This is a genomic window from Microbacterium sp. PA5 (assembly GCF_049860775.1).
GTDB lineage: Bacteria > Actinomycetota > Actinomycetes > Actinomycetales > Microbacteriaceae > Microbacterium.
In genome coordinates, this window is sequence record NZ_CP187567.1 from 1,417,724 (window position 1) to 1,531,046 (window position 113,323).

Genomic DNA, 113,323 nt, shown 5'->3' on the forward strand with positions numbered 1-113,323 from the left:
AGTCCTCCCAGCCGAGTTCGGCGTAGGCGGCGGTGTGCAGCGCCGGCGAGAGGCTGTGGTCGATGGGGTCGCCCCACACCTCGAGTGCGGGCATGCCTCAGCAGCCGCTGTCGGGGTTGTCGGCGCACCACGCCTGCCACTGCTCCACGGCCTGGAGGTGCTCGCTGTAGGTGTTGGTGAACACCGTCTCGCCGGTGTCGAGGTTGACCGTCACGAAGTAGAGCCACGGACCGTCGGCCGGCTCCATGGCCGCCTTGATCGCGGTGTCACCCGGGTTGGCGATGGGGCCGATCGGCAGGCCCTCGTGGACATAGGTGTTCCACGGGTTGTCGTCCTCGAGCGCCTCGGCGGAGGAGCTGACGGTGCCGTCGTGCATCTCGCCGTAGCCGTACTGCGCCGTCGAGTCCATCTGGAGCTTGCCGAAGGTCTCGTCGTTGGACGGGTCGAGCCGGTTCTGGATGACCCGCGACACCTTGTAGAAGTCGTCCTCGAAGCGGGCCTCCCGCTCGATGATCGATGCGATGGTGAGGATCTCGCCGCGCCGGTCCTCGGGGACCCCGGCCGCGTCGAGCGACGCGACGGTCCGGTCCACGAGCGTGCGGATCACGTCGGCCGCGGTGACGTCGGGGTTGAACGTGTAGGTCGCGGGGAAGAGCCATCCCTCGAGGCTGTCGGCATCCACCCCGTAGTCCGAGGGGTCCGCGACAGCGGCCTCGAAGTCCTCCAGCGGAATGCCCGTGCCGTCCGACAGCAGCGGCAGCGACTGCGCGACGGTCAGCCCTTCGCGCAGCTGCGCGGTGTTCTCCAGCTTGCTGGCCGGGTCCTCCAGGGCCTCCAGCGCCGCCTCGGACGTCATCTGCAGCTGCAGCTGGTACGCGCCCGGGTGGAAGGTCGTCGTGACGGCGTTGGCGATGAGGTAGTCGTAGAACGCCTCGGGCGTCTTGGTCACACCGGCCTCGAACAGGGTGGTCGAGATCGAGGATCCGGTGTCGCCGTCGACGATGGTGACGACCGCCTCGCCGTTGGCGAGCCCCGCCTCGTAGTCCTTCGGCTCCTCCCAGCCCATGAAGGCCCGGATCTTGTCCTCGTAGGTGACCCACACGTAGCTGCCGCCGGCGACGATGCCGCCGATGATGGCGAGCACGACGCCGAGCACGACCCAGCCGGCGATCCGGCTCTTGCGGCGATCCCGCGCGTGCTGCGTGTCGGGAGCGTGGGGGTCGACGACGACCGCCTCCTCGCCGAACAGCGCATCGATCGTCGCCGGGGTCCGGCGCGGGCCGGGGGCCGGCTCGGTGGCGACCGAGGAGCCCCGGCGTGCCCCCGGAGCGGCGGCCGCAGGCACGAGCGCGGCGTCGTCGGCGGGCGCGGTGTCCGTCTCGGGGATGCCGCGATCCGCCGCGGCCGATCGCGGTGCGGGGGTGCCGCTGGCGTCCCGCGCGTCACCCGCGGGCGCCGCCGCCGGTCCCGACGAGGCCGCCGCGGCCTCGCGTGCGGCGCGACGGCTCAGCGGGGCGGGGTCCTCGGGTGCGGCATCGGACGACGACGTCCGTCGCTGCGGAGGCGAGGGGAGTTTGCCGAACAGGTCTGCGAACTGATCGTCGGAGGACGGGTTCTCGGGCATCAGACGGGCTCCGGGGGGTTATGGAGGGCGCCGGCCGGGATGCCGGTGCTCTTCTCGACGTCGATCGCCTGCTGGAGGAGGACGACCGCGGCGACCTGGTCGACAAGCTTACGAGACGAACGCTGAGATCTCCCGGAGTCACGCAGGGCCGCGTGCGCGGACACGGTGCTCAGGCGCTCGTCCACGAGGCGGATCGGGAGTCCCGAGGCGGCGGCGATCTCGCCGGCGACCGCACGGGCATCGGCCGTCGAGGCGGTCTCACCGCCGTTCAGGCTGATCGGCAGGCCGACGAGGATCTCGAACGCCTCGTACTCCGCGGCGAGCTCGGCGATGCGTCGCACCGTGCCCGCGCCACGGGGAACCGTCTCGACCGGCACCGCCAGCATGCCGTCCCGGTCGCACCGCGCGACGCCGACGCGTGCCTTCCCGACGTCCACGCCGAGACGCACACCGCGTCGGAAACCGCTCACGCGCCCGCGTTCTCCAGCTGCGCGACGATGCTCGCCAGCGCCGCCGGAAGCGCGGCCGGGTCGGTCCCGCCACCCTGGGCGACGTCGTCGCGACCGCCGCCTCCGCCGCCGAGCACGCTCGCCGCGGCCTTCGCGAGCACGCCCGCCTTCGCGCCCGCCCGGCGCGCGGCGTCGTTGGTGGCGACGATGACGACAGGCCGCTCCCCCACCTGGGCTCCGAGCGCGACGACGGCCGCCTCGGCGCCGAGCCGGTCCCGCAGCTGCAGGGCGAGGGAGCGCACGTCGTCGGCAGAGCCCACCGCGCCGATGCTCTGGGCCACCACCCGCTGGTCTCCCGCGCGCTGCGCGGTCTCCACCAGGGCGGGCAGGCGATCGCCGAGGGCCTTCGCCTCGAACTGGGCGATCTTCTTCTCGGCGGCCTTGAGGTTCGCCTGCAGCTCCGCGATCCGGGCGGGCAGCTGCTCGCGCGGCGCCTTCAGGTGCGAGGTCAGCTGCGAGACGATCGCCCGCTCCGCAGCGAGCTCGCGGAACGCGTCGAGGCCGACGAGCGCTTCGACGCGGCGGTTGGACGCGCCGACCGACGACTCGCCGATGAGGCTGATCAGGCCGACCTCGGCGCTGCGGCCCACGTGGGTGCCCGCGCAGAGCTCCCGCGACCAGGGCCCGCCGATGTCGACCATGCGGACGGTCTCGCCGTACTTCTCGCCGAACAGCGCCATGGCGCCGAGGGCCTTCGCCTCGTCCAGCGGCATGACCCTCGTGGTCACCTCGAGGTTGTCCCGCACCGCGTTGTTGGCGATCTCCTCGATCTCGCTCTTGGTGGCGTCGGACAGCGCCTGGCCCCACGCGAAGTCGAAGCGCATGTAGCCGGCGCGGTTGAGCGATCCGGCCTGCGTCGCGCTCTTGCCGAGCGTGTCGCGCAGCGCGGCGTGGACGAGATGGGTCGCCGAGTGCGCCTGCTGCGCGGCGCGGCGGTTCACCGCGTCGACGACGGTGGTGGCCGGCTGGCCCACCCCGACCTCGCCGCTGGTGACCTCCACGGTGTGGCTCACGAGACCCGCGACGGGCTTCTGGACGTCGAGGACCTCCAGCTCGAAGCCGGGCCCCACGATCACGCCCTTGTCGGCGACCTGTCCGCCGGACTCCGCGTACAGGGCGGTCTCGGCGACGATGACCTCCGCGATCTGTCCCTGCACGGCGCGCTGCACCGGGAGGCCGTCGACGAGCAGGCCCAGGACGGTCGACTCGGTCTCGAGGTCCGTGTAGCCGGTGAAGACGGTCTCGCCCTGCGCGCGCAGGTCGCGATACACGCTCGTGTCGGCGAGGGCGCGCTTGCGCGAACGGGCATCCGCTTTGGCCCGCGCCCGCTGCTCCTGCATGAGGCTGTCGAACGCGGTGCGGTCGACCGTCAGGCCCGCCTCCTCGACGATCTCCATGGTGAGGTCGATCGGGAAGCCGTAGGTGTCGTGCAGCAGGAACGCCTCGCTGCCGGTGAGCTGCGAGCCGCCGTCGCGGCGCGTCCGCGCCACCGATTCGTCGAGAAGCTCGGAACCGGCGGCCAGCGTCCGCAGGAACGTCGCCTCCTCGGCCAGCGCGTACTGCGACAGGCGCTCGTAGTCGGCCTCCACGACGGGGTAGGCCTCCTTCATGGCGTCGCGCGACGCCGCGAACAGCTCGGCGAACGTCGGCCCCTCGACGCCGAGGAGACGCATCGCGCGGATCGCGCGACGCATGAGCCGCCGCAGGATGTAGCCGCGGCCCTCGTTGGAGGGCGTCACGCCGTCCGAGAGCAGCATGAGCGAGGACCGCACGTGATCGGCGATCACGCGGAAGCGGACGTCGTCCTCGTGGTTCGCTCCGTAGGTCTTGCCCGACAGGGCCACCGCGCGGTCGAGGACCGGACGCACCTGGTCGGTCTCGTACATGTTGTCGACGCCCTGCTTGATGAAGGCGATCCGCTCGAGGCCCATGCCGGTGTCGACGTTCTTCGCCGGCAGCTCGCCGACGATGGTGAAGTCGTACTTGGAGCGCACGTCGGCGATCTCGTACTGCATGAACACGAGGTTCCAGATCTCCACGTAGCGGTCGTCGTCGGTCGCCGGTCCGCCGTCGATGCCGTACTCCGGGCCGCGGTCGAAGAAGATCTCGGAGCAGGGACCCGCGGGGCCGGGAAGCCCCGTCGTCCAGTAGTTGGTGTCCTTGCCGAGCCGCTGGATGCGCTCCTCGGGGAGGTCCGTGAGGCTGAGCCACAGGTCGTGGGCCTCGTCGTCCTCCTCGTACACGGTGACCCAGAGGTCCTTCGGGTCGAACCCGAGGCCGCCGTCCGCCTCGGACGAGGTCAGCAGCTCCCACGCGTACCGGATGGCGCCTTCCTTGAAGTAGTCGCCGAACGACCAGTTGCCGAGCATCTGGAAGAACGTGCCGTGGCGCGGCGTCTTCCCGACCTCCTCGATGTCGTTCGTCCGGATGCACTTCTGGTTGTCGGCTGCGCGCGGGAACGGGGCGGGCACGTCGCCGCTCAGGTACGGGATGAAGGGCACCATGCCGGCGATCGTGAACAGGAGTGCGGGGTCGTCGGTGACGAGCGAGGCCGAGGGCACGATCGTGTGACCGTTCTTCTCGAAGTAATCGAGGTAGCGCTGCGCGATCTCGGCGGTCTTCATGGGATGTCCTCGGAGTGCAGGGGTGTGCGCCCGGCCGGGGCCGGGAGCGACGATCGGGGTGTCAGTCGGAGAGGCGGGCGGCGCCGTCTTCGGCGGAGTCGGCCACCGCGTGCGCGGCGTCGGCGACGGCGTCGCGGGCCGTGTCGAGCGCGTCGCCCGCGGCGGACTTCGCATCCGCGACGAGTCCCTCGATCTTGGCCTCCTGCGCGCGGTACGCGTCGCCGATGCGGTCGGTGAACTCGGAGATGCGCGCGTCGACCTCGGCGAGGACCTCGTGCCCGCGCGGGTCCTTGTTGACCAGGTGGGCGGCGATGAAACCGCCGGCGATGCCCAGCACGAACCACAGCGCGTTCTTCATGCGTTCCATGTTAGGTGCAAATGACGGAGGGCGCCGGGGTGGTATCCCCGGCGCCCTCCGTGCGAGACGAAACGCGCTCAGCGCGCGGCGCAGCTGTGCTCTCTGCCGCTGCGCGGCGGAACTACGCCCCGCTCAGCGCGCGGCGTAGTACTCGACGACGAGCTGCACGTCACCGGTCACGGGGACCTCGGCGCGCTTCGGGCGGCGCACCAGACGGGCCTGCAGCTTGTCGAGCTCGACCTCGAGGTAGGCCGGGACCGGCGGCAGGACCTCGGCGTGACCGCCGGCGGCTGCGACCTGGAAGGGCTCGAGGCCCTCGCTCTTGGCCTTGACGTGGATGAGCTGGCCCGGCTTCACGCGGAACGACGGGCGGTCGACGAGCTGGCCGTCGACGAGGATGTGGCGGTGCACGACGAGCTGACGGGCCTGCGCCGTGGTGCGGGCGAAGCCCGAGCGCACGACGAGGGCGTCCAGACGCATCTCGAGCAGCTCGACGAGGTTCTCACCGGTCAGGCCGTCCTGGCGGCGGGCCTCGTTGAAGGTGTTGCGCATCTGCTTCTCGCGGATACCGTACTGCTCGCGCAGACGCTGCTTCTCGCGCAGACGGACGGCGTAGTCGCTGTCGGCCTTGCGCTTGGTGCGGCCGTGCTCACCCGGAGCGTAGGGACGCTTCTCGAGGTAGCGGGCGGCCTTCGGGGTCAGCGCGACGCCGAGCGCGCGCGAGAGACGGACCTTGCGGCGGTCCTGGGACTTCGTAGCCACGAAGTGTTCCTTCCTGACGTGGCCGTGCACTTCACGACTCACGGACGTATCCCCCACTCTTCGCCCGTCCTGGACTGCACGCCGGGGCACGCCAGAAGGTCTCGATCAGAAGAGGGAGATGCCCGAAAACACGGTTTCGAGCCGGTCAAGTCTATCAGAGCGGGGTCGCGGCTCCGCCAGGGCGCTGGAGCAGGTCGAGCGCACCGGGCGGATGGAACGTCCGCACGCCCCGATCAAGGTCATCGAGGCGGTACCATCCGGCGGAGGTGTCGCTGTCCCGGACGGGCAGGCGGTCTCCGCGCGGCAGCGCCGACAGGTCCCGGGAACGCACCGAGAACACGTGCACGATCTCGTGACCGCGCTTGCCGTGCGCAGCGAAGATGTTCTCCGTCACGCCGAGCAGCTGAGCAGCATCGACCGTGGCGTCGAGCTCCTCGGCGAACTCGCGCCGCAGGGCTGTCGCCGCCGACTCGCCGAACTCGATGCCGCCGCCGGGCGCGCGGAGGAACCCCTCATGACGGCCGTTCGGTGCGTACTCCTCGGCGAGGATCCAGCCGTCCTCGACCACGAGTCCCACGGCGATCGCCCGCACCCGGGCCGGTGCGGCGAGCTCGGCGGCGTAGGCGTCGAGCGACCGCCGGTAGGCGGGCAGGGTGGGGGTCAGCGCCTCGAACGCGGTGCGCAGCGCCGCTGCGGGCTTCTCGTCGTCGAAGAGGGAGAGAGCCAGGAACGCGCGGGCCGCCGCCGCGAGAGGGTCGTCGTCGGGGACCGTACGCAGGAGCGCGATCGCCCCCGAGGCGTCGCCGAGCACTCGGAGCGAACTCGCCAGCTGGATCACCGCCTGCACGCGCGACTCCCCCGCCAGGCCCGCGGCCAGGGCGTCGCGGTAGAGAGGCACCGCCGCCCGCTCGTCGCCCGCCGCGTCGAGGTCGCTGGCGCGCGCGAAGAGCGCCTCGGCGTCGTGCTCGGTCACGGCGCCAGCAGTCCCGCCACGCGGCGCTGCAGGCCTCCGAGCGGCTCCGGCAGCTCGCCCGCCCGCACGAACGCGTGCAGCCCCCGCAGCGCGGCGCCGGCGTCGCTGAGCTCCCCGGAGAGCAGGTGCGCCAGGAGCGCGTCGGCGGGGATCGTGTGCACCCGGCCGCTCTCGCCCTCGCCCCACATCGGATCCGCGACGCGCACGCACTGCGCCGCGACGAGGATGTTCTTGCGGCGGCGGGAGTTCGCGGCCGCCCACTCGGCGCCGGCGTGATGCACCGTGCCGGCGCGGTATCCGGTCTCCTCCTGCAGCTCTCGGATGCCCGCGGTGACCGGGTCCTCACCCGGGTCGATGAGTCCGCCCGGAAGCTCTCCCAGGACCCGCTCGGGACCGACCCGGTACTGGTCGAAGAGCACGACGCGATCGTCGTCGGTGAAGGCGATCACCGACACCGTGTCGCCGATCTCCAGCACGTCCCAGCCGCTCTCGCTGCCGTCCGGCAGGCGGTAGTGATCGCGCCGCACGCCCACGTACCCCCGGTACATGGAGGCGGTGCCGAGCTTCACCCAGGTGAGCATCGCGTTCTCGTCGTCGGTCATCGCCCGCCCGTCCCGCCGTCGCCGAGGATCTTCCGGATCTTCTCGAGGCGCGCGGCGATGTCCCGCTCCACGCCGCGCCCGGTGGGCGAGTAGTAGGTGCGGCCGCGCAGCTCGTCCGGCAGGTACTGCTGGCTGGCGACGCCCACGTCGAGATCGTGGGGATACACATAGCCCTTGCCGTGGCCGAGACGCTTGGCGCCCGGGTAGTGCGCGTCGCGCAGGTGCGGGGGCACCCTGCCGAAACCGCCGCGGCGGACGTCGGCGATGGCCGCGTCGATCGCCGTGTAGGCGGCATTGGACTTGGCGGTCGTGGCGAGGTACGCGGTGGCCTCGGCCAGCGGGATGCGTCCCTCGGGCATGCCGATGAACGCGACGGCGTCGGCGGCGGCGACGGCGATCTGGAGCGCCTGGGGATCGGCCAGCCCGATGTCCTCGGCCGCGGAGATCACGAGCCGTCGCGCGATGAACCGCGCGTCCTCGCCCGCCTCGATCATGCGGGCGAGGTAGTGCATGGCGGCGTCGACGTCGGAGCCCCGGATCGACTTGATGAACGCGCTGATGACGTCGTAGTGCTCGTCGCCCTGCTTGTCATAGCGCAGCAGGGCGCGATCGACTGCCTGCGCGACCTGCTCGGCGGTGATCGCGGGGACCTCGTCGTCCGACTCGCCGACCATCGACGCCGCCGCCTCGAGAGAGGTCAGGGCGCGTCGCGCGTCGCCCGACGCCAGCTGCACGAGTGCGGCGCGGGCTTCGGGGGTGAGGGCGACGGCGCCGTCCAGCCCGCGCGGGTCGGCGACGGCGCGGTCGATGAGGGATCCCAGGTCGTCGTCCGTGAGCGGCTGCAGGGTGAGCAGCAGCGAACGCGACAGCAGGGGCGAGATGACCGAGAACGAAGGATTCTCGGTGGTGGCCGCGATCAGGATGACCCAGCCGTTCTCGACGCCCGGGAGCAGTGCGTCCTGCTGCGCCTTGGTGAAGCGGTGGATCTCATCGAGGAAGAGGATCGTCGAGGCGCCGTAGAGGTCGCGCTGGGTCATCGCCTCCTGCATGACCTCGCGGACGTCGCGCACGCCGGCGGTCACCGCCGACAGCTCGACGAACCGCCTTCCCGAGGTGCGGGCGATCGCCTGGGCCAAGGTGGTCTTGCCCGTGCCCGGAGGTCCCCACAGGATGACCGAGACCGTCCGCGTGCTCGCATCGGGGTCGGCCAGCGCGACCAGGGGCGAGCCGGGACGCAGCAGGTGCCCCTGACCCGCCACCTCGTCGAGCGAGACGGGCCGCATGCGCACGGCGAGAGGGGTCTGCCCCTGGAAGAGGGCGGCGGGGCTGGTCACCCGACCAGGCTAGCCGCGGCCACCGACGCCCGGGCGCGTTTGTGGCCCGTGCGCGCGGGCACGTAGGCTTTCCAGCGCCCGGATGTCCGGGAATCGAGGGAGGTCCCGTGGCAACCGGTGCGAGCAGGTCCGGCGCAGGCAAGAAGAGCGCGCGCGAGGCGCGGGAGGCGCGCGAGCGCGCCCGGCTCTACCGGGCACGCCAGGAGTTCCAGGACGGCGTGGCGCGTCGTCGTCGTCGCGACAACGTCGTGGCCGGTGTGGCCGGCGGTGCGCTGATCCTCGCCGTCGTCGGCGGCCAGATCGCGTACTACACGCTCGGTCCCGGCCAGCCCGCTCCGGCGCCCAGCCCCACCGCCAGCACGACTCCCACGCCCACGGCGACCCCGACGCCGACCCCGAGCCCGACGGCGACGCCGTCATCCACTCCCACGCCGTGACCGCCGCCGTATAGGCTGGCAGCCGACCGAACCCCCAGGCGGCCTGTCTCCGCAGACAGGCCTGGCCGCGACGAGGTGCTACCCGTGACTTCCGTTCCCGAAGAATCCGCAACGACCGAGCCCGCTCCCGAGGAGTCGAGCGCAGCTGCCGACGACGCGGTCGCCGCTGAGACGTCGGATCAGCCCGCTGCCGACGAGGCCGCGGCCGACGCCGCTCCCGACCAGGAGCCCGCCGTCGAGGAGCCTGCTGCCGCCGAGGAGCCTGCTTCCGCCGAGGAGCCCGCTGCTGCGGAGGAGCCTGCTGCCGCCGAGGAGCCTGCTGCCGACGAGGCGAAGCCGGCCCCCGCGCCGGTTCCCCGCCCGCTTCCGCGTCCGGTCGCGCCCCTGCCGCGTGCCCCTCGTCCGAACGCTCCTGCTGCCGTCGCCGCGCCGACGGAGTCGGTCTCCACCGGTGAGTGGGGTCGGGTCGAGGAGGACGGCACCGTCTCGGTGCGCGAGGGCGACCAGTGGCGGGTCGTCGGTCAGTATCCGGACGGCACCCCGGCCGAGGCGCTGGCGTACTTCGAGCGCAAGTTCGCCGATCTCGCCAGCGAGGTGGCTCTCATCGAGGCGCGGCACCGCGGCGGCGGCGCGTCGGCCGCAGACCTGCGCAGCACGGTGAAGACCGTCCGCGAGCGCGTCACCGGAGCCGCGGCCGTCGGCGACATCGCGTCGCTGGAGGCCCGCCTGGATGCTCTCGACGAGGCGCTCAGCGAGGCCTCCGCCGAGGAGGCGGCCGCGCACCGCCAGGCCGTCGACGCGGCGATCGCCGAGCGCACGACTCTCGTGGTGCAGATCGAGGAGATCGCCGCACGCGACCCCAAGTCCATCCAGTGGAAGCAGACCTCCGCCGAGGTCACCGCGCTGTTCGAGCGCTGGCAGGCGCACCAGGCCACCGGCCCCCGCCTGCCCAAGAACATCGGCCAGCAGCTCTGGAAGCGCTTCCGCGACGCACGCGCGGTGTTCGACAAGCACCGCCGCGAGTTCTACGCCGGCCTCGACGAGTCGCACAAGTCCGCCCGCGACGCGAAGGCGGCGCTCGTCGAGCGCGCCGAGGCGCTGGCCAGCAAGGGCGAGGACGGCATCGCCGCTTATCGCGCTCTGCTCGACCAGTGGAAGTCGGCCGGTCGTGCCGGCAAGAAGGCCGACGACGCCCTGTGGGCGCGCTTCAAGGCGGCCGGAGACGCTCTGTACGGCGCGCGTGCCGATCGCGAGCAGGCCGACGCCGAGGCCTCCAAGGAGAAGATCGCCGCCAAGAAGGCGCTTCTGCAGGAGGCGGCGGCGGTGCCCAAGGAGAAGGACACCGCCAAGGCACGGTCGCTCCTCACCGGCATCCAGCGACGCTGGGACGACATCGGCCGCGTTTTCCCGCGCGAGGCGGAGCGGGCGCTCGACGACGACCTGCGCAAGATCGAGCAGGCCGTGAAGGCCCGCGAGGACTCGGACTGGAAGAGCAACAACCCCGAGACCAAGGCGCGCCAGAACGACATGACGCAGCAGCTGCGCGACGCGATCGCCAAGCTCGAGGACGAGGTGGCCGCCGCGGTCGCCACGAAGGACAAGGCCAAGATCGCCAAGGCCGAGGAGGCGCTGGCCGCCCGCAAGGCGTGGCTCACCGCTCTCGGCGGCTGACCGGCGCCCTCCTCCCCCACGATCCTCGACCGGGCGTTGTCCACAGGGCGACGCCCGGTCGTGCGTGAGGTGTGTCGTCGTGCGGCAGAGTGCGTGGGATGACCTGGCCGTTCCTGTACTACCCGGGCGACGCGCTGTCCGATGCGGAGCTGCGCTCGGCGCGCCTGGACGGAGACCTGGTCGAGATCGGCGAGGCGTTCATGCCGGCCGACGCCGTGGAGACCCGGGAGCTGCGCGCCGGGTCGCTCCGTGCGCTGGTGGGCGCGCGGCTGGCGCTCACCCACGAGTCGGCCGCCTGGGTGCACGGCGCCATCCCCGAGCCTCCCCGACGGCACTGCGTGCAGCGCTGCGTGGCGGCGCGGCCGCACCACGTCACCGATCGCCGGCTGCGCTACCGCGACGTGAGGCTTCCGGTCGCCGACGGGATGCTGATCGCGGGCGTCGTGGTGAGCACGCCGGTGCGCACGTTCGCCGACCTCCTGCGCGACCGGGTGCTGAGGGAGGACGGCGACGACGGGATCGTGCGCGCGCTGCTCGCGTGGCGCCCGGAGCTGCTGGTCGAGACCCGGGCGTGGCTGTCGGCGGCCGGCCCCGTGCAGTTCAAGCGTCCGGCGCGTGCGTACCTCGATCGGCTCGAGCGCGAGCGCACGCCTCCGGTCAGGACGACGTGACCCGGTAGACGTCGTACACGGCGTCGATGCGGCGCACCGCGTTGAGCACCCGGTCGAGGTGGACGATGTCGCCCATCTCGAACACGTAGCGGCTGAGCGCCAGCCGGTCGTTGTTGGTCTGCACCGAGGCCGAGAGGATGTTCACGTGGTGTTCGCTGAGCACACGGGTGATGTCGCTGAGCAGCCCCGACCGGTCGAGCGCCTCGACCTGGATGTGCACCAGGAAGACGCTCTTCGTGGTCGGCGCCCACGAGACCTCGATCATGCGGTCCGGATCGTCCTTGAGCGACTTCACGTTCGTGCAGTCGCTGCGGTGCACCGAGACCCCGCTGCCGCGGGTGACGAAGCCCACGATGTCGTCGCCGGGCACGGGCGTGCAGCACTTGGCGAGCTTCACCAGGATGTCCGGCGCGCCGCGCACGAGCACGCCAGAGTCGCCGCCGCGCGGTGCGCGCGATCGCCCGACCGCCGGCAGGTCGATCGGACCCGTCGAGGTGTCCTCCTGCGTGCTGACGAGGGCGGTGACCTTCTCGATGACGGACTGTGTGGAGACGTGCCCCTCGCCGACCGCTGCATACAGCGCGGTGACGTCCTCGTAGCGCAGCTGGTGGGCGACCTCGGTGAACGAGTCCTGACTCATCAGGCGCTGCAGCGGCAGGTTCTGCCGGCGCATCGCACGCGCGATCGCATCCTTCCCCTGGTCGACCGCCTCTTCGCGACGCTCCTTGGTGAACCAGCCGCGGATCTTGCTGCGCGCGCGTGTGGACTTCACGAATCCGAGCCAGTCCTGGCTCGGCCCGGCATCAGGGTTCTTCGAGGTGAAGACCTCGACGACGTCGCCCGAGTTCAGCTCCGATTCGAGGGGCACCAGGCGACCGTTGACCTTCGCGCCCATCGTGCGATGACCGACCTCGGTGTGGACCGCGTAGGCGAAGTCGACCGGGGTGCCGCCGGCGGGGAGGCCGATCACGCGCCCCTTCGGCGTGAAGACGTACACCTCCTTCGCGCCGATCTCGAAGCGCAGCGAATCGAGGAACTCACCCGGGTCGGCCGTCTCGGCCTGCCAGTCGGAGATGTGTGCCAGCCACGCCATGTCCGTGTCGACCGACTTCTCGTCGGTCTTCCCGCCGCTCATCCGCTCCTTGTACTTCCAGTGCGCGGCGACGCCGTACTCCGCCTGCTGGTGCATCTCGTTGGTGCGGATCTGGATCTCGACCGTGCGACCCCCCGGGCCGATCACGGTCGTGTGCAGCGACTGGTACAGGTTGAACTTGGGCGTGGCGATGTAGTCCTTGAAGCGGCCGGGCAGCGGCGTCCACCGCGCATGGATCGCCCCGAGGACCGCGTAGCAGTCGCGGACGGTGTTGACGAGCACGCGGATGCCGATGAGGTCGTAGATGTCGTCGAACTCGCGGCCGCGCACCACCATCTTCTGGTACACGGAGTAGAGCTGCTTGGGACGGCCCATGATGCGGCCGCGGATGCGGAGGTCGCGCAGATCCGACTCGACCGCGTCGATGACGGTCTGCACGTACTGCTCGCGCTGCGGTGTGCGCTGCTTGACCAGGCTGTCGATCTCGACGTAGAGCTTGGGGTGCAGGACGGCGAACGAGAGATCCTCGAGCTCGCTCTTGATCGCCTGGATGCCGAGGCGATGCGCGAGCGGCGCGTAGATCTCGAGGGTCTCCGTCGCCTTCTTGGCCGCCTTCTCCGGCGGTACGAAGCCCCAGGTGCGCGCGTTGTGGAGCCGGTCCGCCAGCTTGATCAGCAGCACCCGGATGTCCTTGGACATCGCGACGATCATCTTGCGGACCGTCTCGGACTGCGCGGCGTCGCCGTACTTGACCTTGTCGAGCTTGGTGACGCCGTCCACCAGCATCGCGACCTCGTCGCCGAACTCCGTGCGCAGCTGATCCAGGCTGTAGTCGGTGTCCTCCACCGTGTCGTGGAGCAGCGCGGCGGCGATGGCCCGAGGTCCCAGCCCGAGTTCGGCGAGGATCTGCGCGACCGCGAGCGGGTGCGTGATGTAGGGCTCGCCGCTCTGCCGCTTCTGCGCCGCGTGGGCCCGCTCGGCCACCTGATAGGCGCGCTCGATGATCGCGATGTCGCCCTTGGGATGGTGCGTGCGGACCGTCCGGATGAGCTGCTCGACGCCGTTGCGGGAAGGCGCCCGGGAGAACAGGCGCGGCACCAGGCGCCGCAGCGAACTGGGCGGCGGCCCTGCGGGAGGGTTCTGGGCCGACGAGGGCACGGTGTCGGTCATCAGGTCACCTCCGCCGTGTCAGAATCTGTCAATCCTACGCCCGTCGGAGGCCCGGTCAGGCCGCCGTCACGGCCTTCTCGCGCGCCGCCAGCACGCGCTCGTCACGTGCCTTGATCTCGGGCTCGTTCTCCCGCAGCAGCGAGAAGAGCGGCGCGGCGACGAACAGCGTGGAGTACGCGGCGACGATCGTTCCCACGAAGATCGACAGCGAGATGTCGGTCAGCGTCTGGGCTCCGAGCCACAGGGCGCCGATGAACAGGATCGCGCCGGTGGGCAGGGCCGCGACGACAGTCGTGTTGATCGATCGGATGAGCGTCTGGTTCACCGCGAGGTTCACCGACTCGCCGAAGGTGCGGCCGGACTTCTCGCCGTCTTCGTGGGTGTTCTCCCGGATCTTGTCGAAGACGACCGTGGTGTCGTACAGCGAGTACGACAGGATCGTCAGGAAGCCGATGACGGCGGCGGGAGAGATCTCGAACCCGAACACCGCGTAGACGCCCACGGTGATGACGAGCACGTCGACGAGGCCGATGATCGCGGCGACGGACATCTTCCAGGTGCGGAAGTAGATCGCGAGGATCAGGAAGGTCAGCGCGAGGAAGATCGCGAGACCCCACAGCGACTGGCGCGTCACGTCCTGGCCCCAGCTCGGGCCGATGAACGACGAGCTGACGCTGTCCTCGGCGACGTCGTAGATCTCGGCCAGCGCGGTGGTGACCGCACGGGTCTCGGGGTCGGTCATCTGGTCGGTCTGGACGCGCACGGCATCGTCGCCGATGGTGGTGACCTTGGTGGTCGCTCCGGGAACGACCGACTGCACCGCCTCGGTGGCGAGCGTCTGATCGGGGGCGGACACCCCGTTCACGGTGAACTGCGATCCTCCGGTGAACTCGATGGAGAACTGCACCGGGCGGAACACGGGCACGAGGGCCGCGCCGATCACCAGCACCGCGGCGATGATGAACCACAGGCGGCGACGGCCGACGAACGGGAAGGAGACCTTCCCGGTGTAGAGGTCGTTGCCGAGCTGACTCATGGAGCGCATCAGTCGTCTCCCTCCGTCGTCGAGCGCGTATCGGCGCCCTGGGCGAGCTTGCGCTCCGCGATGGTCTGACGGCGCTCCGCCTCGCCGCGCGACTTCGCTGCGCGGCGCTGCGCGGCACTGCGGCCGCCCGTCTCGACGGGGGCGCGGAACTGCGCGCGACCGCGGTAGACGGCACCGAGCGCCTCGGGGTCCAGGCCCGACAGCGGGTGGCCCCCGCCGAAGAACCGCGTGCGCGCCAGGAGCTGGAGCACCGGGTGGGTGAAGAGGATGAAGATGCCGATGTCGATCAGGGTGGTGAGGCCCAGGGTGAACGCGAAGCCCTTCACGGTCGCGTCGGCCAGGATGTAGAGGACCACGGCGGCCAGGATGTTGATCGACTTCGAGATGTAGATCGTGCGCTTGGCGCGGCCCCAGCCGTCTTCGACGGCGCTCGTGATCGACTTGCCGTCGCGCAGCTCGTCTCGGATGCGCTCGAAGTAGACGATGAACGAGTCGGCGGTGAAGCCGATCGTCACGATCAGGCCGGCCACACCGGCCAGCGACAGGCGGAAGCCCATGCGCCAGGCGAGGATGCAGAGCGTGATGTAGGTCAGCACGCCCATCACGACGAGCGACGCGATGATGACGAAGCCGAGCGCGCGGTAGACCACGAGCGAGTAGATCGCGACGAGGATCAGGCCGATGAGGCCCGCGATGAGGCCGATCTGCAGCTGCTGCGAGCCGAGCGTCGCCGAGATGGAGTTGGAGCTCTGCACCTCGAAGCTCAGCGGCAGGGCGCCGTACTTGAGCTGGTCGGCGAGGACCTTCGAGGTCTCCTGCGTGAAGTTGCCCGTGATCTGCGGCTTGCCGTCGAGGATCACCGCGTTCATAGAGGGCGCCGAGAGCACGGAGCCGTCGAGGACGAACGCGAACTGGTTCAGCGGGGCCGTCGCACCGTAGAGGCGCTGGCTGATCTTGCCGAAGGTCTCGGTGCCCTCGCCGTCGAAGACGATGTTCACCGCCCACTGGTTGTTCTGGGTGTTCAGTCCGTTCGAGGCGTCGGAGATCGACGAGCCGTCGAGCTCGACCGGGCCGAGGATGTACTTCGCCGACCCGTCTGCTTCACAGGTGATGAGCGGCTGGTCGGCCGGCTCCGTCGCGGGGGTGTTCGCCGGGTCGGAGCAGTCGTAGGCGAGGAACTTCGCGTAGAGCGCGTCGGTGACCCAGTTCGGGTCGCTGCCGTTGGTCGGAGCGGCGGTGGGCGTGGCGTTGAGCGTCGGGTCCGGCGACGGGTACGGCGTCTCATTGCCGTCCTCACCCACGAAGGAGGTCGCCGGAGATCCCGTGTAGAGGACCGCGCGCAGCTGCAGCTGGGCGGATGCCTCGATGCGGTTGCGGGTCTCCTCGTCGGCCTGACCGGGCACCTGGACGACGATCTGGTTGCCGGCCTGCGTGGTGATGTCCGCCTCGCCGACGCCGGAGGCGTCGACGCGCTGACGGATGATCGAGGCGGCCTGGTCCATCTGCTCGGACGTCGGCTGGCTGCCGTCGGGGGTGTTGGCCTCGAGGATGATCTGCGTACCGCCCTGCAGGTCGAGGGCGAGCTCGGGAGCCCACGAGCTCGCAGGATTGCCTTCGGCGTCGGTGAAGACGAAGACGCCGAGGGCGTTGATGCCGAAGAGGAGCGCCGTGAGGGTCAGCAGCCCGATGAGGGCGCGCCAGGCATGGCGAACGGGAGTGGGAGCGGCCACAGAGGAGTCCTTCTCGTGAACGACGCGGGCGGGTCAGGCTCGGGGCTTGTCGTCCGCGTCGGGGGCGGTGTCGGCCTCGGCGGGGCTGACGGCGCTCTGGCCGGCGTCGGCGGAGTACGCGGCGTCCGCCTCGGTCTCGGCGACGTCGTCCTCGGCCGGCTCCTCGGGGTCCACCGTGCGGATGATCGCCTGGCTGTGCACCTCGATCTCCACGCCGGGGGCGAGCGCGATGATCGCCGGGCGCGACAGGTCCTCGGCGTCGAACTCGACGAGCGTGCCGTAGAGGCCGCCCTGCAGGAGCACCTTGACGCCGGGCACCATGGCCCGCTGCTTGTTCTCCTGCTCGGCCTTCATGCGCGCGGCGCGGCGACGCGAGCTCCAGAACATGAACACGATGAGCGCCAGCAGGAGCAGCAGCATCCCGTACTGGGCGAAGAACGAGCTGACCGGGTCGAGCTGCGGGGCGTCCTGCGACGTTGCGAAGATCATGGAGAGAGGGCGCCTTTCACGACGGGCAAGCCGCGACGTGCGGCCGATAAGGGATCTGGCGAGAGCCTTCAGTGATTATAGGTCATCGAATCTCAGCGCCTCGTCGCTGCGCGGCACCCGCAGATGGGCGTACGCCTCGGGCGTCGCGACCCTCCCCCGCGGCGTCCGTCCGAGGAAGCCGATGCGCACGAGATAGGGCTCGACGACCGACTCGATCGTCTCCGCCTCCTCGCCGACGGTCACCGCGAGGGTGTTGAGGCCCACCGGGCCGCCCCGGAATCGGCGGATGACCGCGTCGAGCACTGCCCGGTCCAGGCGGTCCAGCCCGATCGCGTCGACGTCGTAGAGCTCCAGTGCGGCGGCGACGTCACGCTCCGAGGCGGCTCCCCCGCCGTGCTCGCCGCGCTCGTCGCCGCCGTGGACGATGACGTAGTCGCGCACCCGGCGCAGCAGGCGGTTGGCGATGCGGGGTGTCCCCCGTGAGCGGCGGGCGATCTCGGCGCGCGCCACCGGCGGCACCTCGACGGTGAGCATGCGCGCCGAGCGGGCGATCACCTGCTCGAGCTCCTCGGCCTCGTAGTACTCGAGGTGGGCGGTGAACCCGAACCGGTCGCGCAGCGGATTGGGCAGCAGGCCCGAGCGCGTCGTCGCGCCGACGAGCGTGAACGGCGCGAGATCGAGCGGGATGCTGGTGGCGCCGGCGCCCTTGCCGACCATGATGTCGATGCGGAAGTCCTCCATCGCCAGGTACAGCATCTCCTCGGCGGAGCGCGCCATGCGATGGATCTCGTCGATGAACAGCACCTCGCCGGGGACGAGACTCGACAGCAGTGCCGCCAGGTCGCCCGCGTGCTGGATCGCCGGACCGCTGGACATGCGCAGCGGCCGCTCGCTCTCGTGAGCGACGATCATCGCGAGCGTCGTCTTGCCGAGCCCGGGCGGCCCGGAGAGCAGGATGTGGTCGGGCGGACGCTGCTGGATGCGCGCGGCGTCGAGCAGCAGCTGGAGCTGACCGCGCACCTTCTGCTGCCCGACGAACTCGGACAGCGAGGTGGGGCGCAGCGCGCCTTCGACGGCGAGCTCGGATTCGTCCTCGGCGACTCCTGGATCGCGAGCGTCAGCCACGTGTCTGCTCCGCCCGTGCCGGGCCGAGGTGCGCGAGTGCGAGCTTCAGCAGCGCCGGGACCGAGGCGGCGTCCTGGGCGGAGGCGTCGGCGGCGACGGCGGACACCGCCTCGGTCGACACCCGCTCGTTCCAGCCCAGGGCGATGAGCGCCGCGACCACCTGGCCGCCGACCGCCGGCACGGCGGCCGGAGCGGAGCCGGTGGCCGGGACGTGGGCGAGCTTGCCCGCGAGCTGGACGACGATGAGCTTGGCGGTCTTGGGGCCGATGCCGGAGACGCGGCGGAACGGCGCGTCGTCCTCCTCCGCGACCGCGGTGGCGATCTGGCCGACGGTGAGCGACGCCAGCACCCCGAGCGCGGACTTCGGGCCGACGCCGGACACGCCCAGGAGCTGTCCGAAGACCACGAGCTCCTCGCGCTCCCGGAAGCCGTAGAGCGACAGGGCGTCCTCGCGCACGATCAGCGTCGTGTGCAGGACGATCTCGTCGCCGACGTGGAAGTCCCGCGCGAGCTGGGGCGTCACGGCCACCGAGAACCCCACACCCCCGACGTCGATCACGACGCTCTCGGCATCAAGGTGCAGCACACGGCCGCGCAGCGAGGAGATCATGCCACGAGCCTACGCCCGCGTTCGTACATGTGTTCGAGCGACACGCTGTCAGCGGCGCGCGAGCCGCTCCGCGTCGGCCCAGGCGCGCTGCGCGGGGGTGAGCGCTCCGGATGCCGCGGTCTGCGGGCCTCGTCGCCACGCATGGCAGAGGGCGATGGCGAGGGCGTCGGCGGCGTCGGCGGGCTGCGGCAGGGCGTCGAGGCGCAGGACGCGCGCGACCATCGTCTGCACCTGCCGCTTGTCGGCGGAGCCGTAGCCGGTGATGGCGGCCTTGACCTCGGACGGCGTGTGGGTCGCCGCGGGAAGGCCGCGCTCCCCGGCGATGAGGAGGGCGATGCCGCTGGCCTGGGCGGTGCCCATCACGGTCTGCCGGTTCTGCTGGGCGAACACCCGCTCCACCGCGACGACGTGCGGGTCGTGCGCGTCGACGACGCCGCGGAGGCCGGCCGCGATGACCGCGAGGCGCTCGTGTATCGGCGCGTCCGGCTCGCTGCGCACCACGCCGACGTGCACGAGCGTGGCGGAGCGGTCGGGGCGCACGTCGACGATGCCCACGCCGCAGCGGGTGAGCCCGGGGTCGATGCCGAGGACGCGGAGGACGGATGCCACGGGGTCACGCTACGCGGGCGACGGGCCCGGCGCCGGCAGGCGCGCGGTGCCGACCGCGCGCCCGCGCGTCAGTCGTCGCTCTCGAGCTCGGCCTGGACCTCGGCGGGGAGGTCGAAGTTGCTGAAGACGTTCTGGACGTCGTCGCTGTCCTCGAGCGCGTCGATGAGGCGGAAGATCTTGCGCGCGGTGTCGGCGTCGATCTCGACCTTGAGCGAGGGCACGAACTCCACGTCGGCGGACTCGTAGTCCAGTCCCGCCTCCTGGATCGCCGTGCGCACGCTGACCAGGTCGGACGGGTCGGTGATGACCTCGAAGCCCTGGGCGTGCGGCTCGATCTCCTCGGCGCCGGCCTCCAGTGCCGCCAGCATGACGTCGTCCTCGGAGACGCCCTCCCCCGAGACGACCAGCACGCCCTTGCGGTGGAAGTTGTAGGCGACCGATCCGGGGTCGGCGAGGGTCCCGCCGTTGCGCGAGAGCGCGGTGCGCACCTCGGCGGCGGCGCGGTTCTTGTTGTCGGTGAGGCACTCCACCATGAGCGCGACCCCGTTCGGACCGTACGCCTCGTAGATGATCGTCGTGTACTCGACCGACTCGCCGCCGATGCCGGCGCCGCGCTTGATGGCGCGGTCGATGTTGTCGTTGGGCACCGAGGTCTTCTTGGCCTTCTGGACGGCGTCGTAGAGCGTCGGGTTGCCCGCGAGGTCGGCGCCGCCGAGCTTGGCGGCGACTTCGATGTTCTTGATGAGCTTGGCGAACGACTTGGCACGTCGGGCGTCGATGACCGCCTTCTTGTGCTTGGTCGTCGCCCACTTGGAGTGGCCGGACATGCCCACAAGTCTACGGGGACGCCGCGACGCCCCGTGCGGTCCGCGGCCGGCCGGCCGCTCCCGTTGTATCAGCGAGCCGCGGCGAGGACACTTCCAGGCATGGACGAACGAGAACGCGCACTGCGCACCGCCCATCGGGCGGCGTCGAGGTTCCTGGCGACGCTGGACGATCGTCCGGTGTGGCCGCGGGCGACGCTCGAGCAGATGGAGGAGGTGTTCGGCGGTCCGCTGCAGCCGGACGGCATCGACGCCGATCAGGTGGTCGCGGAGTTGGCGGAGCGGGCGGATCCGGGTCTCGTCGCGATCCCGGGCGGCAGGTTCTTCGGCTTCGTCATCGGCGGGACGCTGCCGGCGGCCCTCGCTGCCGACTGGCTGGTGTCGACCTGGGACCAGAACTCCGGATCGAGCACCATGACCACGGCCACGGTGGCGCTCGAGCGCGTCGCGGGCGGGTGGATCTGCGATCTGCTCGGCCTTCCCCCGGAGTCCGCCGTCGGATTCGTGACCGGCGCCCAGGTGTCGAACGTCGTCTGTCTCGCCACCGCGCAGCACGCCGTCCTCCGGCGGGTCGGCTGGGACGCGACGGTGCGGGGGCTGCGCGGCGCGCCCGAGATCCGGCTCATCGTCGGCGCCGACCGCCACGGCTCGATCGACCGAGCGGCGCGGATGTGCGGGATCGGGTCCGAGGAGCTCGTGGTCGTGCCCGCCGACGAACAGGGACGGATGCGGCCGGACGGTCTCGCGGCTGCTCTCGCGGAAGGGGACGGGGCGCCGACCGTCGTGTGCCTGCAGGCGGGAGAGGTCCACACCGGGGCGTTCGATCCGTTCGCCGAGCTGATCCCCGCCGCCCGGCGCGCCGGGGCGTGGGTCCACGTCGACGGCGCGTTCGGGCTGTGGGCGGCCGCCTCGCCGCGACTGGAGCATCTGACGGCGGGCGTGGGCGCGGCGGATTCGTGGACGACCGACGCGCACAAGACGCTCAACGTGCCCTACGACTGCGGCATGGCCATCGTGCGCGACCCGGCGGATGCGATCGCGATGTTCCGCACCGGCGGCGACTATCTGATGTACGCCAGCCTGGACCCGTGGGACGTCGGTCCGGAGCTGTCGCGGCGCGGGCGCGGGGTCCCGGCGTGGGCGGCGCTGCGCAGCCTCGGACGGCGCGGGGTGGCCGGTCTCGTCGAGCGGCTGCACGACAACGCCCGGCGGTTCGCCGCCGCGCTCCGGGAGATCCCGGGTGTGGAGGTGATCGGCGACGTCGACTACACGCAGGTGATGTTCCGCCTGGCCGACGACGAGGCCACCCGCCGGCTCGGCGCGGCGATCCTCGCCGACGGCACGGCCGCGCTCACCGGTGCGCAGTGGCGCGGGCGCGCGGTGATCCGCTGCTCCATGTCGTCCTGGGCGACGACGGAGGCCGACATCGACCTCACCGTCGCGGCGATCGAGCGGCTGGCAGCCGCCGTCTCCGGCTGACCGGCGTGCCGGCCGGTCAGGCCGCGGCGCGCACCGTGTCGAGGAAGAGCGCGTGGAAGCGCGTCTCCCCGGTGACCTCGGGATGGAAGGACGTCCCGAGGAGCGGTCCCTGACGCACCGCCACGATCCGTCCGTCGGCCAGCGTGGCGAGCCGTTCGACGGCGGGTCCCGCGTCGAGCACGAGGGGTGCGCGGATGAACACCGCGTGCACCTCGGTGCCCTCGCCGCCCTCGCCACCCGAGGCGTCGTCCCCCGCCGAGCGCAGGGCCGGCACCGCCAGATCGACCTCGAAGGAGTCGACCTGGCTGCCGAAGGCGTTGCGCTGCACCGTGACGTCGAGCCCGCCGAACGTCTCCTGCCCGACGATGCCGTCGGTGATGCGGTCGGCGAGCAGGATGAGTCCCGCACAGGTGCCGTACACCGGCATCCCGCCGGCGATCGCCTCGCGGATGGGCGCCTGCATGCCGAAGGCGCGGGACAGCTTGTCGATGACGCTGGACTCGCCACCGGGCAGCACGAGGCCGTCGACCGAAGCCAGTTCTTCGGGGCGCCGCACGGGCACCGTCTGCGCCCCCAGCGCCGTGAGGACCCTCACGTGCTCGCGGACATCGCCCTGGAGGGCGAGGACCCCGACGCGCGGGCTACCAGCCACGCTCGGCGAGCCGGTGCGGAGCGGGAAGATCGGCGACGTTGATGCCGACCATCGCCTCCCCCAGACCCCGCGAGACCTCGGCGATGACCTTGGGGTCGTCGAAGAAGGTGGTCGCCTTGACGATCGCGGCGGCGCGCTGGGCGGGGTTGCCGCTCTTGAAGATGCCCGACCCGACGAAGACGCCGTCCGCGCCCATCTGCATCATCATGGCGGCATCGGCCGGCGTGGCGACCCCTCCGGCGACGAACAGCACCACCGGCAGCGCGCCCGTCTCGGCGACCTCGGCCACCAGCTCGTAGGGCGCCTGCAGCTCCTTCGCGGCCACGAACAGCTCGTCCTTGGTCATCGAGCGCAGGACGTTGATCTCGCTGCGGATCTTGCGGATGTGCTTGGTCGCCTCCGACACGTCGCCGGTGCCCGCCTCGCCCTTGGAGCGGATCATCGCCGCACCCTCGTTGATGCGGCGCAGGGCCTCGCCGAGGTTCGTCGCTCCGCAGACGAACGGAACGGTGAAGCCCCACTTGTCGATGTGGTTCACGTAGTCGGCGGGCGACAGCACCTCGGACTCGTCGATGTAGTCGACGCCGAGCTCCTGCAGCACCTGCGCCTCGACGAAGTGGCCGATGCGGGCCTTGGCCATCACCGGGATCGAGACGGCCTCGATGATGCCGTCGATCATGTCGGGGTCGCTCATGCGCGACACGCCGCCCTGGGCGCGGATGTCCGCGGGCACGCGCTCGAGGGCCATCACGGCCACGGCTCCGGCGTCCTCGGCGATCTTCGCCTGGTCGGGTGTGACGACGTCCATGATGACGCCGCCCTTGAGCATCTCGGCGAGTCCGCGCTTGACGCGGGAGGATCCGGTGGTCGACACGATGGTGTCCTTTCGAGCTTCGCTGTTTGGCCTAGGCCAAAAGGTAGCATGACTGGGCACATAGACTTCGAGGATGACGATGACGGAGCAGATCACGGGCGGCTCGGCGGCCGACATCGCCGACAGCGTCCGCGCGCTCCAGGAGCGAGGGGTGCTCCGTCCCGGCGACGCGCTGCCGCCCGTCCGGGCTCTCGCCGACCAGCTCGGAGTGAACCGGAACACCGTCGTGGCCGCGTATCGTCACCTGACGCAGGCCGGCATCGTCGTCACGCGCGGGCGCGGCGGGACGATCGTGGCGGGCCGGTCCCCCGTGGCCCAGGAGGGCTTCGCGGCCGACTCCGTGCTCCGCGACGTGGGTACGGGCAATCCCGACCCCGATCTCATCCCCGATCTCTCGCGGGCGCTCGCCCATGTCGCCGGGCGCCCCGTCCTGTACGGCGAGCCGGTCATCGACCGGGATCTCGACGCCTGGGCGACCGCGTGGATGCGCGACGCCGTCGACCCTCGGCTGCCCATGGAGCTGACGATCACCAGCGGGGCCTCCGATGCGATCGAGCGACTGCTCGCGCAGGCGCTCACGCGCGACGATGCGGTGGCCCTCGAGGACCCCTGCTTCCTCTCGAGCCTCAACACCGTGCGGCTCGGCGGCTACCGACCGGTGCCGGTGCCGGTGGACGCCGAGGGCATGACCGTCGACGGGCTCCGCGCCGCCCTCGATGCCGGTGCGCGTGCGGTCGTCTGCACGCCCCGCGCCCAGAATCCCACCGGGGCGAGCCTCAGCGCCGCCCGCGCGGGGCAGCTCCGGGAGGTGCTCGCGGATCACCCCTACGTCCTGGTCATCGAGGACGACCACTTCTCGCTCCTGTCCACGGCCCCCCACCATTCGCTGATCGGACCTCAGCACCGCCGGTGGGCACTCATCAGATCGGTCTCCAAGTTCCTCGGCCCCGACATGTGCCTGGCCGTCACGGCGTCCGATCCCGACACGGCCGAGCGGCTCGCGATGCGGCTGAGCCCGGGAACGACGTGGGTCAGCCACCTGCTCCAGCGGCTCGTGCTGGCCCTGCTCACCGACGACGAGGTGCGCGACGGCATCCGCGCCGCGGCCGCGCACTACGCCGCTCGCAACGCGGCGTTCGCCGAGAAGCTGACCTCGCGCGGCCTTCCCGTCGCCGTCGGCGACGGCCTCAACCTCTGGGTCGAGCTGCCGGTGCCGGCGCGCGCAGCGGGCGAGCAGCTCATGCGCCGCGGCTGGCTCGCGCGCACCGGCGACGAGTTCGTCCTCGCCGACGACGCCGCCTCGCGCCGGATGCGGCTCACCGTGCACGACCTCGCCGACGCCGATGCCGAGCGCCTGGCGAACGATCTCGCCGCCGCGGTCGCGGCGGTGTCCGAATCCCGAAGGGTGGGGTGATCTCCCGTGAAGATCCTGTCGATCCAGTCCGCCGTCGCCTACGGTCACGTGGGCAACTCGGCGGCGGTGTTCCCGCTGCAGCGCATCGGCGTCGAGGTGCTCCCGGTCTATACGGTGAACTTCTCCAACCACACCGGCTACGGCTCCTGGCGCGGGCCGATGATCAGCCCCGACGACGTGCGCGATGTGATCACCGGCATCGAGGAGCGCGGTGTGCTCCCCGAGATCGACGTCGTCCTGTCGGGGTACCAGGGCGGTGAAGGCATCGCCGACGTCATCCTCGATGCCGTCGCGCGCGTGAAGGCCGCCAACCCCGCCGCGGTCTACGCCTGCGACCCCGTCATGGGCAACGCCAAGAGCGGCTGCTTCGTCGCGCCGGCCATCCCGGTGCTCCTGCGCGAGCGCGTGGTGCCCGCCGCCGACATCATCACCCCGAACCAGTTCGAGCTGGGCTTCCTGACCGGCACCGAGCCGAGCGACCTCGCCTCCACGCTCGCGTCGGTGGACGCCGCACGAGCCATGGGACCTTCGACAGTGCTGGTGACGAGCGTCGAGCGCCCCGACCGCCCGGTGCTCGACGGCGGCGAGGAGACCATCGAGATGCTCGCGGTCACCGACGAGGGCGCCTGGATCGTGCAGACGCCGCGCATCCCCATGAAGGCCAACGGCTCGGGGGATGTGACCGCGGCGCTGTTCACCGCGCACTACCGCGAGACCGGCGACGCGGCGACCGCGCTGGCGCGGACGACCTCCAGCGTGTGGGATCTGCTGCGCACGACCTTCGACGCGGGTCAGCGCGAGCTGCAGCTTGTCGAGGCGCAGGAGTTCTACGCCCAGCCGCGCCTGCAGTTCGAGGTCACGCAGGTCCGCTGAGGTCCGCTGAGCACGGCCCTGGTGGCCCCGGTCGCGCGGATCAGCCGGTCGGCCACGCCGAGGCCACGGACTCCCGCACCTCGCCGAGCAGCTGCGGGAGCGCCTTGGTCTTCGCGATGATCGGGAAGAAGTTGGCGTCGGTCGCCCACCGCGGCACGACGTGCTGGTGCAGATGTCCGTCGACCCCCGCGCCGGCGACCCGCCCCTGGTTCATGCCGATGTTGAAGCCGTCGCAGCGGGCGACCTGGCGCAGCACGCGCATGGCCGTCTGCGTGAGCGCTCCGATCTCGGCGACCTCCTCGGCCGTCGCCTCGTCGTAGGTCGCGATGTGACGGTACGGGCAGACGAGGAGATGTCCGGAGTTGTACGGGAACAGGTTCAGCAGCACGTACGCGGCCGTGCCGCGGGCGACGATGAGACCGTCCGCGTCGGACTTGGCGGGCGCCGCGCAGAACGGGCACTCCTCGCGGAGGGGCTCCGGGCCGGCCTGGATGTACGCCATGCGGTGCGGCGTCCACAGCCGCTGGAACTCGTCCGGGACCCCGGCGAGGTGCGCGGCGTCCTCCAGGCCGTCCGTCATGCGAGGTCGCCCGCCGTGTTGACGAGCGTGTGATCGGCGATCGCGCGCACGATGCGGTCGACGGCCTCGTCGACGGGGATGCCGTTGGTCTGCGAGCCGTCGCGGAAGCGGAACGAGACGGTTCCGCCCGAGCGGTCCTGCTCCCCCGCGATCAGCTGCACCGGCACCTTCTGCGTCGTGTGGGTGCGGATCTTCTTCTGCATCCGGTCGTCGGAGTGATCGACCTCCGCGCGCACACCCGCCGCGCGCAGGCGCCCGATGATGTCGTCGAGATAGGGGGCGAAGTCCTCCGCCACCGGGATGCCGACCACCTGGACGGGAGCCAGCCACACCGGGAAGGCTCCGGCGTAGTGCTCGAGGAGGATGGCGAAGAAGCGCTCGATCGATCCGAAGAGCGCGCGGTGGATCATGATCGGGCGGTGCTTCTCACCGTCGGGTCCGGTGTACTCCAGCCCGAATCGCTCCGGCAGGTTGGGGTCGACCTGGACGGTGGACAGCTGCCAGGTGCGGCCGATCGCGTCCTTCGTCTTCAGGTCGATCTTCGGGCCGTAGAACGCCGCCTCGCCGGGCACCTCGGTGAGCTTGAGGCCGCTCGCGACGGCGACGTTGCGGAGCGCGTTCGTGGAGTACTCCCAGAACTCGTCGCTGCCGATCCACTTCTCCTTCTCGTCGTCTCGCATCGACAGCTCCAGCTCGAAGTCGTCGAGCCCGAAGTCGCGCAGCATCGAGATGACGAATTCGAGCACGCGGGTCGCCTCCGCCTCCAGCTGCTCGGGAGTCACGAAGAGGTGCGAGTCGTCCTGGGTGAAGCCGCGCACGCGGGTGAGTCCGTGCAGGGCCCCGGAGAGCTCGTTGCGGTAGACCGTCCCGTTCTCGGCGAGGCGCAGCGGCAGATCGCGGTAGCTGCGTGCCCGCTCCTTGTAGATCAGGATGTGCATCGGGCAGTTCATCGGCTTCAGGTAGTAGTCCTGGCCATGCTTGGTGACGGTGCCGTCCGCGTCGCGCTCCTCGTCCATCCGGATCGGCGGGAACATGCCGTCCTTATAGGTGACGAGGTGGTTCGACGTGATGAACAGGTCCTCTTTGGAGATGTGCGGAGTGTAGACGTAGGTGTAGCCGCCCTCGATGTGGCGGCGGCGCGCGTGCTGCTCCATCTCGCCGCGGACGATGCCGCCGCGGGGGTGCCACACGCTCAGGCCCGAACCGATCTCGTCCGGGAACGAGAACAGGTCCAGTTCCTTGCCCAGCTTGCGGTGGTCGCGCTTGGCGGCCTCCTCGAGGCGCTGCTGGTAGGCGCGGAGCTCGTCCTTCGTAGGCCAGGCGGTGCCGTAGATGCGCTGGAGCTGCGGATTCTTCTCACTGCCGCGCCAATACGCGCCGGCGATGCGGGTCAGGTCCCAGCCGTTGCCCACGATCCGGGTGGAGGGGACGTGGGGACCGCGGCAGAGGTCCTTCCACGCGGTCTCGCCGTCGCGGGTGACGTTGTCGTAGATCGTCAGCTCGCCGGCGCCGACCTCGACCGACGCGCCTTCGGCGGCCTCCTTGGAGCCCCCCTTCAGGCCGATCAGCTCGAGCTTGAACGGCTCGTCGGCCAGCTCCTCGCGCGCCTCGTCGTCGGTGACCACTCGGCGGACGAAGCGCTGACCCTCGCGGACGATCCGCTCCATCTCCTTCTTGATCGCCTTGAGGTCTTCGGGGGTGAACGGCTCGTCCACGCCGAAGTCGTAGTAGAAGCCGTCGACGATCGGCGGGCCGATGCCGAGGTTCGCCTGCGGGCGCACGCGCTGCACCGCCTGGGCGAGCACGTGGGCGGTGGAGTGGCGCAGGATGGACAGTCCGTCCGCGCTGTCGACGGTGACCGGCTCGACGGCGTCGGATTCCGTCACGACGGTGGCGAGGTCCTTCAGCTCGCCGTTCACGCGCAGCGCGACGACGGAACGATCGGGGAAGAGGGCGAAGCCGTCGGCGGGGTAGGACACGTCCGACGGGGTGGTGGCGTCAGTCAAGGGAACTTCTCCAGAGGTGGCCGCGGTGCGGCTGGATGGAAGGGATGTGCTCAGCTTCGGACGTTCCGCGTCCTGCCCGCTCAGGCGTGAGGCGTTCGCGCACCGGTGCGCGCGACGAGAGTCGTGACGACGGCCCGGCGGTGTTCCATGGGTCGAGTCTATCGCCGCTGCCCGGTGTGGCCGGTGTGCCCGGGTGGGGCCGTGGCGTGCGCGTCGTCGCGTGGTGCGCCCGTCATGATGGATGCCGTGAAGCTCGCCCTGGTCGGAGTCGCGCTGCTCCTGCTGGGGGCGGCGGCCGTCGGCGTGGGCGTCCTCCCCCTGCAGGACGCCGTGGCGATCGGCGAGCGGGTCTGGCCGGTGCTGCTGTTCGTGGTGTCCGTCACGATCGTCGCCGAGCTGGCGGCCGCGGCGGGCGTGTTCGACGTCGTGGCGGCGCGACTGGCACGGCTGGCGCGCGGGCGCACCTGGGCGCTGTGGCTCGCGGTGGTTCTGCTCGCCGTGGTCGCGACCGCCTTCCTGTCCTTGGACACCACGGCCGTCCTCCTCACGCCCGTGGTCATCGCCGTCGCCCGCGCGCACGGGCTGAGCCCGCTGCCGTTCGCCTTCACCACGGTCTGGCTGGCCAACACGGCCTCTCTCGTGCTCCCGGTGTCCAACCTCACCAACCTGCTCGCCCTGCACCGGCTGGAGGGCGCCCACGCCGGGACGTTCCTCGCCCTCCTCGGGCCGTCTGCGGCGGTCGCGATCGGTGTGAGCGTGCTGCTGCTCTTCCTGCTGCACCGGAGCGAGCTGACAGGTCGGTTCGCCGTGTCGGCGCCGCCCGTCGTCGCCGACCGGCTGCAGCTGCGCGTGGCCGCGGTGGTCGTGGTGGTCATGATGCCGCTGCTCGTCAGCGGCCTCGAGCCATGGATCCCGGCCACGGCCGCGGCGATCGTCCTCGGGGTCTTCTTCGCCTGGCGCTCCCCCGACGCCCTCCACCTCTCGCTGGTCCCCTGGCAGCTCGTGGTCTTCGCGGCGGGCCTGTTCCTGGCCGTCGGGGCGCTCGAGGCACTCGGCTCGCGTGCGCTCATCGTCGCGCTGACCGGCGAGGGCGACGGACTGGTCGACCTGTGGCGACTGTCCGGCGTCGGGCTGCTCGCGGCGAACACCGTCAACAACCTGCCCGCCTACCTGGCCCTCGAATCGGCGGCCGCGTCTCCCGAGCGGCTCGCGGCGCTCCTGATCGGTGTCAACGCCGGCCCCCTCATCACCCCGTGGGCATCCCTGGCCACCCTGCTCTGGCATCAGCGACTCCACGCCGTCGGCGTCGAAGTTCCCTGGGGTCGCTACGTCCTCCTGAGCCTGCTGGCGGCGCCGCTCACAGTGCTCGCGGCCGTCGCGCCGCTCGCACTCCGCGGCTGACGGGGCACTCAGCCGAGGTGCTTCAGCGCCTCCCGGCGGCTCAGCGGGCTGAGCTCGTGCGACGCCGCGTAGCGCTCGACCCAGTCCGGCGCGACGCGGGCGTGGTCACGGAGCGCCCAGCCGATCGCCTTGCGCAGGAAGAACTCGCGGCGGGCGAGGCTCGGCTCGATGACGTCGGCCAGCAGCACGGTGTCGAGGCGATCGCGGCGTCCGAGCTGCGAGAGGATCGCGATGCGCCGGATCCAGATGTCGTCGTCGATGCTCCACGCTCGCACGAGCGCCGCCGTCTCGTCCGGGTGTGCGTCGTGGAGGTCGGCCATGCGACCCGACAGCTCGTCGGTGATGTCCCACCACTGGCCGGTGCGCACCATGTGCTCGACGAGCGGGACCACCGCGAGATCCCCGCGCACGGGTCGCAGCGTCAGCAGCGCCTCGGCGGCGTAGCGCTCCTCCCGGTGCGTCGCGTCGTCCCACAGTCTGCGCGCCACCGCCAGGAGCCTCAGCCCGTCGGCTTCGCCGGCCGCTGCCGAGCGCGCGAGACGGCGCACCTCGGGCACCCGCACACCCAGGAACGGCATCGCGGACTTCATGTACGCCTGCTGGCCCGCGGCACGGCCGGGGTCGGCGACCGCGCGCAGGTCGGCGCGGATCCGTGCGGCCAGGTCCACGGCCTCAGCCGAGGCTCAGATCGACCTGGATCTCGTCCGCCAGACGCTCGAGCGCGGTGACGATCGGGGCGGCGTCCTGATCGCCGGGCACCCGCACCGAGACGGTGGCCTCGAACAGGGTGCCGCCGGCCATCGGCGCATCGAGCGTGCGGCTCGTGAAGCCGTCGATGCTCAGGGCGTGCGCACTCACCGCCGAGGTGACGTCGCGCACGATCCCGGGGCGGTCGTTGCCCAGCACGGTGAAGGTGAGCGATCGGCCGGCCGGGCTCGCCGCCGGGGCTCCGGAGTGGGTCGTCACGCGCAGAAGGCCGTCGAGCTCCTGCAGGGCGTCGGTCAGCTCGTCCGCGCGGCCGTCGGGCACGGTCACGAGCACGATCCCCGCGAAGGCGCCGGCGAGCTCCGCCAGTTCGCTGCGCTCCCAGTTGCCGCCGTGGGCGGCGACCGTGTCGGCGAGGGCGCTGACCAGACCGGTGCGGTCGTCACCGACCACAGAGAGCACGAGATGGGCCATGGGCCGAGCCTAGCCGGGTCATCCGCCGGGCGGGAGGCACGGGGCCGGGAACGAAGAAACCCCCGGGATTCCGGGGGTTTCGGTGGTGCGCGATACTGGGATCGAACCAGTGACCTCTTCCGTGTCAGGGAAGCGCGCTACCGCTGCGCCAATCGCGCCTGTGAAGGCTTTTCAGTTGTGAGCGAGGTGGCGACGGGATTCGAACCCGTGTAAACGGCTTTGCAGGCCGGTGCCTAGCCGCTCGGCCACGCCACCGTGTGTGGTTCGACCCACGTGTCGTGACCCCTTCGAAAAGGGGCCCCCGCACTCGAGCGGATGACGAGACTCGAACTCGCGACCCTCACCTTGGCAAGGTGATGCGCTACCAACTGCGCTACATCCGCGTGCTCCCTGGTTTCCCCGGGCGCTTGAACGACTTTAGCCCACGAAATTCGAACTGCAAAACCGAGCGCGCCCCGCGCGTGTCCCGTCCCCCGATTCGGTCTCCGTGCCCGCATCCGGTAGCATCGGTTCTCGGCTCCTCGGAGTCTTGGGCGATTGGCGCAGTTGGTAGCGCGCTTCCTTCACACGGAAGAGGTCATCAGTTCGAGTCTGGTATCGCCCACCGTCAGAACCCCCGCCTCGGCGGGGGTTTTCGCGTTCGGTCGGCGGACCCTCAGCCGTCGAACAGCCAGCCGTGCCGCTGCGCCAGCACGCGGGCCACCCGCGCGAATGCGCGCCGGTCCAGCGGAGCCGCTTCGCGCCGGATGCCGCGGTGATGCACGCTGTAGAGCTGGTCGAGGTCGACCCACGATTCGCGTCCCTGCCGGTCCCAGGGCCCGGTGCCGATGGCGACGTGGTCGTTCCTGCGAGCAGCATTTCCCCCGGGTGCCCTGCTTGTGAGCTTCAGGGCGTAGCAGCGCTGCACGTCGTGGCGGGCGATGACGAGCATCGGACGGTCCTTGCCCTGCGTCGGGTCCTCCTGGAACGGAACCCAGGCCCACACGATCTCGCCCGCATCGGGCACGCCGTCGCGGCGCGGGGCGTACACGATGTGCACCGCGCGCCGACCGGGGTCGGTGACCTCCCACGTCGAGGTCGCATCGAACGAGGCGGCGGGTGCGCCGCTACCGCGGGCGGCCCGCTGCGGCCGGCCGAAGAGCCTCCGCAGCCAGTTCCCGAGCGCCATCAGCCCTCGAACCGCCAGCCGTGCCGCTGCTGGAGGGCGCGGGCCACGAGCGCGAAGCGATCCTGGTCGAGTTCGGCGCCCTCTCGCCGCATGGCCGCGTGCGGCACGCTGTAGAGCCGGTCGACGTCGACCCAGGAGGGACGTCCCGCGGGGTCCCACTCCCCCGGGCCGATCTCGAGGAAGTCGCGCTCGTCCTCGTGCGACCGGCTCGTGAGGCGCACCGCGTACACACGCAGCGGGTCGCGGCGACCGATCACGAGGACGGGGCGGTCCTTGCCGCGCCCGTCGTTCTCGGCGTAGGGCACCCACGTCCAGACGACTTCGCCGGCGTCGGGCTCGCCGTCGGGATCCGGTGCGTAGGAGATCCGCAGCTCCGGCACTCCCGCGGGATCGAGCTCCACGGTGCCGGAGCCCTCCGCCGAGTCCGATCCGCGGGAGCGGTCGGATTCGGCCGCGCGCTGCAGCTGCTCGTCCAGCACGGGCGCACCGCCTCCCAGCACGTTCACGATGCCCTTGATGATTCCGCGGACGAAGCCGTCCTGCCCGGGTGCGGTCATGGCGGCAAGGCTAGCAACGCGAAGGGGCGCCGGGCCGAAGCCCAGCGCCCCTCGGGTGCGATGTGGTGGACGATCAGGCCTTGGTGTCGGCCAGGACGTAGCCCTCCTCGCCGTGCACGACGGTGTCGATGCCGGCGATCTCGTCCTCGTTCTTCACGCGGAAGCCCATCGTCTTCTCGATCGCGAAGCCGATGACGTAGGCGATCACGAAGGAGTAGATGAGGACCGAGAATGCCGCGATCGTCTGAACGAGCAGCTGGCTGGCGTCGCCGCCCATGAACAGGCCCGTGCCGTTGGCGAAGAAGCCGAGGTACAGCGTTCCGATGAGGCCGCCCACGAGGTGGATGCCCACCACGTCGAGCGAGTCGTCGAAGCCCCACTTGAACTTCAGTTCGATCGCGAGGGCGCAGACGGCACCGGCGATGAGGCCGAGCACGATCGCCCAGATCGGGTCGAGCGAACCGCACGCCGGGGTGATGGCGACGAGACCGGCGACGGCGCCCGAGGCGGCACCGACGGACGTGGGCTTGCCGTCCTTGATCTTCTCGACGAGCAGCCAGGCCAGCAGCGCGGCGGCAGGCGCGGCGATCGTGTTGACGAAGGCGAGGGCGGCGACGCCGTCGGCGGCGAGCTCCGAGCCGGCGTTGAAGCCGAACCAGCCGAACCACAGCAGGCCGGCGCCCAGCAGGACGAACGGCGGGTTGTGGGGGACGTGGACGCCCTTCTGGAAGCCGACGCGCTTGCCGAGGACCAGCGCGAGAGCGAGAGCCGCGGCACCCGCGTTGATGTGGACGGCAGTACCACCGGCGAAGTCGATCGCGCCGACGCCGAAGACGTCCTGCAGACCGTGGGTGATCCAGCCGCCGTAGGCGAAGCTGCCGTCGTCGGCCAGGCCGAAGTTGAAGACCCAGCTCGCGACCGGGAAGTAGACGATGGTCGCCCACAGGCCGGCGAAGACCATCCACGCGCCGAACTTGGCGCGGTCGGCGATGGCGCCGGACACCAGTGCGACGGTGATGATCGCGAACGTGGCCTGGAAGGCGACGAAGGCGAGCGGCGGGAAGGCCGCGTCCTCCGGGGTCTCCAGCAGGTTCGCCAGGCCGATGGCCCCGGTGTCGATCGACCACGGGAAGATCGTGCCCTCAGCACCCGGGAACGCGATCGCGTAGCCGTAGATGACCCAGAGGACGCCGATGAGGCCGAGCGCTCCGAAGCTCATCATCATCATGCTGATGACGCTCTTCGCCTTGACGAGGCCGCCGTAGAAGAACGCCAGACCGGGCGTCATCAACAGGACCAGCGCCGCGGCGATGAGGATGAATGCGGTGTTGCCTTGATCCATCTCGAAAGAAACCTCTCTGCAGGGACGCAGGTGTAGCGTCGGGTGCCCCCAGTGTCGCGACGCGGGGTTACCGACGTGGGATACCTCGTGTTTCCGGGCAGTTACACCCGGCGGCCCAACGTAAACATCAGGTTTCGACCAGCCGACGGCTCGCCGTCAGAATCCTCAGGCGTGGGTGAGAGCGACCAGCCGCGAGATGGCGCGCAGGTACTTCTTGCGATAGCCGCCGGCGAGCATGTCGTCGGAGAAGACACGATCGAGCGTGACGCCGGTGGCGCGGATCGGGATCTGCGCGTCGTAGGCGCGGTCGACGAAGGCGACGAAGCGGAGGGCGGCGGACTGGTCGTCGAGCGTGACGACGTCGCGGAGCCCGATCGTGGCGATCCCCTCGATCAGCCGGATGTAGCGCGACGGGTGCACGGTGGCGAGGTGGCGGACGAGGTCGCCGAAGGCGTCGTCGGAGGCGGGTGCCCCCGACGCGGCCAGCGCTTCCGCATACTCCGACGGGGGAAGGGCCCGGGCGTGGCCGTCGATCGCACGCTGCCGGTAGTCGGTGCCGTCGATGCGCAGCGTCTGGAAGCTCGCCGCCATGGCGTGGATCTCCCGCAGGAAGTCCTGCGCGGCGAAACGGCCCTCGCCGAGCGCATTGGGCGGTGTGTTCGAGGTCGCCGCCAGGCGCGTGCCCGTGGGCACCAGCTCGCCCAGCAGCCGCGTCATGACCATGGTGTCGCCCGGATCGTCGAGCTCGAACTCGTCGATGCAGAGCAGATCGGCGCCCCGGAACAGCTCGACCGTCTGCTGGTAGCCGAGCGCGCCGACCAGGGCGGTGTACTCGATGAAGGAGCCGAAGTACTTCCGGCGGGCCGGCATCGCGTGGTAGATCGCCGCGAGCAGGTGGGTCTTGCCGACGCCGAAGCCGCCGTCGAGGTAGACGCCGGGCTTGGTCTCGGGGACCTTCTCCCGGCGGCGGAAGAGCCCTCCGCCGCGGGCGGCCGTGCGCGCGGCGCCGCTGAAGGCCATGAGCAGATCCTTCGCCTCCTGCTGCGACGGGAAGGCGGGGTCCGCGCGATAGGTGTCGAAGGTCGCGTGGTCGAACTGCGGCGGGGGGACCAGAGAGGCCACCATCTCGGCGCCGGTCACCTGCGGGGCGCGGTCGATGAGGTGCACGAAGCCGGCCGGGACGCTGTTCACCCCTCAACCCTAAAGGGATGCGCAGGCTCGCCCGGCACGCTCAGGCGCGCTGCGGTGTCAGCTCGTGCCTGCGGAGCCAGTCCCCGATCGTCGAGCTCCAGCGGTCCTGGTCGTAGTTCCAGAGCTTGGTGTGGCGTGCGGTGTCGAAGACCTGCATCTCGACCAGGTCGGGGCGCGCCACGACGAGGTCGTGGGAGGCGTCCGAGGGGACGAACCCGTCGTCGTCGCTGTGGAGGATGAGGATCGGGTGCCGCAGCTCCCCCGCGCGGGCGACGACGTCGAGGCGCTCGAACGGTATCCGCGCGTCGGCGCCGGTGAGAGGCGTCGCCCACTCTGCGCCGAGCGCGCCGATGGCGAGCCCGGCCACCGAGGTCGGCAGGCCGAGCTGCTGCGCCTGGTACGAGAGCACGCGGCGCCAGTCGATCACCGGGGACTCCAGGACGACGCCGACGATGAGATCGCGGTGCGCGGAGCTCAGCGCCACCTGGAGGGCGATCGCTCCGCCCATCGACCAGCCCATCAGGATGATGCGCCGCGCGCCGCGGCGGCGGGCGACGCCGATCGCCGCGTCGACGTCGCGCCACTCGGTCGCGCCGAGGGCGTAGGTGCCGGCTCTGCTGCGCGGTGCGGACCCGTCGTTGCGGTACGAGACGAGCATCGACGTGATGCCGAGGGAGTGGAAGAGCGGCACGGCGCGCAGGCACTCCGCGCGGTTCGTCCCGCGCCCGTGGATCTGGATGACCCAGGTCTCGGAGGTCTCGGCGGCGGGGAACACCCAGGCCGGACAGGGGCCGACGGCGGCGCCGACGAGTTCCGATTCGAAGGGCAGGTGGAGCTGCTCGGGGCGATCGAAGTACCAGCCGCTGAAAGCGGCCTCGGCGGCCAGATGCGCATCCGGTCCGATGTGGGTCAGCAGCTTGCGGGTCACCGTCGACTCGTCGCCGGAGAGCACCGAGCCGAGCTTGAGGTAGCTCGCCGTGCCGGCGGTGAACAGGCCGTAGCGTCCCGGCAGCTGGGTGTCCGGTGTACGGCCGAGCGTGATGGTCTGCGCCGCCACGTCGACGTCGACGATGCGGGTGTCGGTGCGCCGACCCGCGGGGGTGACCACGCGCCGCGCCATCCGGGCGGCGATGAGGGCCAGCAGGCTCGTCACGGTCCCGAGTGCCGCCGCGAGCAGGAGCACGGCCGCGCGCAGAGCGGCGGACGGAGTTACGCCGACGGCGCGCCTGGATGCCTTCATCGTGGCCTCACTTTAGTCTGTCGATGTGGATGACTCCCGTCCCTTCCCCGGCTCCGACTTCGCCGTCGTCGCCGATGGGTTGCGTGCGATGACGTTCCGCGATGACTTCTCGGTCCGTGAGATCACCGCGCCCACCTCCCTCGCCCCCGAGGCCATCGCGTTCGCCGGCGACGTGCGCCCGCCCGCAGGCGGCGCGGACTCCGAGTACGGCACCGGGCGCTTCGTCCTCCTCCACGACGCGGAGGAGCCGGAGCAGTGGAGCGGGGCATGGCGGATCGTGTGCTTCGCCCAGGCCCCCCTCGAGCCCGAGATCGGGACCGATCCGCTCCTGGCCGACGTCGCGTGGTCGTGGCTGGTCGACGCGCTCGCCTCCCGCGGGGCGACGCTCCACTCCGCATCGGGCACGGCGACCAAGACGCTCTCGAAGGGCTTCGGAACGCTCGCCGCCGAGGGCGACGGCGCACAGATCGAGCTGCGTGCGTCCTGGACCCCGTCGGGCGACCTCACCGCGCACCTGGACGCGTGGGCCGAGCTCGTCTGTATGCTGGCGGGGCTCCCCCCGGGGTCGGAAGGCATCGCTGTGTTCGGTGCGCAGAGGAATGCACGTGACTGAATACACCGTCATCGCTGATCGCGAGGGCTTCGTCGCGGCGTGCGCGGCGCTCGCCGCCGGCACCGGCCCCGCGGCCGTCGACGTGGAGCGGGCGTCGGGGTTCCGCTACTCCCAGCGCGCGTACCTGATCCAGGTCTTCCGCCGCGGCGCCGGCGTCTTCCTCTTCGATCCTCCGGCCATCGGCGACATGTCCGCGCTGCAGGACGCCATCGGGGGCGTCGAATGGGTGCTCCACGCCGCGAGCCAGGACCTGCCGTCGCTGCGCGAGGACGGTCTGGTGCCGCCGTCCATCTTCGACACCGAGCTGGGCGCCCGCCTGCTGGGTCACGAGAAGGTGGGACTCGGCGCCGTCGTCGAGGACACCCTCGGCATCACGCTCGCGAAGGCGCACTCGGCGGCCGACTGGTCGACCCGTCCGCTCCCCCAGTCGTGGCTGGAGTACGCCGCCCTCGACGTGCTGCACCTGGTCGACGTGCGCGACGTGCTCTGGGACGAGCTGGTCGAGCAGGACAAGACCGAGGTGGCTGCGCAGGAGTTCGACGCCGTGCTGAACCGGCCGCCGCGGCCGCCGCGCGAGGAGCCCTGGCGCCGCCTCAGCGGCCTGCACACGGTGCGCGGCCGACGCGCACTCGCGGTGGCCCGGGCGCTGTGGACCGCGCGCGAGGCGTTCGCGCAGGAGCAGGACGTCTCGCCGGGACGGCTGGTGCCCGACCGGTCGCTCGTGGCGGCCGTGCTCGCCGACCCGGCCACCAAGCAGGACCTCGCGCGGGTCAAGGAGTTCACCGGTCGTGCCAGCCGCTCCCAGCTCGACCGCTGGTGGGCGGCGATCGAGGAAGGGCGCGCCGATCAGACGCTGCCGCTCGAGCGTGCGCCCGGCGACGGCCTGCCGCCGCCGCGGGCCTGGTCCGACCGCAACCCCGCTGCCGATGCCCGGCTGAAGGCCGCGCGTCCCCGGATCGAGCAGCTCGCCGTCGACCTGCGGATGCCGACCGAGAACCTGCTGACCCCCGACACGCTGCGCCGCATCGCGTGGGCACCGCCGGAGCCGATCGACGACGAGACGGTCGCGGACGCCCTCGCGGCGCTCGGCGCCCGGCCGTGGCAGGTCGAGCGCACCGCACCCGTCATCGCTCAGGCCTTTGTGGATTCCGTGCACGACACTGCGGAGCCGTCCGAATCGGCTTCGTAGATACGACCCAACCGATTTCGCGAGACTCGGTTCCACATTAGGCTGGACTGGATCCCAAACTCTTGGAGGCAGTGTGGCCGAGCTCTCGGACGTCTACTTCATCGACGGCATGCGGACCCCCTTCGGGCGCGCCGGCGAGAAGGGCATGTACTGGAACACCCGCGCCGATGACCTCGCGGTCAAGGCCACGATCGGGCTGATGGAGCGCAACGCCGCGGTCCCCGCCGATCGCATCGACGACGTCGCCATCGCCGCGACCAGTCAGACCGGCGACCAGGGGCTGACCCTGGGCCGCTCGGTGGCGATCCTCGCCGGGCTGCCTCAGTCGGTGCCGGGCCTGGCGATCGAGCGCATGTGCGCCGGCGCCATGACCAGCGTGACCACCATGGGCGCGTCGATCGGAGTGGGCATGTACGACCTCGCCCTCGCCGGCGGCGTCGAGCACATGGGGCACCACCCCATCGGCGCGAACGCGGACCCGAACCCGCGCTTCGTCGCGGAGCGCATGGTGGACCCCGGTGCGCTGAACATGGGCGTGACCGCCGAGCGCATCTTCGACCGCTTCCCGCACCTCACCAAGGAGCGCTCGGACCGGTTCGGGATGCTCAGCCAGCACAAGGTGCAGGCCGCGTACGACGCCGGCAAGATCCAGCCGGACCTGGTGCCCGTGGCGATCAAGGACGCCGACGGCGCCTGGGGGCTCGCCACCGAGGACGAGGGCCGCAGGCCGCAGACGACGATGGAGGACCTCGCCGCGCTGAAGACGCCCTTCCGCCCGCACGGACGCGTGACCGCCGGCACCTCCTCGCCCCTCACCGACGGCGCGACGATGTCGCTGCTGGCCGGCGGGCGCGCGGTGAAGGAGCTGGGCCTGCGCCCCAAGATGCGCATGGTCTCGTTCGCGTTCGCCGGAGTGCAGCCGGAGATCATGGGCATCGGGCCGATCCCGTCCACCGAGAAGGCGCTCCGCAAGGCGGGGCTGACCATCGGCGACATCGGGCTCTTCGAGCTCAACGAGGCCTTCGCGATCCAGGTCATCTCCCTGCTGGACCACTTCGGCATCGCCGACGACGACCCGCGGGTGAACGCCTGGGGCGGCGCGATCGCCCTCGGGCACCCGCTGGCGGCTTCCGGTGTGCGTCTCATGATCCAGCTCGCCGCGCAGTTCGCGGAGCGCCCGGACGTGCGCTACGGCCTCACGGCCATGTGCGTCGGCCTGGGGCAGGGCGGATCGGTCATCTGGGAGAACCCGCACTACGACGGAAAGAAGCGCTGAACCGATGACGAACTACGCAGACATCGACTTCTCGCCCCTGCTGACCCTCAGCGACGACGAGGTCGTCACCCATTCGCCGTCGCGCGACGTGCGCCTCCCCTCGGGCAAGGTCATCGCGCTCGTCACTCTGGACAACGGGCGCGACCACAACCGGCCGAACACCCTGGGTCCGCGCACGCTCACCGAGCTCGGGTCCCGGCTCGACGAGCTGAAGGCCCGCGCGGCCGCCGGCGAGATCCACGCCGTGGCGATCACCGGCAAGCAGTACATCCTCGCCGCCGGGGCCGATCTGTCCGACATCTCCCTCGTCGGGTCCACGGACAACGCCCGCAAGATCGCCCAGCTGGGCCACCATGTGCTCGGGAAGCTCGGCGACCTCGGCGTGCCCTCGTTCGCCTTCGTCAACGGCCTCGCGCTGGGAGGCGGACTCGAGATCGCCCTCAACTCCACCTACCGGACCGTCGACGCGTCCGCGGCCGCGATCGCTCTCCCCGAGGTCTTCCTCGGCATCATCCCGGGCTGGGGCGGGGCGTACCTGCTGCCGAACCTGATCGGCATCGAGAACGCCCTCGAGGTCGTGATCAGCAACCCGCTCAAGCAGAACCGGATGCTCAAGCCGCAGCAGGCGCTGGATTACGGCATCGTCGACGCGCAGTTCCCCGCGGCGAACTATCTCGAGGACTCCCTGCGCTGGGCGGACGGCGTGCTGAGCGGGCGCATTAAGGTCGAGCGCAAGAACGAGCCGGGCAAGATCGAACGCCTGACCAAGTGGCCGATCGCGATCAAGATGGCGCGCGGCATGCTGGAGTCCAAGATCGGCACCGTCCCCCGCTCCCCCTACGTGGCGCTGGATCTGCTCGACAAGGCGAAGAGCGGCACCAAGGCCGAGGGCTTCGCGCGTGAGGACGAGGCACTGGCAGACCTCGTGAGCGGCGACCAGTTCGCGGCGTCGATGTACGCCTTCGACCTGGTCCAGAAGCGTGCCAAGCGCCCCGTCGGGGCCCCCGACAAGGCGCTGGCCCGCAAGGTCACCAAGGTCGGCATCATCGGCGCCGGGCTCATGGCGAGCCAGTTCGCGCTGCTCTTCGTGCGCAAGCTCCAGGTGCCCGTGCTCATCACCGACCTCGACCAGGCACGCGTCGACAAGGGCGTGGCGCACATCCACGACGAGATCGGCAAGCTGGAGGCGAAGGGCCGACTCGACGCCGACTCCGCCAACAAGCTGCGCTCGCTCGTCACGGGCACGACCGACAAGTCGCTCTACGCCGACTGCGACTTCGTCATCGAGGCGGTCTTCGAGGAGGTCGGCGTGAAGCAGGCCGTGTTCGCGGAGATCGAGGCGATCATCGCCGACGACGCCGTCCTCGCGACGAACACGTCGTCGCTGTCCGTGGCGGAGATCGGCGCGAGACTCGCCCACCCCGAGCGGCTCGTCGGATTCCACTTCTTCAATCCCGTGGCTGTGATGCCGCTGATCGAGATCGTCAAGACGTCGCAGACGTCCGATGCGGCGCTGTCGACGGCGTTCGTGGTCGCGCGCGGTCTCGGGAAGAACGCCGTGCTCACCGCCGATGCTCCGGGCTTCGTGGTCAACCGCCTGCTGGCCAAGGTCATGGGCGAGGCTGCGCGGGCCGTGTACGAGGGCACCCCGGTGGCCGATGTCGAGAAGGCGTTCGGACCGCTGGGACTGCCCATGGGGCCGTTCCAGCTCATCGACCTGGTCGGGTGGAAGGTCGCGGCCCACGTGCAGGACACGATGGTGCGAGCGTTCCCGGACCGGTTCTACGCCAACGAGAACTTCCACGCTCTCGCCGAGCTGACGGAGGTCGTCGAGAAGGACAAGGGCGGACGGGTCACCGGCTTCACCAAGGCGGCGGAGAAGGCCCTCAAGGGCCACGTGGGCGCACATCCCGCGTCGGCGGAGACGATCCTGCGCCGCGTCCAGGACGGACTGGCGCAGGAGATCCGCATCATGCTCGACGAGGGTGTCGTCCCGGAGGTCGAGGACATCGACCTGTGCCTGATCCTGGGGGCGGGCTGGCCGTTCATCGACGGCGGCGCCTCCCCGTACCTGGATCGCGAGGGCGCGTCGGAGCGCACCTTCGGCGACACCTTCCATCACCCGCCGATCCGCGGCATCGGCGGCTGACGACGCTCAGCCCGAGACGGCCTCCCCCGCGCGCACACGCAGCGACCGGGAGAGGCCGTCTCGCTGCTCGATGACGATGCGGCGCAGCGCCGCGGGGGCGTCGTCGTTGTCACGGAGCCAGCGATCGACGAGATCCAGGTCGTCGGACTGCGGGAACAGCCCCCTCACCAGCCGGCGGGCGATCTCGATGCTGCGCGACTCCCAGGCGCCGCGGATGCGCGCGAAGTAGTCGTCGTCGAAGCGCGCGATGAGGTCTCGCCTGCCTCCGGCCCGCACACCGGCGATCGTGGCATCGAGGTGGTCGTTGGTCAGCGTGAGGTCGTTCCACGCCGCCTCCCACGCCGCCTCGCGCACCGCCGGATCCGGCCGGGCCGCGAGCACCGTCCGGTGCGCGCGCCGCCCGGTGGCGGTGGGGTCGGCGGCGAGCTGAGCCTCGACGTCGACCGGAGTCGCGTGGCCCGTGGTCGAGACCGCGACGAGCCACGACCAGCGGAGGTCGGGGTCGAGCGCGAGGCCCGCCGGCGCCGGAGACTCGCCGCGGAGGATCGCGGCGAGGTGGTCGGCGCGACCGGCGTGCATCGACGCCGCGCCGGCGAGACCGCGCGCCCACGCCAGCTGTGCATCGCTGCCTCCGGGTGCGGCGTCAAGCGCCTCCCAGACGGCGGTGAGCCACGCCGAGGCGAGGGACTCCCGCTCCGATTCGTTCGCATAGTGGCCGAGCGCGTAGGTCGTATGGGCGATCGCGTCGGTCAGCAGGGAGACGTGGGTCTCCGCGGGGGCGTGACGGCTGACGATCTCCAGGTAGCGCGCCACCGGCAGCAATCCGTCGCGCACGGCGTTCCAGAGCGCCGCCCACACCACCGACCGCGCGAGCGGATCGTCGATGGTGTGGAGCCCGCGCGCCACGGCGTCGATCGAGCGCGCGTCGAGCCGCACCTTGGCGTACGTCCGATCGTCGTCGTTCGGGATGATGAGCTCGACGTCCGGGAGCACGGGCGCGCGCAGCGGCGTCGCCGCCTCCGTGATGTCGAGGTCGACGCCAGCGCGGCGCACGAGCTTTCCGGAGGCGTCCTCGGCATACAGGCCGACCGTGAGCCGGTGCGGTCGCGGCGTGGTCTGGTTGACGGAGAGGGAGCTTCCGCGGTCGACGTGGATCTCGGACATCCCCGTGGTCTGCAGCCACGCGGCGCTCCAGGCGCTCAGATCGCGGCCGGAGGCCGCTTCGAGGGCGGCGAGCAGGTCGGTGAGCGTGGTGTTCCCGAACGCGTGGGCGGCGAAGTACCGCTGGGCGCCGCGGAAGAAGGCATCCTCGCCCACGAAGGCGACGAGCTGCTTGAGCACCGACGCACCCTTCGCATAGGTGATGCCGTCGAAGTTCAGCTTCGCTGCCTCGAGGTCGGTGATGTCGGCGACGATGGGGTGCGTCGTCGGCAGCTGATCCTGCTCGTACGCCCATCCTTTCCGGCGGCTCGCGAAGCTCACCCAGGCATCGGGGTGGCCGCCGGCGACCACGTTGACGTGGGAGCCCATGAAGTCCGCGAACGACTCCTTGAGCCACAGGTCGTCCCACCACCGCATCGTCGCGAGGTCCCCGAACCACATGTGGGCCATCTCGTGGAGGATCGTGTTCGCGCGCGCCTCGTGCTGCGCCACCGTCGACGCCCCGCGGAAGAGGTACGCCTCGGTGAACGTGACCAGTCCCGGGTTCTCCATCGCGCCGAGGTTGTACTCGGGCACGAAGATCTGGTCGTAGGTGCCCCACGGGTAGGGGTACGCGAAGGCCGCCCCGTAGAAGCTCAGGCCCCGCCGGGTGATGTCGAGGATCTCGTCGGCGTCCAGGTGCGGGGCCATCGACGCGCGGCAGAGAACACCGAGATCGACCTGCTGCTCTCCCTCGCGCCAGACGCCGTCGACCCGGTGATACGGCCCGGCGGCGACGGCGGTGATGTAGCTCGACAGCGGCAGCGTCTCGCTGAAGGCGTGCCGCACTCCCCCGTCGATCGCGGTCTGCTGCGTCGGCGCGCCGTTGGACAGGACCCGCCAGTCCGCCGGTGCCGACACCCGGAAGCGCCAGCGCGCCTTCAGGTCGGGCTGTTCGAAGCAGGGATACACGCGGCGGCAATCGGCGGGCTCGTACTGGGTGTACAGGTACACCTCGTCGTCGACCGGGTCGGCGAAGCGATGCAGGCCCTCACCCGATCGGCTGAACAGCCCGCGCGCACGGATCGTGACGACGTTGTGCGACGAGAGCCCCGCGATGCGGATCCGCGCACCATCCCACTCGATGTCACGGGCCCCGCCGTTGACGACCACCTCGTCGACGGACGCTCCGATGAAGTCGATCCAGGTCTCGGCGCCGGTCGCGGCGAATGTCAGCGTCGCCGTCGTCGGGAAGGACGCATCGTCGAGCTCGCGCGCGTGTCGCAGATCGAGATCGACGTCGATCGTCTCGACGCTGACCTCGGCGGCGCGACGTGCGGTCTCGTCTCGACGCAGGTTGGCCGAGGTGTGCGGGACAGGGCGGGAGTCGATCGGCATCCCTCCATGCTGGCACGGGGTGTCAGCGCGAGCGTGATCCGTGCTCGGGGAGGTCCTGCGCCCACAGTGCGCCGGTGTCGGCCGTCGGCCGGGCGACGGGGATGCGGGTGCCGAGCACCTGCGACACGATGTCCTGCGCGATCTTGGCGGCCGAGAGCCCGGCGTCCTCGAGGATCTGCTCGCGGGACGCGTGGTCGATGAAGGCGTCGGGGAGACCGAGCTCGTCCACGGCGGTGTCGACGCCGGCCTCGCGGAGCACCTGGCGCACCCGCGTGCCGATGCCGCCGACGCGGATGCCGTCCTCGATGGTGATGACCAGGCGATGACGCGCTGCCAGCTCGACGACCGACGGCGCGACGGGAACGACCCAGCGCGGGTCGACCACGGTCGCACCGATGCCCTGGGCGCGCAACCGCTCCGCGACCTCGACGGCGAGGTGCGCCATCGGCCCGATGCCGACGATGAGCACGTCGTCGCCCTCCGCGCGGAAGAGCACATCGACGCCGTCGGGACGACGCTCGATCGCCGGCAGATCCTCGGCGACGCTCCCCTTGGGGAAGCGCACGACCGTCGGCGCATCGTCCACCGCCAGCGCCTCGTCGAACTCCTCGCGCAGCCGTGCGGCGTCGCGCGGGGCGGCGATCCGGATGCCGGGCACGAGCTGCAGCATCGCGAGGTCCCAGATGCCGTGGTGGCTGGGGCCGTCGGGGCCTGTCACCCCCGAGCGGTCGAGGACGAACGTGACGCCCGCGCGGTGCAGCGCGACGTCCATCATCACCTGGTCGAACGCGCGGTTCATGAAGGTGGCGTAGATCGCGACGACCGGGTGCAGGCCGCCGTAGGCCAGTCCCGCGGCCGAGGCGACAGCGTGCTGCTCGGCGATGCCGACGTCGTAGGTGCGGTCCGGGAACCTCTGGGCGAACGGCTGCAGGCCGGTCGGGCGCAGCATGGCGGCGGTGATCGCGATCACGTCGTCCCGCCGCTCCCCCGCCTCCACCAGCGACTGCGCGAACACATCGGTCCAGGCCACCGCGTCCGAGGTGCCCACCGGCGCCCCCGTGATCGGGTCGATCTTGCCCACGGCGTGGAACTGGTCGGCTTCGTCGTTGCGCGCCGGCTCGTATCCGCGTCCCTTGTCGGTGATCGCGTGGACGATCACCGGAGCGCGATACTCCTTCGCCAGCTGGAGCGTCTCCAGGAGCGCGTCGAGGTCGTGACCGTCGATCGGGCCGAGGTACTTGATGTCGAGGTTGGAGTAGAGCGCCGCGTTGTTGGTGAACCGGGAGAGGAACCCGTGGGTCCCGCCGCGGACGCCGCGGTACAGCGCGCGGCCCGCCGGCCCGAGCTTGCGGAAGAACGAGTCGGAGGTGCTCCGCAGATGCTGATATCCGTCGGTCGTGCGCACGCGGTTCAGGTAGCGCGCCATGCCGCCGATCGTCGGGGCGTAGGAGCGCCCGTTGTCGTTGACGACGATGACCAGGTTGCGGTCGTTGTCGTCGGAGATGTTGTTGAGCGCCTCCCAGGTCATGCCCCCGGTCAGCGATCCGTCGCCCACGACGGCCACGACGTGGCGGTCGGAGCGGCCCGTGCGCGTCAGGGCGCGGGAGATGCCGTCCGCCCAGCTCAGCGAGCTCGAGGCGTGCGAGGACTCGACGACGTCGTGCGGGCTCTCGGCCCGCTGCGGATACCCGGCCAGCCCACCGCGGGCCCGGAGCCCCGCGAAGTCCTGCCGGCCCGTCAGCAGCTTGTGCACGTAGGACTGGTGGCCGGTGTCGAAGACGATCGGATCGTCGGGCGAGTCGAAGACCCGGTGGATTGCGAGGGTCAGCTCGACGACGCCGAGGTTCGGCCCCAGGTGGCCGCCCGTGCGTGACACGTTCTGCACGAGGAAATCCCGGATCTCCTGCGCCAGCTCTCGGAGCTGGTCCGCGCTGAGCGCGTCGAGGTCCCGCGGACCGGTGATCGACGCAAGCAGACTCATTCCTCGATTCTATGCGTGCCGATACGGGAAAGCCCCGGATCGCGCGTGCGGTGCGCGCGGATCCGGGGCCTTCCTGGTGCGTGTCAGACGAGCGAGCGCAGCACGTACTGGAGGATGCCGCCGTTGCGGTAGTAGTCGGCCTCTCCGGGGGTGTCGATGCGCACCTTGGCCTCGAAGACGACCGGCTGCTTGCCCTCCGGCGAGAACTCGCTCGGCGCAGCGGTGACGGTCACCGTCTTGGGCGTGACGCCCTCGTTGAGCTTCTCGAGGCCCTCGATCGAGACGATCTCGGTGCCGTCGAGACCGAGCGACTTCCAGCTCTGGCCGTCGGGGAACTGGAGCGGGACGACACCCATGCCGATGAGGTTGGAGCGGTGGATCCGCTCGAAGCTCTCGGTGATGACCGCCTTCACGCCGAGGAGGCTCGTGCCCTTGGCCGCCCAGTCGCGCGACGAGCCGGAGCCGTACTCCTTGCCGCCGAAGACCACGAGCGGAGTGCCCTGCGCCTGGTAGTTCTCGCACGCGTCGTAGATGAACGACTGCGGGCCGCCCTCCTGCGTGAAGTCGCGGGTGTAGCCGCCTTCGACGACCTGTCCGCCGTTCACGGCGGCGACCAGCTCGTTCTTCAGCCGGATGTTGGCGAAGGTGCCGCGGATCATCACCTCGTGGTTGCCGCGGCGCGAGCCGTAGGAGTTGAAGTCCTTCTGGGCGACGCCGTGCTCGGTGAGGTACTGCGCGGCAGGGGTGCCCGCCTTGATGTTGCCGGCGGGTGAGATGTGGTCGGTCGTGACCGAGTCGCCGAGGGTCGCCATGACGCGGGCGCCGTGGATGTCGCTCACCGGGGTGAGCTCCATCGTCATCCCCTCGAAGTAGGGCGCCTTGCGCACGTACGTCGAGTCCGCGTCCCACTCGAACACGGGACCGGTCGGGGTGGGCAGGTTCTTCCAGCGCTCGTCGCCGTCGAAGACGGTCTCGTACTGCTTGATGAACTGCTCGCGCGAGATCGACGAGTCGATGATCTGCTGCACCTCGTCGGGAGCCGGCCAGATGTCCTTGAGGAACACGTCGTTGCCGTCGAGGTCCTTGCCGAGCGGGTCGGTCTGGAAGTCGAAGTTCATCGAGCCGGCCAGCGCGTACGCGACCACCAGCGGCGGCGAGGCCAGGTAGTTCATCTTCACGTCGGGGCTGATGCGGCCCTCGAAGTTGCGGTTGCCCGACAGCACGGCGGTGACGGCGAGGTCGTGCTCGTTGATCGCCGCCGAGACCTCCTCGATGAGGGGGCCGGAGTTGCCGATGCAGATCGTGCAGCCGTAGCCCACGGTGTAGAAGCCGACGCCCTCGAGCGCCTTGTCGAGTCCGGACTTCTCGTAGTAGTCCGTGACGACCTTCGAGCCGGGGCCGAGCGTCGTCTTGACCCACGGCTTGCGCGTGAGGCCCTTCTCCAGCGCCTTCTGAGCGAGCAGGCCCGCGGCGATCATCACCGAGGGGTTGGACGTGTTCGTGCAGGAGGTGATGGCCGCCAGGGTGACCGCGCCGTTGTCGAGGATGTACGGCGAGCCCTCGGGAGGCGTCACCGTCACCGGGGTCGACGCGTTGATCGGGGCGCCGCTGTTGATGTGCACCTCGCGGGTCACCGGCTCCTCGTCGCCGGGCGTGCTGCCGGGGTCGGAGGCCGGGAACGAGTGCTTCGACTCGAGGTCGACGATGTCGTTCGAGGTCGACGCCGCGGCGTATCCCAGGATGTCCTTCTCGAACTGCGCCTTGGACTCCGAGAGCAGGATGCGGTCCTGCGGGCGCTTGGGGCCGGCGATCGACGGGACGACCGTCGACAGGTCGAGCTCCATGTACTCGCTGAAGGACGGCTCCACCGAGGCGTCGTGCCAGAGCTTCTGCTCCTTCGCGTACGCCTCCACCAGCGCCACGGCCTGCTCGTCGCGACCGGTCAGACGCAGGTAGTCGAGCGTGACGTCGTCGATCGGGAACATGGCGGCGGTCGAGCCGAACTCGGGGCTCATGTTGCCGATGGTGGCGCGGTTGGCCAGGGGCACGGAGGCCACGCCCGCGCCGTAGAACTCGACGAACTTGCCGACCACGCCGTGCTTGCGCAGCATGTCGGTGATCGTGAGCACGACGTCGGTGGCGGTGACGCCTGCGGGGATCTCCCCCGTGAGCTTGAAGCCGACGACGCGCGGGATGAGCATCGAGACGGGCTGTCCGAGCATCGCGGCCTCGGCCTCGATGCCGCCGACGCCCCAGCCCAGCACGCCCAGGCCGTTGACCATGGTCGTGTGCGAGTCGGTGCCGACGCAGGTGTCCGGGTAGGCGCGCAGGACGCCGTCGACGCTGCGGTCGTAGATGACCTTGGCGAGGTGCTCGATGTTCACCTGGTGGACGATGCCGGTCCCCGGGGGAACCACCTTGAAGTCGTCGAACGCCGTCTGGCCCCAGCGCAGGAACTGGTACCGCTCGCCGTTGCGCTCGTACTCGATCTCGACGTTGCGCTCGAGGGCGTTGGGCGTGCCGAAGAGGTCGGCGATGACCGAGTGGTCGATCACCATCTCCGCGGGCGACAGCGGGTTGATGCGGCTCGGGTCGCCGCCGAGCGCGGTGACGGCCTCGCGCATCGTGGCGAGATCGACGATGCACGGAACGCCGGTGAAGTCCTGCATGACCACGCGCGCGGGGGTGAACTGGATCTCGGTGTCGGGCTCGGCGTCGGGGTCCCAGGAGCCGAGCGCCTGGATCTGGGCCTTGGTCACGTTGGCACCGTCTTCGGTGCGCAGCAGGTTCTCCAGCAGCACCTTGAGGCTGAACGGGAGCTTCTCGTGGCCGGCGACCGTGTCGATCCGGAAGATCTCGTAGTCGGTGCCGCCGACTGTCAGGGTGCTCCTGGCTCCGAAGCTGTCAACTGTGGACACGTCTGGTCTCCTTTTCTGGGGCCGCGGGCGCCTTCGTCGGCGGGGACGGGCGCGGGCGCCCGACGCTTCCATCTTCGCGCGGCTCCGTGGCACAGGCTAGTGAGGTTGCCCTAACCGCCGAGTGCGGAATTTATCTTGATATCGAGATAAATCTATCACGCTGCCGCGCGGTCGACCGCGTCGTCCTGGTGTTTCGGGTAGAGCGCCCGGACGGCCAGCCACGTCACGGCGACCAGGGGCGCGAACAGCGGAAGACCCATGATCAGCTTGAGCGTTCCGAGCGTCGTGACATCGCCCGCGAAGTACAGCGGGAGCTGCACGCCCAGGCGCGCGAAGAACAGCGCCGACCAGGCGATGGCGAGCCAGAAGAAGACCCGTCGCTTGCGCCGATCGCGTCGCCAGTCGGTCCCCTCGTTCATGAGGAACCCGGCGGCGAGCCCGATGAGCGACCACCCGACGAGGGCCGACACGAGGAAGGCGGTGCCGTACACCGCGTTGGTGATGAGCCCCGGCACGAAGTTGTCCTCGCCGCGCCCGGTCCACAGCGCGAGGCCCGCGGCCGCCGCGGTGGCGACCAGCCCGCCCAGCGCGGCGCTCAGCGTCGTGCGCTGGACGAGCCGCACCACGGTGAACAGCGCCGCGATGCCGACGGAGACGAGCAGCGACAGCACGAGATCGCTGGTGACGGTGAACAGGACGACGAACGCGAGCCCGGGCAGCACGGCTTCGAGCAGGCCCCGCCAGCCGCCCATCGCCTGCCACACGACGTGCCCGGTCGACGCATCGGCCGCCGGATCGATCCCGGCACGCCGCGCCGCGCCGCCGAGGGCCTGTCCGATGAGGTCGGACGCGCGGGGGTCGGCCGACGCGGGCTCTGGAGGCGTGAGGTCCGGGCGCCGCTCCGTGTGCTCCCGGGCGGCGTCCGGCTCGCCGGCGGAGGCGCTCACGCGGTACCGGGAGCGGCGGGCATCTTGAGCGGGATGAGGTCCCGGGGAGGCATCGGCGTGCCGCCGCGGACCACCACGATCGAACGGAACAGATCCTCGACCTTGGCGGCGGCCTCGACGTCGGCCGCTGCGGCGCCGCCGATCACGCCGCGCAGGAACCAGCGGGGGCCGTCCACGCCCACGAATCGCGCGATCCGCTTGCCGCCGCCCCCCTCGGGGCCGGCGACGGGGACCTCCGCGAGCAGCTCGTGTCCGAGCGGTCCCTCGCGCTCCTCCACGCGGCCGCCCTGCTGGCGGATCTGCTGGCGGATCTGCTCACGGGTCTCGTCCCAGAGGCCGGTCGACCGCGGCGCGGCGAAGGGCTGCACCTGCAGTGTGGACTCCGCGTAGTCGAGCCCCACGGCGACGATCCGCTTGGTCTGCTCCTCCACCTCGAGGCGGAGGTTCAGCCCCTCGCGCGGCAGGATCTTGATGCCGCCCAGGTCGATGTACGGGCGCACCGGATTGGCCTCGGACTCGTCGAACGGGCCGCTCGCGGCGCGGTCAGTCGGTGCGGCCTTGCGCAGCTCGCCGTCGGTCATGCGGGTGTTCCTGTCTGATAGCCGGTGGATCCGAATCCCCCTTCGCCGCGGGTGCTCTCGGGAAGCTCGTCGACGGGGAGGAAGGTGACGCGCGGTACGGGCATGATCACGATCTGCGCGATGCGGTCGCCGGGGGCGATGTCGTAGGCCGCGGTGGCGTCGGTGTTGAGCAGCGACACCTTGATCTCGCCGCGGTAGCCCGCATCGACCGTCCCGGGGGCGTTGACGATCGTGATGCCGTGCTTGGCCGCCAGGCCGCTGCGCGGGACCACGAAGGCGACGTAGCCGTCGGGGAGGGCGATCCGCACGCCGGTGCCGACGAGGGCGCGCTGTCCCGGCTCGAGGCGGACGGCCTCGGTGGAGACGAGGTCGGCGCCCGCGTCGCCCGGGTGGGCGTAGGCGGGTACGTGCGATGCGATGATGGGAATGTCCACACTTTGGATCACTCCATGAGGGTAATGCACAAGATGACGAGCGGCCTGAGACCGTCGACGACCACCTACCGCGAACGGCTGAGCCCCTCGCTGTGGGTCCTCGCCGCCGCCGCCGTGAGTGCGCCCATGGTGGCGCTCGTCTTCGTGCCCCTCGACGCGACCGTCGCCCTGGTCGCCGGCGTGCTCGTGGCCGCGGCCCTCATCGGCGGTCTCGTGCTGTCCTCGCCCGAGATCCGGGTCGAGGCGGGCGAGCTGCGGGTGGGTCGCGCGCACGTGCCCGTCGGTCTCCTCGGCGAGCCGGAGATCGCGGACGCCGAGCGGGCGCGGCTCCTGCGCGGGCCGGGGCTCTCCCGGTCGGCCTGGCACCTGTTCCGGCCGGGCATCGACGGCGTGGTGCGCGTCCCCCTCGAAGATGCCGGCGATCCCGTCACGGAGTGGGTCTTCTCGACGCGCACCCCGGACCGCGTCGCCGCGGCGATCCGTCGCGCTCAGCGCTCCTGAACGCGACCGCGCGGCCCGGCCGAGGACCGGACCGCGCGTGCGGCGGAGGCCGTCAGGCCGCGCACTCCCGGCACACGGCGCCGATGGCGGACTCGTGGTCGATCTGGGTGCGGTGCTTCACCAGGAAGCACTCGATGCAGGTGAACTCGTCCTCCTGCGGCGGCAGCACGACGACGTCGAGCTCGAGGTCCGACAGGTCGGCGCCGGGCAGCTCGAAGCCGGAGGGGTTGTCCGCATCCTCGGAGTCGACAGATCCCGACAGCTTGTCGGGGACGCGCTCCTTGAGGGCCTCGATCGACTCGCTGTCGTCGTCGGTCTTGCGGGGGGCGTCGTAATCCGTAGCCATTGCTCGAGCGTCTCTACTTCCAGGGTTTCGTGATTGCATGCCCGTACGGGCGGCCATAGTTTGCACGACGGGACTGCATTTCGCAAATGCCGTCGTGGCCGGGCCGTGACCGGGCGGGTTCGTCGCGTCAAACTCGCGGCACGCGCGGGATATTCCCTTCATCCGAGAGGCCGCGTGACACCATGGGCGGACACGCAGGATCTGGAGGGTGTTTCGCATGGAGCAGCTCAAAGTCATCGGCATCGAAGACGGCGTGCTCGTGCTCGCCACCGAGTCGGGCGATCGCTTCGCCCTTCCCGTCGACGAGACGCTTCGCGCGCAGCTGCGGCGGACGACGCGCGACCCGGAGTCGCGCGCCGCGCGGCCGAGTCCGCGCGACATCCAGTCGCACATCCGTGCCGGACTCTCGGCGGAGGAGGTCGCCGGCCTGCTCGGCATCCGCGTCGAGGACGTCGCCCGCTTCGAAGGTCCTGTGCTCGCCGAGCGCGAGCACATCGTCGGCCAGGCTCTCGCCGTCCCGGTGCTGATCAGCGGCGAGCTCGACCCCGACGCCCAGCCCACCTTCGGCACGGCCGTGCGCGCCAAGCTCGCCGAGGCCGGTGCCGTGGGCGAGCGCTGGACGAGCTGGCGGGAGTCGACGGGCTGGATCGTGAAGCTCGAGTTCACGGCGGGCGACGTCGACCACGACGCGCGGTGGACCTTCGACCCCCGTCGCGCCACCCTCGCACCGCAGAACGCCGACGCGACCCAGCTGTCCCGGCAGGGCTCGCTGCCCGAGGGACTGATCCCGCGCCTGCGGGCGCTGGACTCCTCCGGAGTGAAGGACGCCTCGCGCTTCGACAGCGGCGCGTTCGGTCCGCGACGACTGCCCGACGCCGACCTGGAGGCGCCCGAGGTCCGCGAGCCGGCCTCTCCGGCGGTGCAGCAGGCCGCCATCAAGCGGGCCCCCGACCAGGCGATCACCTCCACCGACACGGCGGATCTCCTCGAGGCGCTGCGGCGCCGGCGCGGACAGCGCGAGGCGATGCCGGGCGAGTCCGATGGGGCGTCCCCCACCCACTCCGCGCCGCGGGCCTCGTCGACCCCGGTGGCGCTCTTCGACGCGCTCGAGCCGGGATACGACGACGAGCCGGCACCGGCCGAGCCTGCGGCATCGGCCGACGAGGATCCCGCCCCGGCCGACACGTCCCGCCGGAAGGGCCGGACCTCGATGCCGTCCTGGGACGAGATCGTCTTCGGCGCGCGCACCGAAGACGGCTGACGCCTGCGGGGTCAGCGCGCGAATGCGCCCAGGCGGATGAGCGGCACGACGCGCTCATCGTCGGTCAGCGATCCGTGCTGCCCGATCATGCGCTGCGGGCGCTTGTCCGCCTCGCGGTCGTCGTAGTAGACGATCCCGCTCCGCGCGGCGACGAGCACATCGCCGATGCGCGGCAGCACCTCAGGGTCGACGACCGGCCCGAACAGACCGGCGGAGACCGCCTCGTCGCGGGACATGACCCAGGAACGATGTCCCTCGGCTTCGCTCCAGCGATCCCTCACTGCGGAGGCCGCGCCGTCCTCGGCGTAGAGGTGGAGCATCCTCGGCTCCCCTCCCACGAGGCGAACGCCCTCCCACAGGGCGTCGCCCTCCCCCACGAGCACCTGTCGGTGGGCGGGGACGTCGATCATGCCGTGATCGGCGGTCACCACCGCGCCGACATCCTGCCCGAGCGCGCGGTCGAGCGCCGTGACCGCGGCGTCGACCTGCTCCAATCCAGCCGTCCAGCGATCGCTCTCCCAGCCGTGGGCGTGGCCCAGCGAATCCAGCTCCGGCACGTACACGTAGGCGAGGGCGCCCTCCGCCGCGGTGGTGAGCTCGGCGGCCCGCAGGAGCCGATCCTCGAGGTCGTCGACGCCGACGAAGTCCGCGCCGCGCTGGATGGCCTGCGTGAAGCCGGTGCCCCCGTACATGGCCTTCGTCACGACGAAGCAGGGGCGGCCGGCCGCCGACTCCGACGCCAGGAGGGGGGTCGCGCGCTGCCAGGTGAGCGGATCGAGACCGTCGGTCTCCCAGCCCCGGAGCTGATTGGAGACCGTGTCGGTGCCCGGCACCCTCGCCCGGTAGCCGACGATCCCGTGCACGCCGGCAGGCGTCCCCGTGAGCAGGCCGGTGAGGGCTGTCGCCGTCGTCGACGGGAAGACCGTGCGCGCGGCGTCCTTCTTGCCCGTCCGCGACGAGAGGAATCGCGCGTGCCCGGCGCGCGCGGCGAGGTTTCTCCGCCCGAGTCCGTCGACCACCAGGACGAGCGCCGACCTCGCCGGCGGGAACCAGTCCGACCGCCCGCTCAGCGCGGCGATCGACTGCGGCACGACACCGGTGAGGCTCCGGGCCGACGGCGGGTCCACGGGTAGGCTGAGAGGCATCGGGGTCAGTCTCGCACACCACCCGGCGGCGCCCCTCCCGTCACTTCGTCCCTGTCTTCGGAGGACCGCTCAGACCCATGGCCGTTTCGCGCACTGACACCGACTCCGCCGGCGGCGGCGAACGCATCGAGGACGTCGACGTCTCGGCCGAGATGCAGGGGTCCTTCCTCGAGTACGCGTACTCCGTGATCTACTCCCGTGCGCTGCCCGACGCGCGCGACGGGCTGAAGCCGGTGCAGCGGCGCATCCTCTTCCAGATGGCGGACATGGGCCTGCGACCCGATCGCGGGCACGTCAAGAGCGCCCGCGTCGTCGGCGAGGTGATGGGAAAGCTCCACCCCCACGGCGATTCGGCGATCTACGACGCCCTCGTGCGCCTCGCCCAGGACTTCGCACTGCGGGTGCCTCTCGTCGACGGGCACGGCAACTTCGGATCGCTCGACGACGGCCCCGCCGCTGCGCGGTACACCGAGGCGCGGCTCGCGCCGTCGGCCCTGGCGCTGACGGAGAACCTCGACGAGGACGTCGTCGACTTCATCCCCAACTACGACGGGCAGTTCCAGCAGCCCGACGTGCTCCCTGCTGCCTTCCCCAACCTGCTCGTCAACGGCACCACCGGCATCGCGGTCGGCATGGCCACGAACATGGCGCCGCACAACCTCATCGAGGTCGTCGCCGCGGCGATCCATCTGCTCGAGAACCCGGACGCCTCCCTCGAAGAGCTCATGGAGTTCGTTCCGGGCCCCGATCTGCCCGGTGGCGGCGTGATCGTGGGCCTCGACGGGGTGAAGGACGCCTACGCGAGCGGACGCGGCACGTTCCGCACCCGCGCCAAGGTGTCGGTCGAATCGCTCGGCCCCCGCCGCACCGGACTCGTGATCACCGAGCTCCCCTACCTCGTGGGCCCCGAGCGCGTCATCGAGAAGATCAAGGACGCCGTCACCGCGAAGAAGCTGACCGGCATCGCCGATGTCACCGACCTGACCGACCGCAACCACGGTCTCCGTCTCGTGATCGGCATCAAGACCGGCTTCGATCCGAACGCCGTGCTCGAGCAGCTCTACCGGCTGACGCCGCTCGAGGACTCCTTCGGCATCAACAACGTCGCGCTCGTCGACGGCCAGCCCCAGACACTCGGGCTGCGCGATCTGCTCCGGGTCTACCTGGACCACCGGATCCAGGTCGTCACGCGGCGCAGCCGGCACCGCCTGGGCCGCCGCCAGGAGCGCCTGCACCTGGTCGAGGGCCTCCTCATCGCCATCCTCGACATCGACGAGGTCATCCAGGTGATCCGCACCTCGGACGACGGCGAGCAGGCCCGGACCCGCCTCATGGACGTGTTCGACCTCTCCCAGCCGCAGGCGGAGTACATCCTGGAGCTGCGGCTGCGCCGCCTGACGAAGTTCTCCCGCGTCGAGCTGGAGACCGAGCGCGACGCGCTGAAGGCGGAGATCGCGCAGCTCGAAGAGCTCCTGGCCAGCGAGGTGCTGCTGCGCCAGCAGGTCGCCCGCGAGCTCGATGCGGCCGCCGAGGCGTACGGCACGCCGCGGCGCACACTACTGCTCAACGGCGGGCCCGTGGCGTCGCGCTCTCGCGCGAGCGCGGCGGCCGCCGACCTGCAGATCGCCGACGCCCCCTGCCGGGTCTTCCTCTCCGCCACCGGCCGCATGGTCCGTGCCGAGACGGCCGAGGCGGCCATCGTGCCCCCCGCGCGGCGCTCGAAGCACGACGCCATCCGCTCAGCGGTCGACGCCACGACGCGGGGCGATCTCGGTGCGGTGACCAGCCGCGGGCGTCTCGTGCGCTTCTCCCCCGTCGACCTGCCGTCGGTGCCGGCCAACTCGGTGCAGCTGGCGGCGGGCACGCGGGCGGACCAGTACCTCGGCCTGCCGAGCGGGGAGCATGTGGTGGCGATCGTCCCGCTCTCGGACGACTCCGCCGCCGCGCCCACGATCGCCCTCGGCACGCTTCAGGGCGTCGTCAAGCGCGTCGCCGTGAGCGAGCTGGCCAACAACAAGAGCGATGCCGAGATCATCGCGCTCAAGCCCGGCGACAGCGTGGTGGGAGCGGCGCTCGCGCCGGACGACGTCGAGCTCGTGTTCGTGACCTCCGACGCGCAGCTGCTGCGCTTCGGCGCCGACGCCGTCCGTCCCCAGGGGCGCGCTGCGGGCGGCATGGCGGGCATCCGGGTGACGCCGGGCGAGCGGGTGATCGCGTTCACGGCGCTGACGGCCTCCGACGACACCGTCGTGGCGACGATCGCCGGATCGTCGCAGTCCCTGCCCGGAACCGACGCCGGCTCGGGCAAGGTGTCGGTGTTCGCGGAGTTCCCGCCGAAGGGCCGCGGCACCGGTGGAGTGCGCGCCCAGCGGTTCCTGAAGGGCGAGGACAGCCTCGCGCTCGCCTGGATCGGCGACGACCCGCGGGCCGTCGGCGCAGATGGATCGGTCCGTCAGCTCCCGCCGGCCGGGGCCAAGCGCGACGCCTCGGGCCAGATGCTCGACGCCGTCATCGGCGCGATCGGGTCCGCGGTCGGCTGACGCGATCAGGCGTCGATGGCCTCGCGGTCCAGGCGGTCGGCCGAGGACACGATGAAGTCGCGGCGCGGCGCCACCTCGGAGCCCATGAGGAGCTCGAACACGGTGGCAGCCATCTCGGCATCCTCGACCCGCACCCGGCGCAGGGTGCGGCCGCCCCGGTCCATCGTGGTCGTGGCGAGCTGATCCGCGTCCATCTCGCCGAGTCCCTTGTAGCGCTGCACGGGCTCCTGCCAGCGCTTGCCGGCGCGCTGGAGCTTCGACAGCAGGGCGTGGAGCTCCTTCTCGGAGTAGGTGTAGACGGTCTCGTTGGGCTTGGACCCCGGGTTCACGACGATGACCCGGTGCAGCGGCGGGACAGCGGCGTACACGCGACCCTCCTCGATGAGGGGACGCATGTAGCGGAAGAAGAGCGTCAGCAGCAGGGTGCGGATGTGCGCGCCGTCGACGTCGGCGTCGCTCATCAGGATGATCTTCCCGTAGCGCGCCGTCTCGATGTCGAACGAGCGGCCCGACCCGGCGCCGATCGTCTGGATGATGGCGGCGCACTCCGCGTTGGACAGCATGTCGCTGATCGACGCCTTCTGCACGTTGAGGATCTTGCCGCGAATGGGCAGGAGCGCCTGGTACTCGCTGTTGCGGGCGTGCTTGGCGGTGCCGAGCGCCGAATCGCCCTCCACGATGAACAGCTCGGATTCGGCGACGTCGTTCGTGCGGCAGTCGGCGAGCTTGGCCGGGAGCGACGAGGACTCCAGTGCGTTCTTGCGGCGCTGGGTCTCCTTGTGCGTGCGCGCGGAGACGCGCGCCTTCATCTCGGAGACGACCTTCTCGAGCAGGAGCGACGTCTGCGCCTTGTCCTCGCGCTTGCTGGAGGAGAACCGGGCCCCGAGCTGGGCGGCGACGACGCCGGCCACGATCGCACGGATGGCGGGGGTGCCGAGGACCTCCTTGGTCTGTCCCTCGAACTGCGGCTCGGGGAAGCTCACCGTCAGCACGGCCGTGAGCCCCGCGAGGATGTCGTCCTTCTCGATCTTGTCGTTCGCGCTCACCTTGAGCTTGCGGGCGTTCTGCTGCACCTGATCGCGGATCAGCTTCATCAGGCCCTGCTCGAAGCCCGACAGGTGGGTGCCGCCCTTGGGCGTGGAGATGATGTTGACGAAGGAGCGGGTGACGGTGTCGTAGCCGGTGCCCCAGCGCAGCGCGATGTCGACGTGGCAGGTGCGCTCGACCTCGGTGGGGACCATCGCGCCGGTGGGCTGGAGCACGGGAACGGTCTCGGTGAAGGTGCCGTCGCCCGTGAGGCGCCAGGTGTCGGTGACGGCGGCGTCGGGGGCGAGGTACTCGGCGAACTCCGAGATGCCGCCGTCGTAGCGGAAGCTGGTCTCGCGCGGGGCGGACGACTCGGCGCCGGGCACCGGTCGCTCGTCGACGAGGACGATCTCCAGCCCGGGCACCAGGAAGGCGGTCTGGCGCGCACGCTGCTCCAGCTCCGCCAGGCCGAACTCGGCGTCCTTGGTGAAGATCTGCCGGTCGGCCCAGTAGCGGATGCGCGTGCCGGTCGCGCCGCGCGGCGCCTTCCCGATCACGCGCAGCTCGGAAGCCGCCTCGAACGGCGTGAAGGCGGCATCGAGCCCGGGTCCCGAGAAGATCCCCGGCTCGCCGCGGTGGAAGGACATGGCGTAGGTCTTGCCGGCGCGGTCGACCTCGACGTCGAGTCGCTCGGAGAGAGCGTTGACCACCGAAGCGCCCACGCCGTGGAGACCGCCGGACGCGGCGTAGGAGCCCCCGCCGAACTTGCCGCCGGCGTGGAGCTTGGTGAAGACGACCTCGACGCCGGTCAGGCCCGTGCGCGGCTCGACGTCGACGGGGATGCCGCGCGCGCGGTCGCGCACCTCGACGCTGCCGTCGGCGTGGAGCACGATGTCGATGCGCGAGCCGTGTCCCGCGAGGGCCTCGTCGACGGAGTTGTCGATGATCTCCCACGCGCAGTGCATGAGACCCCGGGAGTCGGTCGAGCCGATGTACATCCCGGGGCGCTTGCGGACGGCCTCGAGTCCTTCGAGCACCTGGAGGTGGTGGGCGGAATACTCGGCTGTCACAATCTCCAAGCGTATCCGCGCAGCGACGCGGCGCGGCGCCGACACACTCAGCGGGCGGCCCTGGCCGGGCCGGCACCCGGACACGCCGTACGCGTACAGCGAAATGTGACCTCCTCAGGGCATGGTCCTCACTATCGCGTGGTTGTATTTACAGAACCCGCACTGGAGTAGACACACCGAGGAGGCACCCAGAATGAGCATCTCGACCACAGCAGAGCCCGGCGTCCTCGAGCACCGCCTCACGGCGGCGGATCGCTGCGACTCGTGCGGAGCACAGGCCTACATCGCCGCCGAGGTCAACGGCAGCGAGCTCCTGTTCTGCGCGCACCACGGCCGCAAGTACGAGGAGAAGCTGCGCGCCATCGCCACGTCGTGGCACGACGAGACCGCTCGTCTCCTCGGCTGAGCGCCGCGCGTCCCGATGAGGGCGCGACGTCGGAGCCGGGCGGCTCAGAATCCCACGGCCGCCTGGTACACGGGCAGCAGCCCCGTGCGCACTCCCGAGGCCGACGGCTTCGGCTGGAACACGCTGGAGTTGTGGTTCCCCTCGATGACCACCGGCCCGTCCGGGGTCATCGCGAGGTCCCAGCCCACGTAGGGCGCCTCGGGCGTGCGACGGGCGAGCTTGTCCGTGAGCTCCCGCACCCGGTCGTACATGGGAACCTGGAAGCCGACGATCGGCGTGCCCGTCACGGGATGCTCGCGATAGACGTTGCTCTGCTTGTCGACGCCCGGGTACAGCGCCACGCCGTTCTCGTCGAGCATGGTGAACATGCCGCCCGAGGCGAAGTTGTCGATCACGTCGCCGTTGCCGATGCGCAGGACGGCCGCGAGAAGGTGCACGGTGCCGCCCGGCTCCGTGCCGTTCTTGTCGAGGAAGGTGATCATCCGCACCGTGTTGACGCTGTCCGGGTACAGGCTGCTCATGTCGGGGTGCTGCACGATGAACTCGTCGACGATGGACTGACCGGCGGCGGTGACCTCCGCGCGGAACGCCACGGGATCGGTCACGTTCTCGTGGAGCGTGATGCCGCCGCCCCCCTGACCCTCCAGGGGCTTGGCGAGCACCTTCGGATGGCGGGCGAGGAACGCGCCGAGCTCGGTGTCGTCGACGTCCCGGAGATCGATGGTCTCGCGGCCCAGGAGGTCGGCGTACTCGCGGGCGAAGCGGCGCTTGTCCTCGAGCTTCGCCCGTCCCTCGGGCGTGTTGTGCATGCGGGTGATGCGGAAGGACTTGGGATGGGTCATCCAGGTCGCCCGTTCCTTGGCGTTCAGCAGCCGGATGTCCCAGACGGCGTAGTCGCGGAAGCCCATGTCGTACTTGAGGGAGCACCAGAGCATGTCGGCCACGAGCACCGGCAGCGGTGCTCGGGAGACCTTCTGCGCCTGACGGGCGAACTCGATGAGGTTCCCCGGACGGAGCTTGCGGGCTCGTCGCGCGAGATAGCGGAGGCGCACGGTCGCTCGACCCATGGGTGGATTCCTTCCCTCGGAGCTCAGAAGCGCATGGCGGCGCGGTAACGCGGGAGCAGGCCGCGGCGGATGCCGGAGACCGACGGCTTGGACTGGAATACGCCCGTGTTGTGGTTGCCCTCGATGACCACGGGACGGTCAGGGGTGATCGCGATGTCCCAGCCGATGTAGGGCAGGGCGGGGACGCGGCGCGCCAGTCGGTCGACGAGCGCGAGGACCTCGCCGTACAGTGGCACCTGGTAGCCGGTGATGGTGACGCTCGTGAGGGGATGCACCTCGAACGGGTGCCCTTCCTCGTCGCTGGCGGCATGGAGGGCACGGCCCTCCTCGTCGAGCATGGTGTACATGCCGCCGTTGCTGAAGTTGTCGATGACGCCGCCGTTGCCGACCTTCAGCACCGCCGCGAGCACGTGCACCTCGCCGTCGGGATCGAGATAGGTGACCACGCGCAGGGAGTTCACACTGCCCGGGTACAGGCGCGCCATATCGGGGTGCTGCGCGAGCACCTCCTCCACGAGGACCTGCCCCGAGGACAGCAGCTCGGCGCGCAGAGCGGCCGCGTCGACGATGCCGGCCGTCTCGCGCATCGTGATGCCGTTGCCGCCCACACCGCCGGGGTTCTTGGTGATCACGCGGTCGTAGCGGCGGACGAACTCCTCGAGCGCCGCGGCGTCGGAGGTCGACACGTCGAGCCAGGCACGGCCGAGCTCGTCGCCGAAGTGCTCGGCGAAGCGCAGCTTGTCGTCGAAGATCGCGCGCTCGGCGTTGTCGTTGAGCTTGCGCGACAGGTGGAACGACTTCGGGTCGGTCATGTAGGTCTTGCGTTCGCGAGGCCTCAGGATCCGGAAGTCCCACTCGGAGTAGTTCTCGAACGTGGTCTCGTACCGCACGGCGCACCAGGCCATGTCGAGCACGACCCACCACAGCGGCGCACGCGAGAGCGTCGCCGACTGCCGGGCGAACTGCAGGACCCGCTCGCGATCGAACGAGACGACGCGCTTGACGAAGAAGCGCGCGCGCCGGTAGAGCCGGTTGAGGGCGCGCACGTCAGGCCCCGGTGATGCGCCGGATGATTCCGAGCGGCGTGGACTGGTGCCCCTGGCCGAGCGGGTTGTCGCCCAGGATCTGCACGAGCGTGCGCTCCCCCGCCTTGTCGAGGGTGGAGCCGAGGATGTTGCCGCCGATGTCGTTGATGTCGACGACGGCCACCTCGTTCGCGCCGCCCAGCAGCGCCTTCGCGCGTGCGGCCACCTTCTCGGGATCGAGCGGGCCCAGCACGACCGCCTTGTTGTACGGCGGGATCGTATGGCGCGTCGGTCCGTCGATCGACCGCGCCTTGTCGCCGGCGATGCGGTAGAAGTCCCCACGCCGTCCGAACAGCTTGCCCACGGCGCTCACCGCGGCGGCGAAGAGGATGCGCGGCGTGCCGACCTCCCGCAGGGCCATCTCCATCGTCTCGGGCATGCCGAGCCCGATGCCGTACGAGGTCTTGACGACGTACCGCGACAGGAAGCGGGCGAGCGGGCGCGGCGCGATGTCCTCCACCAGATACGAGCGGCCCTGGGTGATCGCGACGATCTTCTCGGTCACGAACAGCGTGTCGCCGGGCTCCAGCACGCCGGAGGCGTACTCGGTGAGGAACGCGTCGAGGTCATCGCCGGGCATCACGACGCGCGTGCGGATCGGGATGCGGGCGTACGTCGCACCGTCGACGGCGATCTCGAGAGATTTGCCGTCGTTCGCCTGTGCGCTCATTCGAGGTAGTCCCGCAGCGACTGCGACCGCGACGGGTGGCGAAGCTTCGCCATGGTCTTGGACTCGATCTGGCGGATCCGCTCGCGGGTGACCCCGAACGTGTCGCCGATCTGGTCGAGCGTCTTCGGCTGGCCGTCGCCGAGGCCGAACCGCATGCGGATCACACCGGCCTCCCGCTCGGACAGCGAGTCGAGGAGGGACTCGAGCTGACGCTGCAGCATGGTGAAACCGACCGCATCGGCCGGGACGACCGCCTCGGTGTCCTCGATGAGGTCGCCGAACTCGCTGTCGCCGTCCTCGCCCAGGGGCGTGTGCAGCGAGATCGGCTCACGGCCGTACTTCTGGACCTCGATGACCTTCTCGGGGGTCATGTCGAGCTCGCGGCTGAGCTCCTCGGGCGTGGGCTCGCGACCCAGGTCCTGCAGCATCTGCCGCTGCACGCGGGCGAGCTTGTTGATGACCTCGACCATGTGCACCGGGATGCGGATGGTGCGGGCCTGGTCGGCCATGGCGCGCGTGATGGCCTGACGGATCCACCACGTCGCGTAGGTCGAGAACTTGAAGCCCTTGGTGTAGTCGAACTTCTCGACGGCGCGGATGAGACCGAGGTTGCCCTCCTGGATCAGATCCAGGAACTGCATGCCGCGGCCGGTGTAGCGCTTGGCGAGGGAGACGACGAGGCGGAGGTTGGCACCGAGGAGGTGGCTCTTCGCGCGCTGTCCGTCGCGAGCGACCCACTGCAGGTCCAGGCCCAGCTGCGAGGACTTCTCGCTCGCGGACATGTGCGACAGCTTCTCCTCGGCGAACAGACCCGCCTCGATGCGCATCGCCAGCTCGACCTCTTCGGCCGCGTTCAGCAGCGGCACCTTGCCGATCTGCTTGAGGTAGTCCTTGACCGGGTCGGCGGTGGCGCCGGTGATCTGCGTCGAGTAGACCGGGACGTCGTCCTCGTCGCTGGAGGAGATGACGATGGCGCCGGTGGGAAGCGGCTCGGTGAAGGCCGGCTTGGCGCCCTCCTCCTCGTCGTCCTCGTCCTCGGCGTCGCCCTTCTTCGTCTTCTTGTCGGCGGGGGCGTCTTCGGCGTCGTCGGTGTCGTCGACGTCGTCGTCCGTCACGTCCGCGTCTTCGAGGTCGACCTCGTCGTCGAGTTCGGCGTCCTCGTCCTCGTCCTTGGCCTTCGCCTTGGTGACGCGGCTCTTGGCAGGAGCGGCCTTCGCCTTGGTGGCCGGTGCGGCCTTCGCCTTGGCGGTGCTCGTGCGCGCCGGCTTCTCGACCGTGGTCGCCTCTTCGGTGTCCTCAGCCTTGCGGGTGCGGGTGCTCTTCGTGCCTGACGTCACGTCTCGCCTTTCACCGACGGATGCCGTCGGGGTTTCGGACACTAGTAAGACCCTTGTCAAGTCCTGGGACGTGCGCGGCAGCGTACGACCAACGGGTGACAACGGGTCAGATCATCCATTCTCTCACAGTTCTGAGGCGGAGAACGTCCGGCTGCACTGCGGGACGGAGGATCCATCGGTGACAACGCTCTAGGGCGCGTCGGCATTCCCCGTCAGAGGCGGCCGCGCTTGTCCTCGTCCCCCGGAGGACGCGTCGCCAGGTAGCGCTCGAGCTCGGCGGCGAGCTCGTCGGCGCTCGGCAGGTCGCCGGTGTGGATGATCGGCTGCGCCCGGGTCGAGCCCGCCATGTACGAGTCGTAGCGCTCCTCGAGGTTGTGGAGCATGGCGGTCAGCTCATCGCTTCCGGTTACCTGCTCGGTCACCTTCTCGAGGTACTCGCGGTTCTCCTCGCGCAGATCGTCGAGGTCGAAGACCAGTCCGGTGGCGACCGACACGCTGTCCAGGCCGGCGATGGCGGCTGCCGGGTAGTCGGTGTCGCCGAGGTAGTGCGGGATCAGCAGGACGAAGCCCGCAACGTCGGCCGCGGACTGCGCGAAACGGTACTCCAGCAGGTGCCCCACCGTCGCGGGCACCTGGGTGTGCGGCTGCCAGACGGAGTGCGCCGCGGTGAGTTCGCTCCGCGTCCCGCTCACCGTGGTGCCGATCGGGCGGGTGTGCGGCACCGGCATCGGGATCGCGTGGACCCACGTGACCGTGGAGACCTGGAGCCCCTCGGCCAGTCCCACCATGGTCTCGGTGAACGCGTCCCAGGAGAAGTCGGGCTCGTATCCCGCGAGCAACAGGAACGGCTGGCCGAGCGAATCGTGGGCCAGCGACAGCTCGAGACGCGGCGGGCGGTAGGCGGTCAGATGATCCGCCTCGAAGGTGATGAGGGGGCGACGCGCACGGTAGTCGAGCAGGACGTCGGCGGAGAAGGTGAGCACCGGTGTGGGGTCGAGGTCGTCGCGGAAGTAGTCGACCATGCGCGATGCGGCGTTGCCGGCGTCCGTGAACCCGGTGAGCACGATCACGAGCGGCAGTCCGCTCGGGATGGGAGGGGCTGTCGCGACGCGCTCGTAGAGGGGACCGGACACTGGCATGCCTCCACTGTACGAGTCCTCGTGCGGACCGGCTCCGCGGTCATCGCGCTGACAGCGAACATGCGCGGGCGGGGAGCCGCGCGCGGCGGCGGACCGATGCCGTCCGGGCAAAACTAGGATGGAGCGCATGCCGTATCCGGAGCTGTCGTACACCACTTCCGCCCTGGCCGACATCGAGGCGGATGCTTTGGTGCTGGCGCTTCCGCCGCTCGCAGACGCCGGCGACGCGCTCGACGCGTGGCCGGGACTGGCCGAGGCGCTGGAGGGCGTCGGCTTCACCGGCGCCGCCGGCGCGACGGTGCGCGCCTTCGCCCCGGAGGCCACGCGCACGCCTCTCGTCGTCGTGGGCACGGGATCCGCGCCCGACGCCGCGGCCCTGCGCGACGCCGTCGGCGCGGCGGTGCGGACGACATCCGGATTCGACACCCTCGCCGTCGCCGCCGTCGCCGCGCCGCATCTCACCCGCGCTGTCGCGGAGGGGGCGGTGATCGGCGGATACCGCTTCGAGGGGTACAAGCGCGACGCCGGCAAGACCCGGGCGGGCCGCGTGATCGTCAGCAGCCCCGAGGAGCTGACCACGGCCGACAAGGCCTCCGTCGCCGCCGTCGGCTCGGCCGTCGCACTGGTCAAGGACCTGGTGCACATCCCGGCCGAGTGGCTGGGGCCGCAGGACTTCGCCGATCAGGCGGTCGCGGCCGTCGACGGCCTCCCCGTCGACATCGAGGTGCTCGACGAGGAGCAGCTCGCGGAGCAGGGCTTCGGCGGCATCCTCGGCGTCGGGCGCGGATCCGACCGGCCGCCCCGGTTCATCCGCCTGGACTACGCGCCCGCCGGCGCCGCCCGTCACGTCGCAGTGGTCGGCAAGGGCATCACCTTCGACACCGGCGGTCTGTCCCTGAAGCCGCCCGCCGGGATGGTCGGCATGAAGTACGACATGTGCGGCGCGGCGATCGCGCTGGCCGTCGTCGCGGCCGCCGCGCGGCTGGCGCTCCCGGTCCGCGTGAGCGGATGGCTCTGCGTCGCCGACAACATGCCGTCCGGCCGCGCGACGCGTCCGGGCGACGTGGTGAGGATCCTCGACGGGACCACGGTGGAGGTCCTCAACACCGATGCCGAGGGACGCGTGGTGCTGGCCGACGGCCTGGTGGCGGCCAGCCGCACCCGGCCCGACGTCATCGTCGACGTCGCGACGCTCACCGGTGCCATCTCGGTGGCCCTCGGCACCCGGCACACCGGCGTGATGGGCGACGACGTCGCCGTCGGCGAGTACCTGGCCGCCGCCGAGCGCGCGGGCGAGCAGGCCTGGCCGCTCCCCCTCCCCGACCACATGGAGGACGAGCTGGACTCCCCCATCGCCGACCTGCAGAACGCGAAGATCGGCGACCCGGCGGGCGGCTCGCTGTTCGCGGGCCTCTTCCTGCGACGCTTCGTGGGGCGCGTCTCCGACGACGCTGACGCACCGCGCATCCCCTGGGTGCACCTCGACATAGCCGGATCGGGAACGACCAAGGCCGCCTACGGCGCCACCGACAAGGGCCCGACGGCGGCGACCGTCCGCTCGCTCATCGAATTCCTCACGGGAGATGCCTCATGACCGACACCCACGCAGACATCGTCGTCCTCGGGGGCGGCAGCGGCGGCTACGCGGCCGCCCTCCGCGCGGCCGAGCTCGGCAAGTCCGTCGTGCTCATCGAGAAGGACAAGCTCGGCGGCACGTGCCTGCACCGCGGCTGCATCCCGACCAAGGCCCTGCTGCACTCGGCCGAGGTGGCCGAGCACGTCAAGGACGCGGCCTCGGTCGGCGTGATCGCCGCGTTCTCCGGCATCGATCCCGCCGGCGTCACCGCCTACCGCGAGGGCATCGTCGCCAAGAAATTCAAGGGCCTCGAGGGCCTCGTGAAGGCGCGCGGGATCACCGTGGTCTCCGGCGAGGGACGGCTGCTCGCCGACCGGGGCGTCGCCGTCGGCGACGACGTCTACCGCGGCGACGACGTCGTTCTCGCGACGGGTTCGTACACGCGGCTCCTCCCCGGTCTCGAGGCCGGCGGGCGGATCCTGACCAGCGAGGAGGCCCTCGCCCTCGACGAGGTGCCCGAGCGCGTCGCCATCCTGGGCGGCGGGGTGATCGGCGTCGAGTTCGCCAGCGTGTGGCGCTCGTTCGGTGCCGAGGTGACCATTATCGAGGCGCTGGACCATCTCGTGCCCAACGAGGACATCGCCCTCAGCAAGGGGCTCGAGCGCGCCTTCCGCAAGCGCGGCATCGTGTCCCGCCTCGGCGTGCGCTTCGCCTCTGCCGAGCAGTCCGACAGCGAGGTGACGGTGCGGCTGGAGGACGGCTCCGAGGTGGTCGCCGACTACCTGCTCGTGGCGGTCGGGCGCGGCCCCGCGACAGCGGGGCTCGGCTTCGAGGAGGCGGGCGTGGCGATCGACCGCGGCTTCGTCACCGTCGATGCGCGGCTGCAGACCAGCGTGCCGCACGTGTGGGCGGTCGGCGACATCGTCCCGGGTCTCCAGCTCGCCCACCGCGGTTTCCAGCAGGGAATCTTCGTGGCAGAGGAGATCGCCGGCCTGCGCCCGGTCGCCGTGCCGGAGACGACCATCCCCCGCGTCACCTACAGCAGTCCGGAGGTCGCCTCCGTCGGCGTCACCGAGGCCCAGGCCCGCGCCGAGCACGGCGACCGCGTCGTCGCCTACGAGTACAACCTCGCGGGCAACGGCAAGAGCGAGATCATCGGCACGGGCGGACTGGTCAAGGTCGTGCGCCTGGCCGACGGACCCGTCGTGGGAGTGCACCTCGTCGGCGACCGCGTGGGCGAGCTCATCACCGAGGGGCAGCTCGCCGTCGGCTGGGAGGCGCACCCCGAGGACCTCGCGCCTCTGATCCATGCCCACCCGACCCAGAGCGAGGCCCTGGGCGAGGCGTTCCTCGCCCTGGCGGGCAAGCCCCTGCACGCACTCTGACGACCCGGTCCCCCGGGTCAGTAAGCTAAATGACATCGACACGTCTGAAGGAGACACACCCATGAGCACATCCGTGGTCCTCCCCGCGCTCGGAGAGAGCGTCACCGAGGGTACGGTGACCCGCTGGCTCAAGCAGGTAGGTGACACCGTTCAGGCCGACGAGGGCCTGCTGGAGATCTCGACCGACAAGGTCGACACCGAGATCCCGTCGCCCGTGAGCGGCGTGATCGAGGAGATCCTGGTCCAGGAGGACGAGACCGTCGAGGTCGGCGCCGTGCTGGCCAAGATCGGTGACGGGTCGAGCGCCCCGGCGCCCGCCGACGCCCCCGCCGCCGAGACTCCGGCCCCGGCTGAGGCTCCCGCTGCCGAAGAGGCGCCCGCTGCCGAGGCTCCGGCCGCTGAGGCTCCCGCCGCTGAGGCTCCCGCCGCTGAGGCTCCGGCCACCGAGGCTCCCGCAACTCCTGCCGGAGACGCGAAGGACGTCGTGCTCCCCGAGCTGGGCGAGAGCGTCACGGAGGGCACGGTCACCCGCTGGCTGAAGCAGGTCGGTGACGAGGTCGCCGCCGACGAGCCGCTTCTGGAGATCTCGACCGACAAGGTCGACACCGAGATCCCCGCGCCGTTCGCGGGCACCCTGCAGGAGATCGTCGTGGGCGAGGACGAGACCGTCGCCGTCGGCGCCGTGCTCGCCCGGATCGGCTCGGGCGCGGCTCCCGCCGCAGCCCCGGCTCCCGAGGCTCCCGCAGCCGCCCCCGCTCCCGAGGCTCCCGCCCCCGCTCCGGCTCCTGCAGCTCCGGCCGCCGAGGCTCCGGCACCCGCGCCCGCTGCTGCCCCCGCCGCTCCCGCTCCGGCGGCACCCGCTCCCGCAGCACCTGCGGCTCCGGTTCCCGCTGCCGCCGCCCCGGCGGCATCGAGCCTCAGCCTGGACGACGACGGCCCGACCTACGTCACGCCGCTCGTGCGCCGTCTCGCGCAGCAGCAGGGTGTCGACCTCGCGTCGGTGACCGGCACCGGCGTGGGAGGACGCATCCGCAAGGAGGACGTGCTCAAGGCGGCCGAGGCTGCCAGCGCTGCTCCCGCCGCCGCACCGGCCGCGGCGGCCCCGGTCGTCGAGGCGTCGCCGCTGCGCGGCACCACGCAGCCGATGTCGCGTCTGCGCAAGGTGCTGGCCGAGCGTGCCGTGGCGTCGATGCAGCAGACGGCGCAGCTGACCACGGTGATCGAGGTCGACGTCACCAAGCTGTCCAACTTCCGCGACAAGGTGAAGGCGACCTTCCAGGAGAAGACGGGCGACAAGCTCTCGTTCCTCCCCTTCTTCGCGCTCGCTGCGGCCGAGGGCCTGCAGGCGTACCCGATCATCAACTCGACGGTGGACGGAACCGACATCGTCTACCCGCCGACGGAGAACCTGTCGATCGCGGTCGACACGGAGCGCGGTCTGCTGACCCCGGTCCTGCGTGATGCCGGCTCGAAGAACCTGGCGCAGATCGCCCACGAGATCGCCGATCTCGCGGCGCGTACCCGCGACAACAAGCTCAAGCCCGACGAGCTGGCCGGCGGCACGTTCACCCTGACCAACACCGGATCGCGCGGTGCGCTGTTCGACACCCCCGTGGTGTTCCTGCCGCAGTCGGCGATCCTCGGCACCGGCGTCGTCGTGAAGCGGCCCGGCATCGTCACGGTGGACGGCAAGGAGGCGATCGCGGTGCGCTCCTACGTGTACCTCGCGCTGTCCTACGACCACCGCACGATCGACGGCGCCGACGCGGCCCGCTTCCTCGGCGCAGTGAAGGCACGCCTCGAGGCCGCGGACTTCGAGTCGCAGCTCGGGATCTGACGAGACGCCCTCATGGCTGGTCCGCGACGTCGTATACGTCGCGGACCAGCCATTCGTCTTCGTCCCGGACGATGACGACGATCTGAGACGGATGACGGTCGTCCTCATCCGCCGTGACGCGCAGTGAGGCTGCCCCACCGTATTCGTCGAGCAGCGTGACCGTGCGATCCACCGACGGCGCGGTCGCCGCTCCGCTCGCGAAGTCCCGGCCGGGGGTCACGACCACGCTCGCGGGGCACCCCGCGGCCGCACAGGCGGCGAACCGGCGCAGCAGCTCCTCTCCCACCGCCGTCAGATCCTCCTCCGCGCGCGGCGCTTCCTCCGCGCCACGCCGGGGTGCCGGAGGCTCGGCGGTCGGCGACGGCGCGGATGAGGGCGTCTCGGACGACCTCGGCGCCGCGCCGTCCGCGCTCGGCTGCGGGGCGGGCAGCCAGATCCCCACGGCGAGGACGGCGGCGCCCGCGCCCGCGGCGAGCCCGAGCGCGCGGCGGCGATGCCCGTCGCGGGGCGGAGAGTGCGGCCGGCGCCGGACCAGCCGCGACCACGCGTCCGCCAGCCGGTCGCCCCACTCGGCGTCCAGATGACGGCGGAGCGCGCCGCGCAGCGCCGCAGCGCCCGCCGAGTCCTGAGCCGCCGCGGACGGAACGTCACCGGAGCGCACCGCACCGCGCACCGCACCGCGCACCGCACCGCGCACCTCGGAGCCGTGCGCGGCGGAGCCGGCCCGAGTCGAGCCGGGCGGGAGGACGGTGAGAGGTTGCGGTCGCACATCAGGCGGGACGGCTGCGATCTCGAGCGGACCGGGGTCGGCCGCCGCGAAGAGCGACGCCTCGGCGGCCCCCGCCTCTCGGCGCAGTCGTCGGGGGTCGGTCAGCACGGAGCGTGCTGTGCGGAGCGCGGCCGACAGTGCTGGCGGGGCGTCCTCGGTCAGGCGCTCGAGGAGGGCATCGGACTCCGCGCGCCAGAGGGCCGCACCTCCGAGCGCCAGCACCGGCTTTCCCGCGGACGTCACCCACCACGTGCCGTGGGGCGCCGCCAGGGCGTCGGCCTCGGCGCCGCCGCGAAGGATGCTGACCGCCGTCGTCACCGCTTCTCCCGCTTCGACGCCCGCACGCCGGTCGAGCCAGGCTCGCAGACGCAGCGGGCAATGCGGCACGAGGAGGCCCGCGCCATCGGGACCCATGGCGGCGTCGATGGGCGCGAGCACGTGCCCACCGGGGTCGGCGCGCCACGCGGGGTTGTCGTCCCAGAGGGACGCCTCCGTCCAGACCACGGGCTCGGCGACCCCCGGGAGAGCGTCCTGGCGGGACGGGTTCCCCGCCTCGCCGCCGGGCGGACTCGTCGCCGCGGGCAGCAGGTCGCCCGGCAGCGGAGCGTCGGCGGCGGAGAGACGGCGAAGGGCGGGGGTGTGCGGTGCGGACGGCATCCGGCGAGTGTGTCCGATCCGGCCGACCGCAGGGCATCGCGCGCAGCGGCATGTGGAGAGCTGCGGGGAGGCCGCGACTGTGAACAAGACGCGGTCTCGAAGGTAGGCTTGTCCCCATGTCATCCCGCAGTTCCGCGCCCGAGAAGCGGCCCGGCTTCTTCCGACAGATCCGCTCGCTCGTCTCCTTCACGCGCGACGTGTACGCCTGGGCTCCGTGGGTGCTCCTGGCCATCGTCGTCGTCGCGACCGGCCTGGGTGTTCTGGTCGGATTCTTCGTGCCGCCGGCGGCCGTGTGGAGCATCATCCTCTGGGGCGTCACGGGAGTCATGTTCGGTCTTCTCGCCGCGATGATGACGCTCACGCGTCTGTCGACGAAGGCGATGTACAAGAAGATCGACGGCATGCCCGGTGCCGCCGGTCACGTGCTGTCGACCTCGCTCGGGCGACGCTGGGTCGCCTCCGACACGCCCGTCGGCGTGAACCCGCGCACCCAGGACGCGGTCTACCGCGTGGTCGGACGCGGTGGCGTCGTCATCGTCGGCGAAGGCGCCGCCGGCCGCCTCACGCGCCTGATCAACGACGAGCGCGTGAAGGTGCAGCGCGTGGCCTCCGGCGTCCCGGTGCACGTGCTGCACGTCGGCCACGGCGACGGCGACGTCCCCATCTCCAAGCTCTCGGCGACCATCAAGGCGCTTCCCAAGAAGGTCGACCGCGCCACCATGGCAGCCGTCGTCAAGCGCATCGACTCCGTCTCGCAGTCCGTGACCTCGCTGCCGATCCCCAAGGGCATCGATCCCACCAAGGCGCGCGCGCCCCGCCCGCGCTGACGCGCGAGCCGGACTCCGCTCAGGCCCTGACCAGGACGGTGCCGGCGGCTTTGTCGTGCAGCCCGCGCTGGTCCGCGTCCCAGATCACCGCGGGGATCACCACGATGAGCAGCAGCGTCCGGATGATCGGGCGCCACAGCCCGACCCACCCGCCGCGCAGCAGCTGGATGCGCAGACCCATGATGCGGTGCCCGGGGCTCCCGCCGATCGTCGGGAGGAAGATCACGTTCAGCACCGCGAAGACGGTCATCGGCGCGAACAGCGTCAACCCCGCCTGAGACGGCAGCGCGAACTGGTCGTAGCCCAGGAACGCCGTCGCGATGAGCGTCGCGGCGAAGTAGTCGATGGCCAGCGCGGCGATGCGGCGTCCTGGGCGGGCGATGCTCCCGCTTCCGCTCTCGGGCATTCCGAGGCGTTCACCGGGGAAGCTGTTCTCTCGCGGGGCTGTCACCCACCCAGCGTATCGGCGCCCCTGTAACATGCCGGAAACACGAGAGACACTGCCGGGCAACCGCGCCTCGGTAGGTTCGAGACCAGCCTGCCGGTATCAGGCGGTTCCTCACCCGATCTTGGAGACTTCATGTTCAAAGACTCATCCGAGGTGCTCGCGTACATCAAGGACGAGGACGTCAAGTTCCTCGACATCCGTTTCACGGATCTCCCGGGTGTGCAGCAGCACTTCAACATCCCCGCTTCGACCGTCGACGAGGACTTCTTCACCGTCGGTCAGCTCTTCGACGGCTCCTCGATCCGCGGCTTCGCGAACATCCACGAGTCCGACATGCAGCTCATCCCGGACGTCTCCACCGCCTACATCGACCCGTTCCGCGAGGCGAAGACCCTGATCATGGTCTTCGACATCTACAACCCGCGCAACGGCGAGATCTACGCGAAGGACCCGCGCCAGGTCGCGAAGAAGGCGGAGAAGTACCTCGCCTCGACCGGCATCGCCGACACCGCGTTCTTCGCGCCGGAGGCCGAGTTCTACATCTTCGACGACGTGCGCTACTCGGTGACGCAGAACGCGAGCTTCTACAGCGTCGACTCCGAGGAGGGCGCGTGGAACACCGGTCGTGAGGAAGAGGGCGGCAACCTCGCCAACAAGACCCCCTACAAGGGCGGCTACTTCCCCGTCTCCCCCGTCGACAAGACGGCGGACCTGCGCGACGACATCTCGCTGAAGCTCATCGAGTCGGGCCTCGTCCTCGAGCGCGCGCACCACGAGGTCGGCACGGGCGGACAGCAGGAGATCAACTACCGCTTCGACACGATGGTGCACTCGGCGGACGACATCCTGAAGTTCAAGTACATCGTCAAGAACACGGCCGAGCAGTGGGGCAAGGTCGCGACCTTCATGCCCAAGCCGCTCTTCGGCGACAACGGCTCCGGCATGCACACCCACCAGTCGCTGTGGCTGAACGGCGAGCCGCTCTTCTACGACGAGAAGGGCTACGGCGGGCTGTCCGACACGGCGCGCTGGTACATCGGCGGCCTCCTGGCGCACGCGCCCGCGGTCCTGGCGTTCACCAACCCGACGCTCAACTCCTACAAGCGCCTGGTCAAGGGCTACGAGGCGCCGGTCAACCTGGTGTACTCGGCGGGCAACCGCTCCGCGGCCATCCGCATCCCGATCACGGGCTCCAACCCGAAGGCCAAGCGCATCGAGTTCCGCGCTCCCGACGCCTCCGGCAACCCGTACCTCGCGTTCGCGGCGCAGATGATGGCCGGTCTGGACGGCATCAAGAACCGCATCGAGCCGCACGAGCCGGTCGACAAGGACCTCTACGAGCTGCCGCCCGAGGAGGCCAAGAACATCCCGCAGGTGCCGAACTCGCTGCTGGACTCGCTGGAGGCCCTCCGCGCGGACCACGAGTTCCTGCTGGCCGGCGGCGTGTTCACGCCCGAGCTGATCGAGACCTGGATCGAGTACAAGATCGAGAACGAGATCAAGCCGCTCGCGGCGCGTCCGCACCCGTTCGAGTACGAGCTGTACTTCGGCGTCTGACGCACCTCACGACGAAGCCCCTCGGCCTGCGCCGGGGGGCTTCGTCGTCTGCGGCACGGCGGCGACTCAGCCGTAGAAGAGCTTCTCGAAGTCCCGGCGCGCGCGCCGTGCGGTGCGCAGCCACTCCTCCTCGACGAGCGTCGCGGACCGAGGCGGGTACTCCAGCACGCGTCCGATGCCGTCGAGCTTCCCGCGGTCGGTCGGAAGCAGATCGCTCGTCTGACCCGACAGCAGGGTGTTGGCCGAGCGCAGCCGACTCGCGAGACGCCAGCTGGCGGCGAGGCGCTCCGCGGCCGCATCGGGCACCAGTCCCGCCGCCCGCGCAGCCTCCAGTGCGCCGAGGGTCGAGGTGGTCCGAAGTCCTTCGAGACGGTGCCCGTGCTCGAGTTGGAGCAGCTGCACGAGCCACTCCACATCGCTCAGGCCACCCGGCCCGAGCTTCAGGTGACGCGAGCGGTCCACGCCCTGCGGAAGCCGCTCGTTCTCCACGCGTGCCTTGATGCGCTTGATCTCACGGAGGCCCTGCTGCTCGACCTGCGCGGGGAACCGCACCTCGTCGGCCAGAGTCATGAAGCGCCGGATCAGCTTCGTGCTGCCCGCGACGCCTCGCGCCCGCAGCAGAGCCTGGGCCTCCCACGACAACGACCAGCGCCGATAGTAGGCCTCGTACGCGTCGAAGGAGCGGGCAAGCGGACCGTTGCGGCCCTCGGGGCGCAGGTCCGCGTCGAGCTCGAAGGGCAGACGGTGATCCTCGGAGTAGGTGCGCAGGCCCGTCGCCAGCGCCACGGCGAGGCTGTGCGCCCGCTGCGGGTCGACGCCGTTCGCGTCGTACACGTACATGACATCGGCGTCCGACCCGAAGCCGAGCTCCGCCCCGCCGAAGCGTCCCATCGCGATGACCGCGAAGTCCAGGGCCTCGTCCGCAGCGGGAACGACCTCGCGGCGCACGGCGCGGAGCGTCGCCTGGATGGTGACCTCGCTGACGGTCGTGAGGCCCTGGGCGAGATCCTCGATGGTGACCGTGCCGACCACCGCCGCCAGGGCGAGGCGCAGCAGCTCGCGGCGACGCAGGGCGCGGACGGCGCTCATCGCATCGTCGATGGCGGTGTGCCGGGTCTGGATCGCGCGCGCCTCCTCCTGGAGGGCCACGCCCCGTCGGGGCTTCAGCTGCTCCTCCGAATCGAGCCAGGCGACCGACTCGGGGATCCACTCCATGAGCTCGCCGATGTAGCGGGAGCCGGAGAGGGCGCGGGTGAGCCGCTCCGCCGCTCCGGACGAGTCGCGGAGCATCCGCAGGAACCAGGGGGTGTCCCCCAGCCGCTCGCTGATGCGGCGGAAGGCGAGCAGACCGTAGTCCGGATCGACGCCGTCGGCGAACCAGCGGAGCATCACCGGCATGAGGTGGCGCGCGATGGTGGCCTTGCGGCTGAGACCGCTCGTCAGGGCGCCGATGTGGCGCAGTGCGCCCGACGGATCGCGGAATCCGATGGCAGCGAGCCGGTCGTGGGCCTGCTGCGGCGACAGCGCCTGCTCATCGGCCGGCAGAGCCGCCACGGCGGACAGCAGCGGCCGGTAGAACAGCCGGACGTGGATGTCGCGCACTTCGCGCTTGACGGACTCCCACAGTGCCCACACGGCGCTGCCCGAGTCGGCGAGACCCGACGACCGGGCGAGGATGCGGAGGCCCTCCGGCGTCGAGGGCATGAGGTGCGTGCGGCGGAGACCGGCCAGCTGGAGGCGGTGCTCGAGCACGCGCAGCGTCCGGTAGTGGTGGGAGAACGTCGCCGCTTCGCTCCGGCCGATGTAGCCCTGGGCGACGAGGGCGTCGATCGCCGGCAGCGTGCCCGTCTGGCGGATGCCGTCGTCCTGGAGCCCATGGACGAGCTGGAGCAGCTGCACCGTGAACTCGATGTCGCGGATGCCTCCCGGTCCCAGCTTCAACTGATACGGCACCTCGTCGGGCGGGATGTGCTCGGTGACCCGCTCGCGCATGCGCTGCACGCTGTCGACGAAGTTCTCCCGGGCGGCGGAGGTCCACACCTTCGGCTGGACCGCGGCGACATAGGTGGCGCCGAGCTCCGCGTCGCCGGCGATCGGGCGCGCCTTGAGCAGAGCCTGGAACTCCCAGCTCTTGGCCCATCGGTCGTAGTAGGACAGGTGCGAGTCCAGACTGCGCACGAGGGCACCCTGTTTCCCCTCGGGGCGGAGATTCGCATCCACCTCCCACAGCGGCGGCTCGATCTCCACGCCCGAGATGCCGCGCATCGTCTGCACCGCGAGGCGGGTCGCGATGTCGATCAACCGGCTTTCGCCGTACTGCGCGACCGCTTCGTCGTCGCCGCCCCCGACGAAGATGACGTCGACGTCGCTCACATAGTTGAGCTCGCGCGCGCCGGTCTTCCCCATCCCGATGATGGCCAGCCGTGCGGCGGCGACCTGGTCGCGCGGGAACAGCCCCGCGCCGGCTCCGCCTGTGGACACGCGCGTGCGGGCGACGCTGAGCGACGCCTCCAGCGCGGCGCCCGCCGCGTCGGCCAGTGCCGCCGCGACCGGTGCCAGCACGGCGGTGGCATCCGGTGCGGACAGGTCGACGGCGGCGATGCGGGCGACCAGGCGGCGATACCTCACCCGCAGGGCGACCCACGCGGACTCGTCGCCGCTCGCGGCGAACCCGTCGGCGTCGGCCCCGACCGCGTCGAGCAGCTCGGCGCGCAGCTCGTCCGCCGTCGGCAGGGCACTGCCCGGCTCGACGAGGAAGGAGAGCTCCTCGGGGTGCCGCAGGTAGAAGTCGGCGAACCCCGCGGAGGCTCCGAGCAGGGCCCACAGCGTCGCCGGATGGTGCCGCATGGCAGCGGCGACGTCGTCGGAGCGGCGTCGCGCGATGCGCACCAGCGCGGCCAGGGCGCCATCGGGATCGGCAGCACGCTCGGCGTGAGCGGTCAGCGTGGCGCGGTCGACCCCGATCAGTCCCGAGAGCTCGTCGAGCAGCTCGTTCGTCTCGTGCAGATCACCGAACCCCGCGCGGGCGAGACCGGTGAGCGTGCCGGACCGCGGGCTCGCCGACATGACGGGTTACAGCATCTCCAGGTTGCTCTTCAGCTCGAAGGGCGTGACCTGGGCGCGGTACTCCTGCCACTCGCGGCGCTTGTTGAGGAGGACGTAGTTGAAGACCTGCTCCCCCAGGGTCTCGGCGACCAGCTCGGACTCCTCCATGTACTCGAGGGCGTGGTCCAGGCTCGCCGGCAGGGCCTCGTAGCCGAGCGCCCGGCGCTCGGCGTCGGTCAGCGACCACACGTTGTCCTCGGCCTCGGGCGGGAGCTCGTACTCCTCTTCGATCCCCTTCAGGCCCGCGGCGAGCATGAGCGCGTAGGCGAGATAGGGGTTCGCGGCCGAATCGAGCGCGCGATACTCCACGCGCGTCGACTGGCCCTTCTTGGGCTTGTACATCGGCACGCGGACCAGCGCGGAGCGGTTGTTGTGCCCCCAGCAGATGAAGCTCGGCGCCTCGTCACCGCCCCACAGGCGCTTGTAGGAGTTGACGAACTGATTCGTCACCGCCGCGATCTCGTTGGCGTGACGGAGCAGTCCCGCGATGAATCGACGGCCGGTGAGCGACAGCTGATACTGCGCGCCCTCCTCGTAGAACGCGTTGACGTCGCCCTCGAACAGGGACATGTGGGTGTGCATGCCGCTGCCGGGGTGGCCGCTGAGGGGCTTGGGCATGAACGTGGCGTACACGCCCTGCTCGATGGCCACCTCCTTGACGACCGTGCGGAAGGTCATGATGTTGTCCGCGGTCGCGAGCGCGTCGGCGTACCGGAGGTCGATCTCGTTCTGACCGGGGCCGCCCTCGTGGTGGCTGTACTCGACCGAGATGCCCAGGTCTTCCAGCATGCGCACCGAGCGACGGCGGAAGTCGTGGGCGGTGCCGCCGGGCACGTTGTCGAAGTAGCCCGCGGAATCGACCGGCTCGGGCCCGTCCGCGCCGAAGGTCGACGACTTGAGCAGGTAGAACTCGATCTCGGGGTGCGTGTAGAAGGTGAACCCCGCATCGGCTGCCTTGGCCAGGGAGCGCTTGAGCACATGGCGCGGATCGGCGACGGCGGGCTGTCCGTCGGGCGTCGTGATGTCGCAGAACATCCGGGCCGTCGGGTCGATCTCGCCCCGCCACGGCAGGGTCTGGAACGTCGTCGGATCGGGGTGTGCGAGCAGGTCGGACTCGTAGGAGCGGGTGAGTCCCTCGATGGCCGAGCCGTCGAAGCCCAGTCCCTCGGTGAACGCGCCCTCCACCTCGGCCGGCGCGATCGCGACCGACTTGAGCGTGCCGATCACATCCGTGAACCAGAGGCGCACGAACTTGACGCCGCGCTCCTCGATCGTGCGCAGTACGAAGTCCCGCTGCTTGTCCATCGCGTCCTCTCCGATGCCGGTCTGCCCAGACTATCGGCCCGGGTCGGGCTCGCCGTCCGGCGACACGTCGGCGCCGCGCCCGGAGCCCCAGGCATCCTCGCGAGCCTCCTCCTCGGACCAGGCGCGCGACCGCTCGGCCATCACCTGCGGTGCGCGGGCGGCCTCCTCGGGCGTGTCGAACGGGCCGGCACGGTCGACCGACGGCGATTCGAAGCCGCGCTCCACCTCGCCGGTCTTGAGGTTGTACCAGTACTTCTCGTCGTTGCCGGTCATGGTCGTTCCTCTCGACGGCGGTCGGACTGCCTCGATCCTACGAGCCGTCGGCCCGGCCTCGGTAGGCTGGCGGGATGGCGATCAAGACGACCCGCGCCGTCGGGGTGGACATCGGCGGAACCGGCATCAAGGGCGCGGTGGTGGACCTCGAGGCGGGTGCGCTCCTGACCGACCGCATCAAGGTCGCCACTCCGCAGGGCGCCGAGCCCGAAGACGTGCTCGCCGCCGTCAAGGTCGTGCTGGAGCGGCTCGAGGTCCATGACGCCGACGTCCCTCTCGGCGTGGCCTTCCCGGCGATCGTGACCCGGGGACGGACGATGTCCGCGGCGAACGTCTCGGACGCGTGGATCGGGTTCGAGGCCGAGCGCTTCTTCGAGGACGGACTCGGCCGCGAGATCCACTTCGCGAACGACGCCGACGTCGCGGGCGTCGCGGAGCTGCGCTACGGCGCTGCTCGCGGCGAGGAGGGCCTCGTGCTGCTGACGACCCTGGGCACCGGGATCGGCACGGCGCTGATCCACCGCGGCGCCCTCATCCCCAACTCGGAGCTCGGGCATCTGCAGCGGGCCGGCCACAAGAAGGATGCCGAGGCCTGGGCGGCCTACTCCGCCATGGAGCGCGACGAGCTCACCTGGGCGCAGTGGGCCAAGCGCCTGCAGTGGTACTACAGCCACCTGGAGTTCCTGCTCAGCCCCGACCTCTTCATCGTCGGCGGCGGGGTCTCCAAGCACGCCGACGAGTTCCTGCCGCTCCTGGATCTGCACACGCCCATCGTGCCGGCCGTGCACCGCAACAACGCCGGGATCATCGGGGCGGCCGCACTCGCGGTGTCCTGAGGGCCGCCGGCTCGGCGAGAGGGCGAATGGGCCGGCCTGTACGCCGGGTTCTGTCCGGGGGCGTGAGCCCCGTGGACGGTCATCTCTCTCGGCGACGCGTTGCCGCGCCGCTCCAGCGGCCTACCCGGGGACTCGGCGGGCCGCGTCGTCATCCCCTGTCTGGCCTTGCTCCGGGCGAGGTTTGCCGTGCGGACCGCGTCACCGCGGTCCCGGTGGTCTCTTACACCACCCTTTCACCCTTACCCGCCGCTGACGGCGGGCGGTCTGCTCTCTGTGGCACTGTCTCGCGGATCGCTCCGGGTGGGTGTTACCCACCGCCCTGCCCTGTGGAGCCCGGACGTTCCTCGGTGCGGTCTCCCGCCACGCGACCGTCCAGCCGACCCATTCGCTCGGCGAGTTTACCGCGCGGAGTCCGATCGTGGTGTAGCATCCGATGTGTGGGCCCGATTGGGGAGGGTCCCGTATGAGCAGGCTGGGGGGCTTGTCATGAAGAAGTCTGTGTTCGCACGCGCACTCGTTGCGGGGATCTTGCTGCTGTCGCTGCCGACGGCGGCGCACGCAGCCACGGAGGACGACGGCTACACGCCGGGCGTCGACGGGAGCTTCACGCTCGCCGGTTCCGAGGCTGCGGGCGTCTGCGAGGACGACGTGCCGTGGATCGAGTACTCCGTGGTACTCACCGACACCAACAACCAGTCGACCAGCCGAACGGCACGCCTCGTGCTGTCCAACGGCTCGCAGTCGACGACGATCCAGCTGGGGGCGCTCGACGCCGACGGCACGCTGTCGGGCCGCATCCTGTGGCCCGGTGCGTCGATCGCCGCAGACGGCTCGCCGACCGGCTGGCCGGGCTGGGCGTTCGTCGACGGATCGTGGGTCGAGACGTCGGACAACTTCGCGTGGACGCGCGGAGACATCTCGGCGAAGATCGTCGTCAACCCGGAGGTCGCGGTCGCGCTGAGCTACCCGCCGAGCAGCCCGTTCTGCTCCGCACAGCCCAGCGTCACCGGTGAGCCCGCCGGCGTCGGCGACGAGGTGACCCTCGCGGTGACCGGTGGCGACGTCGACGTCCTGCCGTTCGTGGTGGGTGGCGGTGCGGTGCTCCTCGCGGGTGCCGGTCTGTTCGCCTTCAGCCGCCGCCGTCGCACCAACTGATCGATGGGTCAGGCGACGCCTGACCCGACTCGCCGTCGCCGACGCAGGATCGTCGGGTGGACCCTTGCGGGGCTGCTCGTCGTCCTCGTCGGCGCCGGCGTGTGGGTGGCGACCCGAGCACTCGTCGTGAGCGACGAGCTGTCGGCCGTGGCCGAGCTCCCGCGGAACGCGGAGGCAGCCCTTGCCGACGGCGACGTCGACGCGCTGGGAGACGTGGCCGTCCGGTTCGACGAGCACGTCTCGTCCGCAGCCGCCGCGGCCGCCGACCCGCTGTGGCGCGCGGCCGAGATCGTGCCGGGCCTCGGGCAGAACCTGCGTGCGACCCGACTGATCACCGAGCAGCTCGACCGGGTGTCGAGCGAGGTCGCCACGCCCGTCGCCGCCCTCACCTCGCGGTTGACCGGCGGTGAGCTCCTCGTCGACGGGTCGCTGAACGTCGCCCTCCTCTCGGAGGCGGCCGAGCCGCTGGCCGAAGCGCGCGACGTGCTCGACCAGACGCGAGCCGCCGTCGCCGCGGTGTCCCGCGACGGACTCGTCGACCAGGTCTCGCGGGGCGTCGACCAGGTCGGGACGATGCTCGACCAGCTCGGGTCCGCGGTGGGCGGCATGGCCGATCTCAGCGCGGTGCTGCCGGGGATGCTCGGCAGCGACGGCCCGCGCACCATCCTCGTGATGCTGCAGAACAATGCGGAGCTCCGTTCCGGGGGAGGCATCACCGGCTCGTTCGCCGAGATCGTCGCCGACGGCGGCGCGATCACGATGACGCGCCAGGCGGACTCGAGCGAGTTCCGCCGCACCGTCGCCGAGATCCTGCCCGTGCCCGAGTCGACGACCGCCCTCTACGGCGACATCGTCGGGCGCTACGTCCAGAACACGACGACGACGCCCGACTTCGACCTCTCCGCGCGGCTCGCCTCGACCTGGTGGGAGGGCCTCACGGGCCATCGCCCCGACATCGTCCTGGCGATCGATCCGCTCGTGCTGCGGGCGCTGCTCCCGGTGACGGGCCCTGTCACGCTCGCCGGCGGCAAGGAGCTGGTGCGGGACGGGTTCATCTCGAGCGTGCTCGTGGCGCCGTACCTGCACCGCGAGCCCAAAGAGCAGACGGTCTTCTTCCAGGACCTCACGGAGCGCTTCTTCGAGGCGGTGATGACCAGCTCGGCAGCACCGTCGGCCTGGATCTCCGCCCTGCGCACTCCGATCGAACAGGGCCGGGTGTCGGTCTGGAGCGCAGACTCCGCCGAGGCCGAGGTGCTCGCGCACTCCCCCTTCGCCGGGGCGCTGGCCCGTCATCGCGATGCCGGGGAGAACGCGTTCGCGGTCTACTTCAACGACGGCACGGGCTCCAAGATGGACAGCAGCCTTGCCGTCGAGCTGGGCTCGGTGACCGGCTCCTGCCGGGCGGACGGCCGGCCCGAGGTGTCGGTCCAGGTGCGTCTGACCAATGAGGCTCCGGCCGATGCGGGCGAGAAGTGGCCGTTCAGCATGACGGGGAGCGGCCGCTGGGGGGTCACCGCGGGGAACATCGCCACCGCCGTCGCCGTGGCCGCGCCGCAGGGGTGGTTCTTCGGGGGTACGACCGTCGACGGAGAGCGCCGCGCGTCGGTGGACGTCGAAGACGGCGGATTCCCGACGAGTGCGACGGAGGTCGAACTGGCCCCGGGCGAGTCGGCGCTGATCGACGTCCGGTTCGTCTCGCCCGACACCGTCGAGCGAGAGCCGGCGCTCCTGCACACTCCGCTGCTGTATCCCGCGGAGGAGATCCGCCTGTCCTCGCTGTCCTGCGACTGAGCGGCGGCGCCCTCACTCCTTGGCGGCGTCCTCGGCGATGCGCAGATCGAGGGGGAAGTCGAGCGGGAACCCGCCGAACAGCAGCATCGCCGCGCGCTCCGCACTCGCCTGGACCGCGTGAGCGACCGCCTCGGCCTGGGCGGCGGGCGCGTGCACGATGATCTCGTCATGCAGGAAGAACGCGAGATGCGCACGGCGCGAGAACAGCGGTCCCGATGCGGTCGCCGCCTGCTCCCCCTCCTCGATGGCGGGAAGGGCGGCGAGCCGGGTCCTGAGGTCGGCGAGCCATGCCAGCGCCCACTCGGCGGCAGTGCCCTGCACGACGAAGTTCCGCGTGAACCGCCCCCTGTCACGTGCTGCCCGTCGAGCGGCGGTGTCGTCGCCGGACACCGCCTCGGCGTCGCTGGCCCGTGCTTGCACGGCCTGCCAGCCCGCCGACGGCGGCGGGCTCGAGCGGCCGAGCCAGGTGGAGACGATGCCGCCGTCCTCACCCACCCGCGCCGCATCGTCGACGAGCGCCATCGCCCGCGGGTAGGCACGCCGGAGCGCGGGCACCAGTCTGCCGCTGTCCCCCGTCGTCGCGCCGTACATCGCGCCGAGCACCGCGATCTTCGCCTCCTGCCGCGTGGAGACCACGCCCCCGGCGACGATCCCCTCGTACAGGTCCACGCCGCGGGCGGCACCGGCCAGCGCGAGATCTCGCGACATCGCCGCGAGCACCCGCGGCTCGAGCTGCGCGACGTCGGCCACCACGAACACCCACCCGGGGTCGGCGCGCACCGCCGGGCGCAACTGGCGCGGGAGCTGCAGGGCGCCGCCTCCGGACGACGCCCACCGTCCGGTGACGACTCCGCCGGGGACGTACACCGGTCGGAATCGGCCGTCGGGGGCCCATTCGGACAGCCACGCCCAGCCGTTGGCGCTCAGCAGGCGCGTCAGCTTCTTGTACGCGAGGAGCGGAGCGATCACCGGATGATCGAATTCCGCCAGCTCCCAGCGGCTCGTCGAGCGTGCCGGGACGCCCGCGCGGTGCAGCGACCGCAGCAGCTTGGGCTGGGAGTCCAGGCTGGCGTGAGGATCGCCGAGGGCACGGCGCACCTCATCGGCGCGTGCCTGGACGCGCGATGGTAGCCCGCCCGCGCTCGGACGGGTTCCGAGCACGTCGGTGAGCAGGCGATCGTGGACAGCGGCGTCCCACGGGAGGCCGGCCGCGTGCAGCTCTGCGGCGATGAGCGCGCCGGCGGATTCGGCCGCGAGGAGCAGGCGGAGGCGGTCGGGGTCCGAGGAGGCATGGACGGCGGCCTGCTGGCGCGCGAACTCGGCGATCACCTCCGCCGGATCGTCGGGCACGCCGGCGCGGTCGTCGAGCGTGAACAGCGCCTCGTCGGCGTGGTCGTCTCCCGCTGCCGCCGTCCAGGCGTTCGCGGCGCGTAGCTCGGTGGCATCGGCCACCAGCGCGCTGGATCGGAGGATAGCGTGGCACAGTCGCAGATCGTGACAGCGGGCGACGTCGACCCCTGCGCTCAGAAGCGCCGGATACCAGCGCGCTGTGTCGTTCCACACCCAGCGGTGTGCCGCGTCGGCGCCGGCCTCGATGACGCGGACGACGTCGGCCAGCTCATCGCGCCGCGTGACGCGTTTGCTGAGCTCGGTTCCGTCAGAGGCCGTTCCGATGAGGACGATGCGGTCGTGATCGCGTCCCGCGATGATCGTCCATGCGGGCGAGGAGGTGCTCATGACGGGCGCGGGCCCGTCGCGCTCACAGCCCCGACTCGTCGGTGCGCACCAGGATGCAGCCGCACTCCGGGCACATGACGACGTCGTCGTCGGCTGCCTGGCGCAGTGCCTGCACGTCGGTTCCGGCGAGCACCATACGACAGGCCTCGCAGGTGCGCTGCCGCAGCAGGCCCGCGCCGTTGCCGCGCGCGGCCAGCCGGTCGTAGAGCGCGACGAGCTCGGCGGGAAGCGTCGCGGCGATCGCCTGACGGTCGCGCGTCGCGGCGTCGAAGCGCGAGTTCGCCTCGGCGACGGCGGCCTTGCCGGCGGCGCTCAGCCGCGCCCCTTCGTCGTTGGTCGCCGCGATGAGCGCCTCCTGGGTCGCGATGTCGGCCTCTGCCGCTTCGAGGCGCTCCATGAGCTCGAGCTCGGCGTCCTCGAGATCGCTCTTGCGCTTGGCCAGCGAGGCGATCTCGTGCTCGAGTCCTTGCGCGTCCTTCGCGTTCACAGACGAGGCGAGACGCTCGGCGTCACGTGCGGCGCGCGCATCGACCACGGCCACGTCGGACTCGATCCGCGCCAGCTCGGCGGTGACGTCGTCGCGGACGCCGAGGAGGCGAGTCAGCTCCGCGGACAGCGTCTGACGCTGCGAGAGCAGCTCCTGCACGCGTCCGGCCTGCTCGGGGTTGCGGCGGGCGTGCTCGGCGGCGCGGATCGCCGTGTCGAGCGCGGCGAGATCGACGAGACGGAGCTGGTCTTCGGGGCGGGCTTTCACGTGTTCCAACCTACCGTCCCGCGCCGACGCGGAACCCGGTGGCCCGTTTTGCTCGCCGGTGCTCCTCCCCCGCCCGGGCGTCCAGAAGCTAGCATGTGGTGCCGAGTGAGCAGAGGGAGCCTTCCGATGAGCGTGATGCGCACGAAGTCCGTCGAGCGGTCGATCGCCGACACCGAGGAGCCGGAGTTCCGCCTGCGGAAGTCGCTGTCCGCCTTCGACCTGACCGTGTTCGGCGTCGGCGTCGTGATCGGCGCCGGCATCTTCACCCTGACCGGGCGCGTCGCCCACGAGGTGGCGGGACCCGCCATCGTCGTGAGCTTCATCGTGGCGGCGATCGCGTGCGGGCTCGCCGCCATGTGCTACGCCGAGTTCGCCTCCACCGTGCCGGTCTCCGGGTCGGCCTACACGTTCTCATACGCCTCGCTCGGCGAACTTCTGGCCTGGATCATCGGCTGGGACCTGATCCTCGAGATGTTCCTGGGCGCCGGCGTCGTCGCCCAGGGGTGGAGCGCCTATCTCGGCGTGCTCCTGGAGCAGCTCGGCATGCCGATCCCCGATGCCATCGGCTACGGCGGCACGGTCGACGTGATGGCGATCCTCCTGGTGCTCGTCCTCGGCGCCCTGATGACCTACGGCATCCGCGAGTCGATGCGGGTGAATCTGGTCCTCGTGGCGGTGAAGCTGTTCATCGTCCTGTTCGTGATCGTCGCCGGCATCCTGTTCGTCAACCCCGCGAACTACTCCCCCTTCGTTCCCGATGCCGCACCGCGCGAAGCGGCGACCGGACTGACACAGCCGCTCCTGCAGTTCCTGTCGGGGATCGAGCCGATGGCCTTCGGGCTCGGCGGCATCTTCGCCGGTGCGGCCCTCGTCTTCTTCGCCTACATCGGCTTCGACGTCGTGGCGACGACGGCCGAGGAGACCAAGAACCCGCAGCGCGATCTGCCGATCGGGATCATCGCCTCCCTCGTCATCTGCACGGCGCTCTACTGCGTCGTCGCCCTCGTGGTCACGGGCATGGTCCCCTACCAGGACCTCGACCCCGCGGCAGCGCTTGCCAACGCGTTCGTCCACCACGGCCAGGCGTGGATGGCGACCGTCATCTCCGCCGGCGCCGTCGCCGGCCTCACCACGGTCGTCCTCACCCTGCTCATCGGCGCGACGCGCATCATCTTCGCGATGTCGCGCGACGGGCTGCTGCCCGTACGCCTCGCGAAGGTGCACCCCACCCGCCGCACGCCGTGGGTCATCTCGATCATGGTGACCCTCGTGGTGGCCGTGGTCGCCGGCCTCACCCCGGTGGGCGTCCTGGAGGAGATGGTCAACATCGGCACGCTGTCGGCGTTCGTGCTCGTCTCGGTCGGCGTCATCGTGCTCCGCCGCACCCGGCCCGACCTGCCTCGGGGCTTCCGTGTGCCGTGGAGCCCGGTCCTCCCCGCGCTGTCGGCGGCGGTGTGCACCTACCTCATGCTGAACCTCACCGTCGAGACCTGGCTCCGCTTCCTCGTGTGGCTCGCCATCGGTTTCGTCATCTACTTCGCCTACTCCCGCTCCCACTCGCGGCTGGGGAAGGACGCCGGCACCTACGACAACCCGGCGGTGCCGAAGGTCGTCGGCCGCGAAGACTGAGGTTCGGCGCCGCGCCCGCCGATCGTGGCGACGACGGCGTCGGCGGGGTGTGCCGCGCGGACGCGGGCGGACGGCCCCGACGACAGCGCCTGAGGTGGGCCCTGCCGGGATCGAACCGACGACATCCACGGTGTAAACGTGGCGCTCTACCAGCTGAGCTAAAGGCCCTCGCGGTTCAGTCTAGAAGGGATCGGACCCTCCGGAAGTGACTAGGCTGATGGGCGGTGCGTTGTCAGTGCTGAACAAAAGCCACCCGCATCCGAAGCCCCGTCCTGGCATGATCTGCCAGATGAAGAAAGGTCTCCCGTGACTGTCAACGATCAGGATCCGTACTCGCAGGGCCCGCAGGACAGCGATCCCGAAGAGACCCACGAGTGGCAGGAATCCCTCCAGCAGCTCGTCGACGCCAAGGGTGCGGGACGCGGTCGCGAGATCATGCTGAGCCTGCTGCAGACCTCCCACGAACTGCAGCTGAACGTGCCGCAGGTTCCGACCACGGACTACATCAACACGATCGCGCCCGAGAACGAGCCCGAGTTCCCCGGTGACGAGGAGCTCGAGCGGCGATACCGTCGCTGGATCCGGTGGAACGCGGCGCTCACCGTGCACCGCGCGCAGCGCCCCGGCATCGGCGTCGGCGGGCACATCTCCACGTACGCGTCCTCGGCGTCGCTCTACGAAGTCGGCTTCAACCACTTCTTCCGCGGCCTGGACGACCCCAGCGGCGGCGACCAGATCTTCGTCCAGGGCCACGCCTCCCCGGGCATCTACGCCCGCTCCTTCCTCGAGGGCCGTCTGTCGGCGGACCAGCTCGACGGCTTCCGCCAGGAGAAGTCGAAGGCGCCCGTCGGCATCCCCTCCTACCCGCACCCCCGTCTCATGCCGGACTACTGGCAGTTCCCGACGGTGTCGATGGGGCTCGGGCCGATCAACGCCATCTATCAGGCGATGACGAACAAGTACCTGACGAACCGCGGCATCAAGGACCTCTCCAACTCCCGCGTCTGGGCCTTCCTCGGCGACGGCGAGATGGACGAGGTCGAGAGCCGCGGCCAGCTCCAGGTGGCGGCGAACGAGGGCCTCGACAACCTCACCTTCGTCGTCAACTGCAACCTCCAGCGCCTCGACGGACCGGTCCGCGGCAACGGCAAGATCATCCAGGAGCTCGAGAGCTTCTTCCGCGGCGCGGGCTGGAACGTCATCAAGGTCGTCTGGGGCCGCGGCTGGGACGAGCTGCTCGAGCGCGACCGCGACGGCGCGCTCGTCCACCTCATGAACACCACGCCCGACGGCGACTTCCAGACCTACCGCGCCGAGGACGGCAAGTTCATCCGCGACCACTTCTTCGCCCGCGACGAGCGCACGCTGGACATGGTCAAGGACTGGTCGGACGACGACATCTGGGGCAAGCTCCGCCGCGGCGGCCTGGACTACCAGAAGGTCTACGCCGCATACAAGACGGCGACCGAGCACAAGGGCCAGCCGACCGTCATCCTCGCCAAGACGATCAAGGGCTACGGCCTGGGTCACCACTTCGAGGGCCGCAACGCGACCCACCAGATGAAGAAGATGACCCTCGAGGACCTGAAGCACTTCCGCGACTCGATGCGCATCCCGATCAGCGACGCGCAGCTCGAGGAGAACCCCTACGCCCCGCCGTACTTCCACCCGGGCATGGAGGACGAGACGATCCAGTACATGGTGGAGAAGCGTCGTGCGCTGGGCGGCTTCCTTCCCGAGCGTCGCAGCCACCACGTCCCGATCGCCCTCCCGGACGACGCCGCCTACGCGCTTCCCAAGAAGGGATCGGGCACGCAGGAGGTCGCGACGACCATGGCGTTCGTGCGCCTCCTGAAGGATCTGCTCCGGGTGAAGGACTTCGGGCACCGCATCGTCCCGATCATCCCCGACGAGGCCCGCACCTTCGGTCTCGACGCGTTCTTCCCGACGGCGAAGATCTACAACCCGAACGGTCAGAACTACACCTCGGTGGACCGCGAGCTGCTCCTGGCCTACAAGGAGAGCCCGCAGGGGCAGATCATGCACGTCGGCATCAACGAGGCCGGTGCGGTGGCGGCGTTCACCAACGTCGGGACCTCGTACTCCACGCACGGCGAGCCGCTCATCCCCGTCTACATCTTCTACTCGATGTTCGGATTCCAGCGCACGGGCGACGCGCAGTGGGCAGCCGGCGACCAGATGGCGCGCGGCTTCATCATGGGCGCTACCGCCGGCCGGACGACGCTCACCGGCGAAGGCCTGCAGCACGCCGACGGGCACTCCCACCTGCTCGCGTCGACCAACCCCGCCACGGTCTCCTACGACCCGGCGTACGGGTACGAGATCGCCCACATCGTGCGGGCCGGCATCGACCGGATGTACGGCGGGAATCACCCCGACCCCAACGTCATGTACTACATCACGCTCTACAACGAGCCGCTCGTCCAGCCGGCCGAGCCGGAGGGTGTGGACGTCGAGGGCATCGTGCGCGGCATGCACCGCGTCTCCACCGGCGAGGGCGACGGACACCGCGCTCAGCTGCTCGCCTCGGGCGTCGGCGTGCCGTGGGCCCTCGAAGCCCAGCAGCTGCTCAAGGACGACTGGGGTGTCGTGGCCGACGTATGGTCGGTCACCAGCTGGACGGAGCTGCGCCGCGACGGCCTCGACGCCGACGAGCACAACTTCCTGAACCCGCTCGACGAGCCGCGCACCGCCTACGTCACGCAGAAGCTGCGCGACACCGACGGTCCCGTGATCGCGGTGAGCGATTACATGCACGCCGTGCAGGACCAGATCCGTCCGTGGGTCCCGCGCTCGTTCGCGACGCTCGGAGCCGACGGCTTCGGGTTCTCGGACACGCGCGCCGCCGCGCGCCGGTTCTTCAAGATCGACGGACCGTCGATCGTGGTGCGGACGCTGCAGTCGCTGGCAGACGAGGGCAAGGTGGACCGCGCCCTCTCCGCTCAGGCGATCGAGAAGTACCGTCTCCACGACGTGACCGCCGGCACCAGCGGGAACGCCGGCGGCGAGAGCTGACCCGCTCTATGCCGATCAGACCCACCCCGCAGGAGAAGTCGGAGACGCTCGCCTGGCTGCGGCGCATCTCCGGCGACCTCGCGACGGCGACCATCAAGCGCCTCGAGGACTCGCTCCCGTGGTACGCCGAGATGCCGCCCGCGCGGCGCTCGGCGGTGGGTCTGGTCGCGCAGGCGGGCATCTCGGCGTTCATCCAGTGGTACGACGACCCCGGCGCCCAGCCGTGGATCGCGGCCGACATCTTCGCCGCCGCGCCCCGGGAGCTGCTGCGCAGCGTGAGCCTCACCCAGACGCTGCAGCTGATCCGCGTGACCGTCGAGGTGACCGAGGAGCGGGTCGCGGGCCGTGGCGACGACCTGCGCGAGAGCATGCTCCTCTATTCGCGCGAAGTCGCCTTCGCGGCGGCCGATGTCTATGCCCGTGCCGCGGAGGCGCGCGGGCTCTGGGACGCCCGGCTCGAGGCGCTCGTCGTGGACTCGATCCTGACGGGTGAGGCGGACGAGGAGCTCCCGAGCCGGATCGCGGCGCTCGGGTGGCACGGGCACGGCGAGGTCGCGGTGCTCGTGGGCACGACGCCCGCGCAGTTCGACGTCGATCAGCTGCGCCGGCTCGCGCGCAAGCTGGGGGTCGACGTGCTGATCGGAGTGCAGGGGTCGCGGCTGGTGCTGGTCATCGGTCGCGCCGAGGCGCCGGGTGCCGAGGAGTCCGACGAGCAGCAGCTGCCGTTCCCCGAGATCGCGAAGCGCCTCGAACCCGGGTTCGGGACCGGTCACCTCGTGCTGGGTCCGCCGGTGCCGGCCCTGGTGGACGCCGGTCAGAGCGCCCGCGCGGCCCTGGCGGGGTTCGCCGTCGCGAAAGCGTGGCGCCACGCTCCCCGCCCGGTCGAGGCGGACGACCTCCTGCCCGAGCGTGCCCTGGCGGGAGATCCCCTCGCGAAGGCGACCCTCGTCGAGCGGATCTACCGCCCGCTGCAGGCGCACTCCGCCGACCTCGTGGCCACGCTGTGGAGCTACCTCGACAACGGCAGGTCGCTGGAGGCGACCGCGCGTGAGCTGTTCGTGCACCCCAACACCGTCCGCTACCGCCTGAAGCGCGTGTCGGACGTGATCGGCTGGGACGCCACGGGTCCGCGCGAAGCGCTGATCCTCCAGACCGCACTCATCATCGGCTCCATCGGCACGGACGTCACGCGCCGCAGGGCTGCGCCGTTGCGCCGTCCGTGACAGGATCGCTGTGCGGCGCGCACAAAGCATCTCGGGTTTCTTGTGACCTCATCGCCAGTCCCGACCGTCATCTTCTTGGGAGGATAGTCACGTGATCATCGCCGTGTTCCCCGGCCAGGGCTCGCAGACCCCCGGTTTCCTCGCCCCTTGGCTCGAGCTCGACGGCGCGCAGGAGCGTCTCGCGCAGTATTCGGACCTGGCGCAGGTGGACCTTGTCGCCGCCGGCACCGAGTGGGATGCCGACCGCATCCGCGACACCCAGGTGGCACAGCCGCTCATCGTCGCAGCCAGCCTGCTCTCCTGGCACGCGCTGCGCGACGTCACGCCCGCGGCACCGGCCGGAACCGCCGGTCACTCGGTGGGCGAGATCGCCGCGCTCGTGGCGTCCGGCGTCATCGGCGACGAGGACGGGATGCGTCTGGTCGGCCTCCGGGGCCGGGCGATGGCCGCGGCGGCCGCGCTCGAGGACACCGGGATGAGCGCCGTCCTCGGCGGCGACCAGGACGCCGTGGTCGCACGCCTCACCGAGCTCGACCTCACCCCCGCCAACTACAACGGCGGCGGACAGCTCGTCGCGGCTGGTGCGCTGCCGGCGCTCGCGGAGCTGTCGGCGACCCCGCCCGCCGGAACGCGGGTGATCCCGCTGCAGGTCGCGGGCGCGTTCCACACCCGCTTCATGGCGCCCGCCGTCGAGGCGCTCCGCTCCGCGGCGGGAGACGTCGCGGCGTCCGATCCGTCGCTCACGCTGTGGACCAACCGTGACGGATCCGTCGTCGCCGACGGTCGCACGGCCCTCGATCTGCTCGTCGACCAGGTCGCCTCCCCGGTGCGCTGGGATCTGTGCATGAGCTCGTTCGCCGAACGCGGCGTCACCGGCATCATCGAGTTCTCGCCGGCCGGCACCCTCGTCGGGCTGGCCAAGCGCGCCCTCCGCGGCACGCCCACCGTCGCGGTCAAGACGCCCGACGACCTCGCGGCCGCAGCCGCACTGCTGACAGGAGATGACGCGTGACCGCCACGCTCAGACAGCCCACGGGTCCCGCGCACACGCGCATCTACGCGTACGGCGCCGCTCGGGGCGAGAACCTCGTTCCCAACGACGACCTCGTCGGTCCGATCGACTCCAGCGACGAGTGGATCCGCCAGCGCACCGGCATCGTCACGCGCGCGCGGGCAGACCGCGACACGACGGCGATCGATCTGGCCACCGACGCCGTCGCCGAGGCCATTCAGCGCGCGGGGATCGATCCGCAGCAGGTCGACGCGGTGATCGTCTCCACGATCTCCAACCCGAAGCAGACGCCCTCGGTGTCGGCGATCGTCGCCGACCGCGTCGGGGCCAATCCCGCAGCGGCCTACGACGTCAACGCCGCCTGCGCCGGGTTCGCCTACGGGGTGACGCAGGCCGACGCCCTCATCCGCGCCGGTGCCGCCACCTACGTCGCAGTCGTGGGCACCGAGAAGCTCAGCGACATCGTCGACCCCACCGACCGGTCCATCTCGTTCCTCCTGGGCGACGGCGCGGGCGCCGTCATCGTCGGCCCGAGCGACTTCCCGGGCATCGGCCCCACGGTGTGGGGTTCCGACGGATCCAAGCACGAGGCCGTCGGAATGAACCACACCCTCACGGACTTCCGTGACGGCGCCGCGCCGTGGCCGACGCTCCGTCAGGAGGGGCCCACGGTGTTCCGCTGGGCGGTGTGGGAGATGGTCAAGGTCGCTCGCCGCGCGATCGAGGAGGCGGGCATCACCCCGGCCGACCTCGCCGCCTTCGTGCCGCACCAGGCCAACATGCGCATCATCGACGAGTTCGCCAAGCAGCTCGGCCTTCCCGACACGGTGGCCATCGGCCGCGACATCGAGACGACCGGCAACACGTCGGCCGCGTCCATCCCGCTGGCCACCCACCGGCTGCTCGAAGAGCACCCCGAGCTGTCGGGCGGACTCGCCCTCCAGATCGGCTTCGGCGCGGGGCTCGTGTTCGGCGCACAGGTCGTCGTGCTCCCGTGACGGCGACCCCCTCGCACCTAGACTGACTAGCGGCCCGTCGGGCCCGACCCACCGGATAACAAGGAGAAAACCCATGGCATTCAGCAACGACGAGGTCCTCGCCGGGCTCGCCGAGCTCATCACCGACGAGACCGGAATCTCGGCCGATGAGGTCGCCCTCGAGAAGTCCTTCACCGACGACCTCGACATCGACTCCATCTCGATGATGACGATCGTCGTCAACGCCGAGGAGAAGTTCGGCGTCACCATTCCCGACGAAGAGGTCAAGAACCTCAAGACCGTCGGCGACGCCGTGACCTTCATCACGTCGAACCAGGCCTGACCTGCACCGCCCGCGGTGGGGGCGCGAGCGACCCGCTCTGAGCCCCCACCGCAGCATCACGAGGAACACATGAGCAATCAGCGCATCGTCGTCACCGGTATCGGCGCGTCCAGCCCGATCGGTGCCACCGCCCCCGAGAGCTGGGAGGCCCTGCTGTCCGGGGCATCCGGCACCCGTACCCTCGAGTACGACTGGGTCGAGAAGTACCAGCTGCCGGTGACCTTCGCGGCGCAGGCCAAGGTGCGGCCCGACACCGTCCTCGAGCGCCCCGTGGCCAAGCGCCTCGACCCGTCCTCGCAGTTCGCGCTGGTCGCGGCGCTGGAGGCCTGGGCCGACGCCGGCGAGCCCGAGGTGGAGCCCGAGCGGCTCGGCGTGGACTTCGCGACCGGGATCGGCGGCCTCTGGACGCTCCTGGACGCCTGGGACACGCTGCGCGAGAAGGGGCCGCGTCGCGTGCTCCCCATGACGGTGCCGATGCTCATGCCGAACGCGGCAGCGGGAAACCTCTCGCTGCACTTCGGAGCCCGCGCCTATGCGCGCACGGTCGCCAGCGCGTGCGCGTCGAGCACGGAGTCGCTCGTCAACGCCGTGGAGCACCTGCGCGCCGGACTCGCCGACGTCGTGATCGCCGGCGGCACCGAGTCGGTCATCCATCCCATCACCATCTCGTCGTTCGCGTCGATGCAGGCGCTGTCGCGCCGCAACGACTCCCCCGAGACGGCGTCGCGCCCCGGCAGCATCGACCGTGACGGCTTCGTCATGGGCGAGGGCGCGGGCGTCCTGATCCTCGAGACCGAAGAGCACGCCAAGGCGCGCGGGGCGAAGATCTACGCCGCGATCGTCGGCGGTGGCGTGACCGCCGATTCGTACCACATCACCGCGAACGACCCGGAGGGCGCCGGCGCCTCCCGTGCGGTCCACCTCGCGCTGGAGGCTGCGGGCCGGTCCGTCGACGAGGTCACGCACATCAACGCCCACGCGACCTCGACCCCGGTGGGCGACCCGAACGAGTACGTCGCGCTGAAGAGCGTGTTCGGCGACCGCATCGACGACATCCCGGTCTCCGCGACGAAGGCCTCCACGGGTCACCTCCTCGGCGGGACCGGAGCACTGGAGGCGATCTTCACGGTCCTCGCCCTGCGGGACCGCGTCGCGCCGCCGACGATCAACATCACCGAGCAGGACCCGGCCGTGCCGTTCCGGCTGTCCGGCGAGCCGACCCCGCTCGGCGCGGGCGATCAGCTCGCCATCAGCAACTCCTTCGGCTTCGGCGGTCACAACGCCGTCGTGGCCATCGAGTCGGTGTAACAGTCCGCACCACGAAAGGACGCCCTCCGCGAAGCCAAGCGGAGGGCGTCCTTCTTTTCGGGTGGGCGGCCGGCACGCGTTCCCGTTCCCCGGGAAGCCATCCGAGGCCGGTACTGACGCGCCCGCGCCGCCGGGCTGTGGAGTTGTGGAGGTTCGAACTGACAGTGTCGGGTCGCGCAGGACCGTCTCAGCCGACCTTGTGGAGCCAGACGACCGGTGCGTCGTCGCTCGCGTGGCGGAAGGGCTCGAGCTCCTCGTCCCACGCAGCGCCGAGAGCGATGTCGAGCTCGCGCTGGAGCTCGAAGGCATCGCCGGCGGCGATCTCCATCGCGTAGCGGATGCGGTCCTCGCCGATCACGACGTTGCCGGCGGTGTCGGTCTGTGCGAAGTGGATGCCGAGTCCAGGGGTGTGCAGCCACCGGCCGCCGTCGCTGCGCGGCGTCGGGTCCTCGGTGACTTCGAACCGCAGGTGCTCCCACCCGCGGATCGCAGTTGCAAGGGCGGCGCCGGTACCGGCAGCGCCCTCCCAGTAGAACTCGGCGCGACGACTGCCGGACAGCACCGGCTGGTCGGCCCAGTCGAAGTTGACGGCGTGCCCGAGGGCGCGCCCGACAGCCCACTCGAGGTGGGGGCACAACGCACGTGGCGCGGAGTGAATGTAGATCACTCCACGCGCTTGAGGTGTCGCCATCGTTCTCTCCGTTTCGTCAGGTACGTCTTCCCCTACGACCTGAACGGTGTGAGCCGATGTGCGGCGGTTATGCGGTTATGGCCTCATTATGACGGAAACGACCGGCGAATCACAACCGTGTCATTCCCGGGGCTCGAACCGAGTAGGGCGGGTGGGACTTGAACCCACGATCGTCGGGTTATGAGCCCGCTGCCTTGACCAGCTTGGCCACCGCCCCGCGTCCGGCGTGCACCGGACTCCTCCGAGCCTAGTGGCGCTTGCCGAGATCCTTCTCGTCGTCGACCGGAGGGTCGGGCCACACCTTCGACACCGTCTCGGTCAGTCGGACGGAGCGCGTCTTCGGTGCGCCGGCGTCGTCGACGGGCTCTCCGGTGCTGCCGCGCGAGATGGGGATCTCCTGACTGTGGCTCACGACCTCGGGGTGATGCCGCGCCAGCTGGAAGACCCCGACCATCGCGAGACCGCCGGCTGCGGCGAAGCCGATATAGGCCCCCACGGGGGCGTTGGCCGCCTCCCCCAGCACGGCGAGGCCGATCACGATCGCGACCATGGGATCGATGACGGTGAGCCCGGCGATGACGAGGTCGGGCGGGCCCGAGGCGTACGCGGTCTGCACGAAGTAGGCGCCGATGCCGGTGCCGGCCAGCAGCGCGACGATGCACACGACCGTGAGCCATTCGAAGTCGCCGTTCTGGATCCGGCTGATGACGACCTTGGCGAGGGTGGCGACGAAGCCGTAGACGATTCCCGCGGCCACGATGTAGAACAGCGCGCGCATGCGCGAGCGGAGCCAGATCCAGAGGCCGGCCAGCACGATCATGACCCCGGCGAGGATCAGCAGGATGGTGATGAGCTGCTGGTCGGACACGGGGGTCTCGGTCGCGTAGAGCGCCGCGATCGTCACGAAGATGAAGATGCCGCCGACACACATCGTGATGGCGGAGATGGAGCGGCCGGTGGGCTTGTGTCCGGAGATCCGCGCGTTCAGCAGCGTCGTGATGACCAGAGAGATCGCACCGACCGGCTGGACCAGGATGAGCGGCGCGAACGACAGCGCCGACAACTGGAACACGATCGCGAGTCCCAGCATGAGCGTGCCGACGACCCACGAGGGCCGGCGCAGCAGGTTCAGCAGCTGCCCACCGGTCAGGCCGGAGCCGCCCGAGGTCTGCGTGAGCCGCTCGACCTTCTGCACCCCGCGGTGCTGGTACTGCGCACCGAAGGACATGAACACGGCGCCGAGGAGCGCGAGCGGGATGCCGATGAGGATGGCCGGGTCGCGGAAGACGCCGACGAGTTCGTCGGTCAGCTCATCGAGCGCGAGTTCCGCAATCCACACCCCTCGACACTAACGGCAGGTGTCGATCGATAGGCTCAGGACGTGGCTGTTCTTCCGATCCGCATCATGGGTGACCCCGTCCTGCACGCTCCTGCTGCTCCCGTCTCGGAGGTCACCGACGAGATCCGGCAGCTCGTCGAGGACATGTTCGAGACGATGGACGCGGCGCCCGGCGTCGGCCTCGCGGCGCCGCAGGTGGGTGTGGGCCTGCGGATCTACACGTACTCGTACCAGGACGACGACGGCGCCCCGTGGCGCGGCGTCATCGTCAACCCAGAACTGTGGATGCGTCCTCTGGAGCCCGGTGCGCCGGACCCCGACGACGAGTCCGAGGGGTGCCTGTCGTTCCCGGGCGAGCGCTTCGCCCTCCGCCGGTCCGACGAGGTGCTCGTCACCGGCACGGACCTCGACGGCGAGCCCGTGCGGATCGAGGTCGACGGCTGGCGTGCGCGGATCATGCAGCACGAGTTCGACCACCTGGACGGTGTCCTCTACATCGATCGGCTCGACGACTCCGACTGGAAGACCGTGCAGAAGATCGCCCGCAAGCGCGGGTGGGGGCGTCCGGGCGCGTCCTGGACGCCGGGCATCGACGACCTCGACGCCTGAGCGCCGGCCCGGGGAAAGAAGAACGGCTCCGGGGTGGAGCCCGGAGCCGTTGCGCTCCCCGGCTTGGACTCGAACCAAGAACCTATCGGTTAACAGCCGATTGCTCTGCCAATTGAGCTACCGAGGATCAGCCCGCCTCGCGGTGGGCAACCCGACTATCGTAGCAAAGCCGGAGGGGTGCTCGTGAACTCAGGACGCGATCGGCGTGCCGCCGTCGGGCGTCCAGAGCAGGTCCGCCGTCCCGTGCCCGTAGGCGACCGTGTGACCTCCCCGGAGGACGAGCACGTCGGCGTCGAGCTCGGCGATCGCCTCGGGGTCGTTGGTGACCAGGAGGAGCGCCATCCCGTCCTCCTCGCGCCGCCGCTGCAGGGCGTCCCGCGCCGCACGCCGCACCTCCGGATCGAGGTTCGCGTACGGAGCATCGCCGACGAAGACCTGTGGGTCCAGCACGAGAGCCTGGGCGAGCGCGACGCGCTGGCGCATGCCCGCGCTCAGTTCGTACGGGTACTTCGCGGCCGCGCCGAGCGGCAGCTGGAGTTCATCGAGCAGGCTCGCGACGCGCACCGCGAGGGCGCGCTGGTTCACCCGTCGATCCCGTGAGGTGATCGGGGCTCCGATCACCTCCGCGACAGTCAGCCGCGCCGGCAGCTCGGCGCCGGCGCCCTGGGGCAGGTAGCCCGTGACGTAGCGCCGCATGCGCAGTGTCCGGCCCCCCTTGCGGACGGGAAGGCCGTCGACCTCCGCGGTGCCGCCGACGATGCTGAGCGACGCGTCGTCGCTGCCGGCGATGACCGCCGCCAGGCTGGACTTCCCCGCACCGGTCGGACCCATGACCGCCAGCGCCGCCCCGCGTGCGACCTCGAAGCTCACGCCGTCCACGACCCTGCCGGCGTCGCCGCCGCGCGCGATGGAGAGATCGCTCGCACGGATCGCAGCGTCGGTACTGGTGCGGCGTGGCATGGCTTCATCCTGCCCGACGCGGCCGTCGAGCGACAGCGGAGTTCCCTCGGTGGGGCTCAGGACAACTCGGAGAGTTCGCGTCGGCGGACATCCAGTTCGCGCAGTGACACCCGGACCGCGCGCCCCTCTGCCGAGTCGGGCGCCACGCGCTGGATCGCGCCGAGCAGCTCGCGCTTCTGGGCATCGATCGCGCGCACGCGCAGACGTCGGCACAGCGCGAGCGCCGATGCGGACGCCTCGGCCTCGGTGAGCGCCGGGAAGGCGGCGGTCAGCAGCTCGACCGCGAGCGAGCGGAAGGGCTCGCGCACCGCCTCGGCCGCGGTCGACGCCCACCCGACCCGGGTGCGATCGGGTTGCGCGGCGATCGTCTGTCGCACTGCGTCGAGCGCCGGATGGTGCATCGGCAGCGCGAGGGCGGCGTCGACCTCGGCGGCGTCGAGGACGTGTCCGTACTGGAGGATCCCCATCAGTGCGTCGCGTTCGATCGCGGTGTCGGCGGTGCGCGGCAGCGAGGCGATGGTGACGCGGGCGACGGGAGTGGCGTCGGGGGCGGGATCGGCGGCCGCCTGAGGCGTCGTGGCAGCCGCATCGCGTTCGCGCGCACGCGCCGCCGCGCGCTGCACCGCCCGGTGCACCTCCCCCAGCTCCTCGCCGAGGCGCTTCGAGAGAAGGTGCTCGTACCGGCTGCGGATGCCCGCGTCGCGGATGTCCGCGACGATCGGCGCGGCCGATCGCAACGCGGCGACGCGTCCCTCGACGGAGCCGAGGTCATGATCGGCGATGCGGCGATCGATGACGAACTCGAACAGCGGCGACTTCAGCTCGACCATGGAGCGGACGGCCCCGTCGCCGCGCTGCAGGCGCAGGTCGCACGGGTCCAGGCCCTCCGGTCCGACGGCCACGTAGCTGCGGAGAGCCGATCCGCGTGCCTCGGCGAACGCGCGGACCGCGGCCTTCTGCCCCGCTGCGTCGGGGTCGAAGGTGAAGATGATCTCGCCCGCGGAATCGTTCCCGACGACGCGTCCCACCACGCCCATGTGATCGGAGCCGAACGCCGTGCCGCAGGTGGCGATCGCGCTCGTGACGCCGGCGAGGTGGCACGCCATCACATCGGTGTAGCCCTCGACCACGACCACCCGGTGGTCGCGCGCGATCGACTTCTTCGCGAGATCCATCCCGTAGAGGACCTGCGCCTTCTTGTAGATCAGGGTCTCGGGGGTGTTCAGGTACTTCGGCCCCTGGTCGTCGTCGTACAGGCGGCGGGCGCCGAAGCCGATCGTCTGTCCCGTGATGTCGCGGATCGGCCAGACCACCCGGCCGCGGAACCGGTCGTACACGCCGCGCTGGCCCTGCGAGACCAGTCCCGCCGCCGAGAGCTCCTCGTCGGAGAAGCCCTGCGACCGCAGCGCGTCGCGCAGCGAATTCCAGCCTTTCGGGGCGTAGCCGATGCCGAAGTGGGCGGCGGCGCCCGCGTCGAAACCGCGCTCCCCGAGGAAGCGGCGCCCGGCGTCGGCTTCGGGGCTCGCAAGCTGTCCGCGGAACCACTCGGCAGCCGCCGTGTTGGCCGCGTAGAGCCGCGTACGTCCGCTCGTTTCGGGAGCCGCGCCGCCGTCTTCGTAGTGGAGCGAGAAGCCGATGCGAGCCGCGAGCTTCTCGACCGCCTCCGTGAACGTCAGGTGGTCCATCGCGCGCAGGAACGAGTACACGTCGCCGGACTCCCCGCAGCCGAAGCAGTGGTAGTAGCCGACCTGCGGGCGGACGTTGAAGCTCGGGCTCTTCTCGTCGTGGAACGGGCACAGCCCCTTCAGCGACCCCACGCCGGCCGACTTCAGCGCCACCCGCTCGCCGATGATGTCGGCGATGTTCGTGCGTGCCTTGACCTCGTCGACGTCGGCCTGCCGGATGCGCGCCATCAGAGACCCTCGATCGGCTCGGGCAGGGCGAAGCCGTGCGCCGCGGTGGCGCGGCCGTCCGAAGACCACAGGCCGAGCTCCCGCAGATCGACGGGTCCGATCAGCCGCGAATGCCATTCGATCGCGAAGCGGTCGGTGAGCGTGGCCACCTGGTCGACGACGACCCGACGTCGCTCATCGTCCGACGGCGCATGAGCGAACTCCTCGGCGTGCAGGCGGTCGAGATGCTCGGGCCGCTCCCACAGCGCCGTGGCGAGGCGCTTGAGGACGCGGCGCTGCTCCTTGTAGAGGCCCTTGCGCCCGTCGATCGAGACGACGAAGGCGCCGAGGACGCCCTTGAGCACGGCCATCTCGACCTCGATCACCCGAGGGACGATGACCCGCCCCCGGTAGCGAGTGAGGACGGGCGCCTCGAAGTGCTCGCGCGTGGCGGCGGTGGCCGCGCGCGCGAAGCGGCCGATGAGGTCGGAGGTGAGGTTCTTCAGTCCGGCGAGGGCGGCGCGCGACCCGTCGTACTCGGTGAGCCATTCGGGAAGCTGGGTCAGGCGGTAGAGGCCGTCGGCGAGCTCGTCGCGCGTGAAGCCGTAGCCCACCCAGGACTGGATGGAGGTGAGCAGCGCTTCGCGCTCGCGGCTGTCCGCCAGCCTGCGCGGATCGAGGTAGCCGTTGAGGATCGCGTCCTCGAGGTCGTGCACCGAGTACGCGATGTCGTCGGAGAGGTCCATGACCTCGGCTTCGATGCAGCGGGCACGGCCGGGGGCCTCCTCGCGCATCCAGTGGAAGACGGCCTCGTCCTCGGGATAGACGCCGAACTTCTGACGCCCGCCCGGGTCGGGAACCGCGTGCGCCGCCGTCCACGGGTACTTGCAGGCCGCGTCGAGGCTCGCGCGCGTGAGGTTCAGCCCGAAGCTCGTGCCGTCGTCGCCGAGCACCTTGGGCTCCAGCCGGCTGAGGATGCGCAGCGTCTGCGCGTTCCCCTCGAACCCTCCGATATCGGCGGCCCACTCGTTCAGCGCCCGCTCGCCGTTGTGCCCGAACGGGGGGTGACCGATGTCGTGGCTCAGGCAGGCGGTGTCGACGACGTCGGGCGACAGCTCGAGGGCGATCGCGAGCTCCCGGCCCACCTGGGCGACCTCGAGCGAGTGCGTGAGGCGGTTCCGGGCGAAATCGGCGGGACTCGCAGGGCTCAGCACCTGCGTCTTGGACGCCAGGCGCCGCAGCGCTGCGGAGTGGAGCACGCGCGCGCGGTCCCGTGCGAAGCTGTCGCGGCGCGAGCGATGCGTCTCGGGATGGAAGCGCTCGGCGTCGTGATCGGTGTAGCCGGACGGGCGACCGGGCGCGACGCCGACGCTGGTCCCGAGGCCGGCACCGGCGTCAGCCGCCACTGTGGTCGAGCTCCGCATCGGCGATGGCAGTCGTCTCGGCGGCGTCGAGGTCGCGCGACTCGAGCCACCGGTCCGGCAGGGCCGGACGCTTGGGCGTGCCGGCGCGGCCGCGCTGGCCCTCCGCGGCCTGACCGGGGTAAGGCGCACTCGGGTCGAGGGTGGCCAGGATCTCGTCGATCTCCGCAAGGCTGGACGCGGTCGCTAGCATCGCCCGCGTCTCACCGCCCACCGGATAGCCCTTGAAGTACCAGGCGACGTGCTTGCGGATGTCGCGGCATCCGCGCCCCTCGTCGTCGAAGAATTCGACGAGCAGCTCGGCATGGCGCCGGAAGGCGCGGGCGACGAAGCCGAGCGTCGCGTCGACGGGGTCTCCCGCGGCGGCCGACGGGCCGCCCAGGGCACGAGCGAGGTCGCCGAACAGCCACGGCCGGCCGAGGCAGCCGCGCCCGACGACGACGCCGTCGCAGCCGGTCTCGGCCATCATCCGCACGGCGTCGTCGGCGGACCAGATGTCGCCGTTGCCGAGCACGGGCACGGAGGTGACCGCCTGCTTGAGGCGCGCGATCGCCTCCCAGTCCGCGGTGCCCGAGTAGAACTCGGCGGCGGTGCGCGCATGCAGCGCGACGGCGGCCACGCCCGCGTCCTCCGCGATGCGGCCGGCGTCGAGGTAGGTGAGGTGGTCGCCGTCGATGCCCTTGCGCATCTTCACCGTGAGGGGCACGTCGCCGGCGGCTCGCGCCGCACGGGTCACGATGTCGCGGAACAGGCCGAGCTTCCACGGCAGAGCCGCTCCCCCGCCCTTGCGGGTGACCTTCGGCACGGGGCAGCCGAAGTTGAGATCGATGTGGTCGGCGCGGTCCTCCTCCACGAGCAGGCGGACAGCGGCCTCGGTGGTGGCCGGATCGACGCCGTAGAGCTGGATCGACCGCGGCTTCTCGGACTCGTGGTGCGTGATGAGGCGCATCGTGGTGGCGTTCCGCTCGACCAGTGCGCGCGTCGTGATCATCTCGCTCACGTAGAGGCCGGCTCCGTACTCGCGGCAGAGGCGGCGGAACGCGGTGTTCGTGATGCCCGCCATGGGTGCGAGCACGACCGGCGCGTCGAGCGCGATCGGGCCGATGCGCAGAGCCGGGGCGGGAGCGAGAGTGGAAGACATCCTGTCCATTCTCCCAGACACGTGCGACCCTTCGGCGGCAGGCGCGGGCTTATCGTGGAGAGCATGACCGAGACGTCGACTGTGGACATCCGCACGATCGCCTTCCGCGCCGCCGACGGGTCCGAGAAGACCCTGGCCGAGTACGGTGACGGACCGGTGCTGATCGTGAACGTCGCCTCGAAGTGCGGCCTCACACCGCAGTACGAGCAGCTCGAGGAGCTCCAGCGGACCTACGGCGACCGGGGCCTCCAGGTCGTGGGCTTCCCGTGCAACCAGTTCATGGGGCAGGAGCCGGGCTCGATGGACGAGATCCTCGACTACTGCGCGGTCACGTGGGGCGTGAGCTTCCCGATCATGGACAAGATCCGCGTGAACGGCTCTCATGCCGCGCCGCTGTACAAGGCGCTCAAGAAGGCGCGCAACGCCGAGGGCGCGAAGGGTCCCGTGATGTGGAACTTCGAGAAGTTCCTGGTCACGCCGGAGGGTGAGGTTCACCGCTTCCGCCCGCAGACCAAGCCCGACGCTCCAGAGATCGTCTCGACGATCGAGGCGAATCTCCCCCGCTGACGCCGATCGTCAGGCTGCGGGAGCGCGCTCGGACCAGACCTGCCGGAGGATCTGCGAGAACGCCTCGGCCGGCTGGGCGCCGGAGACGCCGTACTTGCCGTCGATGACGAAGAACGGCACCCCCTGGATGCCGTACGCGACGGCCTGTGCCTGGTCGGCACGGACGTCGTCGAGGAACTCCGCCGACTCCAGCGCCGCGCGCGCCGCGTCGCCGTCGAGCCCTGCCTCGACCGCGATCGTCACGAGGTCGTCGATCCGGCCGACGTGGCGACCCTCGGTGAAGTAGGCGGACATCAGCCGCTCCGCCACGTCGTGCTGGCGGCCGTGCGCCTTCGCGAAGTGGAGCAGCTCGTGCGCCTTGACGGTGTTGGTGTGCTGCAGCAGGTCGAAACGGTACTCGAGGCCGGCGTCGGCAGCGATGCCGGTGACGTGCTCGTGCATCTGCGACGCCTGCTCGCGGGAGATCCCCTTGTGCTGCGCGAGGAAGTCGGCGATGTCGCCCTCGAAGTCCACCGGGGTGTCGGGCGACAGCTCGAAGGAGTGGTAGACGACCTCCACGCGGGGGGCGTCTGCGTCGGAGCTCGTCGCGGCGAGACCCGACTCCAGGTTGCGCTTGCCGATGTAGCACCACGGGCAGGCGATGTCGCTCCACACGTCGATCTTGATGGTTTCCGTCACACCAGACGCAACACCGGAACGATCCGGGTCTATTCCCCTTCGGGGATATCTCGCCCTGCGCTCGGAGCGTCGACCGCGCCGCCGAAGCGGCGATCGCGCGACAGGTAGAGAGCGATGGCGTCCCACAGGTCCGTGCGCGAGAAGTCGGGCCACAGGCGATCGAGGAAGACCATCTCGGCGTACGCGGATTCCCACAGCAGGAAGTTCGACGTGCGCTGCTCCCCCGAGGAGCGGATGAACAGGTCGACGTCGGGCATGTCGGGCACGTACAGGTGGCGCCGGATCGTCTTCTCGGTGATCGCGCCCGGACGCAGCCGCCCGGCGGCGATGTCGTCGCCGATCGCGCGCATGGCGTCGACGAGCTCGACCCGGCCCCCGTAGTTGATGCACATCGTGAGGGTGAGCACGTCGTTGGAAGCGGTCAGCTGCTCCGCGAACTGCAGCTCCTTGATGACCGAGCCCCACAGCCGCGGCTTGCGACCGGCCCACCGGACGCGGACGCCCCACTCGTTAAGCTGGTCGCGACGGCGATGGAGGACGTCGCGGTTGTACCCCATGAGGAAGCGCACCTCTTCGGGAGAGCGGCTCCAGTTCTCGGTGGAGAACGCGTAGACGCTCAGGTGCTTCACGCCTGCCTGGACGGCGCCGGCCACGACGTCGAGCAGCACCTCCTCACCCGCACGGTGGCCCTCGATGCGGGTGAGTCCCCGGCGGTTGGCCCAGCGGCCGTTGCCGTCCATGACGATCGCGACGTGCTGCGGGACGCCGCCCTTCGGGAACGACGGGGGCGTCAGGCCGGTCCAGTCCAGGGGACGGTAGGGGACGGCATCACGATGCGTGTAGGGCTTGGGGGTCATCGGGGCGCCTCCAGATGCGAGAGCGAGCGGATCCCCCGCTCGAGATGCCACTGCGCATAGGCGGCGACCAGTCCCGAGGCCGCCGCGGTGGCACCGTCGGTCGCCCCGTCGACGACATCCCACTCGCCCGACATCAGTGCGCGCAGCAGCTGCCCGGTCTCGGGGTGGAGCCGCGCCGAGCCGGCCGGGGCGCAGTCGCCGCACACCGTGCCGCCCAGCTGCGCCACGAACCATTCCTGCGGACCCACGGTGCCGCAGCGGGCGCACTCTCCCAGCGAGGGGGCCCACCCCGACAGCGCCATCGCGCGCAGGAGGTAGGAGTCCAGGACCGAGCGCGGAGCGTGCGCGCCCTGAGCCAGCGCCCGCAGGCCGCCGACCAGCAGCAGGTACTGCTGCGCGGTCGCCTCGGCCTCGTTGAGCCGATCCGCCGTCTCGACCATCGCGTGGGCCGCCGTGTAGCGGTCGTAATGCGCGGCGATCTCCGCGCCGTAGGCGCCGATGGACGATGCCTGCTGGACGATGTCGAGCGTGCGGCCCTGGTAGAGCTGGACGTCGGCCACCATGAAGGGTTCGAGCCGCGCACCGAAGCGCGAGGATGTGCGCCGCACGCCCTTGGCGACGGCCCGCACCTTCCCGTGCCGGCGGCTGAGGAGGGTCAGGATCCGGTCCGCCTCGCCCAGCTTGTGGGTGCGCAGGACGACAACCTCATCGCGGTAGGTGGGCATGCCCGTCCCCCCGTCGCCGTCGTGCATCCGTCACTTCTCGATTATCCCCGCCACCGGGGACAATGGACGTGTGACAGAGCCGCTGTTCGTGATCCCCCTGTGGGCAGACCTCGTCGCCGTCGGTCTGGGCGGCGTGCAGGGCGCCCTCTTCGCCTCCGGGTTCCTGGGCCAGCGGCGGCTCGACCTCCTGGGCGTGACCATCATCGGCATCGTGATGGGCATGGGCGGCGGTCTCATCCGCGACCTGCTCCTGAACGTCGAGCTCGCGACGATGCAGAGCAACTGGTATCTGATCACCGCGACGGCGGCGTCGCTCATGGGCATGCTCCTGGCCAACGTGTTCCAGCGGCTCAACGCCGTGATCGTCGCGCTTGACGCTCTCGTGATCGGGCTGTTCGGCGCGTTCGGCACGGCCAAGGCGCTGGCCATCGGGCTTCCGCCGGTGCCGGCGGTCTTCGTCGGCGTGTGCGCGGCGGTCGGCGGCGGCATCCTCCGCGACGTCTTCATGGGGCTGCCCGTCGCGATCATGCACGTCGGGTCGCTGTACGCGGTCGCCGCCGGCGCCGGCTGCGTCGTCCTGGCGGTGGTGCACGCTCTGGGCGCACCGCTCGTGGTGGCGGCCGTGGCCTGCGTGACCGTGACCACGGTGATCCGGCTGCTCGCGGTCATCTTCGACATCTCGCTGCCCGAGCAGCGGGCGCTGCACCGCCGCAAGGTCGCCCTCGAGACGAGCGCCATCCCGATCATCAAGCCCTGACACGTCGGCGCCGCGCCCGCGCTGACGTGCTCGCGAGGCGCGACGGCGGCACGGAGTCCGAGTCGTTGACACTCGTGGTCGCGTCGGCGCCCGCGAGGCGACGACTACTGCCCGCCGTTCGGGGCCGCGACGCGATCGTTGACAGTTCTCGTCGCCTCGGCGCGCCGGAAGCGACGACTACTGTCCAGGATCCGGCGGGGTGCCACGAGGACCTCGTCGGGACCGCGCCCGCGCGGCTGACGCGCTCTCGCACGCCGTCCGCGCGGGGCGGCCTCAGGCCGAGACGCCGGCCAGCGCGCCGGAGCGCTCCCGGGTGCGGATGGCACGGTTGACGCCCGACACGATGGCCTTGAGGCTCGCGGTGGAGATGTCGCCGTCGATGCCGACGCCCCACAGCCGCTCACCGTCGACCTGCAGCTCCACGTACGACGCGGCCTGCGCGTCGCCGCCGGCGCTGAGGGTGTGCTCCACATAGTCGTAGAGCGTGATGTCGAAGCCCTGGGCGCGGACGACCTCGAGGAAGGCCGAGACCGGCCCGTTGCCGACGCCCGTGGTCGCGATGTGCTCGTCGCCGTCGCGCAGCGTGACGTCGAGGGTGACCTCGCCGGACATGTCGCTCTGGGTGCGGGTGGAGAGCAGCTCGAAGCGGCCCCACTTGTCGTCGGTGACGACGGCCGGCAGGTACTCGTCGGTGAAGATCGCCCAGATCTGGTCGCTGGAGACCTCGCCGCCCTCGGCGTCGGTCTTCGCCTGGACGACCCCGGAGAACTCGATCTGGAGCTTGCGGGGCAGATCGAGCGCGTGGTCGGTCTTCAGCAGATAGGCGACGCCTCCCTTGCCCGACTGCGAGTTGACACGGATGACGGCCTCGTACGACCGACCCAGGTCCTTCGGGTCGATCGGCAGGTAGGGCACCGCCCACTCGATCTCGTCGACCGAGACGCCCGACGCCGCCGCACGAGCGGCCATGGCCTCGAAGCCCTTCTTGATCGCGTCCTGGTGCGACCCGCTGAACGCGGTGAAGACGAGGTCGCCCGCCCAGGGGCTCCGCTCGTGCACCGGCAGCTGGTTGCAGTACTCCGCGGTGCGCTTGACGTGGTCGATGTCGCTGAAGTCGATCTCGGGGTCGATCCCCTGGGTCAGCATGTTGATGCCGAGGGCCACGAGGTCGACGTTGCCGGTGCGCTCTCCGTTGCCGAACAGACACCCCTCGATGCGGTCCGCACCGGCGAGGTAGCCGAGCTCGGCGGCGGCGATGGCCGTGCCGCGGTCGTTGTGGGGGTGCAGCGAGAGGATCACGTTCTCGCGGTGGTTGAGGTGACGGCTCATCCACTCGATAGAGTCGGCGTAGACGTTGGGCGTGGCCATCTCGACGGTCGCCGGGAGGTTGATGATGACCTTGCGCTCCGGCGTCGGCTCGAACACGTCGAGCACCTGGTTGCAGACGTCGACGGCGAACTCCAGTTCGGTCCCCGTGTACGACTCGGGCGAGTACTCGTAGTAGACGGCGGTCCCGGGCACGCGCTTCTCGTACTCGCGGCACAGCCGCGCACCCTCCAGCGCGATGTCGATGATGCCCTGGCGGTCGGTGCGGAAGACGACCTCGCGCTGGAGCACGCTCGTGGAGTTGTAGAGGTGCACGATCGCCTGCTTGGCGCCTGCGATCGCCTCGTACGTGCGCTCGATGAGGTGCGCGCGCGCCTGCGTGAGCACCTGGATCGTCACGTCATCGGGGATGACGTCCTCCTCGATGAGGTGACGGACGAAGTCGAAGTCCGTCTGGCTCGCGCTCGGGAAGCCGACCTCGATCTCCTTGTAGCCCATCTGCACGAGCAGGTCGAACATGATCCGCTTGCGTTCGGGGCTCATCGGATCGATGAGGGCCTGGTTCCCGTCGCGCAGGTCGACGGCGCACCAGCGCGGCGCCTTCTCGATGCGGCGCGACGGCCAGGTGCGGTCGGGCAGCTCGACACGGATCTGCTCGTGGAACGGCCGGTACTTCGCGGTCGGCATGCCGGAGGGCTTCTGATGGTTCTGCATGATGCTTCTTCTCTTCGCGGTGGGAAAACGGGCCGACGACGATCTCCGCGACGAGTGAGGCCCTGCTACGAGGTCTCGTCGCGGCGGCTAAGAAGAAGGAGCCCACCGAAGCGCATGCTGCCACGATACACCCGTCTTTCGGAGGAGGGAGAACTTCGAGACGGTCGGGTGCCGCGCGACACTGTCGGGGTATGAACCGTCGCCGCCTCGCCGCCACCGCCGTCGCCGCCTTCGCGGTGACCTGTCTCGCCCTGTCCGGCTGTGCCTCCGCCGCGCCGCCGGCATCGTCCGCCGACGCCGCTCCGCGCCTGGGCGAGGTCTCCCCCGGCCTCCCCGACGGCGAGGTCGTCGGGCAGGGCATGGTCCTCGGAGACGGTGAGGACGGCGCGCAGCTGTGCCTCGGGCCCGTCGCGGAGTCCGCCCCGCCGCAGTGCGCGGGCATCCCCCTCGTGGGCTGGAGCTGGGAGGGGCTCGACGGCTTCGAGACCACCGGCGGCGTGAAGTGGGGCAGCTACGCCGTGCAGGGCACCTACGACGGCACGTCCTTCACGGTCACCCAGCCTCCGATCATGCTCGCGCTCTACGACCCGATGGCTCCCGCCGACCCCACGGGCGGCGAGCCCGGCGCGGGTGCGGAGGACGACCTGCTCGCCATCCAGGAGGAGCTCCCGGACCGCCTGGGCGACGCCTACTTCGCGTCGTATCCGCAGGACGGCTGGCTGTTCGTCGACGTGCTGTGGGATGACGGCACCTGGCAGGACGCCGCTGACGGCGAGTTCGGTGCGGACACCGTCATCATCCGCTCCGCGCTGCGGGAGATCGGCTAGGGCACCCCTGGGACACCCCTAGGGCATCGCGGGAACATCCCTGGCGCACCGCGGGAACATCCCTAGGGCACCGCGGGAGCATCGCTAGGGCACCAGGGCGAGCTTGCCGCCGGGATGACCGGCGGCGAGCACGCGCAGCGCCTCGCGCATGTCTCGGAGCGGATACGTCGCCGCGACGGGCACGATCAGGGCTCCCTCGCCGGCCAGGGCGATGAGCTCGGCGCGGACGGCGTCACGGTACGCCGCGCTGGCGGGCAGGGAGCCGGCGATCCAGCGGATACCGCGCTCGTCCGCGCGATCCGCGGCGGCGATCGTGACGATCCGGTCGCGGTCTCCGACGAGCTCCTGCGACACCTCGAGCGCCTCGTCGGTGCCGACCGCGTCGAGCGCGGCGTCGACGGGGGCACCGCCGGCTGCGTCCTCGACGCGTGCGCGGAGTCCGGGGCCGTACGCGACGGGCACGCCGCCGTAGGCGCGCACCCGGTCGAACGACGCCGGAGACGCGGTCGCGATGACGCGTGCTCCCCGCCGTGCGGCCAGCTGCAGCACCGCCACCCCGACCGCACCGGATCCGCCGTGCAGCAGGACGGTCTCGCCCCGCCCGACGCCGGTGACCTCGAGCATCTCCGCGGCGGTCGTGCCGGCCAGGAGCAGGTTCGCAGCCTCGGGATGGCTCAGGTCGGCCGGCTTCGCGAACACCTTCTCGGCGGGCACGGTCAGCTCGGTGGCGTAGCCGCCCTGGACGCGGAACGCCAGCACCTCATCGCCGACCGACGCCGGGCCCGAGCCGATGACGGTGTCCGGCCCGATCGCGGTCAGCTCCCCCGACACCTCGTACCCGATCGCGACCGGCAGGACCACGCCGGGACGCTCGGACGCGACGTGCTTGTAGTCCGCAGGGTTCATCCCGGCGGCGCGCACGCGGATGGTGACCTCGCCGGAGGCGGGCGGCGGGACCTCGACCTCGGCGAGCTCCCAGGACTCGGGTCCGCCCCAGGTCGTCGCACGCCACTGCAGCGCCATCAGAACCCCAGCCGACCGAGCTGCTTCGGGTCGCGCTGCCACTCCTTGGCGACGCGCACGTGCAGCTTCAGGAACACCCTCGTGCCGACCAGCGGCTCGATCTGGGCACGCGCCCGGGCGCCCACGTCGCGCAGGCGCGACCCCTTGTGGCCGATGATGATGGCCTTCTGGCTGTCGCGCTCCACGACCACGTTCGCGTAGACGTCGGTGATGTCGGAGTCCTCGCGCGGCGAGATCTCCTCGATGGTGACGGCGATCGAGTGCGGGAGCTCGTCGCGCACGCCCTCCAGCGCCGCCTCGCGGATGATCTCCGCGATGCGGTCCTCGACGGACTCGTCGGTGACGACGTCGTCGGGGTACAGGGGCGGGCCGGCGGGCAGCAGGGCGAGGACCTCGTCGGCCAGCACGTCGAGCTGGTCGGCGGTCACCGACGACAGCGGGATCACGGCGGACCAGTCCTCGCGCAGCCCGTCGACCTCCAGGAGCCGCTCGGTGATCTGGTCGCGGCCGGCGATGTCGGTCTTCGTCACGATCGCGATCTTCTTGGCACGCGGATAGCCGTCGAGCGAGGCGGCGATGCGGCGGTCGCCGGGCCCGACCTTCTCGGTCGCGGGGACCAGGAACCCGATCACGTCGACGTCGCCGAGCACCTGCTCGACGAGGTCGTTGAGGCGCTGGCCGAGCAGGGTGCGCGGCTTGTGGATGCCCGGGGTGTCGACGATGACGATCTGCCCGCCCGGGCGGTTGAGGATGCCGCGGATCGCGCGACGGGTGGTCTGCGGCTTGTCCGAGGTGATCGCCACCTTCTCGCCCACGAGCGCGTTGGTCAGCGTCGACTTGCCGACGTTCGGGCGGCCGACGAAGGTGACGAAGCCCGAGCGGAGGCCCGCGTCGGGGCCCGACCCATCCGGGGCGGAGGGCGTGGGCTGGTTCATGAATCCCCCTTGATGACGTCGATCGCACCGGTGCGGAGCGTTCCGAGCGAGACGTCGGGCGTCTCGATGCGCTCGACGAAGACCGTCGCCAGTCCGCGGCCGCGGCCGCGGGAGGTCCCCCCGGTGATCAGGAGTCCGCCGTGCTGGGCGGTGGCGCCGGGCAGCGGGACGCGGCCGAGCAGCTTGCCCAGCAGGCCGCCGATCGAATCGACGTCCTCGTCCTCGAGCTCGACCCCGAACAGCTCCCCCACCTCGTCGAGGCCGAGCCGCGCGCTGACCCGGTAGCGACCGTCGCCGAGGTCGACGACCTCGCTCGAGCGCGGGTCGTACTCATCGGCGATCTCGCCGACGAGCTCCTCGATGAGGTCCTCGAGCGTGACCAGGCCCGCCACTCCGCCGTACTCGTCGACGACGAGGCAGACGTGGACCGCGTCCTTCTTCATCTGCTGCAGGAGGGTCTCGGCCTTCATCGACTCCGGCACGAAGACCGCGGGACGCGCGATGCGGCTCACGGGCGCGTCGCGCCAGGCGCGCTCGTCGCGGTAGGCGAACTGCACGAGGTCCTTCAGGTAGACCACGCCGGTGATGTCGTCGGCGTCGTCGTCGGCGATGGGGATGCGGGAGACGCCCTTGTCCAGGAAGAGGCGCATCGCCTCGTCGGTGGTCACCGTGCCGCTCATGGTCACCATGTCGGTGCGCGGCACCATGACGGCGCGGACGAACGTGTCCGTGAAGTCGAAGACCGAGTGGATGAGCTCGCGGTCGTCCTCTTCGATGAGATCCTGCGAGGCGGCCTCGTCGACCATGCTCAGCAGCTGCTCCTCGGACGCGAACGACGTGCCGCGGGAGACGCCGGGGGTCACGCGGTTGCCGAGGATCACCAGCAGATGGGCCAGCGGGCCGAGCAGGATGCGGGCGCCGCGGATGATCGGCGCGCCGCCCCGGAGCAGACCCTTCGCGTGCTGACGGCCATAGCTGCGCGGGCTCGCGCCGACGAGGACGAACGACACGGCGGTCATCAGCAGCGCCGCGGCGAGCATCGCCCACCAGATGCTGTCGAAGAGGAGGGTGAAGGCCCCCATGACGAGGACGGCGGCGGTCGTTTCGGCGAGGATCCGGATGAACACGACCGCGTTGCCGTGGGCCTCCGGGTCGGCGGCGATCCTGCTCAGCGAGGTGCGGTTGCGCCCCGACAGGGACAGCTCGGCGACATCCGCGCGCGACGTGACGCCCAGCGCGGCGTCGAGGGCCGCCATGAGGCCTCCCAGCGCCACCAGCAGCACGGCGGCGATCAGCAGCAGCGCCTCGGTCATGCGCGTCGTCGGCGCTCGGTCGCCTGGAAGGCGGCGATGAGCTCGCGCTGCAGCCCGAACATCTCGCGCTCCTCCTCGGGCTCCGCGTGGTCGAAGCCGAGCAGGTGCAGCAGGCCGTGGGTGGTCAGCAGGATGAGCTCGTCCACGGTCGAGTGGCCGGCCGCCTGCGCCTGCGTCTCGGCCACCTGCGGGCAGAGGACGATGTCGCCGAGAAGGCCGGCGGGCGTGGGCTGCTCCTCGGTGCCGGGGCGCAGCTCGTCCATCGGGAAGCTGAGCACGTCGGTGGGCCCGGGCTCGTCCATCCACTGCACGTGGAGCGACTCCATGGCGCCCTCGTCGACGAGCAGGATCGCCACGTCCGCATCGGGGCTCACGTGGAGCTCGGCGAGATTCTGCTCGGTGAGCCGCAGGAGCACCGTCTCGTCGACGTCGACGCCCGACTCGTTGGTGATCTCGATGGTCATGATCGTCCTCGCTTGGGGAGATGGTCGTGCGGCCCCTTGGCGCGGGCGCTGCGGGGATCCTGGGCGCGTCGCCGCTCGGCGCGGTTGGCGAACTCGCTCGCCTCGTCGCGCTCGCGACGCGCCGACAGCCGCTGCTCGTCGTACTCGGTGTAGGCGTCGACGATGCGGCCGACGAGCGTGTGGCGCACGACGTCGTCACTGGTCAGGTACGAGAAGTGGATGTCGTCGATGTCCTTCAGCACTCGGGTCACGAGCCGCAGGCCGGACGCGCCCTGCGGGAGGTCGATCTGCGTGATGTCGCCGGTGACCACCATCCGGGTGCCGAACCCGAGGCGCGTGAGGAACATCTTCATCTGCTCCGGCGTCGTGTTCTGCGCCTCGTCGAGCACCACGAACGAGTCGTTGAGGGTGCGTCCGCGCATGTACGCGAGGGGCGCCACCTCGATGGTCCCCGAGGCCATCAGCTTCGGGACGAGCTCGGGGTCGAGCATCTCGTTCAGCGCGTCGTACAGCGGTCGCAGGTAGGGGTCGATCTTGTCGGTGAGGCTGCCCGGGAGGAAGCCCAGCCGCTCGCCCGCCTCGATCGCCGGACGGCTGAGGATGATGCGGCTGACCTCCTTGCGCTGGAGCGCCTGCACGGCCTTGGCCATGGCGAGGTAGGTCTTGCCGGTGCCGGCGGGGCCGATGCCGAAGACGATCGTGTTCTCCTCGATCGCGTCGACGTAGGCCTTCTGACCGAGGGTCTTCGGGCGGATGACCCGCCCGCGCGAGGTCAGGATCGCCTCGCCGAGAACCTCCGAGGGCCGCATGCCGGGGTCGGCCCGGATGATGCGGCTCGAGGCCGTGACGTCGGCGGGATCGAGTCCCTGCCCGGCCCGTGCCATCTCGATCAGCTCGTCCACGAGCGCCCGCGCCCCCGAGACCGAGGAGGCGTCGCCGCTGAGGGTGATCTCGTTGCCGCGGACGTGGACTTCGACGTCCGGGTGCTCGCGTTCCACGACACGGAGCAGGCGATCCTGGGGTCCCAGGAGCTGCACCATGGCGATGCCGTCGGCGTGGATGTGCGCGACGGTGGGTTCGGGGGCGTCAGCCACCGAGCCTCCCTTCCT

The 113,323-nt window shown here is 70.8% G+C and carries 99 protein-coding genes, 7 tRNA genes and 1 other RNA gene (2 of these 107 cut by a window edge); 35 read left to right on the forward strand and 72 right to left on the reverse strand.

The genetic code is table 11. The features are described 5' to 3' along the window. The 9 genes from ACPWUT_RS06600 to ACPWUT_RS06640 form a co-directional block, all read right to left on the reverse strand. A protein-coding gene (locus tag ACPWUT_RS06600; RefSeq protein WP_425841859.1) for a shikimate dehydrogenase family protein crosses the window boundary here: on the reverse strand, positions 1-94 show its beginning. Its footprint begins 737 nt before the window's first position; 94 of the gene's 831 nt are visible here — the first part of the coding sequence; its start codon is at positions 92-94; its stop codon lies off the left edge, out of view. Positions 95-97: 3 nt separating this feature from the next. After that, positions 98-1,624 carry an endolytic transglycosylase MltG gene (mltG, locus tag ACPWUT_RS06605; protein ID WP_425841862.1) on the reverse strand — a complete coding sequence of 509 codons (1,527 nt, stop codon included), beginning with the start codon at positions 1,622-1,624 and terminating at the stop codon, positions 98-100. Then, the gene (ruvX, locus tag ACPWUT_RS06610) at positions 1,624-2,094 is read right to left on the reverse strand and encodes a Holliday junction resolvase RuvX (RefSeq protein WP_284527164.1); all 471 of its coding nucleotides are present in this window, start codon (positions 2,092-2,094) and stop codon (positions 1,624-1,626) included. The genes mltG and ruvX overlap by 1 nt, the downstream gene beginning before the upstream one ends. Beyond that, complete coding sequence (alaS, locus tag ACPWUT_RS06615) at positions 2,091-4,757, reverse strand: alanine--tRNA ligase (protein ID WP_425841865.1); 2,667 nt, start codon at positions 4,755-4,757, stop codon at positions 2,091-2,093. The genes ruvX and alaS overlap by 4 nt, the downstream gene beginning before the upstream one ends. Before the next feature lie 61 nt (positions 4,758-4,818). Continuing rightward, positions 4,819-5,115, reverse strand: coding sequence for an ATPase (locus tag ACPWUT_RS06620; protein WP_284527166.1), 297 nt, complete (start codon positions 5,113-5,115; stop codon positions 4,819-4,821). 132 nt (positions 5,116-5,247) lie between these two features. Next, positions 5,248-5,877: a 30S ribosomal protein S4 gene (gene rpsD / locus ACPWUT_RS06625; RefSeq protein ID WP_144807814.1), complete on the reverse strand. Its 630-nt coding sequence runs from the start codon at positions 5,875-5,877 to the stop codon at positions 5,248-5,250. Between the two features lie 154 nt (positions 5,878-6,031). Continuing rightward, positions 6,032-6,850 carry a tetratricopeptide repeat protein gene (locus tag ACPWUT_RS06630; RefSeq protein WP_425841870.1) on the reverse strand — a complete coding sequence of 273 codons (819 nt, stop codon included), beginning with the start codon at positions 6,848-6,850 and terminating at the stop codon, positions 6,032-6,034. Further along, positions 6,847-7,452 carry an NUDIX hydrolase gene (locus tag ACPWUT_RS06635; protein WP_284527168.1) on the reverse strand — a complete coding sequence of 202 codons (606 nt, stop codon included), beginning with the start codon at positions 7,450-7,452 and terminating at the stop codon, positions 6,847-6,849. Before ACPWUT_RS06635 ends, ACPWUT_RS06630 begins: the two co-directional genes overlap by 4 nt. After that, positions 7,449-8,735, reverse strand: a complete 1,287-nt coding sequence (locus ACPWUT_RS06640) for a replication-associated recombination protein A (RefSeq protein WP_425842208.1) — start codon at positions 8,733-8,735, stop codon at positions 7,449-7,451. The genes ACPWUT_RS06635 and ACPWUT_RS06640 overlap by 4 nt, the downstream gene beginning before the upstream one ends. A 158-nt stretch (positions 8,736-8,893) precedes the next feature. Between ACPWUT_RS06640 and ACPWUT_RS06645 the strand changes: the two genes are divergently transcribed. The 3 genes from ACPWUT_RS06645 (at position 8,894) to ACPWUT_RS06655 (ending at position 11,565) form a co-directional block, all read left to right on the forward strand. Next, complete coding sequence (locus tag ACPWUT_RS06645) at positions 8,894-9,223, forward strand: dioxygenase (RefSeq protein ID WP_284527170.1); 330 nt, start codon at positions 8,894-8,896, stop codon at positions 9,221-9,223. Between the two features lie 84 nt (positions 9,224-9,307). Then, positions 9,308-10,894, forward strand: a complete 1,587-nt coding sequence (locus ACPWUT_RS06650) for a DUF349 domain-containing protein (RefSeq protein ID WP_425841874.1) — start codon at positions 9,308-9,310, stop codon at positions 10,892-10,894. A 98-nt stretch (positions 10,895-10,992) separates the two neighbouring features. After that, positions 10,993-11,565: an SAM-dependent methyltransferase gene (locus ACPWUT_RS06655; RefSeq protein WP_425841877.1), complete on the forward strand. Its 573-nt coding sequence runs from the start codon at positions 10,993-10,995 to the stop codon at positions 11,563-11,565. Here ACPWUT_RS06655 and ACPWUT_RS06660 read toward each other — a convergent pair. The 8 genes from ACPWUT_RS06660 to ACPWUT_RS06695 all read right to left on the reverse strand — a co-directional run bounded on the left by ACPWUT_RS06660 (position 11,552) and on the right by ACPWUT_RS06695 (position 20,263). Continuing rightward, positions 11,552-13,828 (reverse strand): RelA/SpoT family protein, encoded by a 2,277-nt coding sequence (locus tag ACPWUT_RS06660; RefSeq protein WP_284527172.1) that lies wholly within the window; start codon positions 13,826-13,828, stop codon positions 11,552-11,554. The genes ACPWUT_RS06655 and ACPWUT_RS06660 overlap by 14 nt on opposite strands. Before the next feature lie 55 nt (positions 13,829-13,883). Further along, positions 13,884-14,873: a protein translocase subunit SecF gene (secF, locus tag ACPWUT_RS06665; protein WP_284527173.1), complete on the reverse strand. Its 990-nt coding sequence runs from the start codon at positions 14,871-14,873 to the stop codon at positions 13,884-13,886. Then, the gene (secD, locus tag ACPWUT_RS06670) at positions 14,873-16,603 is read right to left on the reverse strand and encodes a protein translocase subunit SecD (RefSeq protein WP_284527174.1); all 1,731 of its coding nucleotides are present in this window, start codon (positions 16,601-16,603) and stop codon (positions 14,873-14,875) included. Before secD ends, secF begins: the two co-directional genes overlap by 1 nt. A gap of 33 nt (positions 16,604-16,636) precedes the next feature. Further along, a complete protein-coding gene (locus ACPWUT_RS06675; RefSeq protein ID WP_284527175.1) occupies positions 16,637-17,092 on the reverse strand; it encodes a preprotein translocase subunit YajC in 456 nt (151 codons plus the stop codon). Positions 17,093-17,167: 75 nt separating this feature from the next. After that, complete coding sequence (gene ruvB / locus ACPWUT_RS06680) at positions 17,168-18,217, reverse strand: Holliday junction branch migration DNA helicase RuvB (RefSeq protein WP_284527176.1); 1,050 nt, start codon at positions 18,215-18,217, stop codon at positions 17,168-17,170. Beyond that, on the reverse strand, positions 18,210-18,827 hold the full coding sequence (gene ruvA / locus ACPWUT_RS06685; protein ID WP_425841883.1) for a Holliday junction branch migration protein RuvA: 618 nt from the start codon (positions 18,825-18,827) through the stop codon (positions 18,210-18,212). The genes ruvB and ruvA overlap by 8 nt, the downstream gene beginning before the upstream one ends. A 48-nt stretch (positions 18,828-18,875) precedes the next feature. Then, a complete protein-coding gene (ruvC, locus tag ACPWUT_RS06690; protein WP_284527178.1) occupies positions 18,876-19,436 on the reverse strand; it encodes a crossover junction endodeoxyribonuclease RuvC in 561 nt (186 codons plus the stop codon). Positions 19,437-19,504: 68 nt separating this feature from the next. Beyond that, on the reverse strand, positions 19,505-20,263 hold the full coding sequence (locus tag ACPWUT_RS06695) for a YebC/PmpR family DNA-binding transcriptional regulator (protein WP_284527179.1): 759 nt from the start codon (positions 20,261-20,263) through the stop codon (positions 19,505-19,507). A gap of 99 nt (positions 20,264-20,362) precedes the next feature. Between ACPWUT_RS06695 and ACPWUT_RS06700 the strand changes: the two genes are divergently transcribed. Continuing rightward, positions 20,363-21,739, forward strand: coding sequence for a pyridoxal phosphate-dependent decarboxylase family protein (locus ACPWUT_RS06700; protein ID WP_425841887.1), 1,377 nt, complete (start codon positions 20,363-20,365; stop codon positions 21,737-21,739). 16 nt (positions 21,740-21,755) lie between these two features. Here the strand turns inward: ACPWUT_RS06700 and pdxT are convergent, their stop codons facing one another. Continuing rightward, positions 21,756-22,391 carry a pyridoxal 5'-phosphate synthase glutaminase subunit PdxT gene (gene pdxT / locus ACPWUT_RS06705; protein WP_284527181.1) on the reverse strand — a complete coding sequence of 212 codons (636 nt, stop codon included), beginning with the start codon at positions 22,389-22,391 and terminating at the stop codon, positions 21,756-21,758. Then, the gene (gene pdxS / locus ACPWUT_RS06710) at positions 22,381-23,265 is read right to left on the reverse strand and encodes a pyridoxal 5'-phosphate synthase lyase subunit PdxS (RefSeq protein ID WP_284527182.1); all 885 of its coding nucleotides are present in this window, start codon (positions 23,263-23,265) and stop codon (positions 22,381-22,383) included. The genes pdxT and pdxS overlap by 11 nt, the downstream gene beginning before the upstream one ends. Before the next feature lie 79 nt (positions 23,266-23,344). Between pdxS and ACPWUT_RS06715 the strand changes: the two genes are divergently transcribed. Both ACPWUT_RS06715 and pdxY read left to right on the forward strand, forming a co-directional pair. After that, the gene (locus ACPWUT_RS06715) at positions 23,345-24,679 is read left to right on the forward strand and encodes an aminotransferase class I/II-fold pyridoxal phosphate-dependent enzyme (RefSeq protein WP_284527999.1); all 1,335 of its coding nucleotides are present in this window, start codon (positions 23,345-23,347) and stop codon (positions 24,677-24,679) included. Between the two features lie 6 nt (positions 24,680-24,685). Continuing rightward, positions 24,686-25,552 (forward strand): pyridoxal kinase PdxY, encoded by an 867-nt coding sequence (gene pdxY / locus ACPWUT_RS06720; protein ID WP_284527183.1) that lies wholly within the window; start codon positions 24,686-24,688, stop codon positions 25,550-25,552. Between the two features lie 40 nt (positions 25,553-25,592). Here pdxY and ACPWUT_RS06725 read toward each other — a convergent pair whose 3' ends face one another. Together ACPWUT_RS06725 and thrS are read right to left on the reverse strand one after the other, a co-directional pair. Next, complete coding sequence (locus ACPWUT_RS06725; protein WP_284527184.1) at positions 25,593-26,132, reverse strand: HIT family protein; 540 nt, start codon at positions 26,130-26,132, stop codon at positions 25,593-25,595. Continuing rightward, on the reverse strand, positions 26,129-28,138 hold the full coding sequence (gene thrS / locus ACPWUT_RS06730) for a threonine--tRNA ligase (RefSeq protein WP_284527185.1): 2,010 nt from the start codon (positions 28,136-28,138) through the stop codon (positions 26,129-26,131). Before thrS ends, ACPWUT_RS06725 begins: the two co-directional genes overlap by 4 nt. 237 nt (positions 28,139-28,375) lie before the next feature. On the opposite strand from thrS, the gene ACPWUT_RS06735 reads away from it, so the two are divergent. Further along, positions 28,376-29,539 (forward strand): SLC13 family permease, encoded by a 1,164-nt coding sequence (locus tag ACPWUT_RS06735; protein WP_425842210.1) that lies wholly within the window; start codon positions 28,376-28,378, stop codon positions 29,537-29,539. A gap of 8 nt (positions 29,540-29,547) precedes the next feature. Here ACPWUT_RS06735 and ACPWUT_RS06740 read toward each other — a convergent pair whose 3' ends face one another. The 5 genes from ACPWUT_RS06740 to ACPWUT_RS06760 all read right to left on the reverse strand — a co-directional run bounded on the left by ACPWUT_RS06740 (position 29,548) and on the right by ACPWUT_RS06760 (position 31,101). Next, positions 29,548-30,207, reverse strand: a complete 660-nt coding sequence (locus ACPWUT_RS06740) for a DNA alkylation repair protein (protein WP_284527186.1) — start codon at positions 30,205-30,207, stop codon at positions 29,548-29,550. Between the two features lie 4 nt (positions 30,208-30,211). Further along, a complete protein-coding gene (locus tag ACPWUT_RS06745) occupies positions 30,212-30,718 on the reverse strand; it encodes a glycine cleavage system protein R (RefSeq protein WP_284527187.1) in 507 nt (168 codons plus the stop codon). 83 nt (positions 30,719-30,801) lie between these two features. Next, positions 30,802-30,876 (reverse strand) — tRNA-Val (locus tag ACPWUT_RS06750). A 26-nt stretch (positions 30,877-30,902) separates the two neighbouring features. Then, positions 30,903-30,973 (reverse strand) — tRNA-Cys (locus ACPWUT_RS06755). A gap of 55 nt (positions 30,974-31,028) precedes the next feature. After that, a tRNA-Gly gene (locus ACPWUT_RS06760) sits at positions 31,029-31,101 on the reverse strand. A gap of 148 nt (positions 31,102-31,249) precedes the next feature. On the opposite strand from ACPWUT_RS06760, the gene ACPWUT_RS06765 reads away from it, so the two are divergent. After that, positions 31,250-31,322 (forward strand) — tRNA-Val (locus ACPWUT_RS06765). A gap of 51 nt (positions 31,323-31,373) precedes the next feature. Here ACPWUT_RS06765 and ACPWUT_RS06770 read toward each other — a convergent pair. From ACPWUT_RS06770 to ACPWUT_RS06790, 5 genes are all read right to left on the reverse strand, one after another. Then, entirely contained in the window at positions 31,374-31,886 is a 513-nt protein-coding gene (locus ACPWUT_RS06770) for a type II toxin-antitoxin system PemK/MazF family toxin (protein ID WP_425841894.1), read from the reverse strand. Then, positions 31,886-32,443: a type II toxin-antitoxin system PemK/MazF family toxin gene (locus tag ACPWUT_RS06775; protein WP_284527189.1), complete on the reverse strand. Its 558-nt coding sequence runs from the start codon at positions 32,441-32,443 to the stop codon at positions 31,886-31,888. The genes ACPWUT_RS06770 and ACPWUT_RS06775 overlap by 1 nt, the downstream gene beginning before the upstream one ends. A gap of 73 nt (positions 32,444-32,516) precedes the next feature. Then, positions 32,517-33,785: an ammonium transporter gene (locus ACPWUT_RS06780; RefSeq protein WP_284527190.1), complete on the reverse strand. Its 1,269-nt coding sequence runs from the start codon at positions 33,783-33,785 to the stop codon at positions 32,517-32,519. 165 nt (positions 33,786-33,950) lie between these two features. Continuing rightward, on the reverse strand, positions 33,951-34,976 hold the full coding sequence (zapE, locus tag ACPWUT_RS06785) for a cell division protein ZapE (RefSeq protein WP_284527191.1): 1,026 nt from the start codon (positions 34,974-34,976) through the stop codon (positions 33,951-33,953). Positions 34,977-35,016: 40 nt separating this feature from the next. Continuing rightward, the gene (locus ACPWUT_RS06790) at positions 35,017-36,216 is read right to left on the reverse strand and encodes an alpha/beta hydrolase family protein (RefSeq protein ID WP_284527192.1); all 1,200 of its coding nucleotides are present in this window, start codon (positions 36,214-36,216) and stop codon (positions 35,017-35,019) included. Positions 36,217-36,304: 88 nt separating this feature from the next. Between ACPWUT_RS06790 and ACPWUT_RS06795 the strand changes: the two genes are divergently transcribed. From ACPWUT_RS06795 to ACPWUT_RS06810, 4 genes are all read left to right on the forward strand, one after another. Next, positions 36,305-36,829, forward strand: a complete 525-nt coding sequence (locus ACPWUT_RS06795; RefSeq protein ID WP_425842212.1) for a DUF3000 domain-containing protein — start codon at positions 36,305-36,307, stop codon at positions 36,827-36,829. Next, positions 36,822-38,018: an HRDC domain-containing protein gene (locus ACPWUT_RS06800; RefSeq protein ID WP_425841899.1), complete on the forward strand. Its 1,197-nt coding sequence runs from the start codon at positions 36,822-36,824 to the stop codon at positions 38,016-38,018. Before ACPWUT_RS06795 ends, ACPWUT_RS06800 begins: the two co-directional genes overlap by 8 nt. A 73-nt stretch (positions 38,019-38,091) precedes the next feature. Beyond that, positions 38,092-39,294, forward strand: a complete 1,203-nt coding sequence (locus tag ACPWUT_RS06805; RefSeq protein ID WP_425841902.1) for a thiolase family protein — start codon at positions 38,092-38,094, stop codon at positions 39,292-39,294. Positions 39,295-39,298: 4 nt separating this feature from the next. Then, positions 39,299-41,443 (forward strand): 3-hydroxyacyl-CoA dehydrogenase NAD-binding domain-containing protein, encoded by a 2,145-nt coding sequence (locus ACPWUT_RS06810; protein ID WP_425841905.1) that lies wholly within the window; start codon positions 39,299-39,301, stop codon positions 41,441-41,443. A gap of 6 nt (positions 41,444-41,449) precedes the next feature. Here ACPWUT_RS06810 and pepN read toward each other — a convergent pair whose 3' ends face one another. The 6 genes from pepN to dut form a co-directional block, all read right to left on the reverse strand. Then, positions 41,450-43,981, reverse strand: a complete 2,532-nt coding sequence (pepN, locus tag ACPWUT_RS06815) for an aminopeptidase N (RefSeq protein ID WP_425841908.1) — start codon at positions 43,979-43,981, stop codon at positions 41,450-41,452. Positions 43,982-44,003: 22 nt separating this feature from the next. Next, positions 44,004-45,962 (reverse strand): 1-deoxy-D-xylulose-5-phosphate synthase, encoded by a 1,959-nt coding sequence (gene dxs, locus ACPWUT_RS06820; protein ID WP_425841911.1) that lies wholly within the window; start codon positions 45,960-45,962, stop codon positions 44,004-44,006. Between the two features lie 83 nt (positions 45,963-46,045). Beyond that, on the reverse strand, positions 46,046-48,880 hold the full coding sequence (locus ACPWUT_RS06825) for an aconitate hydratase (protein ID WP_425841914.1): 2,835 nt from the start codon (positions 48,878-48,880) through the stop codon (positions 46,046-46,048). Positions 48,881-49,035: 155 nt separating this feature from the next. After that, positions 49,036-49,827, reverse strand: coding sequence for a DUF3159 domain-containing protein (locus tag ACPWUT_RS06830; protein ID WP_284527200.1), 792 nt, complete (start codon positions 49,825-49,827; stop codon positions 49,036-49,038). Further along, positions 49,824-50,408, reverse strand: coding sequence for a DUF3710 domain-containing protein (locus tag ACPWUT_RS06835; protein WP_284527201.1), 585 nt, complete (start codon positions 50,406-50,408; stop codon positions 49,824-49,826). Before ACPWUT_RS06835 ends, ACPWUT_RS06830 begins: the two co-directional genes overlap by 4 nt. Continuing rightward, on the reverse strand, positions 50,405-50,854 hold the full coding sequence (gene dut / locus ACPWUT_RS06840; RefSeq protein ID WP_284527202.1) for a dUTP diphosphatase: 450 nt from the start codon (positions 50,852-50,854) through the stop codon (positions 50,405-50,407). Before dut ends, ACPWUT_RS06835 begins: the two co-directional genes overlap by 4 nt. 3 nt (positions 50,855-50,857) lie before the next feature. Here dut and ACPWUT_RS06845 point away from each other — a divergent pair, with 3 nt between their 5' ends. Next, a complete protein-coding gene (locus ACPWUT_RS06845) occupies positions 50,858-51,343 on the forward strand; it encodes a DUF3093 domain-containing protein (RefSeq protein WP_425841918.1) in 486 nt (161 codons plus the stop codon). Positions 51,344-51,395: 52 nt separating this feature from the next. Here the strand turns inward: ACPWUT_RS06845 and ACPWUT_RS06850 are convergent, their stop codons facing one another. Further along, positions 51,396-51,689 carry a DUF4193 domain-containing protein gene (locus tag ACPWUT_RS06850; RefSeq protein WP_284527204.1) on the reverse strand — a complete coding sequence of 98 codons (294 nt, stop codon included), beginning with the start codon at positions 51,687-51,689 and terminating at the stop codon, positions 51,396-51,398. A gap of 217 nt (positions 51,690-51,906) precedes the next feature. On the opposite strand from ACPWUT_RS06850, the gene sepH reads away from it, so the two are divergent. Then, entirely contained in the window at positions 51,907-52,950 is a 1,044-nt protein-coding gene (gene sepH / locus ACPWUT_RS06855; protein WP_425841921.1) for a septation protein SepH, read from the forward strand. A gap of 11 nt (positions 52,951-52,961) precedes the next feature. On the opposite strand, the gene ACPWUT_RS06860 is transcribed toward sepH, so the two are convergent. Continuing rightward, positions 52,962-54,095, reverse strand: a complete 1,134-nt coding sequence (locus tag ACPWUT_RS06860) for an alkaline phosphatase family protein (RefSeq protein ID WP_425841924.1) — start codon at positions 54,093-54,095, stop codon at positions 52,962-52,964. A 77-nt stretch (positions 54,096-54,172) separates the two neighbouring features. Here ACPWUT_RS06860 and ACPWUT_RS06865 point away from each other — a divergent pair, with 77 nt between their 5' ends. Next, the gene (locus ACPWUT_RS06865) at positions 54,173-56,635 is read left to right on the forward strand and encodes a DNA gyrase/topoisomerase IV subunit A (RefSeq protein ID WP_425841927.1); all 2,463 of its coding nucleotides are present in this window, start codon (positions 54,173-54,175) and stop codon (positions 56,633-56,635) included. 5 nt (positions 56,636-56,640) lie between these two features. On the opposite strand, the gene ACPWUT_RS06870 is transcribed toward ACPWUT_RS06865, so the two are convergent. Next, the gene (locus ACPWUT_RS06870; RefSeq protein ID WP_425841930.1) at positions 56,641-58,731 is read right to left on the reverse strand and encodes a DNA gyrase/topoisomerase IV subunit B; all 2,091 of its coding nucleotides are present in this window, start codon (positions 58,729-58,731) and stop codon (positions 56,641-56,643) included. 193 nt (positions 58,732-58,924) lie between these two features. On the opposite strand from ACPWUT_RS06870, the gene ACPWUT_RS06875 reads away from it, so the two are divergent. Continuing rightward, entirely contained in the window at positions 58,925-59,137 is a 213-nt protein-coding gene (locus tag ACPWUT_RS06875; protein WP_284527208.1) for a DUF7455 domain-containing protein, read from the forward strand. Positions 59,138-59,181: 44 nt separating this feature from the next. Here the strand turns inward: ACPWUT_RS06875 and ACPWUT_RS06880 are convergent, their stop codons facing one another. The 5 genes from ACPWUT_RS06880 to ACPWUT_RS06900 all read right to left on the reverse strand — a co-directional run bounded on the left by ACPWUT_RS06880 (position 59,182) and on the right by ACPWUT_RS06900 (position 64,435). After that, positions 59,182-60,204: a sugar-transfer associated ATP-grasp domain-containing protein gene (locus ACPWUT_RS06880; protein ID WP_425841935.1), complete on the reverse strand. Its 1,023-nt coding sequence runs from the start codon at positions 60,202-60,204 to the stop codon at positions 59,182-59,184. Positions 60,205-60,227: 23 nt separating this feature from the next. Beyond that, positions 60,228-61,250 (reverse strand): sugar-transfer associated ATP-grasp domain-containing protein, encoded by a 1,023-nt coding sequence (locus ACPWUT_RS06885; RefSeq protein WP_425841938.1) that lies wholly within the window; start codon positions 61,248-61,250, stop codon positions 60,228-60,230. Position 61,251: 1 nt separating this feature from the next. Next, positions 61,252-61,959, reverse strand: coding sequence for a coenzyme F420-0:L-glutamate ligase (locus tag ACPWUT_RS06890; RefSeq protein ID WP_284527211.1), 708 nt, complete (start codon positions 61,957-61,959; stop codon positions 61,252-61,254). Beyond that, entirely contained in the window at positions 61,956-63,296 is a 1,341-nt protein-coding gene (locus ACPWUT_RS06895; protein ID WP_425841941.1) for an RNA polymerase sigma factor, read from the reverse strand. Before ACPWUT_RS06895 ends, ACPWUT_RS06890 begins: the two co-directional genes overlap by 4 nt. 212 nt (positions 63,297-63,508) lie before the next feature. Further along, a complete protein-coding gene (locus ACPWUT_RS06900) occupies positions 63,509-64,435 on the reverse strand; it encodes a proteasome assembly chaperone family protein (protein WP_284527213.1) in 927 nt (308 codons plus the stop codon). A gap of 127 nt (positions 64,436-64,562) precedes the next feature. On the opposite strand from ACPWUT_RS06900, the gene ACPWUT_RS06905 reads away from it, so the two are divergent. The 3 genes from ACPWUT_RS06905 to sucB all read left to right on the forward strand — a co-directional run bounded on the left by ACPWUT_RS06905 (position 64,563) and on the right by sucB (position 69,233). Next, positions 64,563-66,029, forward strand: coding sequence for a leucyl aminopeptidase (locus tag ACPWUT_RS06905; protein WP_425841944.1), 1,467 nt, complete (start codon positions 64,563-64,565; stop codon positions 66,027-66,029). Then, positions 66,026-67,396 (forward strand): dihydrolipoyl dehydrogenase, encoded by a 1,371-nt coding sequence (gene lpdA / locus ACPWUT_RS06910; RefSeq protein ID WP_425841947.1) that lies wholly within the window; start codon positions 66,026-66,028, stop codon positions 67,394-67,396. Before ACPWUT_RS06905 ends, lpdA begins: the two co-directional genes overlap by 4 nt. A 61-nt stretch (positions 67,397-67,457) precedes the next feature. Continuing rightward, positions 67,458-69,233 carry a 2-oxoglutarate dehydrogenase, E2 component, dihydrolipoamide succinyltransferase gene (gene sucB / locus ACPWUT_RS06915; RefSeq protein ID WP_425841950.1) on the forward strand — a complete coding sequence of 592 codons (1,776 nt, stop codon included), beginning with the start codon at positions 67,458-67,460 and terminating at the stop codon, positions 69,231-69,233. A gap of 10 nt (positions 69,234-69,243) precedes the next feature. Here sucB and ACPWUT_RS06920 read toward each other — a convergent pair whose 3' ends face one another. Further along, a complete protein-coding gene (locus tag ACPWUT_RS06920; RefSeq protein WP_425841953.1) occupies positions 69,244-70,659 on the reverse strand; it encodes a hypothetical protein in 1,416 nt (471 codons plus the stop codon). A gap of 116 nt (positions 70,660-70,775) precedes the next feature. Between ACPWUT_RS06920 and ACPWUT_RS06925 the strand changes: the two genes are divergently transcribed. Further along, complete coding sequence (locus ACPWUT_RS06925) at positions 70,776-71,486, forward strand: DUF4191 family protein (protein ID WP_284527218.1); 711 nt, start codon at positions 70,776-70,778, stop codon at positions 71,484-71,486. A gap of 19 nt (positions 71,487-71,505) precedes the next feature. On the opposite strand, the gene ACPWUT_RS06930 is transcribed toward ACPWUT_RS06925, so the two are convergent. Then, positions 71,506-71,892, reverse strand: coding sequence for an RDD family protein (locus tag ACPWUT_RS06930; protein ID WP_284528002.1), 387 nt, complete (start codon positions 71,890-71,892; stop codon positions 71,506-71,508). Between the two features lie 174 nt (positions 71,893-72,066). On the opposite strand from ACPWUT_RS06930, the gene glnA (ACPWUT_RS06935) reads away from it, so the two are divergent. Further along, entirely contained in the window at positions 72,067-73,491 is a 1,425-nt protein-coding gene (gene glnA, locus ACPWUT_RS06935; protein WP_284527219.1) for a type I glutamate--ammonia ligase, read from the forward strand. Positions 73,492-73,557: 66 nt separating this feature from the next. Here the strand turns inward: glnA (ACPWUT_RS06935) and ACPWUT_RS06940 are convergent, their stop codons facing one another. Genes ACPWUT_RS06940 through ACPWUT_RS06950 form a run of 3 tightly spaced genes read right to left on the reverse strand, consistent with a single transcriptional unit; the run spans position 73,558 to position 78,174 of the window. Then, on the reverse strand, positions 73,558-76,557 hold the full coding sequence (locus ACPWUT_RS06940) for a bifunctional [glutamine synthetase] adenylyltransferase/[glutamine synthetase]-adenylyl-L-tyrosine phosphorylase (RefSeq protein ID WP_284527247.1): 3,000 nt from the start codon (positions 76,555-76,557) through the stop codon (positions 73,558-73,560). Between the two features lie 6 nt (positions 76,558-76,563). Continuing rightward, on the reverse strand, positions 76,564-77,901 hold the full coding sequence (gene glnA, locus ACPWUT_RS06945) for a type I glutamate--ammonia ligase (RefSeq protein WP_284527248.1): 1,338 nt from the start codon (positions 77,899-77,901) through the stop codon (positions 76,564-76,566). Positions 77,902-77,931: 30 nt separating this feature from the next. Further along, positions 77,932-78,174, reverse strand: coding sequence for an SPOR domain-containing protein (locus ACPWUT_RS06950; protein WP_284527249.1), 243 nt, complete (start codon positions 78,172-78,174; stop codon positions 77,932-77,934). Between the two features lie 74 nt (positions 78,175-78,248). Between ACPWUT_RS06950 and ppgK the strand changes: the two genes are divergently transcribed. Next, complete coding sequence (gene ppgK / locus ACPWUT_RS06955; protein WP_284527250.1) at positions 78,249-79,010, forward strand: polyphosphate--glucose phosphotransferase; 762 nt, start codon at positions 78,249-78,251, stop codon at positions 79,008-79,010. 23 nt (positions 79,011-79,033) lie between these two features. Here ppgK and rnpB read toward each other — a convergent pair. Further along, positions 79,034-79,394: RNase P RNA component class A (gene rnpB / locus ACPWUT_RS06960), an RNA gene on the reverse strand. 102 nt (positions 79,395-79,496) lie between these two features. On the opposite strand from rnpB, the gene ACPWUT_RS06965 reads away from it, so the two are divergent. Together ACPWUT_RS06965 and ACPWUT_RS06970 are read left to right on the forward strand one after the other, a co-directional pair. Next, positions 79,497-80,165 carry an LPXTG cell wall anchor domain-containing protein gene (locus ACPWUT_RS06965; RefSeq protein WP_284527251.1) on the forward strand — a complete coding sequence of 223 codons (669 nt, stop codon included), beginning with the start codon at positions 79,497-79,499 and terminating at the stop codon, positions 80,163-80,165. 3 nt (positions 80,166-80,168) lie between these two features. Further along, complete coding sequence (locus ACPWUT_RS06970) at positions 80,169-81,956, forward strand: DUF4012 domain-containing protein (protein ID WP_425841960.1); 1,788 nt, start codon at positions 80,169-80,171, stop codon at positions 81,954-81,956. A 12-nt stretch (positions 81,957-81,968) separates the two neighbouring features. Here the strand turns inward: ACPWUT_RS06970 and ACPWUT_RS06975 are convergent, their stop codons facing one another. Together ACPWUT_RS06975 and ACPWUT_RS06980 are read right to left on the reverse strand one after the other, a co-directional pair. Beyond that, the gene (locus ACPWUT_RS06975; RefSeq protein ID WP_425841963.1) at positions 81,969-83,693 is read right to left on the reverse strand and encodes a bifunctional 3'-5' exonuclease/DNA polymerase; all 1,725 of its coding nucleotides are present in this window, start codon (positions 83,691-83,693) and stop codon (positions 81,969-81,971) included. Positions 83,694-83,715: 22 nt separating this feature from the next. Beyond that, on the reverse strand, positions 83,716-84,447 hold the full coding sequence (locus tag ACPWUT_RS06980; RefSeq protein WP_425841966.1) for a zinc ribbon domain-containing protein: 732 nt from the start codon (positions 84,445-84,447) through the stop codon (positions 83,716-83,718). A gap of 126 nt (positions 84,448-84,573) precedes the next feature. Between ACPWUT_RS06980 and ACPWUT_RS06985 the strand changes: the two genes are divergently transcribed. Further along, positions 84,574-86,076: an amino acid permease gene (locus tag ACPWUT_RS06985; protein ID WP_284527255.1), complete on the forward strand. Its 1,503-nt coding sequence runs from the start codon at positions 84,574-84,576 to the stop codon at positions 86,074-86,076. Between the two features lie 95 nt (positions 86,077-86,171). Here the strand turns inward: ACPWUT_RS06985 and ACPWUT_RS06990 are convergent. Beyond that, positions 86,172-86,244, reverse strand: a tRNA-Val gene (locus ACPWUT_RS06990). Positions 86,245-86,382: 138 nt separating this feature from the next. Between ACPWUT_RS06990 and aceE the strand changes: the two genes are divergently transcribed. From aceE to ACPWUT_RS07020, 6 genes are all read left to right on the forward strand, one after another. Beyond that, positions 86,383-89,112, forward strand: a complete 2,730-nt coding sequence (gene aceE, locus ACPWUT_RS06995) for a pyruvate dehydrogenase (acetyl-transferring), homodimeric type (protein ID WP_284527256.1) — start codon at positions 86,383-86,385, stop codon at positions 89,110-89,112. An 8-nt stretch (positions 89,113-89,120) separates the two neighbouring features. After that, a complete protein-coding gene (locus ACPWUT_RS07000) occupies positions 89,121-90,335 on the forward strand; it encodes a PucR family transcriptional regulator (RefSeq protein ID WP_284527257.1) in 1,215 nt (404 codons plus the stop codon). 91 nt (positions 90,336-90,426) lie between these two features. Next, a complete protein-coding gene (locus ACPWUT_RS07005) occupies positions 90,427-91,347 on the forward strand; it encodes an ACP S-malonyltransferase (RefSeq protein WP_284527258.1) in 921 nt (306 codons plus the stop codon). After that, complete coding sequence (locus ACPWUT_RS07010; RefSeq protein WP_284527259.1) at positions 91,344-92,345, forward strand: beta-ketoacyl-ACP synthase III; 1,002 nt, start codon at positions 91,344-91,346, stop codon at positions 92,343-92,345. Before ACPWUT_RS07005 ends, ACPWUT_RS07010 begins: the two co-directional genes overlap by 4 nt. A gap of 73 nt (positions 92,346-92,418) precedes the next feature. After that, positions 92,419-92,667 carry an acyl carrier protein gene (locus ACPWUT_RS07015; protein WP_121058750.1) on the forward strand — a complete coding sequence of 83 codons (249 nt, stop codon included), beginning with the start codon at positions 92,419-92,421 and terminating at the stop codon, positions 92,665-92,667. Between the two features lie 69 nt (positions 92,668-92,736). Beyond that, positions 92,737-93,975 (forward strand): beta-ketoacyl-[acyl-carrier-protein] synthase family protein, encoded by a 1,239-nt coding sequence (locus ACPWUT_RS07020; protein WP_284527260.1) that lies wholly within the window; start codon positions 92,737-92,739, stop codon positions 93,973-93,975. 187 nt (positions 93,976-94,162) lie between these two features. On the opposite strand, the gene ACPWUT_RS07025 is transcribed toward ACPWUT_RS07020, so the two are convergent. From ACPWUT_RS07025 to ACPWUT_RS07035, 3 genes are all read right to left on the reverse strand, one after another. Beyond that, complete coding sequence (locus ACPWUT_RS07025) at positions 94,163-94,666, reverse strand: DUF3145 domain-containing protein (RefSeq protein WP_425841973.1); 504 nt, start codon at positions 94,664-94,666, stop codon at positions 94,163-94,165. Between the two features lie 143 nt (positions 94,667-94,809). After that, a tRNA-Ile gene (locus tag ACPWUT_RS07030) sits at positions 94,810-94,883 on the reverse strand. A gap of 30 nt (positions 94,884-94,913) precedes the next feature. Further along, on the reverse strand, positions 94,914-96,005 hold the full coding sequence (locus tag ACPWUT_RS07035; RefSeq protein WP_425841976.1) for a DMT family transporter: 1,092 nt from the start codon (positions 96,003-96,005) through the stop codon (positions 94,914-94,916). Between the two features lie 42 nt (positions 96,006-96,047). Here ACPWUT_RS07035 and def point away from each other — a divergent pair, with 42 nt between their 5' ends. Then, complete coding sequence (def, locus tag ACPWUT_RS07040) at positions 96,048-96,614, forward strand: peptide deformylase (protein WP_284527265.1); 567 nt, start codon at positions 96,048-96,050, stop codon at positions 96,612-96,614. A gap of 54 nt (positions 96,615-96,668) precedes the next feature. On the opposite strand, the gene ACPWUT_RS07045 is transcribed toward def, so the two are convergent. From ACPWUT_RS07045 to dusB, 5 genes are all read right to left on the reverse strand, one after another. Further along, positions 96,669-96,741 (reverse strand) — tRNA-Asn (locus ACPWUT_RS07045). Between the two features lie 62 nt (positions 96,742-96,803). Then, on the reverse strand, positions 96,804-97,574 hold the full coding sequence (locus ACPWUT_RS07050; protein WP_284527266.1) for an ATP-binding cassette domain-containing protein: 771 nt from the start codon (positions 97,572-97,574) through the stop codon (positions 96,804-96,806). A 56-nt stretch (positions 97,575-97,630) separates the two neighbouring features. Beyond that, positions 97,631-99,487, reverse strand: a complete 1,857-nt coding sequence (gene dnaG / locus ACPWUT_RS07055) for a DNA primase (RefSeq protein ID WP_425841981.1) — start codon at positions 99,485-99,487, stop codon at positions 97,631-97,633. Continuing rightward, positions 99,487-100,890 (reverse strand): deoxyguanosinetriphosphate triphosphohydrolase, encoded by a 1,404-nt coding sequence (locus ACPWUT_RS07060; protein ID WP_425841984.1) that lies wholly within the window; start codon positions 100,888-100,890, stop codon positions 99,487-99,489. The genes dnaG and ACPWUT_RS07060 overlap by 1 nt, the downstream gene beginning before the upstream one ends. Then, complete coding sequence (gene dusB, locus ACPWUT_RS07065; protein ID WP_284527269.1) at positions 100,862-102,028, reverse strand: tRNA dihydrouridine synthase DusB; 1,167 nt, start codon at positions 102,026-102,028, stop codon at positions 100,862-100,864. The genes ACPWUT_RS07060 and dusB overlap by 29 nt, the downstream gene beginning before the upstream one ends. Before the next feature lie 63 nt (positions 102,029-102,091). On the opposite strand from dusB, the gene ACPWUT_RS07070 reads away from it, so the two are divergent. Then, positions 102,092-102,595, forward strand: a complete 504-nt coding sequence (locus tag ACPWUT_RS07070; protein ID WP_284527270.1) for a glutathione peroxidase — start codon at positions 102,092-102,094, stop codon at positions 102,593-102,595. 9 nt (positions 102,596-102,604) lie between these two features. Here the strand turns inward: ACPWUT_RS07070 and ACPWUT_RS07075 are convergent, their stop codons facing one another. Genes ACPWUT_RS07075 through recO form a run of 3 tightly spaced genes read right to left on the reverse strand, consistent with a single transcriptional unit; the run spans position 102,605 to position 104,855 of the window. Continuing rightward, positions 102,605-103,273, reverse strand: coding sequence for a DsbA family oxidoreductase (locus tag ACPWUT_RS07075; protein WP_284527271.1), 669 nt, complete (start codon positions 103,271-103,273; stop codon positions 102,605-102,607). A gap of 29 nt (positions 103,274-103,302) precedes the next feature. Beyond that, entirely contained in the window at positions 103,303-104,130 is an 828-nt protein-coding gene (locus tag ACPWUT_RS07080) for an isoprenyl transferase (protein WP_284527272.1), read from the reverse strand. Further along, on the reverse strand, positions 104,127-104,855 hold the full coding sequence (gene recO / locus ACPWUT_RS07085; RefSeq protein ID WP_284528004.1) for a DNA repair protein RecO: 729 nt from the start codon (positions 104,853-104,855) through the stop codon (positions 104,127-104,129). The genes ACPWUT_RS07080 and recO overlap by 4 nt, the downstream gene beginning before the upstream one ends. A 70-nt stretch (positions 104,856-104,925) precedes the next feature. On the opposite strand from recO, the gene ACPWUT_RS07090 reads away from it, so the two are divergent. Beyond that, positions 104,926-105,612 carry a trimeric intracellular cation channel family protein gene (locus ACPWUT_RS07090; RefSeq protein WP_284527273.1) on the forward strand — a complete coding sequence of 229 codons (687 nt, stop codon included), beginning with the start codon at positions 104,926-104,928 and terminating at the stop codon, positions 105,610-105,612. A 273-nt stretch (positions 105,613-105,885) separates the two neighbouring features. Here the strand turns inward: ACPWUT_RS07090 and leuA are convergent, their stop codons facing one another. Beyond that, positions 105,886-107,652, reverse strand: a complete 1,767-nt coding sequence (gene leuA / locus ACPWUT_RS07095; protein WP_425841991.1) for a 2-isopropylmalate synthase — start codon at positions 107,650-107,652, stop codon at positions 105,886-105,888. A gap of 191 nt (positions 107,653-107,843) precedes the next feature. On the opposite strand from leuA, the gene ACPWUT_RS07100 reads away from it, so the two are divergent. Next, the gene (locus tag ACPWUT_RS07100; RefSeq protein WP_425841994.1) at positions 107,844-108,479 is read left to right on the forward strand and encodes a hypothetical protein; all 636 of its coding nucleotides are present in this window, start codon (positions 107,844-107,846) and stop codon (positions 108,477-108,479) included. Between the two features lie 84 nt (positions 108,480-108,563). Here ACPWUT_RS07100 and ACPWUT_RS07105 read toward each other — a convergent pair whose 3' ends face one another. The 6 genes in view from ACPWUT_RS07105 to ACPWUT_RS07130 are tightly spaced (at most 46 nt apart) and all read right to left on the reverse strand, a layout consistent with a single transcriptional unit that may run on beyond the window. Continuing rightward, a complete protein-coding gene (locus ACPWUT_RS07105) occupies positions 108,564-109,502 on the reverse strand; it encodes a quinone oxidoreductase family protein (protein ID WP_284527276.1) in 939 nt (312 codons plus the stop codon). Next, on the reverse strand, positions 109,502-110,437 hold the full coding sequence (gene era / locus ACPWUT_RS07110; RefSeq protein ID WP_284527277.1) for a GTPase Era: 936 nt from the start codon (positions 110,435-110,437) through the stop codon (positions 109,502-109,504). The genes ACPWUT_RS07105 and era overlap by 1 nt, the downstream gene beginning before the upstream one ends. Next, a complete protein-coding gene (locus tag ACPWUT_RS07115; RefSeq protein WP_284527278.1) occupies positions 110,434-111,750 on the reverse strand; it encodes a hemolysin family protein in 1,317 nt (438 codons plus the stop codon). Before ACPWUT_RS07115 ends, era begins: the two co-directional genes overlap by 4 nt. Continuing rightward, positions 111,747-112,214 (reverse strand): rRNA maturation RNase YbeY, encoded by a 468-nt coding sequence (gene ybeY, locus ACPWUT_RS07120; RefSeq protein ID WP_425841999.1) that lies wholly within the window; start codon positions 112,212-112,214, stop codon positions 111,747-111,749. Before ybeY ends, ACPWUT_RS07115 begins: the two co-directional genes overlap by 4 nt. Then, positions 112,211-113,254, reverse strand: coding sequence for a PhoH family protein (locus ACPWUT_RS07125; RefSeq protein ID WP_425842215.1), 1,044 nt, complete (start codon positions 113,252-113,254; stop codon positions 112,211-112,213). The genes ybeY and ACPWUT_RS07125 overlap by 4 nt, the downstream gene beginning before the upstream one ends. A 46-nt stretch (positions 113,255-113,300) precedes the next feature. Continuing rightward, positions 113,301-113,323 carry the final stretch of an HIT domain-containing protein gene (locus tag ACPWUT_RS07130; protein ID WP_284527280.1) on the reverse strand. Its footprint extends 325 nt past the window's final position, so 23 of the gene's 348 nt are visible here — the last part of the coding sequence; its start codon lies beyond the right edge, outside the window; it ends in the stop codon at positions 113,301-113,303.

Bases quoted from the DNA above. Each gene is read 5' to 3' on its own strand.
- mltG (WP_425841862.1), bottom strand. From the start codon at position 1,624: ATGCCCGAGAACCCGTCCTCCGACGATCAGTTCGCAGACCTGTTCGGC.
- alaS (WP_425841865.1), bottom strand. From the start codon at position 4,757: ATGAAGACCGCCGAGATCGCGCAGCGCTACCTCGATTACTTCGAGAAG.
- ACPWUT_RS06620 (WP_284527166.1), bottom strand. From the start codon at position 5,115: ATGAAGAACGCGCTGTGGTTCGTGCTGGGCATCGCCGGCGGTTTCATC.
- ACPWUT_RS06635 (WP_284527168.1), bottom strand. From the start codon at position 7,452: ATGACCGACGACGAGAACGCGATGCTCACCTGGGTGAAGCTCGGCACC.
- ACPWUT_RS06640 (WP_425842208.1), bottom strand. From the start codon at position 8,735: ATGCGGCCCGTCTCGCTCGACGAGGTGGCGGGTCAGGGGCACCTGCTG.
- ACPWUT_RS06655 (WP_425841877.1), top strand. From the start codon at position 10,993: ATGACCTGGCCGTTCCTGTACTACCCGGGCGACGCGCTGTCCGATGCG.
- ACPWUT_RS06660 (WP_284527172.1), bottom strand. From the start codon at position 13,828: ATGACCGACACCGTGCCCTCGTCGGCCCAGAACCCTCCCGCAGGGCCG.
- secF (WP_284527173.1), bottom strand. From the start codon at position 14,873: ATGCGCTCCATGAGTCAGCTCGGCAACGACCTCTACACCGGGAAGGTC.
- ACPWUT_RS06675 (WP_284527175.1), bottom strand. From the start codon at position 17,092: ATGATCTTCGCAACGTCGCAGGACGCCCCGCAGCTCGACCCGGTCAGC.
- ruvA (WP_425841883.1), bottom strand. From the start codon at position 18,827: ATGATCTCCTCGCTGCGCGGCCGTGTGCTGCACCTTGATGCCGAGAGC.
- ACPWUT_RS06695 (WP_284527179.1), bottom strand. From the start codon at position 20,263: ATGTCCGGCCACTCCAAGTGGGCGACGACCAAGCACAAGAAGGCGGTC.
- ACPWUT_RS06700 (WP_425841887.1), top strand. From the start codon at position 20,363: ATGGACGAACGAGAACGCGCACTGCGCACCGCCCATCGGGCGGCGTCG.
- ACPWUT_RS06715 (WP_284527999.1), top strand. From the start codon at position 23,345: ATGACGGAGCAGATCACGGGCGGCTCGGCGGCCGACATCGCCGACAGC.
- ACPWUT_RS06725 (WP_284527184.1), bottom strand. From the start codon at position 26,132: ATGACGGACGGCCTGGAGGACGCCGCGCACCTCGCCGGGGTCCCGGAC.
- ACPWUT_RS06735 (WP_425842210.1), top strand. From the start codon at position 28,376: ATGGATGCCGTGAAGCTCGCCCTGGTCGGAGTCGCGCTGCTCCTGCTG.
- ACPWUT_RS06745 (WP_284527187.1), bottom strand. From the start codon at position 30,718: ATGGCCCATCTCGTGCTCTCTGTGGTCGGTGACGACCGCACCGGTCTG.
- ACPWUT_RS06770 (WP_425841894.1), bottom strand. From the start codon at position 31,886: ATGGCGCTCGGGAACTGGCTGCGGAGGCTCTTCGGCCGGCCGCAGCGG.
- ACPWUT_RS06775 (WP_284527189.1), bottom strand. From the start codon at position 32,443: ATGACCGCACCCGGGCAGGACGGCTTCGTCCGCGGAATCATCAAGGGC.
- ACPWUT_RS06780 (WP_284527190.1), bottom strand. From the start codon at position 33,785: ATGGATCAAGGCAACACCGCATTCATCCTCATCGCCGCGGCGCTGGTC.
- ACPWUT_RS06790 (WP_284527192.1), bottom strand. From the start codon at position 36,216: ATGAAGGCATCCAGGCGCGCCGTCGGCGTAACTCCGTCCGCCGCTCTG.
- ACPWUT_RS06795 (WP_425842212.1), top strand. From the start codon at position 36,305: ATGACGTTCCGCGATGACTTCTCGGTCCGTGAGATCACCGCGCCCACC.
- ACPWUT_RS06810 (WP_425841905.1), top strand. From the start codon at position 39,299: ATGACGAACTACGCAGACATCGACTTCTCGCCCCTGCTGACCCTCAGC.
- pepN (WP_425841908.1), bottom strand. From the start codon at position 43,981: ATGCCGATCGACTCCCGCCCTGTCCCGCACACCTCGGCCAACCTGCGT.
- dxs (WP_425841911.1), bottom strand. From the start codon at position 45,962: ATGAGTCTGCTTGCGTCGATCACCGGTCCGCGGGACCTCGACGCGCTC.
- ACPWUT_RS06835 (WP_284527201.1), bottom strand. From the start codon at position 50,408: ATGACCGACGGCGAGCTGCGCAAGGCCGCACCGACTGACCGCGCCGCG.
- ACPWUT_RS06845 (WP_425841918.1), top strand. From the start codon at position 50,858: ATGAGGGTAATGCACAAGATGACGAGCGGCCTGAGACCGTCGACGACC.
- ACPWUT_RS06850 (WP_284527204.1), bottom strand. From the start codon at position 51,689: ATGGCTACGGATTACGACGCCCCCCGCAAGACCGACGACGACAGCGAG.
- sepH (WP_425841921.1), top strand. From the start codon at position 51,907: ATGGAGCAGCTCAAAGTCATCGGCATCGAAGACGGCGTGCTCGTGCTC.
- ACPWUT_RS06860 (WP_425841924.1), bottom strand. From the start codon at position 54,095: ATGCCTCTCAGCCTACCCGTGGACCCGCCGTCGGCCCGGAGCCTCACC.
- ACPWUT_RS06865 (WP_425841927.1), top strand. From the start codon at position 54,173: ATGGCCGTTTCGCGCACTGACACCGACTCCGCCGGCGGCGGCGAACGC.
- ACPWUT_RS06875 (WP_284527208.1), top strand. From the start codon at position 58,925: ATGAGCATCTCGACCACAGCAGAGCCCGGCGTCCTCGAGCACCGCCTC.
- ACPWUT_RS06880 (WP_425841935.1), bottom strand. From the start codon at position 60,204: ATGGGTCGAGCGACCGTGCGCCTCCGCTATCTCGCGCGACGAGCCCGC.
- ACPWUT_RS06890 (WP_284527211.1), bottom strand. From the start codon at position 61,959: ATGAGCGCACAGGCGAACGACGGCAAATCTCTCGAGATCGCCGTCGAC.
- ACPWUT_RS06900 (WP_284527213.1), bottom strand. From the start codon at position 64,435: ATGCCAGTGTCCGGTCCCCTCTACGAGCGCGTCGCGACAGCCCCTCCC.
- ACPWUT_RS06905 (WP_425841944.1), top strand. From the start codon at position 64,563: ATGCCGTATCCGGAGCTGTCGTACACCACTTCCGCCCTGGCCGACATC.
- lpdA (WP_425841947.1), top strand. From the start codon at position 66,026: ATGACCGACACCCACGCAGACATCGTCGTCCTCGGGGGCGGCAGCGGC.
- sucB (WP_425841950.1), top strand. From the start codon at position 67,458: ATGAGCACATCCGTGGTCCTCCCCGCGCTCGGAGAGAGCGTCACCGAG.
- ACPWUT_RS06920 (WP_425841953.1), bottom strand. From the start codon at position 70,659: ATGCCGTCCGCACCGCACACCCCCGCCCTTCGCCGTCTCTCCGCCGCC.
- ACPWUT_RS06925 (WP_284527218.1), top strand. From the start codon at position 70,776: ATGTCATCCCGCAGTTCCGCGCCCGAGAAGCGGCCCGGCTTCTTCCGA.
- ACPWUT_RS06930 (WP_284528002.1), bottom strand. From the start codon at position 71,892: ATGCCCGAGAGCGGAAGCGGGAGCATCGCCCGCCCAGGACGCCGCATC.
- glnA (WP_284527219.1), top strand. From the start codon at position 72,067: ATGTTCAAAGACTCATCCGAGGTGCTCGCGTACATCAAGGACGAGGAC.
- ACPWUT_RS06940 (WP_284527247.1), bottom strand. From the start codon at position 76,557: ATGTCGGCGAGCCCGCGGTCCGGCACGCTCACCGGTCTCGCCCGCGCG.
- glnA (WP_284527248.1), bottom strand. From the start codon at position 77,901: ATGGACAAGCAGCGGGACTTCGTACTGCGCACGATCGAGGAGCGCGGC.
- ACPWUT_RS06950 (WP_284527249.1), bottom strand. From the start codon at position 78,174: ATGACCGGCAACGACGAGAAGTACTGGTACAACCTCAAGACCGGCGAG.
- ppgK (WP_284527250.1), top strand. From the start codon at position 78,249: ATGGCGATCAAGACGACCCGCGCCGTCGGGGTGGACATCGGCGGAACC.
- ACPWUT_RS06965 (WP_284527251.1), top strand. From the start codon at position 79,497: ATGAAGAAGTCTGTGTTCGCACGCGCACTCGTTGCGGGGATCTTGCTG.
- ACPWUT_RS06970 (WP_425841960.1), top strand. From the start codon at position 80,169: ATGGGTCAGGCGACGCCTGACCCGACTCGCCGTCGCCGACGCAGGATC.
- ACPWUT_RS06975 (WP_425841963.1), bottom strand. From the start codon at position 83,693: ATGAGCACCTCCTCGCCCGCATGGACGATCATCGCGGGACGCGATCAC.
- ACPWUT_RS06985 (WP_284527255.1), top strand. From the start codon at position 84,574: ATGAGCGTGATGCGCACGAAGTCCGTCGAGCGGTCGATCGCCGACACC.
- ACPWUT_RS07000 (WP_284527257.1), top strand. From the start codon at position 89,121: ATGCCGATCAGACCCACCCCGCAGGAGAAGTCGGAGACGCTCGCCTGG.
- ACPWUT_RS07015 (WP_121058750.1), top strand. From the start codon at position 92,419: ATGGCATTCAGCAACGACGAGGTCCTCGCCGGGCTCGCCGAGCTCATC.
- ACPWUT_RS07020 (WP_284527260.1), top strand. From the start codon at position 92,737: ATGAGCAATCAGCGCATCGTCGTCACCGGTATCGGCGCGTCCAGCCCG.
- ACPWUT_RS07025 (WP_425841973.1), bottom strand. From the start codon at position 94,666: ATGGCGACACCTCAAGCGCGTGGAGTGATCTACATTCACTCCGCGCCA.
- ACPWUT_RS07050 (WP_284527266.1), bottom strand. From the start codon at position 97,574: ATGCCACGCCGCACCAGTACCGACGCTGCGATCCGTGCGAGCGATCTC.
- dnaG (WP_425841981.1), bottom strand. From the start codon at position 99,487: ATGGCGCGCATCCGGCAGGCCGACGTCGACGAGGTCAAGGCACGCACG.
- ACPWUT_RS07060 (WP_425841984.1), bottom strand. From the start codon at position 100,890: ATGCGGAGCTCGACCACAGTGGCGGCTGACGCCGGTGCCGGCCTCGGG.
- dusB (WP_284527269.1), bottom strand. From the start codon at position 102,028: ATGTCTTCCACTCTCGCTCCCGCCCCGGCTCTGCGCATCGGCCCGATC.
- ACPWUT_RS07070 (WP_284527270.1), top strand. From the start codon at position 102,092: ATGACCGAGACGTCGACTGTGGACATCCGCACGATCGCCTTCCGCGCC.
- ACPWUT_RS07080 (WP_284527272.1), bottom strand. From the start codon at position 104,130: ATGACCCCCAAGCCCTACACGCATCGTGATGCCGTCCCCTACCGTCCC.
- recO (WP_284528004.1), bottom strand. From the start codon at position 104,855: ATGCCCACCTACCGCGATGAGGTTGTCGTCCTGCGCACCCACAAGCTG.
- leuA (WP_425841991.1), bottom strand. From the start codon at position 107,652: ATGCAGAACCATCAGAAGCCCTCCGGCATGCCGACCGCGAAGTACCGG.
- ACPWUT_RS07100 (WP_425841994.1), top strand. From the start codon at position 107,844: ATGAACCGTCGCCGCCTCGCCGCCACCGCCGTCGCCGCCTTCGCGGTG.
- ACPWUT_RS07105 (WP_284527276.1), bottom strand. From the start codon at position 109,502: ATGGCGCTGCAGTGGCGTGCGACGACCTGGGGCGGACCCGAGTCCTGG.
- era (WP_284527277.1), bottom strand. From the start codon at position 110,437: ATGAACCAGCCCACGCCCTCCGCCCCGGATGGGTCGGGCCCCGACGCG.
- ACPWUT_RS07115 (WP_284527278.1), bottom strand. From the start codon at position 111,750: ATGACCGAGGCGCTGCTGCTGATCGCCGCCGTGCTGCTGGTGGCGCTG.
- ybeY (WP_425841999.1), bottom strand. From the start codon at position 112,214: ATGACCATCGAGATCACCAACGAGTCGGGCGTCGACGTCGACGAGACG.
- ACPWUT_RS07125 (WP_425842215.1), bottom strand. From the start codon at position 113,254: ATGGTGCAGCTCCTGGGACCCCAGGATCGCCTGCTCCGTGTCGTGGAA.